Origin of the sequence: Pseudomonas sp. dw_612 (genome assembly GCF_018449725.1) — a bacterium.
In the GTDB taxonomy this organism is placed as follows: domain Bacteria; phylum Pseudomonadota; class Gammaproteobacteria; order Pseudomonadales; family Pseudomonadaceae; genus Aquipseudomonas.
Genome location: NZ_JAAVVC010000007.1, coordinates 172,898 through 288,240, shown reverse-complemented (window position 1 = coordinate 288,240; position 115,343 = coordinate 172,898). Strand labels below are relative to the sequence as shown.

97 protein-coding genes and 1 pseudogene (2 of these 98 running past the window's edge) are annotated in these 115,343 nt (G+C 59.9%); 50 read left to right on the top strand and 48 right to left on the bottom strand.

The features are described 5' to 3' along the window. The 6 genes and pseudogenes from HB680_RS14175 to HB680_RS14150 form a co-directional block, all read right to left on the bottom strand. Positions 1 to 335, bottom strand: a pseudogene (locus HB680_RS14175) (FAD-binding protein); its annotated part reaches 55 nt to the left of the window's first position; the annotation flags it as partial. Between the two features lie 105 nt (positions 336 to 440). Further along, positions 441 to 1,157: an ABC transporter ATP-binding protein gene (locus tag HB680_RS14170; protein ID WP_218627669.1), complete on the bottom strand. Its 717-nt coding sequence runs from the start codon at positions 1,155 to 1,157 to the stop codon at positions 441 to 443. A gap of 2 nt (positions 1,158 to 1,159) precedes the next feature. Next, complete coding sequence (locus HB680_RS14165) at positions 1,160 to 1,933, bottom strand: ABC transporter ATP-binding protein (RefSeq protein ID WP_213939239.1); 774 nt, start codon at positions 1,931 to 1,933, stop codon at positions 1,160 to 1,162. Next, complete coding sequence (locus tag HB680_RS14160; protein WP_213939238.1) at positions 1,930 to 3,174, bottom strand: ABC transporter ATP-binding protein; 1,245 nt, start codon at positions 3,172 to 3,174, stop codon at positions 1,930 to 1,932. The genes HB680_RS14165 and HB680_RS14160 overlap by 4 nt, the downstream gene beginning before the upstream one ends. Positions 3,175 to 3,185: 11 nt before the next feature. Continuing rightward, positions 3,186 to 4,124 (bottom strand): branched-chain amino acid ABC transporter permease, encoded by a 939-nt coding sequence (locus tag HB680_RS14155; protein ID WP_213939276.1) that lies wholly within the window; start codon positions 4,122 to 4,124, stop codon positions 3,186 to 3,188. Between the two features lie 144 nt (positions 4,125 to 4,268). Then, entirely contained in the window at positions 4,269 to 5,417 is a 1,149-nt protein-coding gene (locus tag HB680_RS14150) for a branched-chain amino acid ABC transporter substrate-binding protein (RefSeq protein ID WP_213939237.1), read from the bottom strand. Positions 5,418 to 5,861: 444 nt separating this feature from the next. On the opposite strand from HB680_RS14150, the gene HB680_RS14145 reads away from it, so the two are divergent. Beyond that, positions 5,862 to 6,587, top strand: coding sequence for a FadR/GntR family transcriptional regulator (locus HB680_RS14145; RefSeq protein WP_213939236.1), 726 nt, complete (start codon positions 5,862 to 5,864; stop codon positions 6,585 to 6,587). A 24-nt stretch (positions 6,588 to 6,611) separates the two neighbouring features. Here the strand turns inward: HB680_RS14145 and HB680_RS14140 are convergent, their stop codons facing one another. From HB680_RS14140 to HB680_RS14100, 9 genes are all read right to left on the bottom strand, one after another. Further along, positions 6,612 to 8,063, bottom strand: a complete 1,452-nt coding sequence (locus HB680_RS14140) for an NAD-dependent succinate-semialdehyde dehydrogenase (protein WP_213939275.1) — start codon at positions 8,061 to 8,063, stop codon at positions 6,612 to 6,614. Positions 8,064 to 8,131: 68 nt separating this feature from the next. Beyond that, positions 8,132 to 9,820: a thiamine pyrophosphate-binding protein gene (locus tag HB680_RS14135; RefSeq protein ID WP_213939235.1), complete on the bottom strand. Its 1,689-nt coding sequence runs from the start codon at positions 9,818 to 9,820 to the stop codon at positions 8,132 to 8,134. 25 nt (positions 9,821 to 9,845) lie between these two features. After that, positions 9,846 to 11,042, bottom strand: a complete 1,197-nt coding sequence (locus tag HB680_RS14130; protein ID WP_213939234.1) for an FAD-binding oxidoreductase — start codon at positions 11,040 to 11,042, stop codon at positions 9,846 to 9,848. A 34-nt stretch (positions 11,043 to 11,076) separates the two neighbouring features. After that, on the bottom strand, positions 11,077 to 11,889 hold the full coding sequence (locus tag HB680_RS14125; protein ID WP_213939233.1) for an NAD(P)-dependent oxidoreductase: 813 nt from the start codon (positions 11,887 to 11,889) through the stop codon (positions 11,077 to 11,079). Positions 11,890 to 11,924: 35 nt separating this feature from the next. Continuing rightward, positions 11,925 to 13,127, bottom strand: coding sequence for a pyridoxal phosphate-dependent aminotransferase (locus tag HB680_RS14120; RefSeq protein WP_213939232.1), 1,203 nt, complete (start codon positions 13,125 to 13,127; stop codon positions 11,925 to 11,927). After that, a complete protein-coding gene (locus HB680_RS14115; protein ID WP_213939231.1) occupies positions 13,127 to 14,794 on the bottom strand; it encodes a hydantoinase B/oxoprolinase family protein in 1,668 nt (555 codons plus the stop codon). The genes HB680_RS14120 and HB680_RS14115 overlap by 1 nt, the downstream gene beginning before the upstream one ends. A gap of 29 nt (positions 14,795 to 14,823) precedes the next feature. Next, positions 14,824 to 16,899, bottom strand: coding sequence for a hydantoinase/oxoprolinase family protein (locus HB680_RS14110; protein WP_213939230.1), 2,076 nt, complete (start codon positions 16,897 to 16,899; stop codon positions 14,824 to 14,826). Positions 16,900 to 17,067: 168 nt separating this feature from the next. Beyond that, complete coding sequence (locus HB680_RS14105) at positions 17,068 to 17,826, bottom strand: SDR family oxidoreductase (RefSeq protein ID WP_213939229.1); 759 nt, start codon at positions 17,824 to 17,826, stop codon at positions 17,068 to 17,070. Further along, positions 17,819 to 18,568: an SDR family oxidoreductase gene (locus HB680_RS14100; RefSeq protein ID WP_213939228.1), complete on the bottom strand. Its 750-nt coding sequence runs from the start codon at positions 18,566 to 18,568 to the stop codon at positions 17,819 to 17,821. The genes HB680_RS14105 and HB680_RS14100 overlap by 8 nt, the downstream gene beginning before the upstream one ends. Positions 18,569 to 18,682: 114 nt before the next feature. Here HB680_RS14100 and HB680_RS14095 point away from each other — a divergent pair, with 114 nt between their 5' ends. Next, on the top strand, positions 18,683 to 19,300 hold the full coding sequence (locus tag HB680_RS14095) for a TetR/AcrR family transcriptional regulator (RefSeq protein ID WP_213939227.1): 618 nt from the start codon (positions 18,683 to 18,685) through the stop codon (positions 19,298 to 19,300). Positions 19,301 to 19,305: 5 nt separating this feature from the next. Next, entirely contained in the window at positions 19,306 to 20,529 is a 1,224-nt protein-coding gene (locus tag HB680_RS14090) for a DUF3422 domain-containing protein (RefSeq protein WP_213939226.1), read from the top strand. Between the two features lie 760 nt (positions 20,530 to 21,289). On the opposite strand, the gene HB680_RS14085 is transcribed toward HB680_RS14090, so the two are convergent. From HB680_RS14085 to HB680_RS14075, 3 genes are all read right to left on the bottom strand, one after another. Continuing rightward, entirely contained in the window at positions 21,290 to 21,649 is a 360-nt protein-coding gene (locus HB680_RS14085) for a helix-turn-helix transcriptional regulator (RefSeq protein ID WP_213939225.1), read from the bottom strand. Between the two features lie 1,544 nt (positions 21,650 to 23,193). Further along, a complete protein-coding gene (gene rnhA, locus HB680_RS14080; RefSeq protein ID WP_054047533.1) occupies positions 23,194 to 23,646 on the bottom strand; it encodes a ribonuclease HI in 453 nt (150 codons plus the stop codon). A gap of 90 nt (positions 23,647 to 23,736) precedes the next feature. After that, positions 23,737 to 24,495, bottom strand: a complete 759-nt coding sequence (locus tag HB680_RS14075; protein WP_213939224.1) for a methyltransferase domain-containing protein — start codon at positions 24,493 to 24,495, stop codon at positions 23,737 to 23,739. Positions 24,496 to 24,560: 65 nt separating this feature from the next. Between HB680_RS14075 and gloB the strand changes: the two genes are divergently transcribed. From gloB to fabI, 8 genes are all read left to right on the top strand, one after another. Then, entirely contained in the window at positions 24,561 to 25,328 is a 768-nt protein-coding gene (gene gloB / locus HB680_RS14070; protein ID WP_213939274.1) for a hydroxyacylglutathione hydrolase, read from the top strand. 99 nt (positions 25,329 to 25,427) lie between these two features. After that, positions 25,428 to 26,897 carry a transglycosylase SLT domain-containing protein gene (locus tag HB680_RS14065; RefSeq protein ID WP_213939223.1) on the top strand — a complete coding sequence of 490 codons (1,470 nt, stop codon included), beginning with the start codon at positions 25,428 to 25,430 and terminating at the stop codon, positions 26,895 to 26,897. A gap of 361 nt (positions 26,898 to 27,258) precedes the next feature. After that, the gene (locus tag HB680_RS14060) at positions 27,259 to 29,091 is read left to right on the top strand and encodes an extracellular solute-binding protein (protein ID WP_213939222.1); all 1,833 of its coding nucleotides are present in this window, start codon (positions 27,259 to 27,261) and stop codon (positions 29,089 to 29,091) included. Continuing rightward, positions 29,088 to 30,929: an extracellular solute-binding protein gene (locus tag HB680_RS14055; protein WP_213939221.1), complete on the top strand. Its 1,842-nt coding sequence runs from the start codon at positions 29,088 to 29,090 to the stop codon at positions 30,927 to 30,929. Before HB680_RS14060 ends, HB680_RS14055 begins: the two co-directional genes overlap by 4 nt. A gap of 4 nt (positions 30,930 to 30,933) precedes the next feature. Continuing rightward, positions 30,934 to 32,007 carry a microcin C ABC transporter permease YejB gene (locus HB680_RS14050; RefSeq protein WP_054047527.1) on the top strand — a complete coding sequence of 358 codons (1,074 nt, stop codon included), beginning with the start codon at positions 30,934 to 30,936 and terminating at the stop codon, positions 32,005 to 32,007. A 1-nt stretch (position 32,008) separates the two neighbouring features. Then, positions 32,009 to 33,028 (top strand): ABC transporter permease, encoded by a 1,020-nt coding sequence (locus HB680_RS14045; RefSeq protein WP_123514451.1) that lies wholly within the window; start codon positions 32,009 to 32,011, stop codon positions 33,026 to 33,028. Between the two features lies 1 nt (position 33,029). Then, the gene (locus HB680_RS14040; protein WP_213939220.1) at positions 33,030 to 34,640 is read left to right on the top strand and encodes an ABC transporter ATP-binding protein; all 1,611 of its coding nucleotides are present in this window, start codon (positions 33,030 to 33,032) and stop codon (positions 34,638 to 34,640) included. Between the two features lie 21 nt (positions 34,641 to 34,661). Further along, complete coding sequence (fabI, locus tag HB680_RS14035) at positions 34,662 to 35,456, top strand: enoyl-ACP reductase FabI (protein ID WP_054047522.1); 795 nt, start codon at positions 34,662 to 34,664, stop codon at positions 35,454 to 35,456. A 175-nt stretch (positions 35,457 to 35,631) separates the two neighbouring features. Here the strand turns inward: fabI and HB680_RS14030 are convergent, their stop codons facing one another. Next, positions 35,632 to 36,495: a LysR family transcriptional regulator gene (locus tag HB680_RS14030; protein ID WP_213939219.1), complete on the bottom strand. Its 864-nt coding sequence runs from the start codon at positions 36,493 to 36,495 to the stop codon at positions 35,632 to 35,634. 112 nt (positions 36,496 to 36,607) lie between these two features. Between HB680_RS14030 and HB680_RS14025 the strand changes: the two genes are divergently transcribed. Together HB680_RS14025 and HB680_RS14020 are read left to right on the top strand one after the other, a co-directional pair. Next, positions 36,608 to 37,033: a VOC family protein gene (locus tag HB680_RS14025; RefSeq protein ID WP_213939218.1), complete on the top strand. Its 426-nt coding sequence runs from the start codon at positions 36,608 to 36,610 to the stop codon at positions 37,031 to 37,033. Then, positions 37,030 to 38,316, top strand: a complete 1,287-nt coding sequence (locus HB680_RS14020) for an amidase (protein ID WP_213939217.1) — start codon at positions 37,030 to 37,032, stop codon at positions 38,314 to 38,316. The genes HB680_RS14025 and HB680_RS14020 overlap by 4 nt, the downstream gene beginning before the upstream one ends. Here HB680_RS14020 and HB680_RS14015 read toward each other — a convergent pair. From HB680_RS14015 to HB680_RS13995, 5 genes are all read right to left on the bottom strand, one after another. Next, positions 38,263 to 38,871 (bottom strand): GGDEF domain-containing protein, encoded by a 609-nt coding sequence (locus HB680_RS14015; protein ID WP_213939216.1) that lies wholly within the window; start codon positions 38,869 to 38,871, stop codon positions 38,263 to 38,265. The genes HB680_RS14020 and HB680_RS14015 overlap by 54 nt on opposite strands. A 74-nt stretch (positions 38,872 to 38,945) precedes the next feature. Further along, the gene (locus HB680_RS14010) at positions 38,946 to 39,527 is read right to left on the bottom strand and encodes a hypothetical protein (protein WP_213939215.1); all 582 of its coding nucleotides are present in this window, start codon (positions 39,525 to 39,527) and stop codon (positions 38,946 to 38,948) included. Position 39,528: 1 nt separating this feature from the next. Beyond that, positions 39,529 to 41,700, bottom strand: a complete 2,172-nt coding sequence (locus HB680_RS14005) for a xanthine dehydrogenase family protein molybdopterin-binding subunit (RefSeq protein ID WP_213939214.1) — start codon at positions 41,698 to 41,700, stop codon at positions 39,529 to 39,531. 9 nt (positions 41,701 to 41,709) lie between these two features. Further along, complete coding sequence (locus HB680_RS14000; protein WP_054615082.1) at positions 41,710 to 42,165, bottom strand: (2Fe-2S)-binding protein; 456 nt, start codon at positions 42,163 to 42,165, stop codon at positions 41,710 to 41,712. 305 nt (positions 42,166 to 42,470) lie between these two features. Further along, complete coding sequence (locus tag HB680_RS13995) at positions 42,471 to 43,316, bottom strand: oxidoreductase (RefSeq protein ID WP_213939213.1); 846 nt, start codon at positions 43,314 to 43,316, stop codon at positions 42,471 to 42,473. A gap of 112 nt (positions 43,317 to 43,428) precedes the next feature. Between HB680_RS13995 and HB680_RS13990 the strand changes: the two genes are divergently transcribed. Next, positions 43,429 to 44,358: a LysR family transcriptional regulator gene (locus tag HB680_RS13990; protein ID WP_256735528.1), complete on the top strand. Its 930-nt coding sequence runs from the start codon at positions 43,429 to 43,431 to the stop codon at positions 44,356 to 44,358. On the opposite strand, the gene HB680_RS13985 is transcribed toward HB680_RS13990, so the two are convergent. Together HB680_RS13985 and HB680_RS13980 are read right to left on the bottom strand one after the other, a co-directional pair. Then, positions 44,342 to 45,592 (bottom strand): NnrS family protein, encoded by a 1,251-nt coding sequence (locus tag HB680_RS13985; RefSeq protein ID WP_213939211.1) that lies wholly within the window; start codon positions 45,590 to 45,592, stop codon positions 44,342 to 44,344. The two genes, HB680_RS13990 and HB680_RS13985, sit on opposite strands and share 17 nt — an antisense overlap. Beyond that, positions 45,592 to 45,840 (bottom strand): transmembrane sensor/regulator PpyR, encoded by a 249-nt coding sequence (locus tag HB680_RS13980; protein WP_213939210.1) that lies wholly within the window; start codon positions 45,838 to 45,840, stop codon positions 45,592 to 45,594. Before HB680_RS13980 ends, HB680_RS13985 begins: the two co-directional genes overlap by 1 nt. 293 nt (positions 45,841 to 46,133) lie before the next feature. Here HB680_RS13980 and HB680_RS13975 point away from each other — a divergent pair, with 293 nt between their 5' ends. Genes HB680_RS13975 through HB680_RS13965 form a run of 3 tightly spaced genes read left to right on the top strand, consistent with a single transcriptional unit; the run spans position 46,134 to position 50,068 of the window. Then, positions 46,134 to 46,658, top strand: coding sequence for a sigma-70 family RNA polymerase sigma factor (locus tag HB680_RS13975; RefSeq protein ID WP_213939209.1), 525 nt, complete (start codon positions 46,134 to 46,136; stop codon positions 46,656 to 46,658). A gap of 3 nt (positions 46,659 to 46,661) precedes the next feature. Continuing rightward, entirely contained in the window at positions 46,662 to 47,645 is a 984-nt protein-coding gene (locus HB680_RS13970) for a FecR domain-containing protein (RefSeq protein WP_213939208.1), read from the top strand. A gap of 8 nt (positions 47,646 to 47,653) precedes the next feature. Continuing rightward, entirely contained in the window at positions 47,654 to 50,068 is a 2,415-nt protein-coding gene (locus HB680_RS13965) for a TonB-dependent siderophore receptor (RefSeq protein WP_213939207.1), read from the top strand. 9 nt (positions 50,069 to 50,077) lie between these two features. Here HB680_RS13965 and HB680_RS13960 read toward each other — a convergent pair whose 3' ends face one another. Further along, positions 50,078 to 51,436 (bottom strand): hypothetical protein, encoded by a 1,359-nt coding sequence (locus tag HB680_RS13960; protein WP_213939206.1) that lies wholly within the window; start codon positions 51,434 to 51,436, stop codon positions 50,078 to 50,080. A gap of 149 nt (positions 51,437 to 51,585) precedes the next feature. Here HB680_RS13960 and HB680_RS13955 point away from each other — a divergent pair, with 149 nt between their 5' ends. The 3 genes from HB680_RS13955 (at position 51,586) to HB680_RS13945 (ending at position 56,872) form a co-directional block, all read left to right on the top strand. After that, positions 51,586 to 52,083, top strand: a complete 498-nt coding sequence (locus HB680_RS13955) for a VOC family protein (RefSeq protein WP_213939205.1) — start codon at positions 51,586 to 51,588, stop codon at positions 52,081 to 52,083. 34 nt (positions 52,084 to 52,117) lie between these two features. Continuing rightward, on the top strand, positions 52,118 to 52,951 hold the full coding sequence (locus HB680_RS13950; RefSeq protein WP_213939204.1) for an AraC family transcriptional regulator: 834 nt from the start codon (positions 52,118 to 52,120) through the stop codon (positions 52,949 to 52,951). Between the two features lie 237 nt (positions 52,952 to 53,188). Next, positions 53,189 to 56,872 carry a hypothetical protein gene (locus HB680_RS13945; RefSeq protein WP_213939203.1) on the top strand — a complete coding sequence of 1,228 codons (3,684 nt, stop codon included), beginning with the start codon at positions 53,189 to 53,191 and terminating at the stop codon, positions 56,870 to 56,872. 10 nt (positions 56,873 to 56,882) lie between these two features. Here HB680_RS13945 and HB680_RS13940 read toward each other — a convergent pair whose 3' ends face one another. The 4 genes from HB680_RS13940 to HB680_RS13925 all read right to left on the bottom strand — a co-directional run bounded on the left by HB680_RS13940 (position 56,883) and on the right by HB680_RS13925 (position 60,537). Then, positions 56,883 to 57,470, bottom strand: a complete 588-nt coding sequence (locus tag HB680_RS13940) for a LysE family translocator (RefSeq protein WP_213939202.1) — start codon at positions 57,468 to 57,470, stop codon at positions 56,883 to 56,885. Positions 57,471 to 57,552: 82 nt separating this feature from the next. Further along, positions 57,553 to 59,061: a tripartite tricarboxylate transporter permease gene (locus HB680_RS13935; RefSeq protein WP_213939201.1), complete on the bottom strand. Its 1,509-nt coding sequence runs from the start codon at positions 59,059 to 59,061 to the stop codon at positions 57,553 to 57,555. Between the two features lie 23 nt (positions 59,062 to 59,084). Further along, on the bottom strand, positions 59,085 to 59,579 hold the full coding sequence (locus HB680_RS13930) for a tripartite tricarboxylate transporter TctB family protein (RefSeq protein WP_213939200.1): 495 nt from the start codon (positions 59,577 to 59,579) through the stop codon (positions 59,085 to 59,087). A 1-nt stretch (position 59,580) separates the two neighbouring features. Beyond that, complete coding sequence (locus HB680_RS13925) at positions 59,581 to 60,537, bottom strand: tripartite tricarboxylate transporter substrate-binding protein (RefSeq protein WP_213939199.1); 957 nt, start codon at positions 60,535 to 60,537, stop codon at positions 59,581 to 59,583. 221 nt (positions 60,538 to 60,758) lie between these two features. On the opposite strand from HB680_RS13925, the gene HB680_RS13920 reads away from it, so the two are divergent. After that, positions 60,759 to 61,379, top strand: a complete 621-nt coding sequence (locus HB680_RS13920; protein ID WP_213939198.1) for a LysE family translocator — start codon at positions 60,759 to 60,761, stop codon at positions 61,377 to 61,379. Between the two features lie 203 nt (positions 61,380 to 61,582). On the opposite strand, the gene HB680_RS13915 is transcribed toward HB680_RS13920, so the two are convergent. Both HB680_RS13915 and HB680_RS13910 read right to left on the bottom strand, forming a co-directional pair. Beyond that, a complete protein-coding gene (locus tag HB680_RS13915; protein ID WP_213939197.1) occupies positions 61,583 to 61,888 on the bottom strand; it encodes a putative quinol monooxygenase in 306 nt (101 codons plus the stop codon). Positions 61,889 to 61,902: 14 nt separating this feature from the next. Then, a complete protein-coding gene (locus HB680_RS13910; protein WP_213939196.1) occupies positions 61,903 to 62,616 on the bottom strand; it encodes an SDR family oxidoreductase in 714 nt (237 codons plus the stop codon). A gap of 114 nt (positions 62,617 to 62,730) precedes the next feature. Between HB680_RS13910 and HB680_RS13905 the strand changes: the two genes are divergently transcribed. The 8 genes from HB680_RS13905 (at position 62,731) to HB680_RS13870 (ending at position 70,674) form a co-directional block, all read left to right on the top strand. Continuing rightward, on the top strand, positions 62,731 to 63,348 hold the full coding sequence (locus tag HB680_RS13905) for a glutathione S-transferase family protein (protein ID WP_213939195.1): 618 nt from the start codon (positions 62,731 to 62,733) through the stop codon (positions 63,346 to 63,348). Between the two features lie 190 nt (positions 63,349 to 63,538). Next, positions 63,539 to 64,579 carry a DMT family transporter gene (locus HB680_RS13900; RefSeq protein ID WP_213939194.1) on the top strand — a complete coding sequence of 347 codons (1,041 nt, stop codon included), beginning with the start codon at positions 63,539 to 63,541 and terminating at the stop codon, positions 64,577 to 64,579. A gap of 64 nt (positions 64,580 to 64,643) precedes the next feature. Then, positions 64,644 to 65,726, top strand: a complete 1,083-nt coding sequence (locus HB680_RS33035; protein ID WP_213939193.1) for a bifunctional transcriptional activator/DNA repair protein Ada — start codon at positions 64,644 to 64,646, stop codon at positions 65,724 to 65,726. A 24-nt stretch (positions 65,727 to 65,750) separates the two neighbouring features. Beyond that, complete coding sequence (locus HB680_RS13890; RefSeq protein ID WP_213939192.1) at positions 65,751 to 66,554, top strand: isocitrate lyase/phosphoenolpyruvate mutase family protein; 804 nt, start codon at positions 65,751 to 65,753, stop codon at positions 66,552 to 66,554. A 5-nt stretch (positions 66,555 to 66,559) separates the two neighbouring features. Next, complete coding sequence (locus tag HB680_RS13885) at positions 66,560 to 67,177, top strand: DNA-3-methyladenine glycosylase (RefSeq protein ID WP_213939191.1); 618 nt, start codon at positions 66,560 to 66,562, stop codon at positions 67,175 to 67,177. Between the two features lie 216 nt (positions 67,178 to 67,393). Then, positions 67,394 to 67,798 (top strand): PaaI family thioesterase, encoded by a 405-nt coding sequence (locus HB680_RS13880; protein WP_213939190.1) that lies wholly within the window; start codon positions 67,394 to 67,396, stop codon positions 67,796 to 67,798. Positions 67,799 to 67,844: 46 nt separating this feature from the next. Then, a complete protein-coding gene (locus tag HB680_RS13875) occupies positions 67,845 to 68,333 on the top strand; it encodes a GFA family protein (RefSeq protein WP_213939189.1) in 489 nt (162 codons plus the stop codon). Positions 68,334 to 68,439: 106 nt separating this feature from the next. Next, positions 68,440 to 70,674, top strand: a complete 2,235-nt coding sequence (locus HB680_RS13870) for a TonB-dependent siderophore receptor (RefSeq protein ID WP_213939188.1) — start codon at positions 68,440 to 68,442, stop codon at positions 70,672 to 70,674. A gap of 154 nt (positions 70,675 to 70,828) precedes the next feature. On the opposite strand, the gene HB680_RS13865 is transcribed toward HB680_RS13870, so the two are convergent. The 3 genes from HB680_RS13865 to miaE all read right to left on the bottom strand — a co-directional run bounded on the left by HB680_RS13865 (position 70,829) and on the right by miaE (position 73,662). Next, positions 70,829 to 72,115: an ATP-binding protein gene (locus tag HB680_RS13865; protein WP_213939187.1), complete on the bottom strand. Its 1,287-nt coding sequence runs from the start codon at positions 72,113 to 72,115 to the stop codon at positions 70,829 to 70,831. Then, positions 72,116 to 72,823: a winged helix-turn-helix domain-containing protein gene (locus HB680_RS13860; RefSeq protein ID WP_213939273.1), complete on the bottom strand. Its 708-nt coding sequence runs from the start codon at positions 72,821 to 72,823 to the stop codon at positions 72,116 to 72,118. It abuts the gene before it with no gap. 230 nt (positions 72,824 to 73,053) lie between these two features. Continuing rightward, positions 73,054 to 73,662, bottom strand: coding sequence for a tRNA isopentenyl-2-thiomethyl-A-37 hydroxylase MiaE (gene miaE / locus HB680_RS13855; RefSeq protein ID WP_201202602.1), 609 nt, complete (start codon positions 73,660 to 73,662; stop codon positions 73,054 to 73,056). Between the two features lie 159 nt (positions 73,663 to 73,821). Here miaE and HB680_RS13850 point away from each other — a divergent pair, with 159 nt between their 5' ends. Continuing rightward, complete coding sequence (locus tag HB680_RS13850) at positions 73,822 to 74,685, top strand: universal stress protein (RefSeq protein ID WP_213939186.1); 864 nt, start codon at positions 73,822 to 73,824, stop codon at positions 74,683 to 74,685. Positions 74,686 to 74,783: 98 nt separating this feature from the next. On the opposite strand, the gene HB680_RS13845 is transcribed toward HB680_RS13850, so the two are convergent. Then, a complete protein-coding gene (locus tag HB680_RS13845) occupies positions 74,784 to 75,254 on the bottom strand; it encodes a DUF1289 domain-containing protein (RefSeq protein WP_008028699.1) in 471 nt (156 codons plus the stop codon). A gap of 566 nt (positions 75,255 to 75,820) precedes the next feature. Between HB680_RS13845 and acnB the strand changes: the two genes are divergently transcribed. Next, positions 75,821 to 78,430 (top strand): bifunctional aconitate hydratase 2/2-methylisocitrate dehydratase, encoded by a 2,610-nt coding sequence (gene acnB / locus HB680_RS13840; RefSeq protein ID WP_213939272.1) that lies wholly within the window; start codon positions 75,821 to 75,823, stop codon positions 78,428 to 78,430. Positions 78,431 to 78,605: 175 nt separating this feature from the next. Here the strand turns inward: acnB and HB680_RS13835 are convergent, their stop codons facing one another. Together HB680_RS13835 and HB680_RS13830 are read right to left on the bottom strand one after the other, a co-directional pair. After that, positions 78,606 to 80,282, bottom strand: coding sequence for a SulP family inorganic anion transporter (locus tag HB680_RS13835; protein ID WP_213939185.1), 1,677 nt, complete (start codon positions 80,280 to 80,282; stop codon positions 78,606 to 78,608). Positions 80,283 to 80,573: 291 nt separating this feature from the next. After that, positions 80,574 to 81,854: an HAAAP family serine/threonine permease gene (locus HB680_RS13830; RefSeq protein WP_213939184.1), complete on the bottom strand. Its 1,281-nt coding sequence runs from the start codon at positions 81,852 to 81,854 to the stop codon at positions 80,574 to 80,576. A 393-nt stretch (positions 81,855 to 82,247) separates the two neighbouring features. Here HB680_RS13830 and HB680_RS13825 point away from each other — a divergent pair, with 393 nt between their 5' ends. The 5 genes from HB680_RS13825 to HB680_RS13805 all read left to right on the top strand — a co-directional run bounded on the left by HB680_RS13825 (position 82,248) and on the right by HB680_RS13805 (position 86,096). After that, positions 82,248 to 82,631 (top strand): tautomerase family protein, encoded by a 384-nt coding sequence (locus HB680_RS13825; protein ID WP_213939183.1) that lies wholly within the window; start codon positions 82,248 to 82,250, stop codon positions 82,629 to 82,631. A gap of 37 nt (positions 82,632 to 82,668) precedes the next feature. Continuing rightward, a complete protein-coding gene (locus HB680_RS13820; protein ID WP_213939182.1) occupies positions 82,669 to 83,589 on the top strand; it encodes a DMT family transporter in 921 nt (306 codons plus the stop codon). 80 nt (positions 83,590 to 83,669) lie between these two features. Further along, positions 83,670 to 84,287: a TetR/AcrR family transcriptional regulator gene (locus HB680_RS13815; RefSeq protein ID WP_213939181.1), complete on the top strand. Its 618-nt coding sequence runs from the start codon at positions 83,670 to 83,672 to the stop codon at positions 84,285 to 84,287. A 178-nt stretch (positions 84,288 to 84,465) separates the two neighbouring features. After that, positions 84,466 to 84,990 (top strand): cysteine hydrolase family protein, encoded by a 525-nt coding sequence (locus tag HB680_RS13810; RefSeq protein WP_213939180.1) that lies wholly within the window; start codon positions 84,466 to 84,468, stop codon positions 84,988 to 84,990. Between the two features lie 140 nt (positions 84,991 to 85,130). Beyond that, a complete protein-coding gene (locus HB680_RS13805) occupies positions 85,131 to 86,096 on the top strand; it encodes a 2-hydroxyacid dehydrogenase (protein WP_213939179.1) in 966 nt (321 codons plus the stop codon). Between the two features lie 273 nt (positions 86,097 to 86,369). Here HB680_RS13805 and tssA read toward each other — a convergent pair whose 3' ends face one another. The 5 genes from tssA to HB680_RS13780 are packed head-to-tail and all read right to left on the bottom strand — an operon-like array spanning position 86,370 to position 93,887. Continuing rightward, on the bottom strand, positions 86,370 to 87,449 hold the full coding sequence (gene tssA / locus HB680_RS13800) for a type VI secretion system protein TssA (RefSeq protein WP_213939178.1): 1,080 nt from the start codon (positions 87,447 to 87,449) through the stop codon (positions 86,370 to 86,372). Beyond that, positions 87,446 to 91,267, bottom strand: a complete 3,822-nt coding sequence (locus HB680_RS13795; protein WP_213939177.1) for a type VI secretion protein IcmF/TssM N-terminal domain-containing protein — start codon at positions 91,265 to 91,267, stop codon at positions 87,446 to 87,448. Before HB680_RS13795 ends, tssA begins: the two co-directional genes overlap by 4 nt. Then, entirely contained in the window at positions 91,264 to 92,031 is a 768-nt protein-coding gene (locus HB680_RS13790; RefSeq protein WP_213939176.1) for a DotU/TssL family secretion system protein, read from the bottom strand. The genes HB680_RS13795 and HB680_RS13790 overlap by 4 nt, the downstream gene beginning before the upstream one ends. An 18-nt stretch (positions 92,032 to 92,049) precedes the next feature. Further along, entirely contained in the window at positions 92,050 to 93,381 is a 1,332-nt protein-coding gene (gene tssK, locus HB680_RS13785; protein ID WP_213939175.1) for a type VI secretion system baseplate subunit TssK, read from the bottom strand. 56 nt (positions 93,382 to 93,437) lie between these two features. Next, the gene (locus HB680_RS13780; RefSeq protein ID WP_213939174.1) at positions 93,438 to 93,887 is read right to left on the bottom strand and encodes a type VI secretion protein; all 450 of its coding nucleotides are present in this window, start codon (positions 93,885 to 93,887) and stop codon (positions 93,438 to 93,440) included. 226 nt (positions 93,888 to 94,113) lie between these two features. On the opposite strand from HB680_RS13780, the gene tssB reads away from it, so the two are divergent. The 11 genes from tssB to HB680_RS13725 all read left to right on the top strand — a co-directional run bounded on the left by tssB (position 94,114) and on the right by HB680_RS13725 (position 108,636). Then, a complete protein-coding gene (tssB, locus tag HB680_RS13775) occupies positions 94,114 to 94,662 on the top strand; it encodes a type VI secretion system contractile sheath small subunit (protein WP_213939173.1) in 549 nt (182 codons plus the stop codon). A gap of 28 nt (positions 94,663 to 94,690) precedes the next feature. Next, entirely contained in the window at positions 94,691 to 96,172 is a 1,482-nt protein-coding gene (gene tssC / locus HB680_RS13770; RefSeq protein ID WP_213939172.1) for a type VI secretion system contractile sheath large subunit, read from the top strand. Between the two features lie 77 nt (positions 96,173 to 96,249). After that, positions 96,250 to 96,747 (top strand): Hcp family type VI secretion system effector, encoded by a 498-nt coding sequence (locus HB680_RS13765; RefSeq protein ID WP_008149831.1) that lies wholly within the window; start codon positions 96,250 to 96,252, stop codon positions 96,745 to 96,747. Between the two features lie 15 nt (positions 96,748 to 96,762). Further along, positions 96,763 to 97,206 carry a type VI secretion system baseplate subunit TssE gene (tssE, locus tag HB680_RS13760; RefSeq protein WP_213939171.1) on the top strand — a complete coding sequence of 148 codons (444 nt, stop codon included), beginning with the start codon at positions 96,763 to 96,765 and terminating at the stop codon, positions 97,204 to 97,206. Further along, positions 97,190 to 98,983, top strand: coding sequence for a type VI secretion system baseplate subunit TssF (gene tssF / locus HB680_RS13755; RefSeq protein ID WP_213939170.1), 1,794 nt, complete (start codon positions 97,190 to 97,192; stop codon positions 98,981 to 98,983). Before tssE ends, tssF begins: the two co-directional genes overlap by 17 nt. Further along, positions 98,947 to 99,972, top strand: a complete 1,026-nt coding sequence (gene tssG / locus HB680_RS13750) for a type VI secretion system baseplate subunit TssG (RefSeq protein ID WP_213939169.1) — start codon at positions 98,947 to 98,949, stop codon at positions 99,970 to 99,972. The genes tssF and tssG overlap by 37 nt, the downstream gene beginning before the upstream one ends. Positions 99,973 to 99,974: 2 nt before the next feature. Further along, positions 99,975 to 102,518: a type VI secretion system ATPase TssH gene (gene tssH / locus HB680_RS13745; protein ID WP_213939168.1), complete on the top strand. Its 2,544-nt coding sequence runs from the start codon at positions 99,975 to 99,977 to the stop codon at positions 102,516 to 102,518. Between the two features lie 28 nt (positions 102,519 to 102,546). Then, entirely contained in the window at positions 102,547 to 104,094 is a 1,548-nt protein-coding gene (locus HB680_RS13740) for a hypothetical protein (protein WP_213939167.1), read from the top strand. A 191-nt stretch (positions 104,095 to 104,285) separates the two neighbouring features. Next, on the top strand, positions 104,286 to 106,016 hold the full coding sequence (locus tag HB680_RS13735; protein ID WP_213939166.1) for a hypothetical protein: 1,731 nt from the start codon (positions 104,286 to 104,288) through the stop codon (positions 106,014 to 106,016). Positions 106,017 to 106,069: 53 nt separating this feature from the next. Further along, the gene (gene tssI / locus HB680_RS13730) at positions 106,070 to 108,079 is read left to right on the top strand and encodes a type VI secretion system tip protein VgrG (RefSeq protein ID WP_213939165.1); all 2,010 of its coding nucleotides are present in this window, start codon (positions 106,070 to 106,072) and stop codon (positions 108,077 to 108,079) included. 14 nt (positions 108,080 to 108,093) lie between these two features. Further along, positions 108,094 to 108,636 (top strand): toxin-antitoxin system YwqK family antitoxin, encoded by a 543-nt coding sequence (locus HB680_RS13725; RefSeq protein ID WP_213939164.1) that lies wholly within the window; start codon positions 108,094 to 108,096, stop codon positions 108,634 to 108,636. A gap of 166 nt (positions 108,637 to 108,802) precedes the next feature. On the opposite strand, the gene HB680_RS13720 is transcribed toward HB680_RS13725, so the two are convergent. Continuing rightward, positions 108,803 to 109,195: a DUF4280 domain-containing protein gene (locus tag HB680_RS13720; protein ID WP_054047418.1), complete on the bottom strand. Its 393-nt coding sequence runs from the start codon at positions 109,193 to 109,195 to the stop codon at positions 108,803 to 108,805. Positions 109,196 to 109,383: 188 nt separating this feature from the next. On the opposite strand from HB680_RS13720, the gene HB680_RS13715 reads away from it, so the two are divergent. From HB680_RS13715 to HB680_RS13705, 3 genes are all read left to right on the top strand, one after another. Continuing rightward, entirely contained in the window at positions 109,384 to 110,451 is a 1,068-nt protein-coding gene (locus HB680_RS13715; RefSeq protein ID WP_213939163.1) for a phosphotransferase family protein, read from the top strand. Between the two features lie 38 nt (positions 110,452 to 110,489). Continuing rightward, on the top strand, positions 110,490 to 111,257 hold the full coding sequence (locus HB680_RS13710) for an SDR family oxidoreductase (RefSeq protein ID WP_213939162.1): 768 nt from the start codon (positions 110,490 to 110,492) through the stop codon (positions 111,255 to 111,257). 499 nt (positions 111,258 to 111,756) lie between these two features. Continuing rightward, positions 111,757 to 112,872, top strand: a complete 1,116-nt coding sequence (locus HB680_RS13705) for a Gfo/Idh/MocA family oxidoreductase (RefSeq protein ID WP_213939161.1) — start codon at positions 111,757 to 111,759, stop codon at positions 112,870 to 112,872. Here HB680_RS13705 and HB680_RS13700 read toward each other — a convergent pair. The 3 genes from HB680_RS13700 to HB680_RS13690 all read right to left on the bottom strand — a co-directional run. Then, positions 112,869 to 113,465, bottom strand: coding sequence for a trimeric intracellular cation channel family protein (locus tag HB680_RS13700; protein ID WP_346657389.1), 597 nt, complete (start codon positions 113,463 to 113,465; stop codon positions 112,869 to 112,871). The two genes, HB680_RS13705 and HB680_RS13700, sit on opposite strands and share 4 nt — an antisense overlap. Before the next feature lie 545 nt (positions 113,466 to 114,010). After that, on the bottom strand, positions 114,011 to 114,259 hold the full coding sequence (locus HB680_RS13695; protein ID WP_213939160.1) for a DUF1652 domain-containing protein: 249 nt from the start codon (positions 114,257 to 114,259) through the stop codon (positions 114,011 to 114,013). A 193-nt stretch (positions 114,260 to 114,452) separates the two neighbouring features. Beyond that, a protein-coding gene (locus tag HB680_RS13690; RefSeq protein ID WP_213939159.1) for a helix-turn-helix transcriptional regulator crosses the window boundary here: on the bottom strand, positions 114,453 to 115,343 show its 3' portion. It continues 606 nt past the right edge of the window; the window shows 891 of its 1,497 coding nt (coding positions 607-1,497); its start codon lies beyond the right edge, outside the window — the gene reads right to left on this strand; the stop codon is at positions 114,453 to 114,455.

The following is a 115,343-nucleotide window of genomic DNA, read 5'->3' as shown; positions in this document are numbered from 1 at the left end:
ATGTCCAGAATTTTGTTCATGTGCCGCGAAAGATCAACCACGATTCCATTGGTCAGAGACTGCCCGCTGGTGCCCGTCCCTCCGCCTCTCGCCGTGAGTTTTATTCCGCGATAAACAGGCGCAGCCAGAAGCCGTGCCGCACACGCCACATCGTCTTGATCCAAGGGAAAAATAACAGCTTGAGGCAAGCGCTGATAAATCGAATTATCTGTCGCCAGGACTGTACGACTGGCGTAATCGGTTCCCACTTAACCCTTGAATCCCTTCGTTTTCAAGGCCGCAAGAAAATTACTGTAGTCAGGTGTTGTCAGGCTTGGCGGCAGTTGGGCAATCATTGAAGAAGTCTCACGAAGACAGGGGCGACAACACCAACCACACCAGTACAAGAGGCGAATTGCTCTGGGGTGGAGACATCCATTGGTCTTAAGAAAGTGTTCCGATTATTCGCCGAGGTAGGCTTTCTGCACTTGTTCGTTGTGCAACAATTCGTCCGCCTGCCCTTCCAATACAATGCGACCACCGTCAATCACGTAGGCGCGCTGACATGTCTGGAGGGCAAGTTTTGCGTTCTGCTCCACCAGTAACAGTGTTACTCCTCCCTTTACGCATTCTCGAATGGTCTCGAAGATTTTTTGCACGATGATCGGTGCAAGCCCCATGGAGGGTTCGTCGAGCAAGAGCAATTTGGGTTTGCCCATCAGCGCCCGAGAAATAGCCAGCATCTGCTGCTCGCCGCCCGACATGGTGCCGGCAAGCTGGAAAGCACGCTCCTTGAGTCGGGGAAAAATGCAGAACATGCGGTCGATATCGGCTTCGATGGCTGTCTTACCATCAGTGCGCGAAAAGGCGCCCATTTCCAGATTCTCAACGACCGTCAGCTTGGGGAAAATGCCCCGACCTTCAGGCACCAGCGCCAAGCCCTCGCGAATCAAGTCGTAGCTCTTGATCTTTGAATGGACTTTCCCGTCAAACGTGATTTGTCCTGAGGTCGGCATCAGCATTCCGGCCAGTGTCTTGAGCGTCGTGGTTTTGCCGGCACCATTGGCCCCGATCAAGGCGACCATTTCCCCCTCGCCCACATGGAAGTCCAACCCTTTGATAGCCTGAATGGCGCCATAGGAAACCTTGAGATCGTTTACCTGAAGGATATTTTTCATGCTCAAGCCACCGTCTCAGTGCCCAAATAAGCCTCGATCACCCGAGGATCTTTCTGTACCTGCGCAGGCAGGCCATCAGCGATTTTTTTACCAAACTCCAGAACCGTCACGTGATCGCACAAGCCCATGACCAGTTTCACGTCATGTTCGATCAGCAGAACTGTCTTGCCATCGCCTTTCATCTTGCACATCAACTGACGCAAGCCTTCGGTTTCCGAGGCGTTCATTCCGGCCGCGGGCTCATCCAGGGCAACCAGCAGCGGCTCCGTTGCGAGGGCTCGCGCAATCTCCAGTCGACGTTGATCACCGTATGAAAGGTTTTTTGCCAACTCGCCGGCGAACCGGCTAATACCGACGTAATCGAGCCAGTAACGCGCCGCCTCATGAATCTCACGCTCCTCCTGGACACAACGACGGGTCCGCAAAATAGCGCCGAACACACCGCTTTTCGTCCGCACATGACGGCCGATCATTACGTTCTCCAACGCTGTCATATTGTGAAACAGGCGAATGTTCTGAAAGGTTCGAGAGATGCCGGCCTCAACCACTTTATGGGGCTTGCTGATCCGCAGCGGCTTGCCGTTGAAATTCACCTTGCCTTCCTCGGCGCGGTACAAGCCGGTCAAGACGTTGAACAACGTCGTCTTACCTGCGCCGTTCGGCCCCAGCAAGCCACGTATTTCACCGCGTTTGATGCTCAGGTCAATGCCATGCAAGGCCTGTAGCCCGCCAAAAAACTTGCTGACTTTACTCAGCTCCAGCAGTACGTCGCTCATACCTTATTCACCTCTGTCAGTCTGAACTCGGTTGTCGCTGGCTCCAGATGTACTGCCGCGCTATCCAGCGCAGGCGCCGGGACCAATGGCTCGCTTTCATCTTCATGCAACTCGGCACGACGGCGGTTTGATGGCCAGAGTCCCTCCGGCCGGAAACGCATGACCAGGATCAATGCGAGACCGAAGACCAACATCCGCAACGTTGAAGCATCGAGGACATTGCGCAGAACTTCACGGCTGATGAAGGTCACGTTGTCCATCACGAATGGCTGCGCCCAGTTCACCAAATCGCGAAATACCTCTGGCATGATCGATAAAATCAACGCGCCCAGCACCACACCACGGATCGAGCCCATCCCGCCCAGCACCACCATTGCCAGGACCATAATGGATTCCATGAGCGTGAACGATTCCGGGCTCACGAAGCCTTGATAAGCAGAAAAAAATGCACCGGACACACCACCAAACGTCGCCCCCATAGCGAAAGCCAGGAGTTTGAGATTGCGCTTGTTCAAGCCCATTGCCTCGGCGGCAACTTCGTCTTCACGCAAAGCCATCCAGGCGCGACCGATGCGGGACACCTCCAGACGTTTGGACAAAATGATCGCGAAGATGACGACCGCCAGGAAGAATAGGTAGTAACTGATGACGGGAGAAACATGCAAACCGAACAGACTCCACTTTGCCTGTAATGACAGGATGGCGTCCGGCGCATGCCCGCTCGTGTAGCTCCAGGCACCGGCATCGATGTGTAAGGGGGCGATGCCTGAAATACCCTGCGGACCGTTGGTGATATTCACCGGTTGATCCAGGTTGTTCATGAAGATCCTGATGATTTCGCCAAAACCCAGCGTGACAATCGCGAGGTAATCACCGCGCAATTTGAGCACCGGTGCACCGATCAAAACACCGCATATCGCCGCAATGACGGCAGCCAATGGAATGATGATCCACAACGGCCAGTTCAATACCCCCTCTGCCAACCCCGCCATGTTCAAGTGAGGAGACGAGAGCAACGCATACAGGTAGGCGCCAATGGCGTAAAAACCGATGTACCCCATGTCCAGCAGACCGGCGTAACCGATCACGATATTCAGCCCCAGCGCTAACAGCACATAGAGCATGGCAAAGCCGAGGATTCGCACCCAGGTCGGCCCAAGGAACGGTATCGCGTCAACCACAAACGGCAGAGCGACGAACGCCAGCGCGAGTAACGCGTATCGGACGTGATTATTCTTCATGGCGTAGCCTCCTATGCGCGGTCGGCCTGGCGCTCGCCCATCAGACCGTTAGGTCGAAAAAGCAAGACCATGATGAGCACCATGAACGCAAAGATGTCCTGGTAATTGGCCCCCAGAAACCCTCCTGTCAGCTGGCCGGTATAACCCGCGGCAAGGGATTCGATCAGCCCCAGCAAGATGCCTCCGGCCATGGCGCCGAAGAGGTTTCCGATCCCTCCCAGTACCGCTGCCGAAAAAGCTTTGAGACCAAGCAGCAATCCCATGTAGGCATCTGCCTGACCGTAGTTGACTGCACGCATGACGCCAGCCACCGCACCCAGTGATGCGCCGATAACGAAGGTGGCCGAGATAACCCGATTGATGTTGATGCCCATCAAACCGGCAACTTCCTGATTCTGTGCCGTCGCCCGCATGGCTTTGCCAAGTCGAGTCTTGTCAACCAGTACCCAGAGGGAAAACATGATGACGACCGAGATGATCATGATGCTCATCTGGACATTGGTAATCGTGGCGCCAAACACCTCAATAGGCCGGGTCTCAACAACTTCGGGAAAAGTCTTGTACCCCCGCCCCCAGATCATCATCGCCAGATTCTGTAGAAAGATAGAGATGCCGATTGCCAAAATAAGTGGGGTCAAACGAGGGGCTTTGCGCAACGGTCGATAAGCAAATTTCTCCATACCTTGTGCCATCAGCATGCAGACGATCGCCGCAATCATGATTGCGAACATCAGGGTCAATACACCGGGGGCAAATCCATACCCTGCCAGCATGGTCAGCACCGAAATCGTCACCATGGCACCCACCATTACAATCTCGCCATGGGCGAAGTTGATCAGACCAATAATGCCGTAAACCATGGTGTAACCCAGCGCCACAAGGGCGTAGATACTGCCGAGCACCAGGCCATTAAGGATCTGCTGCAACAAGATATTAAGATTAGCTTCCACTTGATGAATCCTCAAAGCTGCGTTGTATTCACCGGCGATCACTTGCGAGAGCACGCGATAGAACTCATGGCAGATCAGAAAAAAATCTTCTTTTTATTGTTGCGGGCCCTGGGGCCCGCTTATTGTTCTGGATGCTGCCAAGATTTATTCGCGCTCTACGGCCAGGGTTTTCCATTTGCCGTTTTCAAACTGGAAAATTGTCGCGGCTGCATTTTTGAGGTTGCCCGACTCGTCGAATGCAATGGTTCCCGTTACACCGTCGTAGCTGGAGCTTTTCAGGACCGGTAGGTAAACAGCGGGATCATCCGATTGCGCCTTGACCATTGCACTGATCGCGGCCCAGGTAGCGTCGTAAGCGGCCGGCGATGACTGCACGACGCCCGTGCCAAACTTGTCCTTGAGTTTTTTCTCGAACGCGGCGCCCTTCGGCATGTCCTGCAAAGGCGTACCGTAGTTCCAGGCGTAAGCCCCTTCAGCGGCACTGCCGGCCATCTTCTGGAACTCGTCGTTCGGCAGATTGCCGATGTTCATGAACTTGGCTTTGATACCCAGGTTTTTCATCTGCTTGGCCATTGGGGCGGCCTGATAATCCAGGGCGGCAAAGAACACCGCATCCACTTGTTGCGCTTTCGCGGTGGTCAGAATGGCGTTGAAATCGGTGGCTTTATCATTGGTGTATTCACGCACCACGACATTGCCGCCAGCAGCCTTGACCGCCTTGAAGACCTCGTCGGCCAGCCCTTGGCCGTAAGCGGTACGGTCATCAAAGATCGCAATGCGTTTAGCAGCGAGTTTGTTGACCAGGTAGTTGCCGGCATAACGACCCAGGGTGGCGTCATCATTGACCACACGGAAAACCGACTTGATGCCTTGCTTGGTCAGCGCTGGGTTGGTGGCCGAAGGAGAGATTTGGGGAATGCCGGCTTCGCCGTAGATTTTCGAGGCAGGGATGCTGGTCCCGGAGTTGTAGTGACCGATGACGACAGCGACTTTGGCATCGACCAATCGCTGGGCCACCGCAGTGCCCGTGCGGGGGTCAGCCACATCGTCCTCGGAGACAAGTTTGAACTCGGCTACCTTGTCGCCAATTTTCAGTTTTTGCTGGTTGGCCTCTTCGATGGCGATGCTCACGCCATGTTCGACATCCAGGCCCTGGTGACCGGAGGGTCCAGTCAGCGGCCCGGCAAAACCGATTCTGACCTGCTCGATGTCTGCAGCAGTGGCGATCCCAATACTGAGTGCTGAAGCCATTGCCGCAGCGAGTGCTGTGAAGATCAGGTTGTGTTTACGCATATATGCCTCCCAGAAATCATCGGACAAACGAATTGAGCACGTTGGAGTGCAAGTCTTCTTTTCCACGCCCGGCGCCCTGTCACGACAACCAGACCTTATTCGGGACAATCTCACTGCATTGCGCAGTCGCCATTAGCGACCGCACTTGTAAGATAACAGTCAGCAGGCAACTGTCAATGAGTGTATGCTAGGCATCAGCGAAAATGGGAAAGAAGAAATCCTGGAGACGAAAAATGCACAAATCCGACGCGCATTCACTACCGAGATGGGACGTTCGCACCATGTGAGGTCAGTTGTTTGATAACATACGGGTAACCCTCAACTGGCCGGACCATGGGCTAATTGACGACAGGAATAGAGACTTTGCAGTTCATTGACGAGGTCCATTCAGCTGTACAACCATTCATCTTCCGTGATGAGCATTCAGTTTCAGGAGCAACATAAATGGACGCGACGACTGGCACGCGCAGGGAAAATCTTGCAGAAACGGTTATCCGTGAACTGTCTAATCGAATTGATGTAGGCACCTATGGCCCAGGTGAGAAACTGCCTTCCGAACAGGCGCTTTGCAAGGAATTCAACGTCAGCCGGCCGGTCATCCGGGAGGCCGTCGCTTCGCTGCGCTTAGGAGGTCGCCTGATTGCACGGCAAGGTGTGGGCGTGTTTGTGGTAGAGCAGGACGTAAAGCGCATCGGCTATGCACTCAGCACCGCCGTGGATGATGTCCGCGCAGCAGCCCAAATACTGGAGCTTCGCCTGGGCATTGAAACCGAGTCCGTTGCCAGAGCAGCCGAACGCCGCAGCCCAACCAGCATGGCCGATATCACAAAGGCCTTTGATCGCTTCAATGCATTGGATGGCACCGATCTTGAAGAGGAAGCCAAGGCCGACTTCGAGTTTCACCTCGCCATCGCCCGCGCTACCAACAACCCTCATTTCACCCAGCTTCTAGAGGCACTCGGACCGGACATCATCTTCGATCTGCACCTCAAACATGGGCAATCCACAGGTAAGAGCCGCCAGGCACACATCAAAAAAATCGGCCGGGAACACGGTGCGATTCTTTCGGCCATTACCATGGGCGACATCAACAGCGCCCGCAATGCATTACGCAAGCATCTTGAAGAAAGCCTCTCGCGCTATCAGCGCCTGGTACAGAGCGGAGAATGATCTCCGCCCTGTTGTTCCACCTGATCAGCCAAGCCCCAGACACAAGTATTTGATCTCGATGTAATCCTCAATACCGTAGCGCGACCCTTCGCGCCCCAGGCCAGAAGATTTGACGCCGCCAAATGGCGCAACTTCCGTGGCCAGCACGCCCACGTTCACACCCACCATTCCATACTCCAGCGCCTCCGACACCCGCCATACACGCCCCAGGTCACGGGCGTAGACGTAGCAGGCCAGGCCGAATTCCGTATCGTTTGCCAAGGCGATCACCTCGGCCTCACTGTCAAAGCGAAACAGGGGTGCCACCGGCCCGAAGATTTCCTCCTGAGCCACGCGCATATCGGCAGTCACGTCGGCCAGCAAGGTTGGCTCGTAGAAGGCTCCACCCAAGGCATGACGCTTGCCTCCCACCACTACACGCGCTCCGGCCTCCCGAGCCTCAACCACCAATGCCTCGATACCGGCCAGCGCCTTGACGTCGATCATCGGCCCCACTTCGGTGCCAACCTGAGTACCTTCGCCTACCACCAGACGGCTGATCCGAGCGGCAAACTTCTCAACGAATTGATCGTAGATGCCATCCTGGATAAAAAAGCGGTTAGCGCAAACGCAGGTCTGGCCAGCGTTGCGGAATTTGGCAATGACGGCCCCTTCGACCGCGGCATCGAGATCTGCATCGTCAAACACAATGAAAGGTGCGTTGCCACCCAACTCCATCGTGACTTTTTTGACCGTGGCGGCGCACTGTTCCAGTAGCTTGATGCCAATCGGCGTGGAGCCGGTGAACGAAAGCTTGCGCACAATCGGACTGGAGGTCAGTTCACCACCGATCGCACCGGAATCACCGGTGACCACACTCAGTACGCCCCGGGGAATGCCTGCCCGCTCAGCCAGGACGCAGAGTGCAAGGGCGCTGAAAGGCGTCTGTGACGCTGGCTTGAGCACCAGCGTACATCCAGCTGCCAACGCAGGCGCAGCCTTGCGGGTAATCATTGCCGCCGGGAAGTTCCACGGAGTAATTGCCGCACAGACACCGATAGGTTCCTTGGTCACGATCAGACGTCGATCAGCATGAGGGGATGGGATCACATCGCCATAAATGCGCTTGCCCTCCTCCGCATACCACTCCACGTAAGCCGCGGCAAAGGCAATTTCGCCCAGAGCCTCAGCCAGTGGTTTACCTTGCTCAGCCGTCATGATCTGCGCGAGATCTTGCTGATGGCGCATGATTTCGCGAAACCAGGCCTGCAAACGGTTGGCCCGCTCCTTGGCCGTGAGTGCACGCCAGGCGGGTAACGCGGCTTGAGCGGCGCTGATCGCTCGCCGGGTTTCACTGCCCCCCATAAGCGGCACACGTCCGATCACTTCCCCGGTGGCCGGGTTGGTAACGTCGATGGTTTGAGCATTGTCGGCCACTACCCATTGGCCATCGATGTAGCAAAATTCACGCAGCAGTTCAGGATCGGCAAGTCTCATGATGAGGCGCTCGTATAAATTGAAGGCAAAAAAAGGCGGGACGATCAATCCGTCCCGCCCGAAATCAATCAGCGCGAAGCGAGGGCTTTTTCGCGTATCTGACTCAGGGTCATTCGAGGAGTCAGCGCCTCCGGATCGACCTGAATCTCGATCAACGCAGGTTTCTGCGAAGCAAGACACCGCTCGAACGCTTCGGCGAACTGCTCGGTCGCCACGACCGTCTCGGCATGGAAGCCGTAGGAGCAGGCCAACATGGCGAAGTCCGGGTTATGCAGTTCGGTGCCACAAACGCGACCTGGATAGCTACGCTCCTGATGCATGCGGATGGTGCCGTACATGCCGTTGTTCACCACGATCACCACCAGGCGAGCGTCGTAGTTGGCGGCCGTTGCCAACTCTTGACCGTTCATGAGGAAACAGCCATCGCCGGCGAATGCCACGACCATGCGCTCCGGGGCGGTAATTTTGGCCGCCACCGCCGCCGGCACCCCATACCCCATCGAACCGTTGGTTGGGCCCAGCAGCGTACGGAAGACGCGGTGCTGATAGCCGCGATGCACCCAACCGGTGTAGTTACCCGCACCGCAGGTGATAATGCTGTCGTGGGGCAGGCGATCGTTGAGCCAGGCGATGACCTCGCTCATTTGCACCGGGCCGGGCGAGGCCGGGCAGTCAAAATTGGCGCGGTAACCACGGTTGAGTTGTGCCGTCCAGTCAGCCAGCCCTTGCGGGTTCACGGCTGGCAAGGCAGCCACCTGCGCCGCGAAGGTTTTCATCCCGGCATTGATCGCCAGGGTGGGTTGATAAACCCGCCCCAGCTCTTCAATTCCCCCGTGGACATGAATCAGCTTTTGATTCGGCACCGGGATATTGACCAGCGAATAGCCCCCCGTGGTCATCTCGCCCAGACGCGCGCCTATCACCAACAACAGATCCGAATTTGTTACCGCCTCGACCAACTCGGGACCTGCCGCCAGGCCCAGGTCACCGGCGTAGTTAGGCAGCGTATTGTTGAACAGGTCCTGGCAGCGGAACGACGCCGCTACCGGCAGATTCTGCTTCTCGATAAACACGCGTATGTTTTCAACGGCCTCGGCACTCCAGCCACCGCCGCCAAGCACCACCAGCGGGCGCTGCGCCTGACCGATCAGGCGTTGCAGCTGTTCGAGCGAAGAAGGCGAAGCGGCCGGCTCTATGGCCTGCGCAGGACCGGCATCAGCGACATCCACCAGATCCGTCAGCATATCTTCCGGCAGCGCCACGACGACTGGACCCGGCCTACCGTTGGTGGCGCGATGGAAGGCTTGACTGAGCAGCTCGGGCAAGCGCGCAGCATCGTCCACTTCAACGACCCATTTGGCCATTTGACCAAACATGCGGCGATAGTCGATCTCCTGGAAGGCTTCGCGCTCCACCTGATCCCGGGCTACCTGACCGATGAACAGGATCATTGGCGTGGAATCCTGGAACGCCGTGTGAACCCCCACCGAAGCATTGGTTGCGCCCGGACCACGAGTCACGAAACAGATGCCCGGCTTGCCCGTCAGCTTGCCGTACGCCTCGGCCATGTAGGCCGCCCCGCCTTCCTGGCGGCAGACAATCAGCTCAATATCATCCTTGGCATCATGCAATGCATCGAGCACGGCCAGATAACTTTCACCGGGCACACAGAAGGCACGTTCGACACCATTGATGCGCAAAGCATCGACCAGCACCTGACCACCTGTACGGGTCGCTGTGGAATTGTTGTTAGTCATCGTTGTTCTCCATCAGGCCACGCGGTCAGATGACCGAGTCTTCCAAAAAGGGACGGTTTTCCACCACGCGATCGTAAGACAACGCGCTCAGATCCAGGCTGCGGTATTCGCCGTAAGTGATCAGTTCACTCAGGCCGCGACCAATCGCGGGCGCCTGCTGCAGGCCATGACCGCTGAAGCCATTACAGAAGAGGAAGTTGCGCACCTCATTGTGCGGCCCGACGATTGCGTTGTGATCCAGCACGCAGAAGTCGTAGTGCCCAGCCCAGGAGTTGACGACCTTAATCGCCTCAAACGCAGGGACACGCTCAGCGAGGATCGGCCAGACCTCTTCGTCGAATTCATCGTGCATGACCTCGAAGTCATCGAAATCGACTTCCGGATCGACTTTGGGATAAGTGCCGCCGAGGTACAGATGACCTTCCGGACGAAAAAACACGCCAGTCGGATCGATAGTCAGCGGGACCACACCTTGCAGTGGTGTGTGACAGTCGAAAACGAACAACGAACGTCGACGCGACTCGACCGGAATCTGCAGGCCAGCCATTTTTGCCACTGCGGGGCCGCGGGTGCCGGCGGTATTGACCAAGTATTCACAGGTGATGCGCTCGCCACTGGCCAAGGTCACGCCCGTGACCAGATCGCCCTTGCGCAAGACTTCAACCACCTCGTTCTCGATGTACTCGACACCCATCGAGCGCGCTTTCTTGCGAAAGCCGTTCATGATGCCGTAGTTGTCGAACCAACCTTCATCCTTCTCGCCATAAGTTCCGCCAGCCAGGCTGTCGGGATTGACCCAGGGGAAACGCTTGATCAGTGCTTCAGTATCCATGAGGGTCACATCGGCGCCATTATCCAGTTGTGTCTGGTGCAGACGCTTGAGTACGTCGAAACCCTTCCGGTCGGCCAGGAACAGATAGCCGTTTTCCTTGAAGGCGAGGTCAGGTTTGTCCCCATTGACCTCCATCAGTTGCGGAAAATCCCGGATAAACTGCGCACCAAACCGAGAGATCTGAATGTTGATCGGGTTGGAAAACTGCACGCGAATCGAGCTGCTGGAGAGCGCGGTGGCCGACTGCGCATAGGTCCAGTCACGCTCGATGACCAGCACTGACCCAGTGAAGTCGGGGTTGTTGGCCAGGAAATAAGCCGTAGCACTGCCGTTCACCGCGCCGCCCACGATCACTACGTCGTAGTGTTGCTTTGTAGCTGTCGAAGCCATGGTTCGGGACCTCTAAGAATTCGATAGGGAAACGTTACTTCGGATCTTCGAAATGGCCGGCTCCGGCAAAATTGCCACCGTGGTAGCGCGCGGCAGGCTCATTGGGGTCCAGAGGCGGGAATTTCGCTTCGATTTTTTCGCGATAATCATCGGCACTGTCCTGTGGCATGTAGCCAATCGACGAGGCGGTGCGGTTGTCCCACAGCGATTCACGGTTGGCCGACATGCCGTAGACAATCATGTGCGCAACGCGCGGCGCGGTCAGCGAGCGCTCCACCAGTTGAGCAAAGTCGGCGAACGACAACCAGGTCGCCAGCATGCGGCGATCCAACGGTTCTTCGAACGAGGAACCAATGCGCAGATTCACGGACTCGACGCCGAACTTGTCCCAGTAGTAGCGCCCCAGATCCTCGGCAAAGCATTTGCTCACGCCGTACAGACTGTCGGGACGATGCGCAACAGTAGAGTCGATGGTTTCGGTTCGGTCGTAGAAGCCAATGGCATGATTGGAACTGGTATAAACCACTCGCTTCACACCATGCTGACGCGCGGCTTCGTAGATGTTGTAGGTACCCACGATATTGCCATTGAGGATCGCGGCAAAGGTGTTTTCCAGCGGTATACCCCCCGCATGAATGATCGCGTCAACGCCCTCGGCGAGCGGCAGCACATCGGCCAGGTTGCCCAGGTCGCAGCACACCAGCTGCTCGTGCGGTGCAGCCGTGCCCATGTCAGCGATATCGGTCAGGCGCAGCTCATCGGCGAGATCCCGCAGGTGCTCACGCAAAACTTTGCCCAAGCGGCCGGCAGCGCCAGTAATTAACAGTCGTTTGAAAGGCTTGCTCATCAGATCAATCTCAAATTAGTCAGTGACTGCAACGCTTAAACCAACAGGGCCAGCGCATCGCGCATCTGCACGATGGCCTGCTCAAGCTGTTGCCGGGACGTTGCGAATGACAGGCGGATGTAGGGCTCAAGACCAAACGCAGAACCCGGAACCGTTGCGACCTTGCCGACCCGCAGCAAATAGTTGGCCAGGTCGGTATCGCTCTCGATCACCTGCCCATCGGGCGTAAGCCTGCCGATAAATGCCGAGCATTTCGGGAAGGCATAGAACGCCCCTTCCGGCATCTGCAATTCCAGTCCATCGATTGCGGCAAGGCCTTCGACGACCATTGCGCCTCGAGCCTGATACTCACGGTTGGCGTCGCGCACGAAGTCTTGCGGACCGTTCAAGGCTGCCGCAGCTGCCAACTGTGAGATGGCCGAGGGACATGTCGTGGTCTGCGACTGGGTTTTGTTCATCGCGACGATCAGTTCTTTTGGACCCGCGGCATACCCCAGGCGATAGCCCGTCATGGCGTAGGCCTTGGACACCCCGTTGATCAGCAGGGTGCGTTCACGCATCTCGGGGCACGCCGTCACGAATGGGACGAAGGGCTTGTTGCCGAGAATGATGTGCTCGTAGATCTCATCGGAGATCACCAGGACCCGCGGATACTTCTGCAACACGACACCCAATGCCGCGAATTCTTCCCGGGTGTAAATCGCGCCACAGGGATTGTTCGGCGAGTTGAGCATCAGCCAGCGCGTCTTCGGCGTAATGGCCGCTTCAAGCCGTGCAGCATCGAGTTTGAACCCACACTCGGAACCGCAGGGAATGACCTTCGGCACACCACCGTTGAGCAACACCATATCGGTGTAGGACACCCAATAAGGAGCCGGCGTGATGACCTCATCGCCCGGCTCCAGCGTTGCCAGAAAGGCATTGAACAATAGCTGTTTGGCACCGTTGGCCACACAGATTTCGTCCAGACCGTAGTTCAGCGCGTTTTCGCGAGCGAACTTGTCGACGATGGCCTGACGCAACACCTCGTAACCGTTGGGAGCGGTGTAGTGGTTGTTGCCGTCAAGCATGGCCTGGTAGGCCGCTTCGATGACATGGGCCGGGGTGTTGAAGTCCGGCTCGCCCAGGCTGAGGTTAATGACCGGCTCGCCTTGAGCGAGCATTTTTTTGGCCAGGACAGACACCGCCATACTTGGCGAACTCTTGACTGTTCTGACCCGTGAACTTTGAAATTCCATCACTTGGCCCCCTGCCCGGCTTCATAGCCATAATCGTCACGCGCTTGCTCGGCACTGATGTAGCCAAAGCGCAGGTCGCGCTCGACCTCTTCGCGAGGGCGCTGACGCGGGTCGCCGTAACCACCACCGCCAGGCAAGCTGAGAATCAGACGTCGATCCGAAGGCACGAACTGCTGGCCCTTGCCCCGCAACAGCGTGCCGTCGTCCAGACCGACATACCCCTTGGCACCCTCCTTACCGCCTTCAAGGCCACGAGCCGGATAAAGAATGCGGTCAAACATCGCGCTGAAGCGGAACGAGTAACCCTCGGCAGCGGACACTTCGATCTCCTGCCCCAAACCACCGCGCAACTGACCGGCGCCGCCGGAGCCATTGCGCAGTTCCTTACGCCAGACAATGACCGGCCCTGCATGTTCGGTGGCCTCGACCGGCATGGTGTGCACGCCGCTCGGGAACGCCGTGGCACTCAAACCATCCTTTGCCGCGCGCGCGCCCATGCCACCACTGTTGAACATCAGCATCTCGGCATTTCGCCCATCCGGATTGCTTTCCAAAGGACGGACACTCAGATGCAGGTTCCACAGCGCACTTGCGCCCTCGGCCGGAACCTGGCCGTGCAGGCATTTGTGCAACGCCCCCAGCACCAGGTCAGGAACGAAATGACCGAGCACATGACGTACCGATACCGGTGCCGGATGCTTGGCATTCAGAATGCAACCTTCGGGCGCCACGACATCGAACGGCGCCAGGGACGCGGAGTTGTTCGGGATCTCGGGAGCGACGATGCACTTGAGGCCATAGCAGGCGTAAGCCTTGGCATAACCCAACGGCACGTTGATACCAAATTGGCTCACACCGGAGGTGCCGTTGAAATCGGTCAAGATGCCGTCCGGGCCGACCGTCAGGGTTACCGACAGGGTCACTGGAACGTCGTACCCGTCCAGGGTCATGCTGTTCTGGTAGGTGCCATGCGGCAGCGACTTGAAGCACTCCAGCGTCGCACGGCGACTGTGCTCCAGAATGAAATTGCCGATGTGCTCCAGGTTTTCCAGGCGGAACTCTTCGAGCATGCTCAGCAGGCGCTTGTGGCCGGTTTCATTGCAGGCTGACAGCGCGTAGAAATCACCCACCACCCGATCATCCTCACGCACGTTGTTGCGCAGAATGTTGATCAAGTCGCGATTGACCTTGCCACGCTCGAACAACTTCATGATCGGAATTAACAGGCCTTCCTCGTAGACTTCCCGGGCATCCGGGCCGAAGCCACGGCCGCCGATGTCGACCACATGGGCAGTACTGGCGAAGTAACCGATCAAATTGCCCTTGTAGAACGAGGGCGAAACGATGGTGATGTCGTGCAGATGGCCCGTACCCTTCCACGGGTCGTTGGTCACGTAGACATCGCCTTCGAAGATGTTGTCTTGGCCAATGTCGTTGATGAAATGCACCACCGCCTCGGCCATGGTGTTGACGTGTCCCGGGGTCCCCGTAACAGCCTGGGCAAGCATGTTGCCAGCACGGTCGAAGACGCCGGCGGACAAGTCGCCGGCTTCACGCACACTGGTCGAGAACGCGGTGCGGATCAGCGTCAGGGCCTGTTCTTCAACCACCGAAATCAGGCGATTCCACATCACCTGCATTTGAATATCGATCAAGGTATCGCTCATGGGGAAATCGCCTTCTATGCAAGTGACGCTTAGCGTCGAACAACCAACAGGCAGCCGTCAGGCTGGACCGTGGCGGTGAAGGAGGACGACACGAAGGTCGACGTTTCGCGCTCGGCGATGATGGCCGGGCCATCAACATGAGCACCCGGTTGCAACTCCTCACGCTGGAAGATGCCGGCATCGACAAAACCACCGCTGACGACGTCGAAAACCTCTCGACGCGAAACCTCGTTAGCACGATGCGAGGCGCCGATCTGCTGGATTGGCTGCACCGGCAGTAAAGGCGAACTGGCTTTAACCGACCAACTGACGATCTCGACATCCGGACCTTCGATCGGGCGACCGAAAAACTGGATGTAGGCCGCTTCGAACAGCGCCTTGAACTGTTCGGTATCGCTGTTGCTGAATGGTTTGAACGGCAGGGAAACCGGAATCTCCCAACCCTGGCCGACATAACGCATGAACGCCGTGCATTCCAGCTCAGGCTCGCCTTCGGGCATACCCTGGCGCAGGAAGCCGATGGACTCGGACTTCATGTCATCAATCAGGCCATTGACCTGTGGCGCATCGAATTCAGAGAGACGCACAAAGGCACTGCGGACTGCCTCGTAGCCGAAGGGAGCGCGCAGGAAACCGATAGCCGATCCGACGCCAGCACCGGCTGGTACGAGGAAGCGCGACACACCCATTTTTTCGCACAGACGCGCAGCGTGCAGCGGACCACCGCCACCGAAGGTGATCATGGTGTATTCGGCGATGTCCTTGCCGCTTTCAACTGCGTGCACACGCCCGGCGTTAGCCATGTTTTCATCGACCACTTCACACACGCCGTAAGCCGCGGTGACCGCTTCCATGTTCAATTGCGTACCGATGACTCGTGCGGTGGCCGAGGCGGCGTTGTCGATGGACAGGCGCATCGCGCCGCCGGCGAAATTGTCCGGATCGAGGCGACCGAGTAACAGGTTGGCATCGGTGATGGTCGGCTCCAGGCCGCCACGACCGTAGCAGGCCGGACCCGGTTCGGAGCCTGCGCTGTGTGGGCCGACCCGGATCTGGCGCATGCTGTCGATGCTGGCAATCGAGCCGCCACCGGCACCGATCTCGACCATTTCCACCACCGGGATCGAGATGGGCATCCCGCTACCCTTCTTGAAGCGATAGGTACGCGCCACTTCAAAGGTCTTGGCGGTCTTTGGCACCTGGTTTTCGATCAGGCAGATCTTCGCCGTGGTACCGCCCATGTCGAAGGACACCACAGAATCCAGTGAGTATTTGCGTGCTATGTCGGCTGCGAAAATCGCACCACCGGCCGGGCCGGATTCGACCAGCCGCACGGGAAACTCTGCGGCGCTCTGCACCGAGATAATTCCGCCACCGGAGTGGATCATGAAGACCGGGCAATCGGCGCCGGATTGCTTGAGCGTCACCACCAGACGATCCAGATAGGACTTGATCAGCGGCTTGACGTAAGCATTGGCACAGACGGTATTGAAGCGTTCGAACTCGCGCATCTGCGGAGAGACTTCACTGGAAATCGACACGGATACCTTCGGCAAGCGACGTTGCAAGGCATCGCGCAACAGGCGTTCGTGGGCACCATTGACGTAACTGTGAATCAGGCCGACCGCGATGCTCTCGTAGTTGCCTTCGGCCACTCGCTCGACCAGCGCATCGATATCGGACTGTTCAGGTGCGATCAGCACATCACCGTGCACATCCAGACGCTCACGCAAGGTGTAGCGGTGTTCGCGTTCAATGAGCGGCGGCGGCAAGGTGATGTTGATGTCGTACTGTTCGAAGCGGTTTTCCGTGCGCATTTCCAGCGTGTCACGAAAACCTTCGGTGGTAATGAATGCCGTCTTGGCCCCACGCCGCTCGATCAGTGCGTTGGTGGCCAGGGTCGTGCCATGGATCAGTTGGTCAATGTCGGACAGCTTCAGCCCGGCGGCATCGATGACACTTTTCACACCGGTGAGAATGGCGCGCTCTGGCAGCTCATAGTCGGTAAGAATTTTGGTTGAATGCAATACCCCGCCTGCATCCAGCGCGATATCGGTAAAGGTCCCACCTATGTCCACGCCGACCCGGCATGAAGTAGCAGTCATCGTCGTATCCCCTGAAATTCCTGATTTCATGACAAGAGGCAATCAAGCCCGCCTAATATGTAAGTTATATGTTGTCTTACATGTAGTCAAGCATTGCCACCCAGTCTTCGGCTGCTTCAGACACTCTGAAAGTGTCGACCGAGATCGATGAGATCCCGGCCCGGACCATCAACCCTTGGTCTTGACCATGCGCGCCCCGCCCACCGCTTGAGCGGTCGGGAAAACCTCCAGGCGCGACACATCAACTTGCTGAGGCAGGCTCAACGCCGCCAGCAGCAACGTCGCAATGTCTTCCGGCATGATCGACTCATAGCCTTCGTACAATTCAGCACCCGCGGCCTGCATGCCCATGGTGGTTTTGTAGAGTTGCGTCTGGACCCGCCCAGGGGCAATTTCCGTCACGCGCACCCCGCTGCCGAGCAAGTCGCAGCGCAACGCATCACAAAACAGACTGATGCCAGCCTTGGATGCGCCGTACACGGCCGCCCCTGGATGCGGCGAACGACCAGCACTGGAACCAATAAAGAATAGATGACCCCGGCCACGCTCGATCATTCCTGGCAGCACCTTGCGCGCCAAGTGCAAAGGCGCCTTCAGGTTGATGTCGAACATGTTGTCGATTTCCGCCGGGGCCATCTCCTGGAACGGGGATCGGGTGGACAACACCCCGGCGTTATTGACCAGCACATCCACCGGATAGCGCGCCAGGATTTCGGTGAACGCATCGACTTGTCGCACATCGGCCTCGACCACTGTCACACCTGGCTCAAAGCGCAATTCAGCTAATGCCTCGGGGCTGCGACCGACCGCAATCACCTGCAAACCGGCATCGCGCAACGCCAGGACAACGGCCTTGCCGATACCGCTGGTGGCGCCAGTGACCAAAGCCCAGCAATAGATTTCCGGTACCGAAACTGAATCAGGCATAGATGTAGCCTCCGCTGACGATCACGTTCTCACCGGTGGCATAGCTGTTGCGACTGCTACCCATCATGACAATCCACTCGGCAATCTCGGCGGGCTCGGCAGCACGGCCCAGCGGGTTGGCCGCAGCCAGCTCACCGAGGAAGCCCAACTGCTTTGCGCGCTCGGTGGCAAAACCTGCGGGCGCCACCGAATTAACCAGAATCTGATCCTTGGCACAGGCTTGAGCAAAGGATTTGGTCAGACTGACAACGGCCGCTTTAGTCGCGGCGTAGTGGGCGTTCTGCGGGTGAGCTTTGAAAGCGTCTACCGAAGTCACATTAACGATACGGCCAGTCACGGCAGGTGCAGCCACGTAGGCCTGCATGTGCTTCACCGCAGCGACCATCATGTGGTAAGTCCCTTTAATGTTCACCGCGTTTTCCAGATCCCATTCCTCGTCGGTAATCTCGAAAATATCCTTTCGTGGGTAGATCGCAGCGCTGTTGACTAGGCAATGCACACGCCCCAGCGCATCGACGATTTGCTGGAAAGCGCCATGGGCGGATTCCTGCCGAGAGATATCGCCAACCGCAGTGGCAACTTCGCAACCATCGGCACGAAGCACCTCTGCCGCGACGGCCATCAACTGTTCGTTTCTATCGATGATGCCGATTTTCGCGGCCCCGCGTTTACGCATTAGCTTTGCGGTTTCCAGCCCCAAACCCGAAGCACCGCCGACGATTACGACCGTTTGCCCATCCATAAAACACCTCCGCGATTAGTCTTTACGTAAGATGCCTGTTGTCTTACATTTGGTCAAACCAATTTGTCCGACAATGGTCGGCAAGTACCCAGTTCAAGAACACAGGACAGCACCATGCCTGCGGCTACTATCTACTCAAAATCCGTACCCAGCAGTGCCCGAGACCGTCTGCTTGATGTGGCGCTGGAACTCTTCGCGACGCGCGGTTATCAAGCGATAGGTCTGCGCGACCTTGCAGGGCAACTGGGGCTGCATGCAGGCTCGCTTTACGCGCATATCGAGAACAAGCAGTGTTTGTTGTTCGAATTGATCGAAGGCGCAGTGTCTGACCTGCTGGCCGATACCAAACGTCGTATGCGTGGAGCCAGGACTCACCGTGATCGCCTCCACCGCTTTGTGCATGCGTTCGTGGCTTTCAACTTGGCAGAAAAGCACCGACTCCTACTGGTGACACGTGAATTCGTCAATTTGACCTATGAGCAGCAGCAGGAAATCAACCTACTCAAAAGCAACTATGTCGCCCTATTGAGAGCAATCATCGCCGCTGAACGCGGAGAAAATGGCTGCATCAGCGACCGCACCGGACTAATCACAGAGGCCGTCATTGGGATGCTTTACGGACAATCCCTCTGGCAGAGCACACAAGTCCCGGAACAAAAACTGACGGATGCCCTGACTCACTTTGTCGTGGGAATCGTTACCTGCGGCAAAGACTCAGCGTTCAAGGCATAAGCACCATGCACCCGCTACGACATTCGCTTCATAACGAACTGCACGCCCGCCCTTCCCTGTATTTCAGCGAGCCGGCCTATGTTTTTCAAATGGCCTCCATGGGCAGCGACAGCGAGCGACAGTGGCTTCTCAACAGTCTCTATGATGAACCGGTCAGTGGTGAAATCCCCCAAGGCATCACCACACTTGATGGGCATTGGCTGAAATGGGAACGACATGCCGAGTTCTTTACCCTCACTTACGTCGTCACCGCGCCAACAGATAGTCCGCACTGGAATTCCTTGCCTGGTGCCCTAGCGGTAAAAATCACCCCCTACATTCAACTCTTGATCAACAGCGTGCAAATAGTGGTTCGCAACAATAATTCCTGGACGGGAGATCACTCGGAGTACGGATTCAAGGATCCGTGCGGATCATCCATAGGAGGTGGCGATGCAGCAGTCTGGAGCGATTTCCGGTTGAGCGAATGCGGTGAAAACCGTTTTCTATTCATCAACAATCACCTCAACGCCTATCGCCAAGGGCGCATGATTCGCCGACTGCTTGAGATTGAAACCTATCGCATAATGGCCTCACTTTCGCTGCCCGCGGCAAAGCAACTGAGTTCCCAGCTCAACGTTTTCGATAAAACGCTGGCCGATCTGTCGGAGCGAAACGCCGCACCTGACAGAAACAATACAAAAGCCCTGCTTTCCGAAATTGCAGAGCTGTCTGCAAAAGTCGTCAGCCTCGCAGCCAAACACCGCCACCGCTTCAGCACCACACAAGCGTACGCTCAGCTCGTATTCGAACGCTTGGCAGAACTGCGGGAAAACCGCGCTGGTAATTGCCAGCGTCTAGGCATATTCATCGAACGCCGCTTCAAACCAACGGTGAGATACTGCGCCGTTACGGAACAACGGCTCGACATACTGGCGAAGAGCGTGGCCAATCTGGGTGAACTCTTACAGGCACGCGTCCAGGTGGAGATGGAGGAGCAAAACGCCGAAATCTTGAAAAGCCTGAATGCCCGAGCTGATGCACAGATCAAGATTCAACGAGCAGTTGAAGGCCTCTCCATTATCGCCATCACCTATTACGTTCTAAATCTGTTGAAGTTGCTTTATTCGGGGGTGCATTTGCTGGGAATGGAGCTGTCTCCAAGATCAGCGATCATTGCGATGGCACCCATTGCAATTTTCATTCTGGTGCAGATTCTTTTACGGATAAGGGCAGTAAAACAGCATTGAACTGCATCAAGGCAACTTTTGGCTCATAGCTTCTTCGCCAGCTGTGGGACACCTCGCTCGCTATCAGTAAAAACACAGCAGTGATAAACCGCCCGCAAATATCGATTCTGGCGCTCAACAATGCGCATGTGAGCACCAATGGATACAAGCCAACGCGAACCAAGACGATGGCAGTCATGAGCCGATTAATGCCGTTCTCGATAGGCAGCTTTCCGCCCAGAGTGTGTAAAAACGCTGAGCCAAAATTGAAGTCTGCGCTTCTATGCCAAATCTGAGATTTATCGGCTGGTTGGCAGACCTAGATTTTGCGTAGAAACGCGATTTACAGTTCTACTTGGGACACCAATCGCGCTGAAAACCGTTTTTACATGCTCTGGGCCAGAAGCAGTCAGTGGAAGACTTCGGCCCAGTTCACGCCAATCGAAAAACCATGGCACGTATCGTAAGGGTAGGTTCATCTAGGTCGGTCACTCGTACTCAGCATCAGCAGTTAGCGCTACATTGCTATTGCTCATACCTGACACAGCAGAGCCACAGTCACAGTGTGAGCTGCGCAATAACTCACCCATGGCACAATGAAGCATTAGCTCCGTAGTTAACTACCTTCGCCCGGTGTGCCGGAATTCTTTTCACGCTCCAGAGCTAGTAGCCGCACTCTTCGCCAGGAACGCCACTAATTGGACGCCCTCATCGATCATCGTTGTTTACGCAACTGCTGCAGCGTTACGGTGAACCTCATCGGTCGTAAGAAATGAGGCAATCACCAATCGCTGCTTTTATTTTTGCTTGAGCATGCCGCCTCAGCATCGTCGGAGGCACCGCGTCGCCCGGTTGCGCGCCGGCGCTTTTTGCCCTCCATACGTATGATTTGCAGTGGACTGGGCCGTACGTCTTCCAACAGTGAACTCAGACGCTCCAACTCGCCGATTGCGCGCAGAACGGCGATCAGGTTGATCAAGGTGCCTTTGCCCTGATTGAGCAATAGGTGCAACGTCTGACGGCTGATCGCCGCGTTCTCGGCCACCGCCTCGAGGCTGATGTTCTTCTTCAACCGCAGCGATTGCAGGCGTGCCCCGACGGCGGCAGCGAGGACTTGATCCGATTGAACGCGAAGTTGCATAGCGTCTATATTCCTAGACATTAAACGGCAAATATGCACTTTACGTCAGTAATTCTAGACAGTACAGCAAAGGAACAACTACCTGCTCTCCTCCGCTGCTGAGTCCCGCAGATCAAGGCCAATACTGACCTGCATCGTGAGGCTTATCGCCGACGCTCAAGAGCGCTGGCGCTGAGCAGCTGCAAATCAGCTCTGTTTAGCCTTGGCGTACCGCGCATCGAACGTTTCAGCCCGAAAACGGCAATGAGGTTTGAGAATCCTAGTTTTCTCAAACCTGTTCAATAGCCCGTTTCAAGGGTGAACTGGACAGTTCGTACAGCTGTAATAACGTAGGCGTAGCGCAGTACGAAATCTTCCGTAGCACAGTCATTTTGACTCATCCGGGTCACGCCGCCAGTCACCAAACGGCGCATCGGCCTCCACGTAGCGCATGGCCGTGTGCACATCCCGCCAGCCGACATAGTCCATCAAGGCCTTGGGGCTCCATTGATTGCGCGTGCCCAGGTGGCAAAACCCCAGGCGTAACGAATACAGCTGAAGCGCTCCCGCGCGTAAGTGCCCGGCATAACACCCGCGACACGCTGTTTGGATGCATAGCACTCGGGGCGAGACGTCCCCAGCGATCAATGCCGCAAAACACCGGGCCTGCCTGCAATTGACTGAGTATCAACCACTGCTCATACGCCTGCACCGGACACAGGCGCTGCGAGGCCGGTACACTGACGGTGCGCCACTGATGATCACGGTCGGATCTGCTGCTGGCTCGCCGAGCAGTCCTGACCTCCCCTGCGCTCTCTGCATGGGCAGCCGTGGTCTTTTGGAGGGTGCCCCGCTGGAAAAGCTCAGCAAAGCTGGGTTCCAGCCCGACGTCTTTTCACCTGCTCGGTTGTCGAGCGGTTAAGCCGTAGAGACGGGCCTGGCGAACGGTGAGAAAATCCTAGGTGGCAAGACAGTCCATACAGAGGTTTTGTCTGGGCAGCCCAGATGAAAACTCCCCCAGGATCGGAATAGTTAACGAGCTTGATGGGTTTGCATCACAGGATGTTTTACTGTGTATTGCCTATGATTTGCATAGGAATTTTTGTAAACAGAAGTTGAGTGATAGCGGGCAGGAAGAGAGATGCTATCGGAGTTTCTACATGCCCAACTTAAAATGTAAACGATGGAAGCAGAAAAAAGCTCATGGTTTACATTTCTGGCTCATCATGGATGAAACTCAACCATCAGAATCATGCAATCCGGCTACTAAATCCCCGCACTACAGTACTTTAACGCCGCCACACTGTGTTACAGACTCGGTTTACAGGGTTGACAAGTAACCAGAACAAGGCAACGGATCTGGTGGCCATCAGTGCTCAGCTCTCAACGGGTCAATCGTGCAAAAGCGGCGATCTTAACATGCTCTCGCGTCGGCTCGCCCACCGCGAACTTTGTAGGAACTGCCGCAGGCTGCAATCTTTTGATCTTGCTTTTGATTTCTGAGTCTGCCGAAGATCAAGATCAAAAGATCGCAGCCTGCGGCAGCTCCTACAGGGTGCTCGTCGTTAGTCCTGCTTGTACCCGCGCACTTCATCCACGCCCCGATTAGCCAACTGGTCAGCCCGTTCGTTGCCATGGTGGCCGATGTGCCCACGCACCCATTTCCAGGTCACGGTGTGGCGATTGACCTGTTCGTCCAGCAACTTCCACAGGTCGGCATTTTTAACCGGCTCTTTCGCCGCCGTCTTCCAGCCACGTTTCTTCCAGTTGGCCATCCACTCGTTGATGCCTTTCATCACGTACTGGGAGTCAGTCACCAGCAGCACGTCGCAGGAACGCTTGAGTTCTTCCAGGCCCTTGATTGCGCCCATCAGCTCCATGCGGTTGTTGGTGGTGTTGGCTTCGCCGCCCCACAGTTCCTTCTCGACGCCCTTGCACACCAGCAGTGCGCCCCAGCCGCCGGGGCCGGGGTTGCCTTTGCAGGCGCCATCAGTGAACAGTTCTACGCTATCGCTCATGCCAATCTATCCAGAAAATGCGGTGGCTCGCCGATCCAGGATCGACGATGCCCGAGGCCAGGCAAACCCGGCCGGGAAAATAAAGAGTGTTTACGGCTCGATACGGCGGCGATTGACCTTGGCCATCGGCAACGGAATCAGCTTGCCCATTGGCTCGCGTCGTTCCTGACGCACGGGGCGCAGGCCGACCACGATCTTGCGCGCCACCAATAAATAGAAGCCGCCGCCCGAGAGTTGCCAGTCACCGGCCTTGCGCTCCCAACCCGCCAGGCGGCTCTGCCATTTGGGCGACGCAAGCGGCGGACGATAGCACCCGAAGCGGCGTTTCTCCAGCGCGAAGCCCAGCAGGTTCAGCCAGTCACCGACCCGCGACGGCGAAATGCAACGGGCCTTGCGCAGGGCATCGTGGGCGAATACATGCCGCAGGCCCCACGTGCTCCAGGGATTGATGCCGACGATCAGCAAATGCCCGCCGGGCCGCACGCTGCTTGCCGCTTCGCGCAACAGACCGTGGGGCGACAGGCAGAAATCCAGCCCGTGTTGCAACACCACCACGTCGGCGGCGTGCTCGCTCAGGGGCCAGGCCTGCTCTTCGCAGACGATCTCGACCCCGGGCAATGGCGCACCAAGTCGCACGTTGCGCTGCACTTGCGGCGCCGACGGCGGTGTTTCGGCCGATGGACCGTAGTGCACCAGGTAGCCGCCGAAGAACCGGCCCAACTCGTCTTCGAGCATGCGCCGTTCTTCGTCCAGCAGAAATTGCCCGATCGGGCCGGACAACCACTCACGGGCGGCGCTGATCAATGTCAGCCACTCAGGATCGGCCTGAGCGAACGCTTTATCGGTCATTGCATTCTCCAAAGCGCCAGGAAGTTCTAAGATGCGCCATTGTTTTCCGCTTGGCGAATCCGACGATGATACAGATCAGTGCCCTGCCCGCCTTCACCGACAACTACATCTGGTTGTTACAAGACCACCGCACCCAACGCTGCGCCGTGGTCGATCCAGGCGACGCCGCGCCGGTCCAGGCCTGGCTGGCGGCGCATCCGGGCTGGGTGCTCAGCGATATTCTGATCACTCACCATCATCATGACCACGTCGGCGGCGTCGAGCAGCTGAAAAAAGCGACAGACGCGAAAGTCTATGGCCCGGCCAGCGAAACCATCCCGGCGCGGGATGTGGCGCTCAAGGACAACGACCGCATCAACGTGCTCGACTGGGACTTCGATGTCTACGCCGTCCCTGGCCACACGCTGGGGCATATTGCCTTTTATCACCATGGCCTGCTGTTCTGCGGCGACACCCTGTTCGCCGCCGGTTGCGGACGATTGTTCGAAGGCACCCCGGAGCAGATGCACACCTCGCTGACGCGCCTGGCATCGTTGCCTGAAGACACGCTGGTCTATTGCACCCACGAATACACGCTCAGCAACCTGAAGTTTGCCGCAGCGGTCGAACCAGGCAATCCGGACACTGCCGCACGTCTGGAAAAAGTCGCCGCTCAACGTGAAGCCGGAATTATGACGCTGCCCTCTACGCTGGCGCTTGAAAAGCTGACCAACCCGTTTTTGCGGGTCGACGAAACATCCGTTAAAGAAAAAGTGGACGAACGGAATGGAACCCAAAACCGGGGTCCGAGTGCGGTCTTTGCTGCCTTGCGGGCTTGGAAAGATAAGTTCTAAGCTGGCTACCCATTGGTACAAAAATTCTGAATGGTTGACCGCGGGGGGTACGCTTTCTAGAATCCCCCGACATTTTTGCCCGGAACTCACTTCCAGCCAATGTCGTCATCTATTCGTAAAGCCATCAATTCAGACGCATTGACCCGCTTGGCTCAAGCCATTGCGGTGGCTGTGTCCGCCACTTTGGCGGGCTGTTCAAGCCATGTGCCGCAGACCGAAGCGACACACACTCCGAATATTGCCGCGCGAGCCAAGCAGAAACCCATCTGGCTCAGCGAAAAACCAACACCGCAAGTACCTCAGGACGTCTGGGAGCGCATGCGCCAGGGCTTCCAGCTGCAGGACAACCTGGGCGTCAACCCGCGTATCGAGCAGCAACGACTGTGGTTCGCCAGTAACCCGTCCTTCCTCGAAAATGCCGGCGAACGCGGCAGCCTGTACATTCACTACATCGTCGAACGCCTTGAAGAACGCAACATGCCGCTGGAACTGGCGCTGCTGCCAGTGATTGAAAGCGCCTACAACCCGATGGCCTATTCCCGTGCCGACGCGGTGGGTCTTTGGCAATTCATCCCTTCCACCGGGCGTTACTTCAACCTGCGTCAAACCCGCTTCTATGATGGCCGTCGCGATATCACCGCCTCGACCACCGCGGCCATGGATTACCTGACCCGCCTGCACGACATGTTCAACGGTGACTGGTTGCTGGCCCTCGCGGCCTACAACGCCGGCGAAGGCACGGTCAGCCGCGCCATCGAGCGCAACGAGAAGCTCGGCCTGCCAACCGATTACTGGAACCTGCCGCTGCCGGCCGAAACCCAGGCCTACGTGCCGAAGTTGCTGGCCCTGTCGCAAGTGGTGCTGGCGCCGGAAGCCTACGGCGTGAACCTCAACCCGATCGCCAACGAACCGTACTTCCAGGTCGTCGAAATCAACCAGCGCATGGACCTGTCCAAGGTTGCCGCGGTGGCCAACATCGACGAGGACGAACTGTTCCAGCTCAACCCGGCCTTCAAGCAGCGCACCACCATCGACGGCCCCCAGCATTTGCTGGTGCCGACGTCCAAGGCGCAACTGCTGACCGCCAGCCTGTCGACCATGCGTCCCGAGGAGCTGATCAGCTCACGTCCACTGAAACCCGTGTTCGAAGGCGCCGACGACAACGAAATCGCCAGACTCAAGCGCGCCTACCGGGTGAAACGTGGCGACAACCTCGCCACCATCGCCAAGGCCAACAAGGTCGATGTCAAGGATCTGCAACGCTGGAACAAGATGACCGGCAAGAACCTCAAGGTCGGCCAGACCTTGGTGATGCAGGACAAAACACCTGCCAAGCGCAGCGCCGGCCGCATCAACACCGTCGTTGCCGCGAATGGCAAGTCGAAGGGCAAGGACACCGGCAAGACTGTCGCCAAGACCCAGCAGACCTACAAGGTCCAGCAAGGTGACTCGCTGTATATGGTTGCCAAACGTTTCAACGTTGAGATGCAGCACCTCAAGCGCTGGAATCCGCGGGTTGGCCAGGCGCTGAAGCCCGGGCAAATGCTGACGGTGTCTTCGCCACGCTAACAAAGAGCCCCTGAAATTCAGGGGCTTTTTTTCCCCGCGCCTTTTGCAGCTCCTGCGTTCGGCTCGTGTAGCAGCTGCCGAGGTACGAGGCTGCGTTCGGCTGCGAAGCAGTCGTAAAACCTGAGCACTCGGTCTTCCTGAAACACCGCGTCGGCTGATTTCACGACTGCTTCGCAGTCGAACGCGGCCTCGTACCTCGGCAGCTGCTACATGAGCCGAATGCAGACTCGCAGGTTCGGCTGCTGCTACAAGCAGTCCGCCCCGCAATTAACAGCGCATTAACGCCCTGTCTTTTTCCTGTCGATACAAGCTGTTACTGTACGGCCCACAAAGCCCAAGCCGCCTGGATCGGATCTCTGACTTGAAGCGTCCCCTCCTCCTTCTCCTGATCAGCCTGGCCTTGAGCTCTCCCGCAAGCGCGACGATCAGCGAAAGCCATGGTTATGCGCAGTTCGGCACGCTCAAGTACCCGGCCAGATTTACCCACTTCGACTGGGTCAACCCGCAAGCGCCCAAGGGCGGTACGTTGCGGGTGATGGCGTTTGGTACCTTCGATACGCTCAATCCGTACACCTTCAAGGGCACCAGCCCGGTGACCACGGCGAATTTCCTGCAATACGGCATCAACGAGCTCAACGAACCGCTGATGGTCGGCACCGGCCAGTACGCGCCGTCCGGCGACGAGCCGACCTCAAGTTATGGCCTGATCGCTCAAACAGTGGAATACAGCGAGGACCGCAGTTGGGTGGTGTTCAACCTGCGCCCCGAAGCGCGGTTCCATGACGGCACGCCGATCACCGCCTACGACGTGGCGTTTTCCTACCGTTTGCTGCTCAAGGAAGGCCATCCGCAGTACCGCACCGCGCTCCAGGAAGTGCTGCGGGTCGACATCCTGAATCCGCAACGCATCCGTTTTGTGTTCAAGCGCGCCGGCAATCCGCTGCTGATCCTGCGCCTGGGCGAGATGCCGGTGCTGCCCCAGCATTACTGGAAAGGTCGCGACTTCAAGGCCACCACTTTCGAACCGCCGCTGGGCAGTGGACCGTATCGCATCACCTCGGTGCAACCGGGGCGACAACTGATCTTCGAACGGGTCAAGGACTACTGGGGCAAGGACCTGGCGGTCAATCGCGGCAAATACAACTTCGATCGCATGGAAGTCGAGTTCTACCGCGACAGCGACGTGGCCTTCGAAGCCTTCAAGGCTGGCGAGTTCGACATCTACATCGAGCACCAGGCAAAGAACTGGGACAACGGCTACAACTTCCCGGCGGTGCGGCGCGGTGATGTGATCAAGGCGCAGATCCCGCATCAGATCCCGACCCAGAGCCAGGGCCTGTTCATGAACACCCGGCGCCCGACCTTTGCCGAGGCCAAGGTGCGCGAAGCACTGGGGCTGATGTTCGATTTCGAGTGGACCAACCGCACGCTGTTCAGCGGCGCCTACAAGCGCACCATGAGCTACTACCCCAACAGTGAATTCGCCGCCACCGGGCTGCCCGTCGGTCATGAATGGCTGATGCTCAAGCCGTATCGCGAGCAGTTGCCCGCCAAGCTCTTCACCGAGCCCTTCAGTCTGCCGCAGACCGAAGGGCGCGGCATCCCCCGGGAAACTTTGCGCAAGGCCCTGGGCCTGCTCAACGAGGCCGGCTGGAAGCTCATTGGCCAACGGGTGCAGAACGCCAACGGCCAACCGCTGCGTTTCGAGATCCTGCTGGTCAATCCGAACCTGGAGCGCATCCTCCAGCCCTACGTCGAGAACCTCGCCAGCATTGGCATTGACGCACGGCTGCGCACGGTGGATCGCGCCCAGTACAAACAACGCCTGGATCAGTTCGATTTCGACATGATCCTGATGACCCTCAACCAGACCCTCAGCCCGGGCCTGGAGCAATGGCAGTACTTCCATTCCAGCCAGGTCGGGGTCAAGGGCAGCAAAAACTACGCCGGTATCGCCAACCCGGTGGTCGATCACTTGCTCGAACAATTGCTCGCCGCCCAGACCCGCGACGAACAAGTTGCCGCCGGCAAAGCCCTCGACCGGGTGCTGCTGTGGCAGCACTACATCATTCCCAACTGGTACCTCAATTACCATCGCCTGGCCTACCGCAACCGGTTCGCCTTTGTCACCACGCCGCCCTACACCTTGGGCCTGAGCGCGTGGTGGCTGAAGTCTTCGGAGAAAGATCAATGAAACCCGTACGCGCCCTGCTTCTGCAGGCCAGCGGTCTGTTGTTCGCCGGGCTGGCCTGCGCCGCCCCGCAACATGCCTTGACCCTGTACAACGAGCCGCCGAAATACCCGGCCGACTTCAAGCACTTCGACTACGTCAACCCGGACGCGCCCAAGGGCGGGATCTTCCGCCAGGCCGGTTTCGGCGGCTTCGACAGCCTCAACCCGTTCATCAGCAAAGGCGTGCCGGCCGATGACGTCGGAATGATTTACGACACCCTGGCCAAACAGGGACTGGATGAACCGTTTACCGAATACGGCCTGATCGCCGGCAAGATCGAGAAAGCCCCGGACAACAGCTGGGTGCGCTTCTACCTGCGCCCCGAAGCACGTTTCCACGACGGCCACCCGGTGCGCGCCGAAGACGTGGTGTTCAGCTTCCAGACCCTGATCAAGGACGGCGCCCCGCTCTATCGCGGCTACTACAGCGATGTCGCCGACGTGGTCGCCGAAGACCCGCTGACGGTGTTGTTCAAGTTCAAGCACAGCAACAACCGCGAACTGCCGCTGATCCTCGGCCAGTTGCCGGTGCTGCCGAAACACTGGTGGGCCACCCGCGACTTCAACAAAGGCAACCTGGAAATCCCGCTGGGCAGCGGCCCTTACAAGGTCAGCGAAGTGAAGGCCGGACGCTCGGTGCGTTACGAACGGGTCAAGGATTACTGGGGCAAGGACCTGCCGGCCAACCGTGGTTTCTACAACTTCGACGTGATGACCACTGATTATTACCGCGACAACACCGTGGCCCTGGAAGCGCTCAAGGCCGGGCAGTTCGATTACTGGCTGGAGATGACCGCGAAGAACTGGGCCAACGCCTACAACATCCCGGCGGTGACCGAAGGCCGGTTGATCAAGGAACAGATCCCCAACGGAAACCCGACCGGTATGCAAGGTTTCGTGTTCAACCTGCGCCGCCCGGTGTTCCAGGACATCCGCGTGCGCCAGGCCCTGACGCTGCTGCTGGACTTCGAGTGGACCAACAAGCAACTGTTCAACGGCGCCTATGCGCGTACCCGCAGTTATTTCGAAAATTCGGAAATGGCCGCCACCGGCCTGCCGGACGCCGATCAACTGGCGATCCTCGACCCGTTCCGCAGCCAGCTCCCGGCCCAGGTGTTCAGCGAGGCGTTCCAGAACCCGACGACCGACGCCAGCGGCATGATCCGCACCCAGCAACGCAAGGCCTATCAACTGTTGCAAGAGGCTGGCTGGAAGATCGTCGACGACAAAATGGTCGACGCCACCGGCAAACCGGTGACCATCGAGTTCCTGCTGGCCCAAACCGAATTCGAACGGGTGCTGCTGCCGTTCAAGCGCAACCTCAGCGACCTCGGGATCGACCTGGTGATTCGCCGGGTCGACGTTTCGCAGTACATCAACCGCGTGCGCTCCCGGGACTTCGACATGATCGTCGGCAGCTTCCCGCAGTCCAACTCGCCGGGCAACGAACAGCGCGAGTTCTGGATGTCCGCCGCCGCCGACAAACCCGGCAGTCGCAACTCCATGGGCCTGAAAGACCCGGTGGTGGACCAATTGGTCGAAGGCCTGATCAACGCCGAATCGCGCAAAAGCCTGGTGGCCCACGCCCGGGCGCTGGACCGCGTGCTGCAATGGGGCTATTACGTGATCCCCAACTGGCACATCAAGACCTGGCGCGTGGCGTATTGGAACCACATCGGCCATCCAAAAATTTCACCCAAGTACGACGTCGGCATTGCCACCTGGTGGATCAAGCCTGACGCGAAACCGGCGGTAGAAGTCGAAACCAAACTGCAAGCCGACCCTGTGGGCACGGAGTAATCAGATGCTGGCGTATATTTTTCGGCGACTGCTGCTGATCATCCCGACCTTGTTCGGCATCTTGCTGATCAACTTCGTGATCATCCAGGCCGCCCCCGGTGGCCCGGTGGAACAGATGATCGCCAAGCTCGAAGGCTTCGAAGGCGCCACCAGCCGCATTGCCGGCGGCGGTGCCGAAGTGTCGGTGGCCGGCTCGGCGTATCGCGGTGCCCAGGGCCTGGACCCGGCGCTGGTCAAGGAAATCGAGCACATGTACGGCTTCGATAAATCGGCGCCGGAACGCTTGTGGATCATGGTCAAGAACTACGCGACCCTGGATTTCGGCGACAGCTTTTTCCGCGACGCCAAGGTCATCGACCTGATCAAGGAAAAGATGCCGGTGTCGATCTCCCTCGGGCTGTGGAGCACGCTGATCATGTACCTGGTGTCGATCCCGCTGGGGATCGCCAAGGCCACGCGGCACGGCAGTCACTTCGACGTCTGGACCAGTTCGCTGATCATCGTCGGCTACGCGATCCCGGCGTTCCTGTTCGCCATCCTGCTGATCGTGCTGTTTGCCGGCGGCAGCTATTTCGACTGGTTCCCGCTACGGGGCCTGACCTCGAACAACTTCGCCGAGCTGAGCATGGGCGGTAAAGTCCTCGATTACTTCTGGCACCTGGCCTTGCCGGTGACGGCGCTGGTGATCGGCAACTTCGCGACCATGACCCTGCTGACCAAAAACAGCTTCCTCGATGAAATCAACAAACAGTACGTGGTCACCGCCAAAGCCAAGGGCCTGACCAATCACCGCGTGCTCTACGGCCATGTGTTCCGCAACGCCATGCTGCTGGTGATCGCCGGGTTCCCGTCGGCGTTTATCGGGATCTTCTTTACCGGCTCGCTGCTGGTGGAAGTGATTTTCTCCCTCGACGGATTGGGCCTGATGAGTTTTGAAGCGGCGATTAACCGTGATTACCCGGTGGTGTTCGGCACGCTGTTTATCTTCACGTTATTGGGGCTGGTGGTGAAACTGATCGGCGACCTCACCTACACCCTGGTCGATCCGCGCATCGACTTCGAACACCGGGAGCATTGAGATGAGCCTGTCCCCCCTCAATCGCCGCCGCTTCGAACTGTTCAAGGCCAACAAGCGTGGCTGGTGGTCGCTGTGGCTGTTTTTGATCCTGTTTGGCGCCAGCCTCGGCGCCGAACTGATCGCCAACGACAAACCGCTGGTAGTGCACTACGACAACGGTTGGTATTTCCCGGCGCTCAAGCGCTACCCGGAAACCACCTTCGGCGGCGAATTTCCGCTGGAAGCCAACTACAAGAGCCCGTACATCCGCGAACTGCTCAAAGCCAAGGACGCCTGGATTCTGTGGGCGCCAATTCCCTACAGCTACCAGAGCATCAACTACGACCTGAAGGTCCCGGCCCCGGCGCCTCCCTCGGCGGACAATCTGTTGGGCACCGACGATCAGGGCCGTGACGTGCTGGCCCGGGTCATCTACGGCTTCCGGATTTCGGTGTTGTTTGCCCTGACGCTGACCATTCTCAGCTCGATCATCGGCGTGATTGCCGGGGCGTTGCAGGGCTTCTATGGCGGCTGGGTCGATCTGGCCGGGCAGCGTTTCCTGGAGATATGGTCCGGGTTGCCAGTGTTGTATCTGCTGATCATTCTCGCCAGTTTCGTGCAGCCGAACTTCTGGTGGCTGCTGGGGATCATGCTGCTGTTCTCGTGGATGAGCCTGGTGGACGTGGTGCGCGCCGAGTTCCTGCGCGGGCGTAACCTCGAATACGTACGCGCGGCCCGGGCGCTGGGGATGCAGAATGGCGCGATCATGTTCCGCCACATTTTGCCCAACGCCATGGTCTCGACCATGACCTTTATGCCGTTCATCCTGACCGGCGCCATCGGCACCCTGACCGCCCTGGATTTCCTCGGGTTTGGTCTGCCGGCGGGCAGCCCGTCTCTGGGTGAGCTGGTGGCTCAGGGCAAATCCAACCTGCAAGCGCCGTGGCTGGGCATGAGCGCGTTTGCCGTGCTGGCGCTGATGTTGAGTTTGCTGGTGTTTATCGGCGAGTCCGCTCGCGATGCCTTCGACCCGAGGAAGTGAAATGAATCAGGACAATCTGATCGAAGTGCGCGACCTCGCCGTCGAATTTGTCGTGGGCGAGCGCGTGCAGCGGGTGGTCGAAGGCGTCAGCTTCGATATCAAGCGCGGCGAAACCCTGGCCCTGGTGGGTGAAAGCGGCTCCGGCAAATCGGTGACCGCCCACTCGATCCTGCGCCTGCTGCCCTACCCGCTGGCCCGGCACCCGTCCGGCACCATCGAGTATTCGGGGCAAGACTTGCTGAGCCTGAAAGAGAAAACCATCCGCCATATCCGTGGCAACCGGATTGCGATGATTTTCCAGGAGCCGATGACCTCGCTTAACCCGCTGCACTCGATCGAGAAGCAGATCAACGAGGTGCTGGGCATCCACAAGGGCCTGACCGGCAAAGTCGCGACCAAGCGCACGTTGGAGCTGCTGGAGATGGTCGGTATTCCCGAGCCGCACAAGCGCCTCAAGGCCCTGCCCCATGAATTGTCCGGGGGCCAACGCCAGCGCGTGATGATCGCCATGGCCCTGGCCAATGAGCCGGAACTGCTGATTGCCGACGAACCGACCACCGCTTTGGACGTGACCGTTCAGCTGAAAATCCTCGAATTGCTCAAGGAATTACAGGCCCGCCTGGGCATGGCGTTGTTACTGATCAGTCACGATTTGAACCTTGTGCGAAGAATTGCGCATCGCGTATGTGTCATGCAGCGCGGTTGCATCGTCGAACAGGCATCGTGCGAAGAGTTGTTCCGCGCGCCGCAGCATCCGTACACTCGGGAACTGCTGGCAGCGGAGCCCAGCGGCAAGCCGGCGACCAACGTTATTGGCCCGCCATTGCTGCAGGTCGAGGACCTGAAAGTCTGGTTCCCGATCAAGAAAGGCTTCTTGAAAACCACGGTGGATTACATCAAAGCGGTGGACGGCATCAATTTCAGCCTGCCCCAGGGCCAGACCCTCGGGATCGTGGGCGAAAGCGGTTCCGGCAAATCGACCCTCGGCCTCGCGATTTTGCGGCTGATTGGCAGCAAAGGTGGCATCCGTTTCGAGGGCAAGCAGCTAGACTGCCTGACGCAGAACGAAGTTCGGCCGTTGCGCCGGGAGATGCAGGTGGTGTTCCAGGACCCGTTCGGCAGCCTGAGCCCGCGAATGTGCGTGAGCCAGATCGTCGGCGAAGGCCTGCGGATCCACAAGATGGGCACCGAGGCGGAGCAGGAACAAGCGATTATTGCGGCATTGAAGGAGGTAGGCCTGGACCCGGAAAGCCGGAACCGCTACCCCCACGAATTTTCCGGCGGGCAACGGCAGAGAATCGCCATTGCCCGGGCATTAGTGCTAAAACCGGCGTTGATCCTGCTGGACGAGCCGACGTCGGCCCTCGACCGGACAGTGCAACGCCAAGTGGTGGAGCTGTTGCGGTCACTGCAAACCAAGTACAACCTGACGTATCTGTTTATCAGCCATGACCTGGCTGTCGTCAAAGCGCTGAGCCACCAGTTGATGGTGGTCAAGCATGGTCAAGTGGTCGAACAGGGAGACGCGCAAAGTATCTTTGCCGCCCCCCAACATCCGTATACACAGCAGTTGCTGGAAGCCGCTTTCCTGGCACCAGCCACTGCGCAATAACCTGAAAGAGAGGAGCAACACATGGGTTTTCTCGCCGGTAAGCGCGTACTGATCGTCGGTGTCGCCAGCAAGCTGTCCATCGCATCCGGCATCGCCGCCGCCATGCATCGCGAGGGCGCTGAGCTTGCCTTCACTTATCAGAACGACAAACTGAAAGGTCGTGTCGAAGAATTCGCACAAGGCTGGGGCTCGAGCCCTGAGCTGTGCTTCCCGTGCGATGTGGCCAGCGATGAAGAAATCGCCAAGGTCTTCGAAGAACTGAGCAAGAAGTGGGATGGTCTGGACGTGATCGTTCACTCCGTCGGCTTCGCCCCGGGCGACCAACTGGACGGCGACTTCACCGAAGCCACCACCCGTGAAGGTTTCCGCATCGCTCACGACATCAGCGCCTACAGCTTCGTGGCCTTGGCCAAGGCTGGCCGCGAAATGATGAAAGGCCGCAATGGCAGCCTGCTGACCCTGTCGTACCTGGGCGCCGAGCGCACCATGCCGAACTACAACGTGATGGGCATGGCCAAGGCTTCCCTGGAAGCAGGCGTGCGTTACCTGGCCGGCTCCCTGGGCCCGGAAGGCACCCGCGTCAACGCCGTATCGGCTGGCCCGATCCGCACCCTCGCCGCTTCCGGTATCAAGAACTTCCGCAAAATGCTGGCCGCCAACGAAGCGCAAACCCCGCTGCGTCGTAACGTCACCATCGACGAAGTCGGCAACGCCGGCGCCTTCCTGTGCTCGGACCTGGCGTCCGGCATCAGCGGCGAAATCATGTACGTAGACGGTGGTTTCAACACCACTGCAATGGGCAATATCGAAGAGTGATTTTCGGTTAGCGCATAAAAAAACCCGCCGAGTCTGGCGGGTTTTTTTATGCCTGGGATTCAAGACTGTACGCGGTCCACTGTGGGAGCGGGCTTGCTCGCGAAAGCGGTGTGTCAGGCGACATATCTGGTGGCTGGAAGACCGCATTCGCGAGCAAGCCCGCTCCCACAGGGGGTTAGGTGGTGTGTGTGAGGCACCGCGCAAAGAGCTGCTGAATCGGCTGTGTCCGCTGGCTATAGCGCTGCAGCAACACAATCTCGCGATAGAACGTCAATTCCCCCAACGGGATCACCCTCACCTTCGCCCCATGCTCAACCCACAACCCCGCCTCCGGCAGCAATGACACGCCCAACCCGCACTCGACCATTTTCACGATGGCCTCCAGTTCATCCAGCTCCAGCGCCACCCGCGCGTCAATCTGCTGTTCCCGCAGGAATCGCGTCACCAAACGTCCGCCAAACGAATTACGGTCGTAGCGCACGTGGGGATGCTCGGCGAGTATCTGTAACGGATCATCCCCTTCAAAGTCGGCAGGCACGATCAGCACAAATGGCTCCTGGCGAATGACCTGCGCCGACAATTCCTTGGGCAGTTCAAACGGCGGCTTGATCAGGATCGCCAGATCCACTTCGCCGGTGTCCACCTGACTCAGCAGATTCAGCGATACCCCCGGCACCAGTTTCGGCTCGAGCAACGGCGCTTGCTGCCTCAATCGCAACAACGCCTGAGGCAACAAACCGGTCTGCACCGTGGCCACCGCGCCAATCTTCAGTTCGCCGCGATACTCGCTGACGTCATCGCTGACCGCCATTCGCGCAAAGGTTTCCAGCATCTCCCGGGCCATTGGCAAGGCGCGCTGTCCCGCCGCGTTAAGCAGCGCCTGGCGTCCGGTGCGATCGAACAGGCGAATGCCCAAGGCCTGTTCCAGATTGCGAATCTGCGCACTGACCGCCGATTGTGTCAGGCCGATGTGCATGCCGGCCGCCGCGAACGTGCCGTAACGGGTCACGGCGATAAAGGTTTTCAATTCCCGCAGCATTACCGCCACCATTGATCGAAATAATTTGAGCTCGACGCAAAAATTATCGTCTTTTAATCAAAAAGCACAGGACTAAACTCAGCTGTACCTTCCGACCGTTGAGGATCTACCGATGCAGCTCTCCCCTTTCCACCTGGCGATTCCGGTATATGACCTGGCGGCCGCGCGCAGCTTTTATGGCGAAGTGTTCGGCCTCGAGGAAGGCCGTTCCAGTGATCACTGGGTGGATTTCAACTTTTTCGGCCATCAACTGGTGATTCACCTGGCGCCGAAAAACGCCTCGCAAGAAGCCGCCCACACCAACGCCGTGGACGGGCACAACGTACCCGTACCGCATTTCGGCGTGGTGTTGGGCATGGAGGAATGGGAAGCCCTGGCCGAACGGCTGCAATCCCTCGGCACGCAATTCGTGATCGAGCCGGGCATCCGTTTTCAGGGTTTGGTGGGTGAGCAGGCGACGATGTTTCTCTTCGACCCCTGCGGCAATGCCCTAGAATTCAAAGCGTTCAAGGACATCAGCCAGTTGTTCGCCAAATGAGTCGCCCTGCCCTGGACGCCACCGCCCTCAGCGAGTCGGTGCGCGCTGGCGAGACCACGGTCGCGGCCATTGCCGATGCCTTTCTTGAACATATTGAAACGCTTGAACCGGATATCCACGCCTTCGCTTCATTCAAACCGCGTCAGGTGCGCCTGCAAGCCGCATTGAACGAAGGCCACGGTCTGTTGGCGGGCGTGCCGGTGGGCCTCAAGGATATCCTCGACAGCGCCGACCATCCCACGCAGTTCTTTTCGCCGATCTACACCGACCATCAACCGTCCCGGGACGCTCACGTGGTGACCCTGCTGCGCCAGGCCGGCGCGCTGATCATGGGCAAGACTCACACCACTGAATTTGCCTACATGCGCACCGGCCCGACCCGCAACCCCCATGATCTGGAGCGCACACCGGGCAGTTCCAGCGCCGGTTCGGCGGCCGGGATGGCGGCGGATTTCTTTGCGGTGGCGCTGGGCACGCAGACCGCCGGTTCACTGCTGAAACCGGCGTCCTATTGCGGCCTGTTCGCGTTCAAGCCGTCGTTTGGGCTGGTGTCACTGGAAGGGGTAAAACCGCTGGCGCCGAGCTTCGACACCGTGGGCTGGTACGGTCGCTCGGTGCGGGATCTGAATCTCATGGCGCGGGTGCTGATCCCAGGATTCAAAGTGCCGGAGATCGAACAACGCCCCCTGCGCCTGGGCTTCTATCGCACCGCGCGCTGGGATCAAGTCGCCCCCGACGTGGCCAACGCGCTGGAAGAAGCCGTTGAACACTTGCGCGGTGCCGGTCATCAGGTCAGCGAGATACAGCTGCCGGAGGCATTCGCCGGGGTATTCGACGATCACCTGTTGATCAACGATTGCGAAGGCGCCCGCTCGCTGGCAAAGGAGTTTCAGGCACATCGGGCGCTGTTAAGTCCTTCGATATTGGCCATGTTCGACCGCGCAGCCGCCACCACATGGGAACAGGAATCCGCCGCCAAGGCCCGGCTGACGGCCCTTGCACCGATCCTGAATGAGATTTGCCAGCCCTTCGACGCGATGCTCGGCCCGTGCTGTGGGTCCGTCGCGCCGCTGTTTGTGGACAGTGCCGAAAACACCGGCCCATCGGACTACATCAAGTTCTGGGGCGCGTTCGGCTGGCCGCAGGTCAATCTCCCGCTGCCACGCGCCGAAGGGCTGTTGCCGATTGGATTGCAGGTGATTGGCCGGTTCAGGAACGACGGCTCGCTGTTACGAGTGGCCGAACGGGTGGCCGCTGAGTTGCTCACCGATCGCGGCCACTAGCCCTTCGGCGTTCTGGTGCAGCGCCGGATGAAACTCGATCTGGCCGACACTGAAGCGAATGTCATAACCGCGATGCACCGTGGCGTTGCGCTCGTCGAGCATCTCTTCGAGCCGCGCCCGGATCGCCGGGATTTCCACGGCGTTGGCGCCAGTCAGCAGGGCCGCGAACTCGTCGCTGCCCATGCGCCCGATCACATCGCTTTCGCGAAAAGCGATCCGCAGCACGTCGGCGAAGGTTTTCAAGGCGTCGTCGCCTTCAGCACGGCCGTACAGGTAGTTGATATGCTTGAAGTTATCGAGGTCGAAAAACAGCAAGGTCGCCGGTTTGCCCAACTGCAAACAAGCGTCGAGCCCGCGTTGAGCCAGGGCATCAAAGCCATGGCGATTGGGCAGCAGCGTCAATTCGTCCATGCTCGCCACCTGCACCGCCGTCAGTTCCTGCTCGGCCTGGCGCGCCAGGTCGCGCAGCAATTCGCGCTCCTGCAGTGCAGTGTCCGGACCGTGCAAAGGGTCTGCGCAAGTGCCCGGTTTGATCGGTTTGCCTGGAAGCAGCATGTGTCACTCCTGCGATGGATATGTACGTTAGAGCCGCACATATCCGGTTTGACTCCTTTTTAACCCGCCGTTGGTCAGATGCCTGCCACCGGGCACGGGCCTCCGGCGTCCGCCCAGAGCTTGAATTGCGTGACAAAGATGTCATGCGGCACCGGCACCGGCGCCCGATTGCCGCCCGGATTCCAGCCCCAGAGCACCAGTTTGTCGTCGCTGACATGCTTGATCAGCGCGGCAAAATCCCGGTCGCCGTTGCTGGAACGATCCTTGATCATTGCGCAGAGTTTGTCCGCCGGCAGGCCGATCCAGGCCATTTTGTGCGCGGCGGGCGGCAGGCTCCAGTGTGGCGCCCCCGGTGGTGCATGGGGGCCGTAGCTGGCCGGCGGGTTGTTTTCGGCGTGGCAGGTGGCGCAGGGCAAACCGGCGGCGCCCTTGCCGTCCATGCCGCGCACTACGTTCATCGCATGCGGGATGCCGGCATCGAATTGCAAGGGTGAATCGCCGGGGATGTGGCAGTTCTGGCAGCGCGGGCTCTGGAAGACTTTCTGCACCGTACCGAAGGCTTGCAGCGCGGCTTGATTGTCCGCTGCGAACAAGTCCGAGGCGTAGCCTGTCAGACCGACCAACACCACGGCGCCGAGTATCAAATGTCGTCTCATCTCACACTCCCGACAGTAGCAACGGCAGTTCCCGCAGGCGCTGGCCGGTCAGGGCGAACACCGCGTTGGCCACCGCCGGCGCAACCGGCGGCACACCGGCCTCGCCGATGCCGCCGGGTTTGTCGGTGCTGGGCACGATGTGCACCTCCACCACCGGCATTTCGTTGAGTCGCAGCACCTGATAGTCGTGGTAATTGGACTGCTCCACCTGGCCGTCCTTGAGCGTCAGTTTGCTGCGCAAGGCGAAGCCGAGGCCGAAGGTGACACAGGATTCCATCTGCGCCGCGATGCTCTGCGGGTTGACCGCGATACCGCAATCCACCGCGCACACCACCCGGTGCACGCGGATCTTCAGGTTGTCCTCGGACACTTCGGCGACATGGGCGACGTAGCTGCCGAACGATTCATGCACCGCCACACCCAAGGCATGGCCGTCCGGCAGCGGCGCATTCCAGTTGGCTTTCTCCACCGCCAGGTTCAGCACGCCGAGATGCCGCGGATGCTCCTTGAGCAAGGTTCGTCGGTATTCCACCGGGTCCTTGCCGGCCGCATCCGCCAGTTCGTCGATCAGCGATTCCATGACAAAGGCGTTGTGGCTGTGCCCCACCGAGCGCAGCCACAACACGCTGATGCCGGTTTTCGGCGAGTGCAGTTCCACTTGGTGATTGGCCAGGCCCTCGATGTAAGGGCTGTCAGCCACGCCTTCGACCGAGGTTTTATCGACGCCGTCCTTAACCATGGTCGCCGCAAACGCGGTGCCGTCCATGATCGACTGCCCGACCATCACGTGTTTCCAGGCCAGCGGCATGCCGTCGGCATCCAGGCCAATGTTCGCTTGATGGAGAAACATCGAGCGGTAATAGCCGCCGCGAATGTCGTCCTCACGGGACCAGACGGTTTTCACCGGCATGCCCGCAGCCTTGGCCACTTCTACCGCTTCGGCGACAAAGTCCGAGGTCGGATTGGCCCGACGACCGAAGCCGCCGCCGAGGAATTCGGTGTGGATTTCCACCTGCTCAGGTTTGAGCCCGGTGATCTGGCCCGCGACCATTTGATCGAGGGTCTGGAATTGGGTGCCAGTCCAGATTTCGCATTTGTCCGCTGTGATTTTCACCGTGCAGTTGAGCGGCTCCATCGGCGCGTGGGCCAGGTACGGCACGCTGTATTCGACGTCGATGCTTTTCGCGGCTTTCTTCAACGTGGCGGCGGTATCACCGGCCTGGCTGGCCGGCATGCCCGGGGTAGCGGCGAGTTGGCGGAAGCTTTCCAGCAGTTTCACGCTGTCGAGCCCGGTGTTCGGGCCCAGGTCCCAGTCGACTTTCAGCGCATCGCGGCCCAGTTTCGCCGCCCAGTAATGATCGGCAATCACCGCCACGCCCGTGGGCACCTGCACCACTTTGTGCACGCCCGGCACCGCCAGCGCTTCGGCGCCTTCGAAGGATTTGACGCTGCCGCCGAATACCGGCGGGCGTGCGACCATCGCGGTCATCAGACCGTCGAACTGCACGTCCATGCCGAACTTGGCGCGGCCGGTGATTTTCTCCGGCGTATCAAGACGCGGGGTTGGTTTACCGATGATCTTCCAGTCTTTGGCGTCCTTGAGCTTGATCGAGGCCGGATCCGGCACCGGCAGCTTGCCGGCGTCATCCGCCAGTTCGCCGTAGGTGGCGCGTTTGTCGCCGGCAATCACCACGCCCGACTCGGTGCGAATCGCCGAGGGGGCGACGTTGAAGCGTTTGGCGGCGGCGTCGATCAGCATCAAGCGCGCGGCGGCGCCGGCCTGGCGATAGCGGTCGAATTCCATCCAGGTCGAGGTCGAGCCACCGGTGATCTGCATGCCACCAAACCCGGCCAAACCGTAATCCTTGGCCGAGGCAGGGGAATGTTCGACGCGGATTTTCGACCAGTCGGCGTCCAGTTCTTCGGCAATCAGCATGGTCAGGCCGGTCCAGATGCCCTGGCCCATTTCCGAATGGCCGAGCAGCATGGTGACGCTGTTGTCATTGGCGATCCGCAGGAAAGCATTGGGTGCGAAAACGTTGCCCTGATTCTCCGCGCTCATGGCAAAACGATGGGCGCCGGGGATGACAAACGCCACCACCAGACCGCTGCCGAGCACGGCGCTGCCCTTGAGAAAACCGCGACGTGAAACCGGTTTTATGATGCTGTTCATGACATGGCCTCAACCGATCTCGGCGGCGCGTTTGACCGCGGCACGGATCCTTGGGTAGGTGCCGCAGCGGCAGATGTTGCCGGACAGCGCCTGATCGATGTCGCTGTCGGTGGGCTTGGGGATCTTCGCCAGCAACGCGGCGGCGGACATGATCTGCCCCGACTGACAGTAACCGCACTGCACCACGTCGAGTTCGGCCCAGGCTTGCTGCACCGGGTGCGAACCGTCGGTGGACAGGCCTTCGATGGTGAGGATTTTTTGCCCATGGGCCACGGCGGTGGCCGGGGTGATGCAGGAACGCAGCGGCGCGCCGTCGACATGCACGGTGCAGGCACCGCACTGAGCCATGCCGCAACCGAACTTGGTGCCAGTGAGGTGCGCGACATCGCGCAGGACCCACAGCAGCGGCATGTCCGCGGGGACATCCAGCGCCTGGTCCTTGCCATTGATATTCAGGGTCAGCATGGTGGATCTTCCTCAGACTCACGGTGTTCTGAAGGGGGCGCATTACTGAGACCACTAGACCTGCAGGAGCAAAGCTTGCTCCTACGGGGTCGGCGGATCTAAGCGCGCCTCGGGTTATCCATACAGCTAAGCGCAGATTGACCTGGTGGCCAGCTTCTGCGACCACCGGTCACGTATCCCTGCCTTGATGAAGAACTTTGTGGGAGCGGGCTTGCTCGCGAAAGTGGCGTGTCAGACAACATAGATGTTGAATGTTAAGCCGCCTTCGCGAGCAAGCCCGCTCCCACAGGGATTGGTGCAGGGGTTTAGAAGTCAGTGGACTGTGACAGTGCGCGCCAGGTGTTCAGCTCGTCGGCGACGAACGCATTCTTGGCCTCGATGTAACGCACCGAATCCGTCCCCAGCGGCAAACGCAGCGGCGGGTTTTGGGACTCGACCAGGGTAATCATCGCCAGCGCCAGTTTCTCCGGATCACCCGGTTGCTGCTGATTCACAGCCTTGGCCAGTTTGCGCACTTCCCCGGCAGTCGGGGCGTAGTCGGCGATCGTTTCAGGAGATTCGACCAGGGAGTTGGTGTCGAGGAAGTCGGTACGGAAATAACCCGGCTCGACCACGGTCACTTTTACGCCCAGTGGCGCCAGTTCGCCGTGCAAGGCTTCGCTCAGCGCTTCGACGGCGAACTTGGTCGAGCAGTAAACGCCGTAGCCCGGTGCCGACTGGAAGCCGCCCACCGAAGAGATGTTGATCACATGACCGCTACGGGCGGCGCGCATGTACGGCAACACCCCGCGAGTGACATTCAGCAGGCCGAAGACGTTGGTTTCGTAAAGCCGTTTGATCTCGTCACTGTTCGCCTCTTCCACCGCGCCGAGCAAACCGAAACCGGCGTTGTTGACCAGCACGTCGATGCGCCCGAAATGCTCGATGGCGGCCTTGGCCACGGCGGCGCCCTGGGCTTCGTTGGTCACGTCGAGGGTGGCGGCCAGCAAACCCGGTTGATCGCCGAAGCGCTGGCCGATGGTGCCGGCGTCGCGGGCGGTAGCGACCACGGCATCACCGTTGGCCAGGGCGGCAGCGACGATTTTTGCGCCGATGCCACGGGAAGCGCCGGTGACAAGCCAGACACGTTTGAAAGCGGTGGAAGTGCTCATGGTCAATACCTTGTGTGGGGTTGGGATGTGGCCAAGGTACGCTGCAAGATTGATCGGAAAAATGCCCTCGTGTTACAAGCACTATGAAACGCTGTTTCATAATAGGCCGAGCATGAACCACGACCCTTTCGACGGCTTGACCGAGTTCCTGGCGGTGGCCGAGCACAAAAGCTTCACCCTCGCCGCTACTCGACTGGCCGTCACGCCCACGGCGGTCAGCCATGCGATCAAGTTGCTGGAGCGGCGCACCGGCGTGCTGTTGTTCCAGCGCACCACCCGCCGCGTGGCGTTGACCGAGGCTGGGGCCAGTCTGTTTGCGCGTTTGCGCCCGGCGGCCAGCGAAATCGATGAAGCGCTGGCGGTGCTCAGCGGTTTTCGCGATCAGCCCATGGGCACATTGCGCATCACTGCGCCAAGGTTGTCCGGCGCGCTGTTGATTGAGCCGCTGATCCCGCTGTTTCGTCAGGCGCATCCGCAAGTCACGCTGGATATTTCCCTGGACGATGCCACGGTGGATTTGATGGCCGGCGGTTTCGACGCGGGGATTCGCTTGGGCGAGTCGATTGAAAAAGACATGGTCGCCGTGCGCCTGACGCCTGACCTGCAATGGTCGGTGGTGGGCTCCCCGGCGTATTTCACCAAGGCCGGGCAACCCGCTAATCCTGAGGCGCTGACCGGGCATGAATGCATCGGCTTTCGTTTTTCAACCTCGGGTAATGCTCATCGCTGGGAGTTTCACCGCGACGGTCGCGACTTTACCGTGGGCGTCACCGGTGGCGTGATCGTCAACGACCGCCAGTTGCTGGTGGCAGCGGCCCGGGATGGCTTGGGCCTGGCGTATGCCTGCGACCTGGAGATCGCCGACGAGTTGGCCGATGGACGCCTGCAACGGGTGCTGCAACCGTTTGTGCCGCTGAGTTCGGGGCTGTACCTGTACTTCCCCAGTCGCACCCAGACGCAGCCGAAACTGCGGGCCTTTATCGACATGGCGACCCGCTGGATCGCCGAACGCGGCGGCCTCGGTGCTAAACCCTCGGTTTGAGCAGGATGCCGGTATAACGCGTCAGAAACAGCCCGAACGCCGCACACCAGAGCAGCGCCGACAGGCCCAATCCAGCGGCGGAAAATGGCACCAGCAACACCCGGCACAGACCGGCGAGCAACAGCAGCGCAAAGCCCAGCACCACGGCTTTCGAAGGCTGCAGCAATCGCCCGGTATGCCCCAGGCTGACCCGGGCAATCATCGCCAGGATCAGTCCGCCAATTCCGCCGACTGCCAGCGAATGGGTGGCCAGGCTCTGCTGCGGCATCAGCCCCGCGTGCCACAGCGCCATGGCCAGGGTTGCCACCACCAGCCACGCGTAAGCCAGGTACAACGACCACAACAACGGTACGCGCCAGATGCCCCGGTCGTGCCAGCGCCACAACCGCAGCAGATGCACGCCGCCCAGCACCAGGAACAACGCGGCCAGCCACAACCTGGGCGTGTCGTTCAAACCGGCGGCAAACGACACAGCCGCCAGCAAACTGCCCAGCAGCAACACTTTGGTGAGCAATGGATAAGCCGGCGCCGCAGCGGGTCGATTCAAGCCGCGCTGAATAAAGAACGGAATCACCCGCCCGCCGATCACGCTCATCAGCGCCGCCACCAACCACAGCGCGGCCAGCACGCCATGCCGCTGCAATCCGGCGTCATCGGTCGCGATGCCCCACAGCGTCATCACCTGACAGCCCGCCAGCAGCGTGATCATCAGCAGAATCGGATAGTTGTCGCGTTTGCGTGCCGCGACCAGGTCCCGCCCCAGGCACACGGCCAGTAACGGCAGAAATGGGACTTGCAGGGCCATCAGCAGCGTCGGATTGATTGGCAGCAGCCAGGCCAGTCGCGCCAGCAGCCACACCAGCAACAGGCCGATCAAGGGCCAGCCGCTGAGGCCCGGACGCCCGGTCCAGTTCGGCACGGCGGTCAGCAGAAATCCGGCGATGATCGCCGCGGTGAAACCGAAAGGCATTTCATGCCGATGCCAGGCCAGCATTCCGCCGATGGGCTGCGCGCCGGGTAGTCGGCCGTACAACCACAAGGCCCAGATCGCTACTGCCACCACGGCAAACCCGGCACCGGCAAGGAAAAACGGGCGAAAGCCAAGACTGAAAACAACTGTCCCTGTGGGAGCGAGCTTGCTCGCGATGACGGTTGCAGCCTCAACACTTTTGTCGCCTGTCCGTCCGCTATCGCGAGCAAGCTCGCTCCCACCGGTTTTGCCAGTCAGGCGCATCAAGCCACCGCGCCGACGTAGTGAGTGGCCAACCGATGCTGGGCCAGCAGCCGCATCACATAGCCGATTTTGAGCAAGGTCGGGCCGATGATGGTCATAGCGTGCATCGACACCAACACCACGATGGGCAAGTGACCGCTGTAGAGGTAAGCGCCGTAGATGCCGACCAAAAGCAGTGTCAGGCCCAAGCCCAGGACTTTGCTCGACAGGTGCAGAACGTTCTGGGGATTGCTGAAGAAATCGAACATTTTTCCGTACTCCCGAAGCTGTTCAGTTGTACGTGGGTTAATCCAAAAGCCGTGCCAGTATTTATTGCTAGCTAAATCAATCGTTTGATTACAGAGCAGTCAATATGACTCAGCGCCGACAAGGTCTTAATGACTCACAACGACGTCATATTGACTACATCACCACTCCTCTCGACCCTCAGTCGCCTAAAAGCAAACCAATATCATTTGCGCACACACAGGCCATTTGGTTTAATCGCGACCAATTCTTATTTGCACCGAAGGCGCCGGTCGCCCATGGACAAGTGCTCACAATGACGGTCGCCGATATCTCCAGCGTTCAGAACCTCTACCTCTCGCACCATCGCTGGTTGCATGAGCTGCTGCGCCGACGCTTGAATAACGCTTTCGATGCGGCTGACCTGGCCCATGACACGTTTATCCGGGTGCTCAAGCGTCCGCCGGCGTTCGACTGCGAAACCCGTGAACGCTCCTACCTGGCGACCATCGCCCGGGGCTTGTGCATCGATCACTGGCGCCGTCGTCAACTGGAGCAAGCCTGGCTCGATACCCTCGCCGCACGGCCTCAAGCCGTTCAACCGTCGCCGGAGCAACGGGCGATCATCGTCGAAACCCTGTATGAAGTGGACGCCATGCTGCAACGGCTGCCGCAACGGGTGCGCGATGCGTTCATCCTCGCCCAGTTGCATGGCCTGCCCTACCGCGCCATCGCCGAACAAATCGGCGTGTGCGAACGCATGGTCAAGAAGTACCTGGCCCAGGCGTTGATGCATTGCGCGATGCTCGAGGCCGAACTCGACGGCCTGCTGATCGAGTAACCCATGTCCCGCACGTCCCCGAACAGCATCAGCCACGCCAGCCTCGAACAGGCGGCCCAATGGTATGTGCAATTGCAAGATCAGCAGGCCGGCGAACAGGAACGCGAACGCTGGCAAGCCTGGCTGGCGCAAAGCGGCGACCACCAGCAAGCCTGGCGCTATGTCGAGCGCGTCGGTCAACGCTTCGCCGCCCTGCAAGATGACCAACCTCAGGCCGCCAGCCACGTGCTGCGCAACACCGCGCGCTCGCCGGTCAGCCGCCGACACACCCTCAAAACCCTGCTTATCCTGGCGTCGGGCAGTCTGTTGGGCTGGGGCGCGTGGCGGCAAACCTCGCTGCCGGACACCGTGGGCCGCTGGACCGCCGACCTCTCCACCGGCACCGGCGAAACCCGGGAAGCCCTGCTCAACGACGGCAGCCGGATCTGGCTCAATGCCCTGAGCGCGCTGAACGTGCGTTTCGATGGCGCGCAACGGCTGTTGCTCTTGCGTTGCGGCGAAGTGTTGATCGACACCGCCAAGGACAGCCACCGAGCGTTCCTGGTGCACACCGCCCAAGGCCAGATGCGCGCGCTGGGCACGCGTTTCAGCGTGCGGCAGGAAGAGCAGCGTACGTTGTTGAACGTCTACGAAGGCGCGGTCGAAGTCCGGACTTTGCACGGCCAGGTGCAGGTGGTCGAAGCCGGCCAGCAACTGGCGTTCAGCGATGACCAGACGCTGGCGACCTCGCCTGCCGCTGCCGGACGCGAAGCCTGGCGGCGTGGGGTGTTGCTGGCGGATAACCTGCCGCTGGGTCAGTTGATCGAAGAGTTAAGTCGTTATCGACCGGGGCATCTGGCCTGCGATCCGGCGATTGCCGGGCTGCCGGTAATGGGTTCGTTCCCGCTCAAGGACACCGATCAGGCCTTGCGCTTGCTGGAAGCGGCGCTGCCGATCCAGGTGCAGAGGACTTTGCCTTGGTGGGTCAGTGTCGGCCCGAAAGCGTGATTCGCCCGATGACCTTTGCGCTGGCGGCGGGGCTGTTGAGTCTGGCGCCAGGCATCGCTCCCGCCGCCAGTGAGCAACCTGCCAGCCAGAAGCGTCATTACGCAATCGCCGCCGGCTCGCTAGTCAGCGCCCTCAACCGCTTCGCCGAACAAGCGGGGATTTTCCTCGCCGGGCACAACGATCTGGCCAGCGGCAAACTCAGTCCGGGCCTAAGCGGCGATTTCACCGAACAACAAGCGTTACAGCGCCTGCTACAGGGCAGCGGCCTGCAAGCGCAACCGCAGACCGGCGGCGGTTATGTCCTGCAAACCGCGAGTGGCCCACTTGAACTGGACGCCACGAACATCGCCGCGCTCAGCTTCGGCGCCATCACCGAAGCCACCCACGCCTACACCACCGGCTCAACCTCCTCAGCCACCGGCCTGCCGCTGTCATTACGCCAAACCCCGCAATCGGTGACGGTCATCACCCGCCAGCAAATGGACGATCAGGGCGGCACCAGTATCACCGACGTCCTGCGTCGCGCCCCCGGCATCAGCGTGCAGAACTACGACAGCGAACGTTGGGAGTTTTCCAGCCGTGGCCTGCCGATCACCAATTTCCAGTACGACGGCGTCAATACCGACTACGACGGCGTCTACGACTACGGCACCACCAGCACCGACATGGCGACGTTCGACCGCGTCGACATCATCAAAGGCGCCACCGGCCTGATGACCGGTTCGGGCGATCCGTCGGCCACCGTCAACCTGATCCGCAAACGCCCGACCCAAGCGTTCAAGGCCTCGGTCAGCGGCAGCGTCGGTTCCTGGGACAGCTATCGCAGCGAGGGCGATATCTCCGGCCCGCTGACCGACAGCGGCAACGTGCGCGGGCGTTTCGTCGGGGTCTATCAGGACCGCAGCGCCCACGCCGATCACTATCAAAACACCAAGGACATCGCCTACGGCATCCTCGAAGCCGACCTGACCCCTGACACGTTTCTGACCTTGGGCATCGACCAGCAAAACACCCGCTCCCGTGGCGCCAGTTGGACCGGTTTCCCGATGTTCAACAGCGACGGTTCGCGCACGAACTTCTCACGCTCGTTCAACCCGGCCACCGACTGGAGCCGCCGCGACTTCAACAACCAGACGCTGTTCGCCGCACTCGAACAGCAACTGGCTAACGACTGGACATTGAAAGTCAGCTACGACCGCAAACACCGCCAGCACGACACTTTTCTCGGCTCGGCCAGCGGCGGTAATCCGGACCCGGTCACAGGTACCGGCATGTTCATGTACATGGGCAAATTCAAAGGCGATGAGGTGCAGGACAACCTCGACGTCAACCTCAGCGGCTCGTTCAGCCTGTTCGGTCGCGAGCACGAGTTGATCGCCGGATTCAGGTCGATGAACACCCGCCAGGACATCCCGGTACACGGCTCGGTCTACCCGCCGCTGGATGGCAGCATCTTCGACTGGCGCGGCGAATTCCCGAAACCGGACATCCCCCGGATCGGCACTGACGACATCGTCCAGCGCCAGACCGGCGCCTACCTGGCCACGCGCCTGAAGCCGACCGACGATCTGTCGCTGATCCTCGGCGGCCGGGTCAGTGATTTCAAGGGCAGCGACCACCTCGACTACCTCGACGCCAGCACCCCGGACGTGCGTGACGGCTACCGGCAAAGCGGCGTGGTCACGCCCTACGCCGGGCTGGTCTACGACCTCGACGACACCTATTCGGTGTACACCAGTTACACCAACATCTATCAGCCGCAAATGAGTAAGGACGCCAACCGCCAACTGCTCGATCCAGTGGAAGGTGATGCCTACGAAGCCGGCATCAAGGCTGAGTACTTCGACGGGCGACTGAACGCCCGGGCTGCTGTGTTCCGCATCGAACAGGACAACCTCGCCGAGTACGTCAGCGGCGTCGATACCGAGTCGATCTACCGCCCTATTCAAGGCGCGACCACCCAAGGTTTCGAAGTGGAACTGGCCGGCGAAGTGATGGACGGCTGGAAACTCTCGGCCGGTTACACCTACAACCACACACGCGATGCCAAGGGCGATTACGTCTATGGCTCCGTGCTGCAAACCACGGCGCCGGCGCAAGTGGTGCGGGTGTTCAGTACGTATCGACTGCCCGGGGTTTGGGAAAAGCTCACGGTCGGTGGCGGGGTGAATTGGCAGAGTGCGTTTTTCGGCAATGTGTTCCGGCCGAATCCCAACGATGGCGGCCAGTACACGCGCATCACCCAGGACAGTTATTACCTGGTGGACGTGATGGGGCGCTATCGTTTCAACGAGCATCTGAGTGCGATGCTCAATGTGAAGAACCTGTTCGACAAGACCTATTACACCGGGCTCGGGAATTTCGGCACCGGGTTTTATGGGGAGCCGCGGAGTTTGCAGCTCAGCACGAAGTGGGAGTTCTAGGGCTGCGCCTCAGCGGATTTTTACGTAGTTGCCGCCGTATTTCCGGTACTCACCGTAACCCGTCACGACCGCCGCGCCGTTGAGCAACTGCAAACGAAACACTGGCCCACCCTGGGCGTCCAGCACGATGGCCAGATTGCCCGCCTGCAACGTCGACTGATAATGGATTTCGCTCGGCGGGTCCTTGAGCTGGGAGTAGTCGAGGGTGATATCGGCAGTCTCCGGTCCATTATCGATTCTCGGCAGTATTTTCACCGAGAGCTCGCTGATTCGTTTCTCTTCGAAATTGGTCACCCTGTACTCACCTTCACGCTGATTGTTGGCCACCCCTTCAAGTTTCTGCGGCGCAATCTTGAATTCGGCGAGACGCATTTTGGCGTTGAACTCGCGCTTGGCGCTGCGCCAGGTGCCTGTGTAGTTACCCTGTTCGTCCGGTTCGTCTTTCAGGGACCAGTCGCCGGTGATCTGCCCGTCATCGTCCAATTCATGCAGCAACACACCGCGACCATAGACGGAGTCTCCGACCAGCCGGATCGGTTTGCCGCTGCCGCTTTTTCCGTAACGCACTTCACCGATGTACACCTCGCCCTGGATTTGCCACCAGAGCTCGAACGCGATTTTGTCGTTAAGGGTGCCGCGAAACGTCAATGGCGGCTCGGCGTAGGGCCCCGCCAGTGTCTGGTGTTCGATCCACTGGCCGTCCTTGAGCTCGCGTTCAGTGACGTCCAGGTAGCCCGCTGGCATGTAGGGATTGGCTTGCGTCGGCATCTGCATCGCTTCGATCTTTTCCGCGACCATGACCGGTTCATTATTCTCGATCTGCCAAGTCGCGTACTGATGCCAGCAACAGCCGCTTTTCGAGCCGGTGTGCAAGCGTTTGGCGACCGGATCAACGCGGAACATGCCCAATTGCTGATCGCGGGTCAGGTAGGCGTAAGCCGGGCTAAAGACCAGAGTCGGGCTCGCTGGATCGGACAGGTAAATGTCATAGGAAGGCCCGTCATAGCCACCTTCGCTGCCGTTGCGCACAGCCAAGTCCTGTTGTCCGTCGAAATTGAAGTCATCGAAAAACAGCAAGCTCTGTTCGCCATAGAGCGGGGCCTGATTGATCTCAATCATTCGGCTGTCCGGTTTGTACACGGCAAACGCCTCGGGTGAATCAATGCGTTGCAGCACCTGGCCGCTGGTTTTGTCGCGCAAAGTGATCTGCGCGGGCGCGCCTTCGTAGCTTTGTGCAGGAGGCTGCGGGAACACCACCTCAATCGCGTATTTCTGCGCCGGATCAGTGAGGTGGAACGTCAACGGTTCGGCCTTCACGCCAGCACTGGCGAGCAGGCAGGCAACAGCCAATAAACGAGGGGCAACCATGATGCTAAGCGTCCTTGCGGCAAAATCGGGGCGGCCAGTCTAGCGACAAACGGTAGGGGCTGCGACTTGTCGATCTACGGCACCGCCAATCGACTACAGACTGACTACGCTGATAATCCAGCGTGATTAACCCGTAGAGGAGAACCGCCATGCACCGCGTGCAAAAACTCACACCCTGCCTGTGGTTCGACGATCAGGCCGAAGACGCTGCCAAATTCTATTGTTCGATCTTCGATCACTCGAAAATCACCGCCATCACCCACTACGGCAAGGCCGGTTTCGAGTTTCATGGCCGCCCGGAAGGCTCGGTGTTGACCGTGAGTTTCGAACTCGACGGCCAGAGCTTCACGGGACTCAATGGCGGCCCGGTGTTCACGTTCAACGAAGCAGTGTCGTTCCAGGTCAATTGCTACACGCAAGATGAAGTTGACCATTTCTGGGGCGCGTTATCCGCCGTGCCCGAGGCCGAGCAATGTGGTTGGGTGAAGGACAAGTTCGGGATGTCGTGGCAGATCGTGCCGGTGGCTTTGATGGAAATGCTCAAGGACACCGACACGGTCAAATCCCAACGGGCCATGCAAGCGATGATGCAAATGAAAAAACTCGACATCGCCGAACTGCAACGCGCCTTTCACGGCGAGAGCTAATACACTCGTGCGCTGACCTGCCAGGACGCCGACGATGAAACACGCCGCAGCCAAAGATGCCGACAAAGCCCCGCGCTTCTGGCGCGACGACGCCCTGCCCTTCATCGAGGCCCGGGCCATCGCCGATGGGCGTGAGGTCTGCTACGCCCGACATTCCCACGCGCACTTTTCCATCGGCGCGATCACCGCCGGGTGCAGCACATATGTTCACGAGCAATCGGCATTCGAGGTGAGCGCCGGCACGGTGGTGCTGATGAATCCCGGCGATGTCCACGCCTGCAACCCCATCGACGACCAACCCTGGTCGTACCTGATGCTCTACGTCGAGACGCCGTGGCTGACGGACTTGCAGCATCAACTGGGGTTCAGCCAAGACCAGGCGTTCCGGCGGTTTTCCATCACCCATCTGCGCGACGCCAGCCTGTTTGCCGGCCTGAAGGATTTGTACGCGGTGTTGATCGACGCTCAGCACGATGTGCTGCGCAAACACAGCGCGGCGGTGGAGTTTTTCACCGATGTGCAACAACGCCTCAACCCCGGCGATCCGCCGCTACGCGAGCCCAATTTCAAACTGGAACGGGCCGCCGACTACATCCGCGACCACTGCACGCAAATGCTCAAACTGGAAGACATTTGCGCAGCGGCGCAATTGTCGCCGTCCTACCTGATCCGTGCGTTCAAACAGCATTTCGGCATGACACCCCATGCGTTTCTGGTCAACCGGCGCATCCAGTTTGCCCGGGAGCGCTTGCGCAGTGGCCAGTTGATCGCCGATGTGGCGCTGGAAGCCGGGTTTGCCGATCAGGCGCACTTTCAACGGGCGTTTAAACAGCATTTGGCGGCGACGCCGGGGCAATACCGCGGTTAACGTAATAACTTGGGTTAATGCCTCAAAACTTAATACATCCGGAAACACCTCAAGCGAACTTCTCTGTCGCGACCTTTTGAACAGTGTTGCAGCGATATTTCACACAGCATTAAACATGCAGACATAGAGCAATCATGCCAATGCCGTGCATATCCAATTACTCTTCAGAGCTCGGAAAAACTGACTGATCATCAACATTAAAACTCACACGACAAGCAACCGAAGATGGAACTTCACATGCACAACCCGAATAATTTTCCAGCCACTTCCTGCAACGAACTTCAAAAACAAGCAATGACCCTGGCATTGGGGAATTTCTTAACGGATAACTATGTTCAAGACACCCTGAAATGGTCTTTGGATCGCCTGGCGGCCAAGACAGTAACGGGCTCCAACTTTGATCAACTCCACCGTCCGGGGAGTGTTTGTCTTTCCAGACTGACCCGGCATCCTGAATTTGTAAAACGGCGACGCGAGCGTTCCCTGCCCAGGCATGGGGAATATCAAGTCGATAAAAATGGCCGTTTCTATCATGTCTGGAAAAATCTGAGCTCCGTCGAGCGTCCGGACAGTCCAACACCTGTCACGACCACCGCCTACTTCACCCGTGTCGACATCACTGTTCACGTGGAAGGCATTCCTGCACTGGCCGAGGACTTGAAACTGCTGGCCAACATGGCTGCGCTGACCGGAGGTTTCATCAGCTCCAGCGAGTGGATCTGCGTGGGCCAATGGCTCAACTTCCAGGGTTTTGCGCTGCCAGCCCGCGAAGAGGACGCCAAAGGACTGATTGACCTGCTCCACTACACCAACCTTCCCGAAGCCCCTCGGCTTGCCAACTATTGGCAACTACTGGACGCCCCGAAGGATTCGCCTTTCGCACTCACCGAGCATAATCGCGCCATCATTCGCCGGGTCACCGAGGATTTAACCGGAGGTGAAATCTCTCTGGCGGAGCATTTTGGCGGTCATCTGCGGCTGGAAAGCACCTCGGCAGATCGCCTGCCCACCAGCCAGGGCTATCGCTTACAACGATTGATCGACATCGCCGTCTGGTCCACGCGCCAAGGGCAAGCCTACATCGACGCCTTGGGCTGGTTCACCGAGCCGGCCCAGGCGACGCCGTCTGAGGTGTTTGTCGAGCAGTTGCTGATCGCTGCGCTGCTGCTTGATCTTGATCCCGCCGCAGACACCGCGAACACGGCATTCGCCGGCTTCAATCTCTATTCCACCGATAACTTCCTGTTGCACCCGGCCAGTGTTCGCGCGCGTCTGGAACAGCATCTGGTCGATCACCTCAAGCTTGATCAACTGTTCGCCCCGCTCATTGCGGAATTGGTGCTGGGCGGTATGGCGCCGCAATACCTGTTTGCTGGCTGGCCTGCCGAGCTGCGCATGGGCACACCCGCGTGGGTGGTGGCGACTCAGGCCGCACAGTTTGCCGAAACGCTGATCCCCGGTGTTTCGCGCCTGATGACTCACGAGCACCTGCTCGGACTGAGCCAGTCTTGTCAGGCGACCCCACAACTGGCTGAGCTGCAGGCGTCCCACGCGCTGGACCCGATCGTCACCTGGGCGCTGATGAACGAGCTCATTTTCCGGGATGCAGAAGGCAACCTGAGCCAACAAGCGATCACCCTGGCCACCACGGAATACACACAGCAACTCGATAAGCTGCAGAACGCCGCTGCGAGCCTCGGCAGAGCATTGCCCCATCGCAGACCGCTCGCGCTGAAAGAGTTGAAATCCACGGCCCCCCACTGCGACCCTGATGAACTGTTGGTCAAACACCGAGGCAGCGGCGGTGGTGTCGGGCGCAAGGTGTCGGTGCTCGATCTTTATATGGGCGATGAACTTCACAGCCAGGATTGGGATCGCGTCAAAGGACTCAGTATTTATCAGTCATTTCCTGAATTGACCGAGTTGTATCCGGTTGCCAACTTATATGAAGAGGCGATCAATGCGCATCACAGCGCAATCACACAGGCGCTGGCCAGCAGCATTGAAGTGGCACTATCCCAATTACCGCGCGATCAAGCACCCTTTATTGAATACGGCGCAGTCGGTATTTATTGCATCGAGGAATATAAAACCACGCGTTTTCCGAACTTGCCGGCGCCAGGCGGCATCGTTCGCCCATTGACGCCTGTTCCGGGAGAAACCGGGCGTTATGGTGTGGTTCTTTGTGTGCACATGAATGCGCAGGTGCATTGCTTTGAGTTGTTTCCATTACGAATGGAGTGCACGTTAAATCCTGAACTTGAGTCCGTGTTCCGTTCTTTGATGACGCCGGACGGCAATGACGGCAAGGTAAAGTTTTCCGACCGGAACACGTTTGATGATGCCCCTCTGGATGTCCGGGCTTACTTACAAAACCAGACACCACGCAACACTGTCCGGTCCAGGTTTTTTATCCGAAAAATCGGCGAGTACCAGGCATCGCCGGACACTGCAGACGCCGGTTCTCCAAACCTGTTCTTTCGCTCGTCGCGCAAAGAAGCACTCGGCAAGCTTATTGCCGAAAAAAACCCGTATTTCACGGCTGACGAATTGCAGCAGATGGGCCTCGACCAGACCGAACGGGAACGCGCGATCGAGAAGTCCGATGCGATCTTCAATACGCTGCTCAATATGATTATTCCATTCAAGGAATGCGTTGAAGAAATGTCTTCGGGCAATCCCACTCGCCAACAAAACGCCATTTTGGGGTGTGTCATGGATGCTGCGGCGCTGGCACTGGCCTTTGCGATCGTGCCCGGGAAAATCCTCGCCGCCAGCAGCAAAGCCTCGACCGTCGTCACGAAACTGTTGTCTGCCTCCCGGGTCAGTGCCCGGGCCGTCGTCGGTTTGTTCAACCCTTTGGACGGGATCCCGCAACTGCTCAAGGGCGGCGCGAAGTTGATTGGCAAAGGCGCGTTGAAAGTGGGCCTCCTCGCCTCGTCCTCCACCCGAACGGCCCGGGCACAGCTGCGGCATCTGACCGGGAGCAACGCCTACGATCTAATCCGGGCGATCAACCACTCCGGCGCGGCCTCTGAGATCCGCATGGGACTGGACACCGTGGCCCACGCCCGGGCGCTGTTTAAAAGTGACAGCCTTGAAACCGCCGAACAGGTACTCAACCACCTGCACGCCAATGGCGCCAGGTTGCTCAAGCAGGTTCCCGAACAAGAACTTCAGCACCTGTTGGAAAACGCACTGACCGACATCGCACGCCAGTCTGACGATGCCCGATCGCTGGCGAAGGTGCTGGACACGGACGTAGTGGATTCGCTGATACGCCAGCAAGGGCAAAAGTACTCGCTGGCCAACCTTCATCAGTTCAAGGATTCCACGGTATTGCCGGAGATCTTCAACGACACCCTGAAAGTGGAATACAAAAACCTGGTGGCGATGAATCAACACCAGGCCATCGTAAGAACGTCGGACCTTGGCAAGGCGCCTTACGGCGGCATCCTCGACGATGTGTCATTTAACCCGAACGGGTTGACCGATAACACCGAGCGAGCCACGGCGTGGATACTCAAAGCGTCAAGTTCGCGAAACGAAGCGGACACCATCAGTGCATTGCTACGCGAGTACAGCCGCAACGGCCAATCCCTGACGGACCCGGCGGTTTACCAGGCGCTGCATCGACGCCTTGTACCCGAGGCGGGCAACGCCTTGCGCAGCCCCACCGCCCAGGCGCGCTACCCGTCCAATGTGTCGGGCGCGGCGATGCTGGAAAAACACCTGGCCACCCTTGACCCGACCCACGAATATTTCGGCAAACAGGTGCTCGGTGCATTCCTCGGTTACCACAGTTTTGTCGATGGCAATGGCCGCACGGCCCGCGCCATTTATGCCATCACCGAACTGCGCGCCAACCGGTTCAACGCCTTGCCGATTTCGGCGGAAAACGCCCTGAGTGGTCTGGCGTAATCGCCGGAATCTAGGCCCAGACCAGATACCCCGCACACACCACCAACAGCAACGCCATCGTCCGGTTGAACCACTGCAGACCTTTGGCGTTGCTCAAATACCCGCGCAAGAACGTGCCGGCGTAGGCCCAGCAGCCCACCGACAGGTAACAGATCACCAGATAAATCGCCGCGAACTGCCAGACCAGTCGCGCGTCGCCGTCCGCGACAAACGCGCCCATGCCTGCGACACAGGCCAGCCAGGCCTTGGGGTTGAGCCATTGCATCAACGCGCCGTAGAACATCGAGGGCGCCTTTGCCTGCCGTCCGGCATTCAACCGGCCATCATCGACGCTCAGTTTCCAGGCCATGAACAACAAAAACGCCACCCCGGCCAATTGCACCACTCGGGTCAGCATCGGCCACAAGCGCAACACCTCATGCAGCCCCAGGCCCATCAACACCAACAGCAACACAAACCCCAGGGTCGCCCCTGCCACGTGCCGTTGACTGGCGCGAAAACCGAACTGCGCGCCGGAGCTCAACGCCACGATGTTCACCGGCCCCGGCGTTATCGAAGCGGCCAAGGCAAACGCCGCCATGGAAATCATCAGACTCATCACAGACCTTCTTCAATTCAGTGGGAACGCTGCTCAAAGTAGAGAGCACCCGGCCCCATGTATTGAAGAAAACTGCCCTGACTCAATCGTCCTCGTGCAATTTGATGCCGCGGGCATGCAGCAGGTGCGGCACCACCAGCACCAGCAACGTCAGCGCCAGGAATGCGGCCGAGATGGGCTGGGTGAGAAAAATCGTCCAGTCGCCCTCGCTGATGGACAACGCATTGCGCAGTTGTTTTTCGGCCATCGGCCCCAGCAACATCCCCACGATCACCGGGGCCACGGGAAAATCGAAACGCCGCATCAACACCCCGCCCCAGCCGATGGCCAGCATCAGCATCAAGTCAAAGGACGAGTGGCGCATGCCGTACACGCCGATGGTCGCGAACACCAGAATGCCGGCATTCAAATAAGGCCGGGGGATTTGCAGCAGTTTGACCCACAGCCCCACCAACGGCAGGTTCAACACCAGCAGGATGACGTTGCCGATGTACAACGACGCCACCAGGGTCCAGACCAGTTCGCCGGAGGTCTGGAACAGCATCGGCCCCGGTTGCAGGTTGTAGTTCTGGAACGCGGCCAACAAGATTGCCGCCGTGGCCGAGGTGGGGATGCCGAGCGTCAGCAGTGGCACCAGCGAACCGGTCGCGCTCGCGTTGTTGGCCGCCTCGGGACCGGCCACGCCTTCGATGGCGCCCTCGCCCTTGCTGCCGGCAAATTCTTTGGGGTATTTGCTCAGTTTGCGTTCGGCGGAATAGGACAGGAACGTCGGAATTTCAGCGCCACCCGCCGGAATCGAACCAAACGGAAAACCGATCAGCGTGCCCCGCAACCAGGCCGGGATCGAGCGTTTCCAGTCGGCGCGGGTCATCCACAACGAGGTCAAGCGGTGCCGACCCGAGGCTTCTTCCTTTTGATACAACAGGCTGTAAAGAGCCTCACCTACGGCAAACAAACCGACAGCCACCAGCACCACTTCGATGCCGTCCACCAGTTCCGGCACGCCCAAGGTGTAGCGGGCGATGCCCGAGGTCGCGTCCAGGCCAATCAAGCCCACCATCAGGCCAATCCCCAGCGAGGCAAACCCGCGCAGCATGGAGGCGCCGAGCACCGCCGACACCGTGGTGAAGGACAACACCAGAATCGCGAAATACTCTGCCGGGCCAAACTTCAGCGCCAGGGTCGCCACAAGCGGCGCAAACAGGGTCAGCAGGATCGTGGCGATGGTGCCTGCCACGAAGGAGCCGATCGCCGCTGTCGCCAGGGCCGGTCCGGCGCGACCGTTGCGCGCCATGAGATTGCCTTCCAGCGCCGTGACCATCGACGACGATTCCCCCGGCGTATTCAGCAGGATCGACGTCGTCGAACCACCAAACTGCGCGCCGTAGTAGATTCCGGCGAACATGATCAACGCCCCGGTGGGATCGACCTTGGCGGTGATCGGCAGCAGCAACGCCACGGTCAGCGCCGGCCCGATACCCGGCAGGACACCGATTGCGGTGCCGAGCAGGCAGCCGATAAAGCCCCACATCAGGTTGATCGGTGTCAGCGCCGCGGAAAAACCAATGGCCAGGCTTGCGAGAATGTCCACCTGTTGACCTCCTTCGGCCCGGATCAGAGCCAGGCGTTAATAAGGGGCGGCAGGGAGACCCCAAGCCCGGCGTTGAACAGCCAGTAGATCGGCAGCGTCAGGGCAATGCCGATGGCGAGGTCGCGCACCGGGCGGCGACTGCCAAAACCCCGTGCCGAGCAGGCAAACAGCAACCCGGCCGCCAGGACGAAGCCGATGAGATTAATCAGCACGGCCACCGCCACCAATCCGCCGGTGACCCACGCCGCGCCGAGTTTGCCGCCGGGCAGCGCTTGGGCACTTTCGTCATCGTGGTCGGCCAGTTCGCGAAAACCACCGGTGAGCGCCTGGACACTCAGCAACAGACCGACAACTCCCAGGAACGCCGCCAAGGCATAGGGATAGACGTGGGCACCGAGGATGACGAAGCCCATCTCCGCCGGAAAACGGAACGCACCAACCGCCAACACAGCGCTGATGGCGATCACACCGGCGCCAATCGCCAGTTGCACCGGGACTATCTTGCGTGGCGTGGCCATCTCAAAGCAGCCCGACCTTGACCAGCATCCCATGCAACCGAACGTGCTCCTCGTCAACGAATTTGCCGAACTCATCCCCGGTCAAAATGCTCGGCGACCAGGCGTTGGTTTTGACGTTGTCTTGCCAGACCTTGGTCTTGGCGGCGGCCACCACGGCGTCGGTCACTTCCTTGCGCTGCTCAGGCGTAAGGTTGGCGGCGCCATAGACACCGCGCCAATTGCCGATGATCACGTCGTAGCCTTTCTCCTTGAGCGTCGGCGCATCGATGCCTTCGACGCGCTCCGGCGCACCGATGGCGAGCACCCGGAACTGGCCGTTCTTGATGTACTGGCCCAACTCGGCATAGCCGCCGGTGATCACCTTGATCTGGCCACCCAACACCTGGGCCACCACTTCCCCGCCACCGGCGAACGCCACGTAATTGACCTTGTTCACCGGAATGTCCATTTTGCCGGCCAGATCAGCGATGCCGATGTGATCGACCGAGCCCTTGGAACCACCGCCCCAGGTGATGCTGGAGGGTTTGTCCTTGAAGGCTTTGAGCAAGTCTTCCAGGGTCTTGAACTCGGACTCCTTGCGCACGGCAATCACGTTGTATTCGGTAAACAGCCGGGCAATCGGCGTGACGTCCTTCAGGGTGATTTGCGGCTTGTTCTGCTCAATGCCCGCAACCATGATCGCGCCCACCACCAGCAATGCATTCGGGTCGCCCTTGGTGCTGTTGGCGAACTGCGCCAACCCCAGCGTCCCGCCCGCCCCGCCCTTGTTCTCGAAGGTCACGGACTTCGCGGCTTTGGCCTCGACCAGGGCTTTGCCCAAGTCACGGGCGGTCTGGTCATAGCCGCCACCCACAGAACCCGGGGCCATGAACTTGACCGTGTCGAGGGCAAACGCCGGGGTGGCGGCGGCAATGGTTAAGGCAATCGCGCAGGTGAGTCGGCGGAATAAGGGTTGCATAGGTTGTCTCCCGATATTGTTGTTTTTGGGAATGGCGGTTTTATCGCGCTCAGGAGCAGGCCGTGCTCACTGAACGGGGTTTGTGAACAAGCGTAGGTCATAGATTGGTTTTTGGGCGGGGGGCACGGGCAAGTGTATGGCGACTTGTGTCTATGGCTGTATGGGTCAAGTCCCCCGCCATCCATGTTAAAAAAAGCGTTCTCGAATCAGGAGACTTCGTCATGGACCTCGCCACCCTCACCCTGTTTGTCCCGGCCTGCTTTGCGCTGAACATGGCTCCTGGGCCGAACAATCTGCTATCGGTCAGCAACTCGACCCGCTACGGCTATCGTCGTGCCTGTGTCGCCGGCGTCGGGCGCTTGCTGGCATTTGCCGGGATGATCGCCCTCGCTTCGGCCGGGCTGGCGGTGGTGCTGCAAACGTCCGAGCTGTTGTTCTACGGGATCAAGATTCTGGGGGCAGCGTATTTGTTTTATCTCGCCTGGCAATTGTGGCGCGCGGATCCGGGCGCGCAAAACGCGGTGGCCGGCGCTCCGGTGGGGATATTGGCATTGGCGCGCCAGGAGTTCCTGGTGGCGGCGGGCAATCCGAAAGCGATCCTGATTTTCACCGCGTTTCTGCCGCAATTCGTCGACCCGACCCGAGCGATCACCCCGCAATTCGCGGTGCTGGGCGCGTTGTTCCTGATGCTGGAATGGATCGCCATCAGCGCCTACGCCTACATGGGCCTGCACATGCGCCGCTGGTTCGCCGAACCCCGCGGCAAGCGGATCTTCAACCGCTGCTGCGCGGGGTTGTTGTCGGCGGCGGCTTCGGTGTTGTTGATGGCGCGGCGGGCCTGAAACACTACAACCCCGTAGGAGCGAAGCTTGCTCGCGAAGGCGGCGGCACATGCAACATTGATGTCGCCTGAGACGACGCTTTCGCGAGCAGGCTCTGCTCCTACAGGAATTGCAGTTATATGAGATTGCGGCTTTGCGCAAATCAGCCGTGCAAAAGGACGCCTGATCGGCCGAAAGCCGATCAGGTGTTTGTGCTTCAGGTTCTAACCGGCCGCCAGCAGATTCAGTTGCTGAAACAACGGCTCTGCCTCCAACTTGCCCTCCAGCAGTTCGAAAAACGCCTTCGTGTAAGGTTTGGCCAAATGCTCGGCATGAGCGGTTGGCGAGGCGAAGTACTCGAAGAAGCAGAAGTGGCACGGATCTTCATGCTGTGTCGTCTGATGAAAAGCGACACAACCTGGCTCCTGGAGAGTGAGCGCCAAGGTCCTGGCGGCGGCCTCGGCGACCTCAGCCAGGTGCTCCGGTTTGACACGGGCCTGCACCCACAGGATGAACGGTTGTTCCGTCATGGCGCCCTCCCCGTTTAAACCGGTGCTGGCGGGTTGAAATACACCGCGTCCGGCAGCGACAGGGTCGATTTGATATAGCGTGTCCCCTCGTCTGCCAGCACTTCCAGATCGCCCGCCTCGAGCCCGCTGAAAGCAGCGCGCGCGACGTCTTGCGGGGCGGATTTCTTGACGTCGAAACCTTGGGTCAGGTCGGTGTCAACAAAGCCCACGTGAACGGCCACCACCGTGGTATTGCTCGCTTTCAGTTCCAGGCGCAAGGCATTGGTCACGCTCCATGCCGCCGACTTGGAGGCCGCGTAGGCCGCCAACATCGGAACGCTCAACCAAGTGACATCGGAAAGGACATTGACCACAGCGCCCCCACCGTTGGCGGCGAGAATCGGAGCGAAGGCCTGGGTGGTGCGCACGATGCCGTAGCAGTTGGTCTCCATCAGGTGCCGGGTCAGCTCGATCATGCCGACGTCCAGCGCTCCTTCGTGCAGGCTTGCGATACCGGCGTTGTTGACCAGCAATGTGGTGTCTCGACACTGGGCGGCCGCGGCGGCGACAGAGGCATCATCCGTCACATCAATTTTCACCGGCACGATGCCAGGTACATCAAAACCTGCTGGATCTCGAACGCCGGCATACACCTTCAAAGCCCCTTGCGCCAAGGCCACCTTCGCGAATGCCAGTCCCAAACCGCGACTCGCGCCTGTGACGAAAACAACTGAGCCTGCAATGTTCATAAGATGTTCCTCTTGGTCTGGAAGCGCCGGAGCGTGCTTTGATGCTATGCGTCATGATTGAGAAAGTAAATATGTTGTGCGTAATATAAAAACCCTGTCAGAGAGATTTATTCCATGCCGCAGATGATCGAACTTTACGGCGCGCCCACTGGCAACTGCCTGCGCGCAGCTATTGCACTGGCCGAGGCCGGGATACCCTTCGTCGTCCGACCTGTGAATCTCAGGGAAGGAAAGCATTCTGAGCCCGACTTTCTTGCGCTCAATCCAGCGGGGAAAGTGCCGACTTTGGTGGACCATCACTTTACGCCTGCGCTGGTCATCAACCAATCCAACGCGATCATGCTGTACGTGGACGCCAAGGTCCCCGGTTTACTCGCTCCCGCCGTACAGGGCCCAGAACGTTTCAAGGTACTTGACCGTTACTTCTTTTTTGTCACCGATGTGATCGCCGTCAGCCACGCCGCATTTTTCCTGAAGAAAATCGGCCAGGGGGAAGCCGCAGCCCCCCTTGACCAGCGCGTAATAGAAAATCTCTTGCTGGCCGAAGGGTTTCTCACCTGCGAGTACATGGCCGGGGAAACCTTCACCCTTGCAGACATCTCAGCCTTCACCTTGGCCTCATCGGTGACGGACAGGATTCCATGGGAGAAAGTCCCTCGGTTGAAGGCCTGGTTTGAACGTGTCCATGCACGACCCGGGGTTCAGTCTGGGTTGCATGCGTTTGATGCCTGATTGTTTTAACCGCTGCTGCGCGGGGTTATTCTCGGCCACTTGATGGCGCGTGGGGCCTGATACCCCCTGTAGGAGCGAAGCTTGCTCGCGAAAGCGTCGACACATTCAATATTTATGTTTCAGACAGACCGCTTTCGCGAGCAAGCTCTGCTCCTACAGGTCACGTTGCCCCCATGTCAGGATGCCCTCCATGAATCTGAACATTGTCTATGCCCTCGGCGCCGCCGCGCTGTTCGGCGCCAGTACGCCGCTGGCGAAGTTGCTGGGGTTGAACCTCTCGCCGATCCTGCTGGCCGGGTTGCTGTACCTGGGCAGTGGCGTTGGCCTGGCTCTGGTCCGCTTGATCCGCGACCGAAGCTGGCGGTCCAGCGGTCTCAAGGCCTCGGAGTGGCCCTGGCTGATCGGCGCTATCGCATTTGGCGGCGTGCTGGGGCCGGTCGCGTTGATGTTCGGCCTGACCCTGACGTCCGGCGCCACCGCTTCGCTGATGCTCAACCTCGAATCGGTGCTCACTGCCGTGCTGGCGTGGCTGGTGTTCAAGGAGAACGCCGACCGGCGCATTGTCGCCGGCATGCTGGCAATCGTCGCCGGTGGCCTGCTGCTGGCCTGGCCCCAGGGTTCGGCGCAAACGCTGGGCTGGATCGGGCCGTTCGCGGTGGCGCTGGCCTGTGCCTGCTGGGCCGTCGATAACAACTTGACGCGCAAGGTATCAGCGTCGGATGCGCTGTTCATCGCCAGTATCAAGGGCTTGGTCGCCGGACTGGTCAACTGCACCCTGGCGCTGCTGCTGGGCGCCAAACTGCCGCAGTTCAATGTGCTCGGGCCGACACTGATCGTCGGCTTCCTCGGCTATGGCATCAGCCTGGTGCTGTTCGTGCTGGCCTTGCGCGGGTTGGGCACGGCCCGTACCGGCGCGTATTTTTCCACGGCACCGTTCCTCGGTGCGGCCATCGCCATTGTGCTGCTGGGTGAACCGGTGACACTGACGTTCTGGGCCGCCGCCCTGCTGATGAGCCTCGGCGTGTGGATTCACCTCAAGGAAAGCCATGGCCACGAACATCAGCACGAAGCGCTGAAGCACGGCCATCGGCACGTGCACGACGAGCATCATCAGCATGAGCATTCGTTCGTATGGGACGGCAGCGAGCCCCACAGCCACGAACATGAGCACACGCCGATGCGCCACAGTCATGCGCACTTCCCGGACATTCATCACCGGCACCGCCACTAACTTCCCGTAATTCCCTGTCGATTTTCCGGTGGAGGCGCTGCACAACCCGCCTTATGCTCAGCCCATGAACCTACAAAACGCTGTGCTGCCCCCCCACGCCGAGATGGTCCGCGCCATGCTCGAACGAGACACCGCCTACGAGGGGGTGTTCTTCACGGCGGTCAAGACCACCGGGATCTTCTGCCGCCCCAGTTGCACGGCGCGCAAACCCAAGCCCGAGAACGTCGAGTTCTTCGCCCACGCCGATGAGTGCATGTCCGCCGGCTACCGCGCCTGTCTGCGCTGCAAACCGCTGGATGCGGCGGCCATCGCGCCGGACTGGGTGCAGCGATTGCTTACCTTGGTAGACGCCGATCCGGAGCAGCGCTGGACCGATATGCAGCTGCAAGCCGAGGGCATCGAGCCGCTGAAATTGCGACGCTGGTTCAAGCAGCATTTCGGCATGACCTTCCACGCTTGGCTGCGCACCCGACGCCTGGGCATGGCGTTGGGCGGGATCAAGCAGGGCGAATCCATCGACAACGTGGCGTTCGATTCCGGCTACGAATCCCTGAGCGGTTTCCGCGATGCCTTCCAGAAGTCGTTCCACATCACCCCGGGCCGCTCCGCCAACCGCGAGCCGCTGCTGTTCACCCGGCTGACCACGCCGCTGGGGCCGATGATCGCCATGGCCGAACGGCGTGGATTGGTGTTGCTGGAATTTCTGGATCGCCCGGCGCTCACCCGGGAAGTCGAAGAACTGCAAAACCGTTATGGCTACGTCGTGGCGCCGGGGCACAACGGCCACTTGAAGCAGATCGAAACCGAACTGGCGCAGTATTTCGCTGGCGAACTGACCGAGTTCCAGGTGCCGCTGCACCTGCCGGGCAGCGAATTCGCCCGACAAGTCTGGGCCGAACTGGCGCAGATCCCCTACGGCCACACCAGCACCTATGGCGCCATCGCCGCGCTGCTGGGTAAACCTGGCGCCAGCCGCGCCGTAGGCCTGGCCAACGGGCATAACCGCTTGGCGATTGTGTTGCCCTGTCACCGGGTGATCGGTGCGGACGGTTCGCTGACCGGCTATGGTGGTGGACAACCGCGCAAAGCGTTTCTGCTGAGGCTGGAAAAGGCTGCGGTGCAGATCACTCAACAATTGGCATTCTGACCATTTCAAAGGGAAGGAAACTCGATGGAAGCGTTCGACCAACAGTTCCACAGGTTGCATCAGGACGGCCTGCTGATCCTCACCAACGTCGCCGATGCCGCCGGGGCGCGGTTGGTGGAACAGCTGGGCAGCAAAGCCGTGGCCACCAGCAGTGCGGCGGTCGCGTGGGTCCATGGTTATCCGGACGGCAACGCCCTGCCCCTCGAACGTTTGGTGGCGACGGTGGAATCCATCGCCCGGGTAATTAACGTGCCGCTGAGCGTGGACATCGAGGCCGGTTATTCCGATGATCTTACACGGGTCGGCGAAGTGATCGACGCGGTCATCGCCGCCGGTGCCGTTGGGATCAACATCGAGGATGGCGCTTCCCCACCGGAGTTGCTGGCGCGCAAGATCGAAATCACCCGCCAAGTGGCCGAACGCCGGGGTGTGAAACTGTTTATCAACGCCCGCACCGACGTGTACCTCAAGGGCCTGGTACCCGCTGAAGATCGTGTCGCCGAAACGCTCAAGCGTGCCGCGCTGTATCAAGCCGCCGGGGCTGATGGGTTGTTCGCCGCTGGCGTGACGGCGGAGTACGAGATTGCCGCGATCTGCCGTGGCACGCCGCTGCCAGTGAACGTGCTGGGCTGGGCCTCCCTGCCATCGCCCGAGGAGCTGAAAACCCTCGGCGTGCGGCGGTTGAGCGCTGGGTCGGGCATCGCTGAATTCCTGTATGGCGCCATGGCGACCGTGGCAAAAAGCTTCCTGGAAACCGGCAAACTCGATAGCCACGACCTCAAGGCACTCACCTATGGCGAAGTGAATTCGCTGCTGAAAAAACCTTGAGCCCAATGCCCGATATCTACCAGCCCGCCAGTGAATTCCTGTCCTCGCTCGATGACGATTGGCGGCGCCATATCACCGCCATCGGCCCTTGCCTGCATCAACCTCATCCCGCGCGCGATCCGTATGAATCGCTAGTGCGGGCGATTGCCTATCAGCAACTGCATGCCAAAGCGGGGGATGCGATTGTCGGGCGTCTGATTGCGCTGTTCCCTTCGCACTCGTTCCCCAGGCCGGAGCAGATTCTGGCGGCAAGCTTTGATCAGATGCGCAGTTGCGGGTTTTCCGCCGGCAAGATTGCAACCATCCAAGGGATTGCCCAGGCCACCCTGGATGGCGTGGTGCCGGATTACGCCACGGCACTGGCCATGGATGACGAAGCGCTGATCGAGCGCTTGATCACCCTGCGCGGGGTTGGGCGCTGGACCGTGGAGATGCTGCTGATCTACAGCCTGGAGCGGCCGGATATTTTGCCGGCAGATGACTTTGGCGTGCGTGAGGGGTTTCGGCGGATGAAGGGGTTGGAGGTGCAGCCCACTCGCAAACAGATGATTGAGATTGGGTCGGCGTGGAAGCCTTATCGCACGGTGGCTTCGTGGTATTTGTGGCGGGTGCCGGGCAGGTGATCCGCGTTATCGTTCTTCGCGAGCAGGCTCGCTCCCACAGGAGATCTGCGGTGCTCACAAATATTGTGTCCACCACAGATTTCCTGTGGGAGCGGGCTTGCTCGCGAAGGCGTCCGCACATTCACCACAAATCCATCGGCCCATCACCCTCTCTTATCCACCATGACTTCCCCCCAAACCCGGCGCATGTTGATCCCTCAACCGGAGGGATTCGCCATGCTCAACGCACTCAAACAGATCAACTCAACCTCAGCCTTCAACCGCTGGGCCGGCTTCGAAGTCACCCGCGCCGAGAGCGGTGAAGCCGACCTGACCCTGGCCTTTCGCGCAGCCGACATGGCGCAATACGCCGGTTTTCTGCATGCCGGCCTGATCGGTGCGCTGCTCGACACCGCCTGCGGTTTTGCCGCGGGGACGGTGGCCGGTAACGTGCTGGCTTCACACTTTTCGGTGAATTGCCTGGCACCTGCGGTCGGCGAGGTGTTCATCGCCAAGGGTCGGGTGGTGAAGGCCGGCAAGAAGCAGGTGTTCGCCCGGGCCGAGTTGTTCGCGCAAACCGGCGATCAATTGAAACTGGTGGCGACCGGCGATGCGATTCTGGTGCCGGTCGAAACTCGCTGAGGGTCTAGGCTGTCTTGAGTCCATTCAGGAATAGCCGGAGGTTGTCATGCAGCTCGAAGGTTCGTGCCATTGCGGCGCGGTGTCGTTCAGTCTGACCAGCGCCCATCCCTACCCTTACCAGCGTTGCTACTGCTCGATCTGCCGCAAGACCCAGGGCGGTGGCGGATATGCGATCAACATCAGTGGTGACGCCAACAGCATGAAAGTGCGCGGGCGCAAGCACATCGCGATCTACCATGCGCGGCTCAAGGGTGACGGCGATAAGCGCGCCCACAGCAGCACGGCCGAGCGGCATTTCTGTGCGGTGTGCGGCAGCGGCTTATGGCTGTTCAGCCCCGAGTGGCCGGAGCTGATCCACCCGTTTGCCTCGGCCATCGACACCCCGCTGCCGGTGCCGCCGGAGCACACGCATTTGATGCTGGGTTCGAAGGCGTCGTGGGTGGAGGTCGAGGTGAAACCCAAGGATCAGCAATTCGAGGTCTATCCCGAAGAGTCGATTGCCCAGTGGCATGAGCGGTTGGGTTTGAGCCGCTAAAAAATATCGAATCTTTTTTCCACCCCGCAGTTCCCCTTTGCGTTTTTCGTTCGGTTAACCCTCAGAAGCATTCAATTACCGATCGATTCGATACAAAGGGACTGCCATGCCGCACCACTTCGCCGCGCGTTTTCGTTTTGCCTTGTGCCCCTTGGCGCTGGCCCTTCCGGCCGCCCTGCTGAGCCTCGCACCCGCCGCCCATGCCGAAGAAAAAGGCACCACCAAGGGTGAAGCATTGCAGCTCGACGCCACCAACATCGCAGGCGTTGCCTTGGGTGCGACCACCGAAGACACGCATGCCTACACCACCGGCCAAACGTCTTCAGCCACTGGCCTGTCGTTGTCGCTGCGTGAAACACCGCAATCGGTCACGGTGATCACCCGCCAGCAAATGGACGATCGCGGCGTGCAGAGTGTCGGCGATGCCTTGCGCAATACCCCTGGCATCTCGACGCAAAAGTACGACAGCGACCGTACCGAATTTTCCGCCCGTGGCTTTGCCATCACCAACTTCCAGTACGACGGTGTGAACCAGCCCTACGACGGCGTGTATGGCGAAAACCCCAACAACAGCGACGACTCCGCCAGCCTCGACCGCATCGAAGTGATCAAAGGCGCCACCGGCCTGATGACCGGTTCGGGCGATCCGTCCGCCACCGTCAACCTGATCCGCAAGAAGCCGACCAAGGAATTCAAGGCCTCGATCAGCGGCACCGTGGGTTCGTGGGATGCTTACCGCAGCACCGGCGATATTTCCGGCTCGCTGAATGATTCGGGCAGCGTGCGCGGGCGTTTTGTCGGTTCGTACTCGGACAAGAATTCCTACCAGGATCACTACAGCCAGAAGAAAGACCTGTTCTACGGCATCCTCGAAGCCGACCTGACCCCCAATACCCTGCTGACCTTCGGCATCGACAACTCCAGCGCAACCCCGCGCGGCAGCTCCTGGACCGGTAACCCGACGTATTTCTCCGACGGCGGCCGCACCGATTTCCCACGGCACTTCAACCCGGCCGCCGACTGGAGCCGTCGCGATTTCGACGAAACCACCTATTTCGCCTCGCTGGAACAGGCCTTGGCCAATGACTGGAAATTCAAGGTCAGCGTCGACCAGAAAACCACCGATCACGACACTCAACTGGCCTCGGCCAGCGGCGGCAACCCGGACCGCGCCACCGGCGAAGGCATGTTCCTTTACTGGGGTCGCTGGGAAGGCCATCGCGTGCAGAACACTGCTGACGTGAACGTCTCCGGGCCATTCACGCTAGGTGGCCGCGAGCATGAACTGGTGGCCGGCGTCATGGCGTCGCACTCGCGCCAGACCGGTGCGACCTACGACACCAGCGCCTTCGAATTGGTGCCGGGGAGCATTTATGACTGGGACGGCAATCTGCCGAAACAGGAATTCCCGAAAAACGGCAAATACGAACGCACCCAGAGCCAGAACGGCGTGTACCTGGCCACGCGCCTGCGCCCGACCGACGACCTCTCCGTGATCCTCGGCAGCCGCCTGAGCACCTTCAAGTACAACGAAGATTACGGCTACTACCCGGGCGCCGGACTCGACGACACCCACGCCAGCTACAAGGAACACGGTGTGGTCACGCCTTACGCCGGGGTGATCTATGATCTGAACGATGTGTACTCGGTGTACGCCAGTTACACCTCGATCTACCAGCCACAAACCTACAAGGACATTAACGGCACGACCCTGGCCCCGGTCGAGGGCGACAGCTATGAAACCGGTCTGAAAGCGGCTTACTTCGACGGCAAACTGAACGCCAGCCTGGCCTTGTTCCGCATCGAGCAGGACGGCGTCGCCGAGTCGATCGGCACCAACGCGATCACCAACGAAGGCATTTACAAAGCCGTCGACGGCACCAAGACCCAAGGTATCGAGCTGGAACTGGCCGGTGAACTGGCCGACGGCTGGAACCTGTCGGCCGGTTACACCTACGCCCGCACTCGCGATGCCGATGAGCAACGGATCTTCGGCTACCCGTTGTCCACCAGCAAACCGGAACACGTGGTGCGCACCTTCACCACCTATCGCCTGCCCGGCGCCCTGGACAAGGTGACCGTGGGTGGCGGCATCAGTTGGCAGAGTGCCTTCTACGGCAAGATCTACAGCCCGACTGTCGGCGACTACACCCAGATCAAACAGGGTGGCTACACCCTCGTCGACCTGATGACCCGCTATCAGTACAACGAGCATTTGAGCTTTACCGCCAATGCCAACAACGTGTTCGACAAGCGCTACCTGACCGGGTTGGGCAACTTCGACACGACGTTCTATGGCGAGCCGCGTAATTTGACGTTGACCACGAAGTGGGATTTCTAAGGCGGGTGGCTGGAGCGGAGGTCTACACCGGCTGATTTTGTGGTGTTACTGATGGCCTCTTCGCGAGCAAGCCCGCTCCCACATTGGTTGTGAACGACACAAATTCCATGTGGGAGCGGGCTTGCTCGCAAAAGCGTCCGTAGGGCCAACACAGCTAGTCGAGATGCGCCCACGTCATCCGAAACGACGCCCCGCCCCAACGCGAATCCGCCACTTCCACCTGCCCGCCATGGGACTGCGACACCCGCCGCACCAACGCCAACCCCAGCCCGAAACCACCGGTGCGCCGATCCCGACTGGCATCCAGCCGCGAAAACGGTTCGAAAATCTTCTCCCGCCCATCCACCGGCACGCCCGGACCGTCATCGTTGACCTGCACCTCGTAGTGATCGCCGCTGCGCACCAGCGACACTTCCACCCGCCCGGCCGCGTAACGAATGGCATTGCGCAGCAGGTTGATCACCGCCCGGGCCATGAAGCGCGGCTCGATCCGAACCTGATCAATCCGGCACTCAACAATCAGCAGTTGCACCCCCGCCGCTTCCGCTTCCAGCGCCACACTGCCGACCACGCTGTCGAGCCAACTGCTGGCCTGAATATTTTCCCGATTGATCACCGTGGCGCCGCGCTCCAGGCTGGCGTAGGTCAGCAACTCCGAGACCATTTCTTCCAGTTCACCCAGGTCGGCGTACATATCGGCGATCAGTTCGCGGTTCTGCGCCGGATCGGGTTGTTGCTTGAGCTGATCAAGCTCAAACGACAACCGCGCAATCGGCGTGCGCAGTTCATGGGACACCGCGTTGGTCAGCTCGCGCTGATTGGCGATCAGACCTTCGATGCGCGCGGCCATCAGGTTGAAGTGTTCGGACAAGTCACGGATGTTCGAGCGCTTGGACAACTGGATACGCGAGGACAAATCGTTATCGCCAAACCGCTCGGCGGCCAGGCGCAGTTTTTCCAGGTCCCGCCAGTGTGGGCGCACCCAGATGAACAGCACGATGCCGATCAACACTGCCAGCATCAGGTAGGCCGCGGTGATGTAGAACGGCATCAGGCTCGGCTCCGCCGGCAATTTGATGCTCAGAAGCTGCGGGCCGCCATCAATCGAGGCAATGAACTGCGTGTACTTCTCGCGAATCACCAGCAGGCCTTCGGCCAACAGCTTTTTCTCCTGATCATTCAGCGCCAATTGGCCGGCATCGACCAGCGTCAAACCCAAGCCGTAATGCGGGCGCAACGTTTCCAATTGCTGTTCGCGCCCCGGCCCTTCCAGACCGCGCAACTGTTCCACCAGCGAATACGCCTGCCCGCGCACGGCCTCGCGGTTGTAGGCCTGCATTTGATTGTCGAGCAGCGCGTTGAAAGTGTGTTCAACCGTCTGCAATGCCAGCACCAGCCCCACGGCCAGCACCAGGTACAACCCCAGAAATAACCGCAGCATCTAAAGCTCCCACGCGAACGGATTGAACAGGTAACCCTTGCCCCAAACAGTCTTGATGCACACCGGCTCCCGGGGGTTGTCCCGGAGTTTGGCGCGCAGCTTGCTGATGTAGACGTCGACGCTGCGGTTGAGGCCATCGAAGGCGATGCCGCGCATGCGGTTGAGGATGTCATCCCGAGACAGAATCTTGCCGGCAGCGCTGGCCAGCAACCACAACAGCTCGAATTCCATGGTGGTCAACTCGATGCCCTCGCCCGCCAGGCGCACTTCGCGGCAACTGCGGTCGATGCTCAAATGGCCAAATTCCAGGGCGCTGCACACGGCGGTTTCCGGCACTTGCCGACGTTGCAGGGCACGCAGACGAGCCAGCAATACTGGGGGTTTGATCGGTTTGATCACATAGTCGTCAGCGCCGGATTCCAGGCCGAGGATATGGTCGAGGTCGTCTTCCTTGGCGGTGAGGATGACGATCGGCGTGTCGGACACGCTGCGAATCTCGCGGCACACGCACAAGCCGCTCTGGCCCGGCAACATCAGGTCAAGCACGACGATTTTCGGTTTGAATTCGAGAAATGCGGCCAACGCCAGGTCGCCCCGGTGCACCGCCCGGACCTCGTAGCCATGTTGCGACAGGAAATGCGCGATCAGCCCGGCGAGCTTCTCGTCGTCTTCCACCAGCAAAACTTTGCCAAAACCCAGGTTATCCATAACGACCGTTTGCCAACCCTTGTTTGAAGTGGGCGGCATTATGGCGGCAATCGATGGCGGGACGGTGACGGCGGGTAGCAAAAACCGGCCATGGGGGCCGGTTTTGGGCGATGTTTCATACTCTTAAGAGTTTTTAACATTTCAGAAGCAAAGATCGCAGCCTTCGGCAGCTCCTACATTTGAAATGCAATCCCCTGTAGGAGCTGCCGAAGGCTGCGATCTTTTGATGTTTACGCCGCCACAGGCACACCGCTGTGGAAGCGGAACTCGACGTCCGGCGATTCGATCAATTCCTGTTCGGCGGCACGCACCCGGTCGATCACCTGAGCAATGTCCTTCGCGTCCCCGTACTGATACGCCAGTTTCAAATAACCCTGGAAATGCCGGGCCTCGCTTTTCAGCAGGCCAAAGTAAAACTTGCCCAACTCTTCATCCAGATGCGGCACCAGCGCCTCGAAACGCTCGCAGCTGCGGGCTTCGATGAAGGCGCCGACCACCAGGGTGTCCACCAGTTTCACCGGTTCGTGGCTGCGCACCACTTTGCGCAGGCCCGAGGCGTAACGCCCGGCGGAGAGCTGGCGCAGTTCGATCTTGCGCTTCTTCATCAGGCGCATGACCTGTTCGTGGTGCACCAGCTCTTCCCGAGCCAGGCGCGACATCAGGTTGATCAGATCGACGTGGGAGTGATATTTGGCAATCAGGCTCAACGCCGTGCTGGCGGCCTTGAATTCGCAGTTCTTGTGGTCGATCAGCAAGGTTTCCTGATCGGCCAGCGCGGCCTGGACCCAGCCGTCAGGGGTGCGGCAGCCGAGGAACTCGTGAATTTCGGGAAGGATCATGGGGCTCACGGATAAAAGGTTCAAAACGAAGGGCGCCGATTATACGGGCTTGTCGGCAGACCACCAGTCGCCGCCATTGATATGCATCAAGTCCCGTGTTGCCGGGCAGCAACTATAGTTGTCCAACGCAGTGTTTTTTACTTTCAGGAGATCCCGATCATGCAAGCCATACGCAGCATTCTGGTGGTCATCGAACCCGAACACTCCGAAAGCCTGGCGCTCAAGCGGGCCAAGCTGATTGCGGGCGTGACCCAGGCCCATCTGCACTTGCTGGTGTGCGATCGCAAGCATGATCACAGCGCCATGCTGGGCGTGCTCAAGGCTGCGCTGGTGGAGGACGGCTACAGCGTGACCACCGAGCAAGCCTGGAACGAAAGCCTGCACGAAACCATTGTCGATGTGCAGCAAGCCGAGGGCTGCGGCCTGGTGATCAAACAGCATTATCCCGACAGTCCGCTGAAAAAGGCCCTGCTGACTCCGGCCGACTGGAAGCTGCTGCGCTACTGCCCGACGCCGGTGCTGCTGGTCAAAACCTCGAAACCCTGGACCGGCGGGGTCATTCTGGCCGCTATCGATGTCGGCAACACCGACGGCGAACACCGCACGCTGCATGCCTGCATCGTCGATCACGGCTTCGACATCGCCAGCCTGGCCAAGGCGCAGTTGCACGTCATCAGTGCGCATCCGTCGCCGATGCTGTCGTCAGCCGACCCGACCTTCCAGCTCAGCGAAACCATCCAGGCGCGCTATCGCGAGCAGTGCAAGGCGTTCCAGGCCGAATTCGACATCGATGACGACCACCTGCATATCGAGGAAGGCCCGGCGGATGTGTTGATTCCGTTCATGGTGCATAAGCTGCAGGCGGCGGTGACGGTCATCGGCACGGTGGCGCGGTCCGGGTTGTCCGGGGCGTTGATCGGGAATACGGCGGAAGTGGTGCTGGATGCGGTGGAGAGCGATGTGCTGGTGCTCAAGCCGGATGAGATCATGGATCATCTGGAAGAGGTTGTTACCCGGCATTAAAAGCAAGATCAAAAGATCGCAGCCTTCGGCAGCTCCTACATGGCATTGCGTTCACCCCGTAGGAGCTGCCGAAGGCTGCGATCTTTTGACTTTAACCATCAGCCGCCGAAGGCGTCTTTCAGGAACCCCGGTGCGATGTAGCGCTGGTAATGCGCCTCGGACAGCAAAAAGAACTCCCGATCAATGGCATCACGCAATTCCGGCAGATTCCAGTCGCGAAACTCCGGCATCAACACCATCCCGTAAGCCTCCAGATTATTGATCACCCGCGCGCCACGGGCGATCAGCTGATAGGCCCAGCAATATTCCGACTGATGCGGCACAAAGCGGATTTTGCGCTGTTCAAGCTGCAAACGCAGGCGTTGCGGGTCGAAAACTTCCAGTTTGCTGGCCATCACCTGGGACAGCAGCTGCTCCAGACGCAACCACACCGCGCGTTTTTCTTCCTCGTTGTAACCGTTCCAGTTGATCACTTCGTGGTGGAAACGCTTGCAGCCACGGCACACCAGGTCACCGTAAACGGTGGAGCAGAGGCCGACGCAGGGGGTCTTGATGGTCTGATTGGGCATAGGTAGGCAAAACACGGGAAAGCAGAACAGGACGGCATGTTAGCCCTTTGTCTAACATTGATCACCCCTCAAAGTTCAGGGGGGAGGGTCTATTGGACTTTGGCGCCGGCCGCGTTGCGCGTCTACGTGCGCGAGGCTGCGTTGCGGGATTTGCCAAGGGAACAACCATGAGCGGCATCCCGCGCCTTGCCTCTCACACGTAGGCACACAACGCGACTCGCCACCAAAGTCCAATAGACCCTCACTTACCTTTAATTTTTTTTTGCCGTAGAATCAGCCAGCCTTTTAAGGCGCCAATGTCCGTTAGAAGCTGTTTTCAAAGCGTCACGAGCACAGTCGTTCCTTCAGAGCGGTGTTGGCGAAGGGTTTTTCCAGCGGGGAAAAGCTCTACGCCAACCCTCATCAGCTCCCCGTTCTGCAGGCGTAAAACTTTGAAAGCAGCTTCTGTAAGGAATGTTCGGTAATTCTGGCTAAGTGGCCCACAACGCCACGCAGCGCATGAGTACGAGCATTTCGCGACGAGCGTCCCGGACACCCATTTGGGACCACTGATGAGGGTAATAACTGTGCTTGAAGCCTACCGCAAACATATCGAAGAGCGCGCAGCACTGGGTATCGTTCCCCAGCCGCTTAACGCCGAACAAACTGCAGGCCTGGTCGAGCTGCTGAAGAATCCCCCGGCTGGCGAAGAAGCTTTCCTCGTTGACCTGATCACCAATCGCATTCCACCTGGCGTGGACGAAGCAGCCTATGTAAAGGCTGGTTTCCTGTCTGCCCTGGCCAAAGGCGAAGCCACTTCCCCTCTGATCGACAAGAAACGCGCGGTTGAACTGCTCGGCACCATGCAGGGCGGCTACAACATCGTGACCCTGGTTGACCTGCTCGACAGCGCCGAACTGGCCCCGGTCGCCGCCGCTCAGCTCAAGCACACCCTGCTGATGTTCGATGCATTCCACGATGTCGCGGAAAAAGCCAAGAACGGCAACGAACACGCCAAAGGCGTGCTCCAGTCCTGGGCTGACGGCGAGTGGTTCAAGAACCGCCCTGTCCTGGCCGACAAGATCAGCCTGCGCGTGTTCAAGGTCACCGGCGAAACCAACACCGACGACCTGTCCCCTGCCCCGGACGCCTGGTCCCGCCCGGACATCCCGCTGCACGCCCTGGCCATGCTGAAAATGGCCCGTGAAGGCATCGTGCCTGACGTCCAAGGCGTCACCGGCCCGATGAAGCAGATCGAAGAAATGCGCGGTCAAGGCTTCCCGATCGCCTACGTCGGTGACGTGGTCGGTACCGGTTCGTCGCGTAAATCGGCAACCAACTCCGTGCTGTGGTTCTTCGGCGACGACGTGCCTAACGTACCGAACAAGCGCGCTGGCGGTTTCTGCTTCGGCAGCAAAATCGCTCCGATCTTCTACAACACCATGGAAGATGCTGGCGCACTGCCAATCGAGTTCGACGTCACCAACATGAACATGGGCGACGTGATCGACCTGTACCCGCATGCTGGCAAAGTCTGCAAACACGGCACCGACGAAGTCCTGACCACCTTCGAAATGAAGACCCCGGTGCTGTTGGACGAAGTTCGCGCTGGCGGCCGTATCCCGCTGATCATCGGTCGCGGCCTGACCGACAAGGCGCGTGCCGAGCTGGGCCTGGGCCCAACCGATCTGTTCAAACTGCCTGAAGCACCTGTCGACACCGGCAAGGGCTACACCCTGGCACAGAAAATGGTCGGCAAGGCCTGCGGTCTGCCAGAAGGCAAAGGCGTTCGTCCTGGCACCTACTGCGAACCGAAGATGACCACCGTCGGTTCCCAGGACACCACTGGTCCTATGACCCGTGACGAACTGAAAGACCTGGCGTGCCTGGGCTTCTCGACCGATCTGGTGATGCAGTCGTTCTGCCACACCGCGGCTTACCCTAAGCCGATCGACGTGACCACCCACCACACCCTGCCAGACTTCATCATGACCCGCGGCGGCGTTTCCCTGCGTCCGGGCGACGGCATCATCCACTCGTGGTTGAACCGCATGCTGCTGCCGGACACCGTCGGTACCGGTGGTGACTCCCACACCCGTTTCCCGATGGGCATTTCGTTCCCGGCCGGTTCCGGCCTGGTAGCGTTCGCCGCCGCCACTGGCGTTATGCCGCTGGACATGCCGGAATCGATCCTGGTGCGTTTCAAAGGCAAGATGCAACCGGGCGTTACCCTGCGTGACCTGGTTCACGCCATTCCTTACTTCGCGATTCAGGCTGGCCTGCTGACCGTCGAAAAGAAAGGCAAGAAGAACGCCTTCTCCGGCCGCATCCTGGAAATCGAAGGCCTGGACAACCTGAGCATCGAGCAAGCTTTCGAGCTGTCCGACGCCTCGGCTGAACGTTCGGCTGCCGGTTGCACCATCAAGCTGTCGAAAGACTCCATCACCGAGTACCTGAACTCCAACATCACCCTGCTGCGCTGGATGATCGGCGAAGGCTACGGCGATGCACGTACTCTGGAACGTCGCGCTCAAGCGATGGAAGCCTGGGTTGCCAACCCTGAGCTGATGGTTGCCGATGCTGACGCCGAATACGCTGAAATCATCGAAATCGACCTGGCCGACATCAAAGAGCCTGTGCTCTGCGCGCCAAACGATCCGGACGACGCCCGTCTGCTGTCCAGCGTTGCTGGCGAGAAGATCGACGAAGTGTTCATCGGTTCGTGCATGACCAACATCGGTCACTTCCGCGCTGCCGGTAAACTGCTGGATCAGGTCAAGGGTCAGCTGCCAACCCGTCTGTGGCTGTCGCCACCGACCAAAATGGACGCTCACCAACTGACCGAAGAAGGCTACTACGGCATCTACGGCAAGGCCGGCGCACGCATGGAAATGCCAGGCTGCTCGCTGTGCATGGGTAACCAGGCACGTGTAGAGCCGAACTCGACTGTGGTGTCCACGTCGACCCGTAACTTCCCGAACCGTCTGGGTGACGGCGCGAACGTTTACCTGGCTTCGGCTGAGTTGGCGTCCGTTGCTTCCATCCTGGGTCGCCTGCCGACCGTCGAGGAGTACATGGAATACGCTGGCAAGATCGACAGCATGGCGGCCGATGTCTACCGCTACCTGTCCTTCGACCAGATTGCCGAGTTCCGTGAAGCTGCTGCGAACGCCAACATTCCGGTCGTTCAAGCCTAACGCTGCAACGCAATAAAAAACGCCGCCCATCGCGAGATGGAGCGGCGTTTTTTTATGCCCGCAGGGTTCACACCAAACCCCTGTGGGAGCGGGCTTGCTCGCGAATGCGGTGTGTCATTCAGCAGTTATGTTGGCTGATACACCGCTTTCGCGAGCAAGCCCGCTCCCACAGGGGTTATGGGGTTGGATTAAGGGCTTGCTGGACGGCGCCGTCCACGCTCAACCCACTCAGAATCACCTGCTCCAACTCCAACGTCGGCAACAACGACAGCACCGCTTTGGCCTCATGCTTGAGCCGCGCCAGAATCAACAACTTATCCTCCGCCCGCACCTGCAAAAAGAACGCCTCCAGCGCTTCGATGCTGGTGCCGTCCAGATCGGGCGACTCTTCCAGGCTGAGGATGATCGTGTGCACCGCCGGCGACGCATGCCGCGCGAGCCTTAGCGCTCCACCGAGAATCCGCTCCACATTGGCGAAAAACAGCGCTTCGCTGGGTCGCACAATCAACACGCCAGGGATTTGCAAGGCGTCAGGGTGACGTTGCACATCAACGTAGTCATGACCGCCGCCCATTTGCCCCAGCACTTGAATATCCGCCGACGACATCTGCTTGAGCATCAGCACCACACTGATCGCCACCGCCACCAGCAAGCCGTCCAACACGCCCAACACCAGCACTGCTGCGACTGCGCAGATCACCAGCAAGCGATCACGGCGCCAGATGAAATAGCGGCCCAATGGCTGCAGGCTCAAGCCCCGCGCCAAGGCATGAATCACGATTGCGGCCAAGACCGGCTCGGGCGTCAGGGCAATGTAAGGCAACACCGTCAAGACGATCAGCAAAACCACAGCCGCTGCGACCACGCCGGCCCATCGTGAACTCGCACCCGCCGCCTCATTCGCCGAGGTCGCGGAGTACCCGGCACCCGCCGGCATGCCATGGAACAGCCCGGACAGCAGATTCGCCGCACCGAGGGCCAGCAGGTCGCGGTTCGAGGACACCCGGTCGCCATGCTTGAGGGCAAAGGAGCTGATCGAGCCGTAGGACTCGGCGTACAGGATCATCACCATGGCAAACGCCAATTCCCCCAGGCGCAGCCAATCGGCAAACGGCAACACCGGCAGCCGGGGCACTTCAAGGCTCAGGTCGATCACGCCGATCAGGTCCACGCCGTAGGCTTGCAAGTTCAGCCACTGGCCGGCGGCGATGCCGAGCGCCACCACCAGCAAACCGCCGGGCACACGCCGGAACCGCGCGCATACCCACAACACCAGCAGCGCCACCGCCGCGACCAGCAGGCCGACGCGGTTCCATTGCGGCCACTGTTCCAGCAATTGCGGGACGAAACGGATCAGGTTGCCGTTGCTCAAGTGCACGTCAACGACGCTCGCGACCTGCTTCAGGATGATGGTTACCGCCAGGCCCAAGGCAAAGCCGCGCAGGACCGGTTTGGCAATAAAAGAGGTGACGCTGCCGAGCTTGAACAGCCCCGCCAGCAGAAAGAGCCCGCCAGTGACCAGCACCAGGCCGATGGCCAGGGTCATGCGCAGCCCGGAATCGCCATTGGCCAGCGTGGCCGTGGCCGCCGCCAGCACCGCCGCCGAAGACGACGTCGCAGAAACAATCGCAAAACGGCTGGTGCCCAACAGCGCGTAGCACAGCAGACCGGCAAACAACGCAATCACCCCGGCCTGGGGCGGCACTGCGGCGATGCTGGAATAAGCCACCGCCTCCGGCAACAGCAAACCGGCAATCGACAACCCGGCCAACAGGTCCTGCCAACGGTTGGGTGCTTCGGGCGAAAGTTGCGCCGGGACGCGGGCGATCAGTTGCGGGGGGGCACCAGCCATGTAGCGACTCCGAAAAAACCAGCCAAAACGCTGAACCTGTGGGAGCGAGCCTGCTTGCCCCCACAAGGACTACGGTGTTCAAGGGTAGCCGTTTATCTGGTTCGGCGTGTGCGCTGGGTCATGGCGCAGGCCATAAAAAACGCCGCCCTTTTGCAAGGAACGGCGCTTTATATGCCTGTATGACGATCACCTGTGGGAGCGGGCTTGCTCGCGAAGGCGGTGTGTCAGTCAACATCACAGCTGAATGACACATCGCCTTCGCGAGCAAGCCCGCTCCCACAGGGGAATGCGTCAGGCCGTCAGCGAGTAAATCAACGCCGAAATCGCCACCAGGCCCACCGCTGTCACAAACACGTTAGACGCCTGGCCGCGATAGCGCGCCATGGCCGGTACTTTGCGGATGGCGTACATCGGCATCAGGAACAGGATCGCCGCGATGATCGGGCCACCGAGGGTTTCGATCATGCCGAGGATGCTCGGGTTCAGGGTCGCGACGATCCAGCACACCACCAGCATGAACGCAGCGGTCATGCGGTTCAGGGCTTTGGGCGACGGACGCTTGCCGCTCTTGACGATCAGGCCTTTCAAGCCTTCGCTGGCACCGATGTAGTGGCCCAGGAACGACTTGGAAATTGCCACGAACGCAATCAACGGTGCGGCGAAAGCGATGGTCGGGTTGCTGAAGTGGTTGGCCAGGTACGACAGGATCGACAGGTTCTGCGCCTTGGCTTCGGCCAGTTGCGCCGGGGACAAGGTCAGCACGCAACTGAACACGAAAAACAGCACCATCACCACCATCAACGCGTGGGCGCGGGACAGGATCTGCGAGCTGCGCTCCTCGGCGTGTTCGCCGTAGCGACGCTTCTGGTCCACCGCGAACGCCGAGATGATCGGCGAGTGGTTGAACGAGAACACCATCACCGGAATCGCCAGCCACAACGTGTGCAGCAGCGCCGACGGCTCAGGCAGCGTGGACGCGGTACTGAGGATGCCGCCGTTCCAGTGCGGAATCAGGAACACCGCCAAAAACAGCAGCGCGACGATAAACGGGTACACCATCAGGCTCATGGCCTTGACGATCACCTGCTCGCCGCAACGCACCACCGCCAGCAGGCCGAGGATCAGCACGAACGACAGAATCGCCCGGGGCGGCGGCATGATGTGCAGTTGATGTTCGAGGAAGCTGCCAACGGTGTTGGTCAGCGCCACGCTGTAGATCAGCAGGATCGGGAAGATCGCGAAGAAGTACAGCAAGGTGATCAGCGCACCGGCCTTGATGCCGAAGTGTTCTTCCACCACTTCGGTGATGTCCGCGCCTTCGCGACCGGACAACACGAAACGGGTCAGGCCACGGTGCGCGTAGAACGTCATGGGAAACGCCAGCACCGCCAGGACCAGCAGCGGCCAGAAACCGCCCAGGCCCGCGTTGATCGGCAAAAACAAGGTACCGGCCCCGATCGCCGTGCCAAACAGGCCCAGCATCCAGGTGGTGTCTTGGCGATTCCAGCTTTCAAGGACTACTGGTTTCGCCGCTACATAGCGTTCGTCGACGCTATTGGCCTGATCATTCATCCGGTGGGATCTCCGCATTCCGGTCAGTTGCTACCCGGTCAGGACGAGTCGGAAAAACCCGACAGGCAGCGCCCTGGCCGAAACAGGGGCGCGATTGTCCGGGATTAATGAGCAGAAGCAAAGACTTAGCTGAGGAGCGGTTGTGCGGATCAGATGAAGATAGAGGCTCGATCCCCCGGTGGGAGCGGGCTTGCTCGCGAAAGCGGTGGATCAGTTAACAGTGATGTCGACTGACACGCCGCCTTCGCGAGCAAGCCCGCTCCCACAATGGATAAACACCCTCCTTGCGTCGGGAACTAATAGATGTTTCAAAAAATCTATTTAATAAAAGACAGGCATCATGTATTTTCGATCTCACCTGCTGACCGGCAGCCTCACTCGCGGAGCCTTCCCATGCCACTCGTTCGCATCGACATCAAAAAGCACCAGGACCCGACTTTCGCCAAGCGTGTCGGCCAGCTGATTTACGCGGCGATGCACAGCGCTATCGATGTTCCCGAGAACGACAACTTCCAGATCCTCGCCGAACACGATGAAAACCACTTCATCTACGACCCGACCTTCATGGGCATCAACCGCACGGACGGATTGGTGATCATCCAGATCACGCTGATGGAAGGCCGTACCACCGAGAAGAAAAAACTGCTCTACAAGACCATCGCCGAGAGCCTCAACACCGAGTTGGACGTACGTCTGGAAGACGTGTTTATCAACCTGGTGGAGGTCAAGCGCGAAAACTGGTCGTTCGGCAATGGCATTGGTCAGTTCGCCGTTTAAACGGTCTGACTTTTCACATCGCTCCGGGAGTACCGTCATGAAACAGGCCGCGTATATCGCGTTCGCATTGCTCGGCCTGATCTGGGGCACCAACTTCATCTTCATGAAGTGGGCGGCCGCGTGGATTACCCCGACTCAGATCGTTTTCCTGCGGGTGTTGTTCGGCTTCCTGCCGATCCTGATTTTTGCCCTGGTGCGCCGCAGCCTCAGTTGGTCGCACTTGCGCCATAGTCATCACTTTCTGGTCATGGCGCTGCTGGCGACGGTGATTTACTACTACGCCTTCGCCAAAGGCACGTCGCTGCTGTTGTCGAGCGTGGCCGGGATGCTCAGTGGCGCGATCCCGCTGTTTTCCTTCGTCACGGCGTGGCTGTTCCTGCGGGCCGAACCGTTGAATCGGCGCACAGCCTTCGGGATTTTTCTCGGGTTTGTCGGGGTGATCCTGATCGCCCGGCCATGGAACAGCCTGGCGGCGGGGGTCGATGTCAGCGGCGTGTTGTACATGATCGCCGGCTCGCTGAGCGTCGGCTGCTCGTTCGTATATGCACGGCGCTTCATCACGCCCCTGGGCTTATCGCCGCTGGCGCTGTCGACCTATCAGATTGGTCTGGCGCTGGTGTTGATCACGCTGATTACCGACATGCACGGCATGAGCGCGATCGGCGCCGATCCAGTGGCGCTGACGGGGGTGATCCTCGGTTTGGGCCTGGCCGGCACCGGCATCGCCTACATCCTTTATTACTTCATCGTGCAACGCCTGGGCGCCCTCGCCGCTTCTGGCGTGACTTACATTCCGCCGGTGGTGGCCCTATTGATTGGCACCCTGTTGGTGGGCGAACCGATCAAGAGCCTCGACCTGTTGGCGATGCTGCTGATTCTCGGCGGCGTCTACGTGCTGCAATCGGGCAAGAAAAACCCCACGGCACCGCCGACGGTCGTGCCGAAAGCGAGCACCTGAGTCACCCTGTCAGGGAGACACGGCGCCGGCAGTTGCCTAAGATGCCGGTCATCAATACGTTTAAAGAATGTGAGCTAACCATGCCTCGAGTCTCCCGCAAACAAGCCGAACTCAACCGCGAAATCATCGTCGAGGCCGCCACGCGTTTGTTTCGCGAGCGCGGTCTGCACGGGATCAGCGTCGTCGACGTGATGGGCGCCGCCGGCCTGACCCACGGCGGGTTCTACGGGCACTTCGAGTCCAAGGAAGCCCTGGCGCAAGAAGCCTGCAGCCGGGCGTTCAGCCAATCGCTGGAACGCTGGAAGCAGAGAATCGACGACAGCAGCGACCACCTCTGCGCCCGCGACAGTATCATCGCGCCTTACCTGTCGGTGGCCAATCGCGACAATCCGGGGGAAAGCTGCCCGGTGACGGCGTTTGCCGGCGACATGTGCCACGAAACGGCTGAAAGCGGTTTGCACCAGACCTACACCCAGGGCCTGGAAGCCTTGCTGCAAATGCTCACTCCGCTGATGGGCGCGGATCAGCCCGAAGCCAATCGACAACGGGCGCTGGTGGATTATTCATTGATGGTCGGCGCCCTGACCCTGGCCCGCGCCACCCGTGGGGATGCCTTGTCCGAGGAGATCCTTGATGCCGCGCGGGCGTTTATGACGCTGGACACCGGCGTTGACAAGCCCGACGCCGCGACAGCATGATCGGCCCCATGAACTTTCCGGCGCTGAACCTCACCCGCACGACCACCACGACCGCTTTTGGCGGGTCGTGGGGTGGCTGGTTGAGATAAACCCAGCGCAGTGAACCCAAGGCCCCGCCAGCAATGGACGGGGCCTTGTTGTTTCTCCCGTCCGTTCGGCACTTCACGGAGAAACACCTATGTCATCGGCACTTTTGATCATCGATATGCAGGTCGGCCTGTTCAACGGCCCGGATCAGCCCCACGACGACGAGCGAATACTGGCCAACATCCAGCAGCTCATTCGCCGTGCGCGGGAACGCCACGTACCGATTTTTGCGGTCCGCCATACCGGGCCTCAAGGTTCACCCATTGAGGCCGGCAGTGCCTTTTGGCAGTTGCTCCCCGCTCTGGCGCTGGATGCCAGCAGCGACAACCTGTTCGACAAGCACAAACCCAATGCCTTTTACGGGACGGCACTGGCGGAGCAACTGCGGGCCGGCGGGATCGACGACCTGTTCATCGTCGGCATGAAAACCCAGTACTGCATCGACAGTACCTGCCGGGCGGCAGCCGATCTGGGGTTCAAACCGGTGCTGGTGGCTGATGCCCACACCTGCATGGACACGCCAGTCCTGCCGGCCCGGGCGATCATCGAGCACCATAACGCGACTTTGAACGGTGCATTCGCCAAGGTCTTGAATGCCGTAGACGTCATTTTCTAGCGCGCTGAAAGATCGCAGGCTTCGTCAGCTCCTACACTGTGTGAAGCCTGCGGTTTTTGGCGATTGCCAAACCGCTCTGGAATCAGCAATCTGAAACGACTTTCGAGCCCCCGACATTTCGATGCCCACAGGAGCCCAGCATGACTGCAACCGTCCTGGTATTGGTTGAAACCATCAATGATTACTTGCCGATTCTCGAACATCAGGGCTTTCACCTGATTCTGGCGCCGACGCCTGCCGAGCGCGCCCAAGCCATTGCGTCCCACGGTTCGCGCATCGATGCCGTGCTGACCCGCGGCCCACTGGGTTTGTACGCTGAAGAAATCGCCGACCTGCCCGCCCTGAAAATCATCTGCGTGATTGGCGCCGGGTACGAACACGTCGACCTTCAAGCGGCCAGCGATCGCGGCATCACCGTGACCAACGGCGCCGGGGTCAACGCCTCGTCGGTGGCGGATCACGCGATGGCGTTGTTGTTGTCGCTGGTGCGCGACATTCCCCGGGCCGATGCCGCCGTGCGCCGTGGCGAATGGCCGAAGATCATGCGCCCGTCCCTGGCCGGCAAACGCCTGGGTATTCTCGGACTCGGGGCGGTCGGCATGGCCATCGCCAAGCGAGCGGCCAACGGTTTCGACATGAGCGTGAGTTATCACAATCGCCAGCACCGCAGCGACACGCCCTACCACTATTGCTCGACGCCCACGGAACTGGCCCGGGCGTCGGACTTCCTGATCGTTGCCACGCCGGGCGGTGTGGGCACGCAACACCTGATCAACCGCCAGGTGCTCGACGCACTGGGCCCCAACGGCTTTCTGGTCAACATAGCGCGGGCCAGCGTCGTGGTCACCGCGGACCTGATCAGTGCGCTGGAACAACGGCGGATTGGCGGTGCCGCGCTGGATGTGTTCGACCACGAACCCAAAGTGCCCGACGCCCTCAAGGCCTTGACCAACGTAATCCTGACGCCCCATGTCGCCGGCCTGTCCCCGGAAGCGACCCAAGGCACCGTGGAACTGGTGGGCAAAAACCTGGTGGCATTCTTTGCCGGCCGACCGGTGCTGACGCCGGTTAGCCTGCCGACCTCCGTGGTTACCCGGATGGTTTGAAACCTGGCTTTGCGGCCAGGCAGAAACCCCCTGTGGGAGCGAGCTTGCTCGCGATGGCGGCGCATCAGTCGATACACATGTCGGCTGACAGGCCCTCATCGCGAGCAAGCTCGCTCCCACAGGGGGAATGTGGCAAACACAGATTCCCGAATCACCACAGAAAAAAATGTGGGAGCGGGCTTGCTCGCGAAAGCGGTCTGACAGTCAACAATGATGTTGAATGTAACGGTCTCTTCGCGAGCAAGCCCGCTCCCACAGTTGTTCGGCGATGGCTTAGAGAACGCCGAGTAACGTCCAAAGCCGCCGCGATTCAGCATCCGCCGAGATCAACTCACCCAACAATTCACTCAACGGCTTATTACCCCACTCCACCCCGCGCCGGATCAAGTACGGCACCGGGCTATGGGGTTCGGTGCGGGCCAGGTATTCGGCGATCAACAGCAATTGCCGATACGCCTCTTCACGACTCGCGGGCTCGCGAAACACCTGAGGCGCCGCAACGACATCGGCAGGACCAGACGCCACCACCGGCGCGGCTTCAACAGGAACCTCGGTGGACTGGCGTGGGTGCATGGCGATGAACTCCTGAACCAGCGTCAATAACGCCGTGATGACATCCTGCAAGCCTTTGAAGCCCGGGGCCTGACTGCCGAGGTAGGCGTCGCTCCAGGCTTCCAGCCGTTGCAAATGCTGCAGGCTCAACAACAAGCTGCCCTGACTGTGCAACCAGAACGACAACGGCGTGGCGCGAATCTGCTCGGTGATTTTCTTCTGTTCGCTGCGCGCATTTTCCGCCGAGGTTTTCGCGACCTTGCTGTCATTGGTCTGCACCTGCTGCACTTGCAAACGCCGCCAGGCGTCCAGGCACAGACCATCGAATTCACCATTACGCGGATCGAGCAACGGCACCCGTGTGAGCAGAACTTCGGTATAGCGCCGGGCCAGCCATTCGAGCGGAATCACCCGCCATGACTGATCACCGTCCTCCGCTTGCGGGTGAAGCTGTTCGGGATAGCGCTCGCACAACCCGGCGATCAGCGCCAGACTGCCCGGCAACCCTTCGAGCCCGTCCTGATGCAACCACGCCTCACCGAGCCAGGCACTGAGCATCAAGTCTTTGCTGCGCTCCAACAGCAGGCCGGTGGTGAGTTTTTCCAGCTCCGGCCATTGCGCGCGTTTGATCGACGACTGCCAAACCCCTGTCGGCAGACTCGTATCGTCCTCCCGGCGCAGCTCCCGGGCCTGGTCGAATTCACGTTCATAACGCAAATCCTGGCCACAGGGCGCCTCGCTGCTGATCGGCTCCAGCAAGCGGTCAATCAGTTCCGGCAACGGTGTTGATGGCATATTCAAAGGCCCTCCTCCTGAGTCATGGCGGTGGTAGACGCGGTCGCTCGGGTTTGCATGAAAGGCGAGCGCGGAGCCCGGGTCGGCAGCGGCTGAATGGACAGCGGCAGCTTCGAGCCCTGGCTCATCAATGACAGACGTACAAACATCAGCGTCTGCTCAGCCGTGCTCGATTGCGCCGTGACCGGCAGGCGCAGGGTCAGCGGAAAGTCCGTGAAATCCATGTTCGGCTGGCGCTGCACCGACTGATGTGAACGCATCAAGCGCAGCAACGACCAAGGCCCGCCGTATTCCCAACCGGCCTCCAGATCACGCACCACCAGGTTCGGTTGCAACTGATCGTTGGCCGGACGCTGGGAGCCATTGCGCGCCCAACGCAGTGTCAGGCGCACCGGTTGCCCGACCATCCAGCGCAGGTTCGGCTGAGCTTCGCCGGGGTAGCTGATCTGCTGATTACCGGCATTCAGGCCCCAGGCGATCACTTGATCGGCCCCCCGTTCTTCCTCGCGATCGGTGCGCCAGCGCACGTCCAGTTCCACCCCGAGGATGCCGCTCTTGTCCCGCACAAACATCGGCGTCAGCCAGGTACTGGCCTGTTTCAAACGGTTGAGAAAGTCTTCGGCAGCCAAGCGCTCGGGGGTCTGGCTCAGGACCAGACCGGCCTGGGCCACCGGCAGGCGCTTGTCGATCAGCTCAAGAAAATGCTGGACTCGCGCCGGGTCGGCGTCGGTCGCCTGCACGCCATTGGCAAACGGAAAACGCTCGGCCAGGTATTGATTGAAGTAGTTGGCCAGGTCATTCCACGCCGCCGAGGCCTGTTGCTGTTGCAGGAGCTGGCAACGCTGCATGGCGGTTTGCTGCAGTTCCAGCGCACGCATGGCCAGCGTGCCGCGCCCGCCAGACAGGCTGGCGGTTTGCAGGATCTGGCCGCAGGACGTGGTGTCCATTTCGATAAAGTCGCGGCTCACCAACTGCTCGATCTGCGCCGGCGAACTGGCGGGGTTCGCCTCCTTGTATTTGAGCAATTCGTCGTTGAGCGCGCTGAATTGCGTCACGCGCTCATAGTCCAGCGCCGAGAGATTCTGCTGCTGGGTTTTCAACCATTCCAGCGCCGAGGTGCGCCGTTCGGTGATGCCGAGCATGGTGTTGAATTGTTGCTTGAGGCTCAGTTTCAAATCCTGCACATCACTGGCGCCATACAGTTGCAGGCCGAGGTTTTTCGAACCATCCCACTGGCTGATTTCGGTACGCCCGCTGAACAGCGGTTGTGCGGTGATTTCACCGAGGCCACCGACCACCTGATCCAGGGCCCGCCGGTTCAAGGCACTTTGCAGGCGCGTCGCCAGATCGCTGCGGCGCAAATCGATAAAGGCTTTCTGCAACGCCACCGCTTGCGGCGCCTGCACGTTGAACACCCCGTAAGCGTGGGATTGGTCGTCGTGGTCCTTGAGGCTCAGCCACATGGCCTTGGCCACCGCGCTTTCGGCGGCGGCCAGCACGGCGCCGCGATAAGCCGGCGGAATTCGCGGCAGTTCTTCGGCGGCGTAACTCTTGTAACTGGCGAAATAATTCAGCGCGCCGTTGAGGTCATCGCCATCGACGTTCTGCCCCTGGACATCGGCGCCGTCCTGATCCGCACGCAAGGCGATCGCCACGAAGTCCCGTTTGAACAACGCCTGCACCGCGTTATTCAACTGGCTGACGTGCTCCTGCAACACCAACTGCCCGCTGCCTTGTTGCACCAGCAAGTTACCCCTGGAACCGGCCTGGGCAATCCATTGATCGCGAAAACTCTGCTGCAGCTTCGAGGCTTGTTGATCCAGTTGCTGTTCGACCTGCGGGCCAAGCACGACACTCTGGCGCACCTTGTCCATCATCTCGCGATAACCGGGCACCAGGTCCTGGCCCTTGCCGCGACTCCACGCCGAGTTGGTCAGGCCGATCAACCCTTGCAGGTCGTCGATCAACGCACGCAGGTCCTCAAGTTCGGTCAGGGTATTGCCGCCGCCCGCCTCCAGCCGCTCCAGATGCAACCTGAGATAACCGGCCTGGCGCACGAAGTTGTCAGCGAGGAAATACTGGTCCAGCCAGCGCTCCATCAACCCGGAAAAGTTCTCCGTGATCGCCGGGCGCTCCAGGGTCAGGTCCAGCGGTTTAAGGTTGCCGTCATCGGTATCCAGCAGTACCCGATTGTAAAACGCGGCACGGCGTAACGTGCCGAGATTGAGGTTCAGGGACAACGCGTTGTTGCTCAGCGACACCAGGTCTTCGAGGGGCGCCTTGGGGTTGTTCAAGGCCTGATTGAACCATTGATTCTGTTGCTCCAGACGCACCGCGCGCGCCACCAGATCCTTGGCCTTGACGTAGTTTTGCCATTGCGCCGGGTCTTCGCTTTCCACATTGCCCCGGCGCTCGGTGTTGCGGATGGCCTTGAGTTGCACCAGCTCCGCGTTCAACAGCTCGTGCAACGGCTCGAGCAAATGGCTGTGGGCGGTGGTGCGCAATTCATTCTCGAGTTGCACGTCCAGGGACGAGAACCAGGACGTAGGAAACGCCAGGGAGGTGAAGGTCCAGCGCGGTGCCTTTTCCAGGACCCGCCAGAAACCCTGGACGTTACGTCGGGTGGCATCCAGTCGATGGGATTCATCGGTGACCGCCACGTAGTTCTTTTGTGCGCCTTGCAGCAGGCGCGACAGTTCATGGGCATCTTTGACCGAGTCCTGCCAGACCCAGAGCATGCCGGCGATCCAGATCACCCCGACCACCAGCGCAATCGCCCCGGTCAAGCGTTGCCAGCGCTGACGCATACGCAACAGGCGCGGCACCACTTGGGCCAGCCCCCGCTCGGCCACCACCCGCCGTTGCCACAACTGGCGAGCGAACACACTTTGCTGCAGGTCACTGTCATTGGCGGAAAACCCGTCGAGCGCATCCTCCGAGGGCTGGTTGGCAGTGAAATACACCCCGCGAAAACGTGGCGCCTCGCCCTGTGCATTGCCCTGGAACACCGGTTCCAGCAGGGTTTGCAGATTGCGGCGCAAGGCTTCCAGGCGTTCCGGCAATCCATACAATTCGCCACTCAAATGGCCGGACAACGCGCCGAGTTCGATGATCGATTCCGCCAGGGCCCGGTTGACCTGATCCAGCGCCTGATCGCTCCATTGGGATTGCCACATCGTGTCGGGGCCGTGGGGCGAAGACCAGCCCAGCGCCCGCTCGCGACTTTCTTCCGGCAACGCACTGATCAGTTCCTGAAAGCCCGGCAGTTCTTCCATGCCGGTGATCACCACGTACACCGGCAGGCTCAGGCCGAAGCGTTGCAGCAAGTCGATAAAGCGCCGACGCGCCGCCAGCCCGAGGTTCGCCGCTTGTTCGACATTGCCCAGGCGACTGACCGGCACGGTCCAGATCACCCCGTCCAGCGGCCGTTTGCTGCGCAAGCGCAGGATTAAGCCGAGCAAGCGCCACCAGCCGCCCCGTTGCAGGTTCATGCCTTCTTCGGGCAGGAACAACGCTTGCGGCACCACCAGCACCGCGCCTTCGGGGTCTGACCACCAGCGCCCGAACCAGGCCGGTTTGTCGGTCGGTTGCAGGCGCCATTGGCTGCACAGTTGCGTGCCCTGGGTTTCGTTGCCGAGCATCATCAACCAGGGAATCTGATAGCGATCCTGAGCGCCCTGCTCCTGCTCCATATGGCGCACAGCCGCGTAAAAACTGCGGATCGCCGCGCCGCTCTGGGTGCGCAACCACCAGAGCGCCACGACGATCAGCACCAGCAACAACAGCAGTGCAATGACCAGACCGACCATCTGCAGGGTGCTCATGAGTCTTGCTCCGACACGGCGACCGAATCGGTCATCTGCAACACCGGTTCCAGTTCCAGGCGGATATCGCGCCAGAACAACTGCCCCAGCCCGGTCAGCAACAGCATCATGGCGACAATCCCCAGGCCGAGGCGAAAGCCATCGGGCAACGACAGACGCACCGGCAACTGCACCGGCGGCACCGTCGCGGGCTGTGCGAGCCGGGTGCTGACGTCGGCATAATCCGGCTCGTGCTGCCAGGCAAACGTGAACAATGCCAGGCGCAATTTCTCATGCGGGACCTGACTGTGTTCGCCTCGCAGCCGTCCTTGAAATCCGAGCACCAGGCACTGCAAATAGACATTGGCCAGATCGCGGGTGGTGGGAATCTGTTGGTCCAGCAGCTCTTTGATCGCCGATGGCAATCGTTCACCGGCCTGACGGCTCGCGTACATCCGCGACTCCAAAGGTTTGTCCTGCCAGGCGGATTGTCCAGGCCACGGGGTGAACAGCAGGGTTTCATCGATCAGCGCGACAAAGGCATAGACCAGCGCCTTGACCTGCTCGGTCGCCGCATCGCCGACCCGGGCGAACGCGGTGCGCCACAGGCGCTGGGAAATCTGCGTGGACAAGTCGACCACGGCCTCGACCAGCGCCGCGTCATCAGAGTCCTTGGGCAACTGGTTCCATTCCTCGGACCATTGCAACCAGGCCTGGCGAAAGGCGCTGCTCAGCGGTGCTTCGTGGAGGCCCCGTGTACCCGCCCCGGCATTCCCTTCAGACATACGACGCCCCTTCCTTGATCAAGCACTTTCACTGGCCTGGGCCACAAACAACACCACTTGCCATGGACTGCTCGCCGGTTTCGAGGCCGGCGCGGCAATCAGCAACGGCAACTGCCCGTCGAACCATTGGCCTTCGGCCGTCACCACAAACAACCGCGTATCGTCGCCGACGCTATAGGCCACTTGCTCATTGCGACTCATGGCCTGATGCGACAAACCGCTCATGCGCTGGCGGCTGAGCATCGCGATGTGCGGCTGCGAAGCGATGATCGCGCCACTCAGCCATTCGCTGGCCGCCTGCTCGCCGACGCCGTTGGGCATGCGCAAACCGATTACCAGTCGCTGACTCGGCTGATCGTCGGGCAACTGGATCGAGAAGCTCTGTTCGCTGCGGGCGAATGGCAGGCTGCGATAGCCGGCGCGGATCAATTCGAGGGTTTTCTCCAGCCAGTCGAGGACGGCTTCGTAGCCGCGTTGCAGCTCGAGAAAATCCAGCGGGGCGAACGGCGGGACACCGGCCAACGGGTCCAGCGCCGACCAGGCACCGGTCAGCCCGAGCAACCCGCCATACAGGGTTTGCGGGTTGGCCTGGCGGCTGCCCAACGCACCTTCGACTTCCGGCAGGCGAGCCCACAGCGCGGTCAACTGGCGACGAATTTCCAGTACGTCGTCCTGATTGCCGGCCTGCTGCGCCTGACGCAAACGGCCGCCGAGGAACATGCATTTTTCCCGGGCCCGGGCGCACAAACCGGCAACTCGCCGGCCAATCACGGATTCCGGCAACAGGATGGGAGTGGGCGGCGTGTAAGGCAACGGGATGAACCCGCCGCCCTCCTTGCGGATTTTCAGCAGCGGCAGGCAGATGGAATCGGCCTTGTTCAGTTGCGTGCACAAGCGTGGATTCGGTCGCCACACGGTGATCGATTCGGGGTACTCGCCGCTGGTCAAATCCGGCAACGCATCGCCGACCACCGATTGCAACCGACCCTTGAGCGGCAACAACTGCCCGGCGCGCCATAACGGGCTGACCGCCAGGTACACCGTGACCGTCGCATCTTCGGTGGCGTTGATCGCTTCGCCGACGTCGAGTTCCAGCGTCGGTCCGACCCCGGCCAGCAGATTCACCGGCAATCCGTCGGGCATCGTCGCTTGCAGATTGACCAGCCGCACCAGCCCGGCACTGAGTGCGCCGGGGTCGACCTCGATGCGGTTGACGCCCCAGAACCACGGATTACACGCTTGGGCAAAGTGCGCCACCAGCGCCTCGGCCCGCAGTCCTTGCAACTGAAAATGCTGGGGCAACAACTGCATGCCCTCGTGCCAGCAAACCGCATCAGGTAACAGGCTCATACGATTCCTTTCGAGGTCATGGTTTCGCCGCGCAGCGCGGTGTTCTTGCAAGGTGTTCAGTTCGGGCTGTCGCCCACCAGCGTCATCTCGCGACTGTCGAACTTGAGCCAGGCATTGCTCTGGTCATCCAGCCGCAACCGGTGGGCTCCGGGAGTGTTATAGCTGGCGAAGACCAAAAGTCCAGCCGCCCGCTTGCCCCCCAGCGGGAAGGGTTGTTTGTCGATGAATTGCCCCGGCACCAGCTCCAGGCCCCAGACCGTCATCAGTTGCCGGTAGTCGCGCTGGTACTGCTCACGCTCGGTGAACCACTGGCGGGCGGTAATGCCCGACAGTTGCTTGAGCAGGTCCGGGTCGTTCACGGCGATGAAATCCACGGCAATCGGTGTGTCGTCGTTGGCCCTTGGCGCGACGTCCAGGGTCAGGTTATCGAGGTCCACCCGTGGCCCGAAAAGCGAACACCCGGCGAAGGTCAAAAACACGCAGCAGGCAAAAAAACGTGAAAACAAAATGAATTTTCCTTTTCTCATGACAGTCATAAAAAGGTTTTCCCTTGCTTTTTTATAGACCTGTTCTAGCGTCTTGGGTAGTTCGGCCCTCACGGCGAACGAGGAAGGTTTGTCAAAGGAACGACAGGTCCATCTGCCACCCTTTCTAACCTACGGTCCAGCAAGGGAAAGCGATGAACGGGCCTCCCGATGCATTGCGCCCGCTCATGCATCGGAGTCATCCAACATGGCAGAAAGTACTCAGCACAAACTCGACAGGGTCCGCCCACCGAGGGTGCAAATCACCTACGACGTCGAAATCGGCAACGCCATCGAGAAAAAAGAATTGCCGCTGGTCGTGGGCATTCTCGCCGACCTTTCCGGCAAGCCTCTCAACGCTCTCCCCAAACTGGTCGAACGGCGCTTCACCGAAATCGACCGCGACAACTTCAACGAGGTGCTGGCCTCGATTGCTCCCCGTGCCACCTTGCAGGTCACCAACACCCTCACCGGCGATGACAGCAAGCTCAACATCGAACTCAACTTCAAGCACATCGATGACTTCGATCCGGTGAAAGTGGTCGAGCAAGTCACGCCGCTGCGTCGTCTGTTCGAAGCGCGTCAGCGTCTGCGCGATCTGCTGACCAAGCTCGACGGCAACGATGATCTGGACAAGTTGTTGCGCGATGTCATCGCCAACACCGAGGGCCTGCAAGAGATCAAGTCTGCGCGTCCGGACACCGCTGCGCCTGCCGCCGAAGGCGACACTGAAGCGCCGGCCGAACCGCAAGCCTGATCACTCATTCACTTAGGGAGAAGTCGCCATGCCCGCATCAGCCGCCGCCAAAACCAGTGAAAGCACCACAGAAAGCCTGTCCCTGCTAGACCGGATCATCGCCGAAGGCCGCATGGCCCATGACGACAGCCAGCAGGACTATGCCCGCGACATGCTCGCGGAGTTCGCCACCCAGGTACTCGACGAAGGCATGGCCATCGACAAGGACACCGTGGCGATGATCAACGACCGTATCAGCCAGATCGACGAGCTGATCAGCGCGCAACTCAACGAAGTCCTGCACCACCCCGACATGCAGAAACTCGAAGCGTCCTGGCGTGGCTTGCACCTGCTGGTACAGAACACCGAGACCAGCTCCCGGCTGAAACTGCGCCTGCTCAACGTGACCCAGAAAGAGCTGCAAAACGACCTGGAGAAAGCCGTCGAGTTCGACCAGAGCGCGTTGTTCAAGAAAATCTACGAAGAAGAATACGGCACCTTCGGCGGCCACCCGTTCAGCCTGCTGGTGGGTGACTACACCTTCGGCCGGCACCCGCAGGACATCGGCCTGCTGGAGAAACTGTCGAACGTCGCCGCCGCGGCCCACGCGCCATTCATTGCCGCCGCCAGCCCACGGTTGTTCGACATGAACAGCTTCACCGAACTGGCCGTGCCCCGTGATTTGTCGAAAGTCTTCGAGAGCCAGGAGCTGATCAAATGGCGCTCCTTCCGCGAAAGCGAAGACTCGCGCTACGTGTCGCTGGTGCTGCCGCACTTCCTGCTGCGCCTGCCCTACGGCCCGGAAACCTCGCCGGTGGAAGGCATCAACTACGTGGAAGACGTCAACGGCACCGACCACGGCAAATACCTGTGGGGCAACGCGGCCTGGGCCTTGTCGCAACGCATCACCGAAGCCTTCGCCAAGTACGGCTGGTGCGCGGCGATTCGTGGGGCGGAAGGCGGTGGCGCGGTCGAAGGCCTGCCGGCGCATACCTTCCGCACCAGTTCCGGCGACCTGTCGCTCAAATGCCCGACCGAAGTGGCGATCACCGACCGCCGGGAAAAAGAGCTCAACGACCTCGGCTTCATCGCCCTGTGCCACAAGAAAAACAGCGACGTGGCGGTGTTCTTCGGTGGCCAGACCACCAACAAGTCCAAGCTCTACAACACCAACGAGGCCAACGCCAACGCGCGGATTTCGGCGATGTTGCCGTACGTGCTCGCGGCCTCGCGTTTTGCGCACTACCTGAAGGTGATCATGCGCGACAAGGTCGGCAGTTTCATGACCCGCGACAACGTGCAGACCTACCTCAATAACTGGATCGCCGACTACGTGCTGATCAACGACAACGCGCCGCAAGAGATCAAGGCGCAGTACCCGTTGCGTGAAGCTCGGGTGGACGTGACCGAAGTCGCCGGCAAACCCGGTGCCTACAAGGCCACGGTGTTCCTGCGGCCGCACTTCCAGCTCGAAGAGCTGACCGCATCGATCCGCCTGGTCGCCACACTGCCGCCACCGGTTGCAGCCTGACCTGCTTCACTCCCGCCGGCCCGGCCGGCGGGAGTTCTCCTTTTATCTAGCGCGATAACCTTCAGGAGTTTCATGCGATGGATGCAATTATTCTCGACCTCGGCGGTGACATCAAAGGTGACAGCCTGCTCGAGGGCTACGCGGACAAAATCGAAGTCATGTCCTACAGCCACAACGTGGCGATGCAGGTCACCAACGACGTCAGCAACTCGGAGCGGACATCCGGCAAACCGCATATCGGCGAATTCACCCTGACCAAGTTCGTCGACAGCTCCACACCGTCCCTCAATGAATATTGCTGCGCCGGCAAACCGATCCCCGAAGCCAAGATCACCATCGGCCGTAACGCCGCCGAAGGCAGCGGGCAGTTGATGCCGTTCATCATCTACACCCTGACCAACGTGGTGCTGTCGAACGTCAGCGTCAGTGGCGGCACGGGTGGCAAACCGGTGGAAACCATTTCCCTGAACTTCACCAAGATCAAATGGGAACTCACCGCCCAGAAAGACGATGGCACCAAGGAAGGCACGGCCGCCTCGACCTGGGACATGGCCGCCAACAAGCTCGTCAAGTAAGCGGACGCGTCGGCCATGGCAGGCACCGGCATACTTCCTCCATTGTTCGAGCGTCTCACCTCCAGCGAGGCCGACACTGTGCAAGTGTTCGATCGCCAGGGGTTACTCGTCTCGGTGCAAACGGAATTGCTGCGCCTGTTCAACACCCGGCGCGGTCCCCGCGCCTTGACCTCTCCACCGAGCATTCTCGACTACGGCATCGCTGACTGGACCGCGCTGCAACAGCAGCGCAGCGATGACCGTCGTCAGTTGGCGCGGGACGTACGCGAGGCCATCACCCATTTCGAACCGCGCCTGCAACTGGGCGAGGTTCAAGTCAATCCAGTCCCCGGCCACCCGCAGCAACTGAGCATTCGCCTGCTGGGCGAGTTGCGCAGCGGCCAGCAACACTGGCCCGTGGCATTTGTCATCGAGAAGGCCAGCGATGGCCTTGAGGTGCGTCATGAGCGACTCGATTGACCCGCAATTGCTCGACTACTACCAACGGGAACTGACCTGGCTGCGGCATGCCGGGAGCATTTTCGCCGAACGTTACCCCAAGGTTGCCCGACGCCTGGAGCTGTCCCCCGGCGAATGCCCGGACCCGCATGTCGAGCGGCTGCTGGAAGGCTTTGCACTGCTGGCGGCGCGCCTGCAACGACGGCTCGACGACGACTACGCCGAATTCAGCGATGCCCTGCTGGAACAACTTTACCCGTTGGCCATGCGGCCGCTGCCTTCCTGCGCCATCGTGCAATTCCAGCCGGACCCGAGCAAAGGCAACCTCGCCGGCGGTTACCCATTGCCCCGGGACACACCGCTGTTCGTCACCACCAGCAAAGGTGAAAGCATCCACTTTCGCACCAGCTCAGCCGTTGAGTTGTGGCCGGTGGAAATCAACGAAGCCTTGCTGCTCGGCAGCGATGAAGCCCAGGCCCTGACCGGCGTACCCCAGGCCCGCTCGGCGTTGCGCCTGAGTCTGCGTTGCCTGGGTGAAAACCAGTGGTCGGAGCTGAACATCGCGCAATTGCGCATCCACCTGGCCGCCTCCCCGGTGATCAACGCGTGCCTGTATGACCTGCTCGGCGCGCATGCCGTAAAGGTGCTGGCCGGCCCGGCGGGCAGCGTGCCGAAAACCTTGGTGGGGCTGCCGCAGGTTGTCGGGTTTGCCAGCGATGAAGTGCTGCTGCCGGACGAAGACGGCGTGCACCCAGGCATGCGCCTGCTCGCCGAGTACTTTGCCTTCCCGGACAAATTCAATTTCTTCGACCTGCCATTGGCCGGCGTCAGCAGCGACAGTCAGACGTTGTTTGTGTACATCGTCTTCGACCGTCCGCCCACCAGCCGCATGCACCTTCAGGCCAGCGATATCGCCCTCGGTTGCGCGCCGGTGATCAACCTGTTCCCGCGCACCTCCGAGCCCCTGCGCCCGGATGGCACCCGCAGCGAGTATCGACTGGTGGCCGACAGTCACCGCGAAAACAGCGTCGAGATCCACAGCATCCGCGCGGTGCGCGCCACCACGCGCCAAGGCGTGCAACGGGTGCCGGCCTATTACGGCAGCCAGCACGGTGGCGGCGATAAACAGTGCTACTGGCATGCGCGACGGGTCAGCGGCATGACCCCGAATCGCCTCGGCACCGACCTGTTGATGAGCCTGGTGGACACCCGGCTCGACCCCCTCTCGGAGAGGGTCGAATACAGCCTCACCGCCGAACTGCTGTGCACCAATCGACACCTGGCCCAGAGCCTCCCCGCCGGCACGCCGTTGGGGTTTGAGCGACCGGGGCCGGTGGCGTGGGCGCGTCTGCGCAACCCACCGAGCCCGCAGAGTCTGCCGCGACTGGATGGCGAATCGCGCTGGCGGCTGGTGTCGCAACTGACCCTCAATCATCTGTCGCTGGTCGAAGGCCCCCAAGCGCTGGATGCCCTCAGGGAAATCCTCCAGCTGCACAACCTGCGGGACGAGGCCAGCGCTTTGCGGCAGATCGAAGGTTTGCTCGGTCTTTCGTGTGAGCGCGTGATCGGCCATGTCGGCGAAGACGCCTGGCGCGGTTGGCGCAATGGGTTGGAGGTGCAGTTACAACTCGATGCGCAGCATTTTGTCGGCAGCAGCGCGGTGTTGTTTTCGGCGGTGCTGGCGCAATTCTTTTCGTTGTATGCCACGGCCAATCGCTTTGTGCGCACGGTCCTGGTCCAGTCAGACAAGGAGGTGAAAACATGGCAACCCCAAGCCGGCATGCCACTTTCCCTCTGAACCTGAGTGAAAAGCTGCGCCGCGATCCACAAGCGTTTGAGCTGTTGCAGGCACTGTTGCTGCTGGAACGCGAACACCCGCAAGCCGAATCCCTGGGCAGCGGCACCTCGCCCCAGGCCGAAGCCATTCGCCTGCGCGGGCCGTTGACGCCGCTGTTCGCCGCCAGCGAAATCGAAAGCCTGACTCAGCAAACCGGTGAACAACCGGTCCTCAGCACGCCAGTGTTCGGCCTCGGCGGCCCCGACGGCCCCCTGCCCTACGCCTATCAGGAATGGCTGCAACAACGGGCCCGGGCCAGGGACCACGCACCGGCCGAATTCCTCGACCTGTTCCAGCATCGTCTGTTGAGCCTGTTGTACAAGGTGATGCGCAAACACCGGATTGCCGTGGGGTTCACAGCCCCCGGTGCCTCGCCGGTCCAGTCGCAATTGCGCGCGTTGACCGGGTTGTTGCCCAAAGCGTTGCAGGAACGCGGGGCCATGCCCGACTCGGCGGTGTTGGCCTGCAGCGCGTTGTTTGCCGATGGCCGCCGCTCCCTCGCGGGTTTCGCAGCCGTGGTGCGCGAGCACTTCGAACTGCCGGTGGAACTCAGCGCCTATGAAGGCGCCTGGCGCGAGATCCCGCCCGCCAGTCGCAGCCGCATGATCCCGGGCGGCCGCAACTTGCAACTGGGGCGTACGGCGGTGGCCGGCACTCGGGTCTGGGATGAACACGCAGGTTTTCGCCTGACCCTTGGCCCGCTGTCCTCGGCCCAAGCCGCAAAGTTCTTGCCGGACGGCGAATCCCACCCGGCCCTGGCCAGCCTCAGCGCGCTCTATTTTGGCCCGGACCTGGATTGCACCCTGGTGTTGCTGGTGCGCGGCGCCGGCCCGATGAAACTCGGTCGCGAGACGCCGCCGCTGCTGAGCTGGAACGGTGGCTTGCAACGTCAGACCAGCCTCGCCGTGCAACGCATCGAAACCCGCCTTCGTCAGCTGGAGATCACCTGAACATGGAACTGGCCAGCCTGATCGGGCGCCTCAACCCGGACAACCGTCGCGCCCTGGAACGCGCCGCGCAACGCTGTCTGCAACGGGGTCATCATTACGTCGAAATCGAGCACTTGCTGCTGGAGTTGCTGGACATCGAGGGCGGCGACTTCGCCTGGCTGCTGCCGCGCTTCGGCCTGGAACGCGATGCCCTGACCGCCGAAATCAACAAGGCACTGGACCTGTTCAAATCCGGCAGCACCCGCACCCCGGCACTCTCGACCCACACCACCGGGCTGCTGGAAGACGCGGTGGTGCAGGCCAGCGTATTGGGGCTGGACAGCATTCGTTCCGGCTTGCTGCTGTTGGCGTTGATCGACCGCGATGAGCGCCGCAGTTTGCTGCTCAACAGCGCTTCATCGTTGTTGAAGATTCCCCGGGAGGCACTGCGCAGCAACCTGCTGGAATGGACTGAAAGCTCCCGCGAACACGTCGGTGGCGTGCGTCCTTCGGCACCGGGCCAATCAGCGCCCAAACAGGATTCCGTGCTCGATCAATACACCCAGGACCTGACCGCCGATGCCCATGCCGGGCGCATCGATCCCATCGTCGGGCGCGATGGCGAGATTCGTCAGTGCATCGACATCCTGTTACGGCGCCGGCAGAACAACCCGATCCTCGTGGGCGCGCCCGGCGTGGGCAAGACTGCCGTGGTCGAAGGCCTGGCCCTGCGCATCGCCGCCGGGGATGTACCGCCGTCGTTGCAGGAAGTCAGTTTGCGGGTGCTCGACCTCGGGTTGTTGCAGGCCGGTGCCGGGGTCAAAGGCGAATTCGAGCAGCGCCTAAAAGGTGTGATCGACGCGGTGCGCAGTGCCGAGAAACCGATCATTTTGTTCATCGACGAAGCTCACACCCTGATCGGTGCTGGTGGCGCGGAAGGTGGCAGCGACGCGGCCAACCTGCTGAAACCGGCGCTCGCTCGTGGCGAGTTGCGAACGCTGGCCGCCACCACGTGGCTGGAGTACAAAAAATACTTCGAGAAAGACCCGGCATTGGCGAGGCGTTTTCAACTGGTGCAAGTCGAAGAGCCAGACGAAATCACCGCCGTGGAAATGCTGCGTGGCGTCGCGGCGAAACTCGAACAACATCACGGTGTACAGGTGCTGGACGCGGCGATTCATGAAGCGGTGAAACTGTCCCACCGCTACATCTCCGGCCGACAACTGCCGGACAAAGCCATCAGCGTGCTCGACACCGCGTGCGCCCGGGTCGCCCTCGGTCAACACGACGTGCCGCCACCGCTGGAAAGCCTGCGGCATCGACAGAATAGCCTCAAGGATGAAGTCGAACGCCTGCGCCGGGAACAAGCCACCGGGCTCGATCACCGCGAACGCATCACCCTGCTGGAAAGCGAATCCATCAGCAACGTGCAGGCCATTCGCGAACTGGAAACCCGCTGGAACGAAGAACGGGTCGCCGTGCGCGAACTGCTGGAAACCCGTCGCGAACTGCTCGCCCTGAGCGAACGCGCCGACAGCGATAAACCCGACGAAAACATCGACAGCCGCATCGATCACCTGGCCGCCGAACTGGTGCGCCTGGAAGCCGGGCTCGACGCGATTCGCCAGGACGATCCGCTGGTGCCGGAACAGGTCGACACCAAAACCGTCGCCGCCGTGATCGCCGGCTGGACCGGCATCCCGGTCGGCAAAATGCTCGCCGACGAAGCCCACGCCGTGCGCACCCTCGGCCAACGCATGGGCCAACGCGTGATGGGCCAAAGCATCGCCCTCGGCACCATCGCCCAGCGCTTGCAAGCCTACCGCGCCGGCCTCACCGACCCGCAAAAACCGGTCGGCGTGTTCCTGCTGGTCGGCCCCACCGGCGTGGGTAAAACCGAAACCGCGTATGCCTTGGCCGACGCGTTGTACGGCGGCGAACGCAACCTGATCAGCATCAACCTCTCCGAATACCAGGAAGCCCACACCGTCAGCCAACTCAAAGGCGCCCCGCCCGGCTATGTCGGTTATGGCAGTGGTGGTGTGCTGACGGAAGCCGTGCGGCGCAAGCCCTATTCGGTGGTGTTGCTGGATGAAATCGAGAAAGCGCATCCGGATGTGTTGGAGGCGTTTTACAACGTGTTCGATAAGGGCGTGATGGAGGACGGAACCGGGTTAGTGGTGGATTTCAAAAACACGGTGATGTTGGCCACCAGTAATGTCGGGGCGGAGTTGTTGCTGGATACGCCGGTGGCGCAACTCGGCACCGATGCGTTTAACGAAGCGCTGCATAAGGTGTTGCTGCAAGCATTCAGGCCAGCGTTTCTGGCCCGGATGACGGTGGTCGCGTATCGGCCGCTGGATGAGGCGACGCTGGAAGGGATTGTGTTGGCCAAGCTTGAGAAATTGCGCGGTCGGTACAAAGCCGCGACCGGCAAGCAGTTTGAGTTTGATGCCGGGATTGTGCAGGCGGTGTTGGCCAAGTGCAGTGCGGCGGGTGCAAGGGATGTCGAGAATGTGTTGATGACGCAGGTGACAGGGAAGTTGGCGGAGTGGGTGTTGGAGTAACGCCTGTCAATCGCTGAAAGTCCACCAAATGACCGTGATAAATGGAAGTCGTTCTTCCATAACTGACAAGGATAATGTCATGAAAAAAAGCTTGAAATACCCGATGAGTCTGTTGGCAGTCGCTGTTTTGGCCCCTCTGTCAGCACAGGCTGAAACCCGGCAACCGGAAAGTGAACTGGTGGGCAAGGTGGCCTTCCTGACCTCCACCGCTGACAAACTCGGTGATGCCAATCTCCAGATCGATCCATTCCTGGCCTCGGCACTTTCCCCACCGGCAGATTACAAGGGGCCGTTGTTCACCCTTAGCCATGACTATCCCACCGAGCTGCCTGCTGGCACGTCTTATCCATGGAGCAAGGTGACGGCTAACGGCAAGATCACTCAGGCCAACGCTAACGCCTATGTACAGGCACTCAAAGACTACGTCTCTCCCGACATGAAAAAAATCGTCTTTGACTATGCCAACTGGAATTACAAGAACAGCGGTTGGTACGACTCCATCTGGCTCGGCATCGAACGCGAGCCGATTCGTGGCGTGTATGTAGGTTCAGGCTTCCCCGCTGGCACCTTGACCGGTCAGACATTGCCCGTAACGACTTATGTCCTGACTCTTTATGACACCCGAGCGGCGAAAACCCTCGGCGATATCTGGGGAAAAACACCTGAGCGTGCGATGAATCCAGTACTGGATACCGCCACTACCCAATATGCGGAAGGCAGTGTCATCGTAAAATTTGCCATGGTCAGTGCCTGCGGCAGCGATTGGGCCCCCATGGAGAAGGCCGCCCAATGGCAAATCTACGCACCGGTGAACACCAGCAATGGCAGTGCACTCAACAAGACAAAATGTGTCGGCGAAAACTTCAAGGGCACTACAGCCCAACCGGCCATGACCAATGTATCGCTGATGCAGTTCGACATCATCGTCAAGGACAGCGTCGCTTCCCCGCAAACCGGTTGGGTATTCTCGACTCTGGTCTACGACAAGAATGCCCCCGGCAAGGACGCCTGGGACAAGATGATTCCATTAGGAGCGACCTGGGGCGGTAACCCGGACGTCATCAACACCAATCCGACAGCGCTGACCCCGCCCGTCACCATCAATCCAAAGCTCACCGAAAACTGGGTCAACCCGAAGGCGCCGCTCTACTCGAAATCCACGCTGGGTTGGGACGGCAGGCTGTCAGGCCCCAACGATGGGGCTGTCGTCGCTCCGGCCTGGACAGGTTCGCACTATTACCCAGCCGGCCTGGCCAACGCGGGATGCCTGGGTTGCCACAGCAGCGCCCAGTATCCAATGACCTCCTTTTTGCTGCCGACCTCCAGTCAGCCACCGCAAACCATTGACCCGCCTCTTTCGAGCAGTGACCCCGACGCCGCTCTGGTCATGGCCACGCCGGGATCGAAACTCTGGATGAACTGGTTTCAAAGCCGCGACGGCAAGACACCGATGGGACCGAATACCGATGAAGGCCAGGCTCCGGTTGCACTGGATTACGACATGGTCACCGCGTTTAAAGCCATTCCGATGTGGAAACAGGCTAAAGCGGCCGAATCCAAAAACACGCAGCAATAAGTGAAACAAGCACAGAGACGGAAACGGGACGGCCAATAAGCCAGTCCCGTTTCGCAGTGCAAGGAATGTTGAAATGTATTGATGATTCAAATACCGGGAAAGTTGGCAGAGTGGGTGTTGGTGGGTCCCAAAAACACAACTCAAAAGGCAAACCAACCCGAAAGCTCCCCAACACATCAAGGATGTGAATCATGCCCGATACAATCGTCATTGGAGCCGGTATTTCGGCGGTCGCTTATCTCAATACGATCCAGCAGTACTTAAAGTCCACTAATAAAACACTGGGCGATATCTATTTGATGGGGGGTCCGGACCTGTGGCAAAACATGTCACCGGGCCATAACATGGGACAACCACAGCAATTACTTTCAGGCAACCTTCTAGGCCATGGCCGCGCAGACCGTGGATTTTCCAGCCAGCCGGTACCTGGGGCCGACTTCATGAAGGCCGGGCTTTTCTCGACCGTATTAAAGTACTACTTAAGACAACATTGCTATGCCCAGATCCCCCTTTCTTATGTCACCAACATCAGTAAAACCGGGACCGGTTATTCTCTTAAACTGACCGGCAGCGTGGGTGGACGGATTACCTGTGAGAAAGTAATTATTGCAATGGGTCCCGGCTCCGCGCGTGCGCTGATGGAAGAGGAAAACAAGCCCGCCGAGGTTGATATCGAGGCATTCAAAGGCTCGATCGTCGGGGGCAATGAGTTCATGGACCCCGGCTGGAAGATGCCTGACGCCGCCGTTATGGCCGGGGCCACTGTCGCCGTTTACGGTGGTTCGGCGACAGCCGCATGGGTAGTAGAGTTAGCCGTGATGAGGGAAATGAATGTTCTTTTATGGTTCACGCGTCCCGGCACCGGCGGGAGCGCATGGGACGCGGGATCCCGTTTTACCGAAGCCTTTCCCGCCGGCAATAGAAACAGCGCCATAGAAGAAGACTTCGAGAAAGTCAGAAGTGTTTTAAAGCTTACGAAAGTGACACGCGATTTAGAGACAGGAAAGCTGAAACTGGCTTTTAAAAACAAAGACGGAAACGTCGAAATACAAGTAGTCGACATCTTGGTGTATGCACTGGGAGCCGACCACCTGACCAAAGGTATAAAAACAATTCTCGACCCTGGAATTCACGCCGACCTGGTTGCCTATTACGACAAGAACCTGGCAATCAGTGCCAAACCTTCATTACTGGCCATCGGTACTGAAAACCGCTCACTGATTATTGTCGGATCGGCAATGAGCAGTGAAGCCGGATTCGGCAAGGACACACTGTGGTTGCAAGGTGATCCGGACAGACAGATCGAAAACAATACCAGAGGTGTAAAACTGGCCAGCTATAAAGACATCAGCAACACACTTCCGGCCGCAGCCCGCCCCACGGAAGGCATTGCCATGGTCATGGCGAGTATTGAGGCACTCAATGAATATATGCCGGTCACCGTTGCGCCACAAAGACGTCTCGTCATGCATTCAACACCGGACCTAACGACCAGCACTGGCAAGCTCCCTAAAGGCTCACCCAATCCAGACGCGGGTCATGACCGCCTGCATGACATAGATTTCGAATGGGACATAAACTTCAATACCAGCAACCGCACACAACTGGCAGCCTATATAGCGCAAACCACAGACCTCCAGCCATTTCCTGCAAACTTTGCGGTGGCATTGCTCGTGCACCTACGTACACGACCTGGCAATGCACTGGGCTTAAGTGACCCGCAAGTACACTTCGTCATTTCTACCGCCGAGCGTTATACCCGGGCCCTTACCAAGTTAAACCCACACATAAATATAGAGGGGACTCGGTTGGTATACGACAAACTTTGGGGCCCTGACAAATACTTGGGCATCTGTGTCGAAAATATAACGACGCCCGGAGAATGTGCAGCCTTCTGGAAAATGCACGGGATAGAGTGCTGACGGGTTAAAGCACATGGAGGACAGATTTATTACCCGTTGTTCAAGGATGTGTTATGGCTAGAAGTATCGACAGCAACTCCAGTCTCTCCCTCACCGCCACTTCGCTGTCGGCGCTTTACCCTGAATCACTGTTTGGCGAGGAAGCGCTCAACTCACTCGGCTCGCAAATCCTCAACGGCCTCAACGATGGCACTTCCCTCACCCTGACCTCCGCCGTCGCCACCCACGTCACCACCACCCTGCACAACGACGCCCTGCTGCGCCCCTTCGATGCGCTGGTTGCCGAAATTCGCCAACTCCCCGCTGACGCCACTGCCGAACGCTATCAGCTTGTATTAAGACCGTGGCTCTGGTGGCTCACCCTCGCCAGCAACAACCGTGTGTTTCAGAACCTCGCGACCTCGGACATCGTCACTACGATTTTCAAGGCCCACGGCTTCACTGATTTCAAGCTGTCCCTCACCGGCAGTTACACCCCGCGCGAATACTGCGTGCAGTACGGCGAAACCGATTTCGCCTTCGTCTCGCGACTGCTGGAAGAGGAAGGGATTTTCTGGTTTTTTACTCACGAGGCCGGCACGCACACGCTGGTGCTGGGCGATAGCAACGATGCGTTTGCGCAGATTCCCAATGGGCCGACCGTCACCTATCTCGGCCAACAGTTGGGCGAGCGCGAACTGCATGGCATCCGCTCCGGCCAGGTGTGCCTGCAAGCTGTCGCGGGGGTGTATCGGGCGACGGATTACGAGTTCACCACGCCGACCACTTCCCTCTATGGCCAAGCGGAAGCGGTGGCAGGACCGCGTTCAATCTATGAGCATCCCGGCGGTTACAACGCCAAGGCCCGGGGCGATGCGTTGACCAAGCAGCGGGTCGACGGGTTGCGCAGTCAGGAGAAGCGTTTTGTCGGTGAAAGCGACTGCCGCTGGCTGGTGCCGGGGCATTGGTTCACCCTCGCTGGGCATGATGATGCGAGTCTGAATATCGATTGGGTGGTGACGGCGGTTACTCATGAAGCCAGTCATGAGGATTATCGCAATCGCTTCGAAGCGATCCCCAAAGCCACGCCGTTCCGCCCGGCGCGGACCACGCCCAAACCACGGATGCACACGCAAACCGCCATCGTGGTCGGCAAGGCCGGCGAAGAAATCTGGACCGATGAATACGGCCGGATCAAGGTGCAATTCCCCTGGGACCGCGACGGCAAGAACGACGAAACCAGTTCCTGTTGGGTGCGGGTGGTGCTGCCCTGGAGCGGCAAGGGTTTCGGCATGCAGTTCATCCCGCGCATCGGCCAGGAAGTGATCGTGACCTTTATCGATGGCGATCCCGATCGACCGCTGGTGACCGGTTGCGTCTACAACGGCGACAACGCCCTGCCCTATGCGCTGCCGGCGAATCAGACCCAGTCCGGGATCAAGACCCAATCGTCCAAGGGTGGTGGCGGGTTCAATGAGTTGCGCTTTGAGGACAAGAAGGATGCCGAAGAAGTGTTTTTGCAGGCGCAGAAGGATTTCAGGATAAACGTGCTCAACGACACCACCGCCACGGTCGGCCACGACGAAACCCTGACCGTGCAGAACGCGCGCACGCGCACGGTGAAGGATGGCGATGAGACGGTAACGTTGGAGAAAGGCAAACGCAGCGTGACGATCCAGACCGGCAGCGACACGCTCGACGTGAAGGACAGCCGCACGGTGACGGTCGGCGCCGACCAGACCCACAGCACGGGCGGCAACTACGAGCACAAGGTCACCGGCAATTACAGCCTGACGGTGGACGGCAACCTGACGATCAAAGTGAGCGGCACCCTGACCCTGCAAAGCGGCGGCAGTTTCAGCATCAAGAGCGGCGCGGACCTGGCGGCCGAGGCCAGTACGTCGGTCAGTCAGAAGGCCGGGACGGCGTTGAGCAATACGGCTGGAACCGAGCTGACCAACAAGGCCGGCACCACGTTGACCAACGACGCCGGGGTCAGCCTGATGAACAAGGGTGGCGCCGAGCAGACCGTGGACGGCGGCGGCATGCTGACCATCAAGGGCGGCCTGGTGAAGGTCAACTGAGGAGGTTTTCGACGATGTCATCCAGCAAAGTGGATCTGGACCGTGGTGACAGTCACATGGACGGGCGCCTGGTCGATGAGCGCCTGGAAGGCCCGTTGCATATCAAGGAAGCCGGGCGGCCCCAGGCGGATCTGAATTACAGCCAGGGTGAATTGCAGGGCACCAGTTTGCTGTATCACCCCAATGGCAAAGTCTCGGCGCATCTGCCGTTTGTGCGGGACAAATTGCAAGGCGTCGCCAGTTTTTATGCGCCTGAGGGTTGGTTGCAGCGCAAGGCCAGTTATCGCCGGGGGTTGTTGCACGGCGAGGCGAATAACTACTTCCCTGACGGACAATTGGCCGAGGCCGAGTTCTACCGCGACGGTGTGCGTGAGGGGCGTTATCAGCGCTTTCATCCCAACGGCAAACCGGCGGTGGACGCGCGGTATCTCAATGGGCAATTGGTCGAGCCGCAGCAGGGTTTTGCCAGCGACGGGCGGCCGCTGGATGCCGAGGGCAAGCCGATTTCCCGGGTGCGTTGGTGGGTTCGGCGGTGGACGGATCCTGAGCAGGTTTGAATTTTGTGTTGGTAGTTAGGGCCTCTTCGCGGGCAAGCCTCGCTCCTACAGGGGAGCGCAATCCAATGTGGGAGCGGGCTTGCTCGCGAAGAGGCCGGCACATTCAATATCAATGTCGCCTGACACACCGCCTTCGCGAGCAAGCCCGCTCCCACAGGGTTTGGTGTCAGGGTATAAGCATCTGCATCTGCCCCGGCATGGCGATTTTGATCACCCCCGCCCAGTTGCACATCAGGATACTGTTGGCGTCCAGCGCGGGCATGTTGCCCAGCAGCACCGTTGGCGCGCCGGGCAGCCACGGCGAGGCGGTGGCCGGAATGCACGGCATTGGGGTCAGCACGCCCAGTGCCGCCGCGGTGGCGGCCGCGACCATCGGGTTGGCCATGCTCATGCACACGCCGAAGGGCATGACATTGACCAACGGGATGTGGTCCATGATGTTGGCCGCCGGCATGCCGCCGGTCAGGGTTCGGTTCACCGGCAGCACGTTGAGCACGGCCGGCGCCGCGCCGAAGCTGCATTGCAGGGTTGCGGTGGCACACACTTGCGGACAGCCCATTTCAAACCTCCTTCCTGGAAGCATTGCATCCCCAGAACCATAGACCGCCGCGCCGGTTCTCGCATCAGGAACGCTGATTATCCTGCAACACGCTAACCTATAAGACCGAGCCGCGCTTGTGGCACGCCCGTCTCACCATTAGATTAGCCAATGATGTCTGGCCTCCAAAATAAGCAGAAGGGATAAGCATGGCGCTTACTGACCAGTCCACCCGTATCCGCTCCGGCGAAGAACTCGATGCCAGCCTGATCGATCCGTACCTCAAGGCGCATATTCCGGGCTTGAGCGGCTTGCCGCAGATCAGCCAGTTTCCCGGCGGCGCGTCGAACCTGACCTATTTGCTGGAATACCCCGAACAGGAATTCGTCCTGCGCCGCCCGCCGTTCGGCCACAAGGCCAAGTCCGCCCACGACATGGGCCGCGAATTCCGTATTCTCAATCAGCTCAAGGACGGCTTTCCGTACTGCCCCAAGGCCTACGTGCACTGCACCGACGAATCGGTGATCGGCGCCGAGTTCTATGTGATGGAGCGAGTCAGCGGCATCATCCTGCGCTCGGAATTGCCGCCGGAGCTGGGCCTGGATTCGGCCAAGACCGAAGCGCTGTGTAAAAGCTTCATCGACCGGTTCGTGGAACTGCATCGGGTCGACTACAACGCCTGTGGCCTGGGCGATCTCGGCAAACCTGAAGGCTACGTCGCACGGCAGATCAAAGGCTGGAGCGAACGCTACGAGAAAGCCCTGACCCCCGACGCGCCGCAGTGGGAAGCGGTCAAGGCCTGGCTCAACGACAAGATGCCGGCCGACCACCCGACGTCGAGCATCGTCCACAACGATTACCGCTTCGACAACGTGATCCTGGACCCGAACAACCCGATGGACATTATCGGCGTGCTCGACTGGGAACTGACCACCCTCGGCGACCCGTTGATGGATTTGGGCAACACCCTCGCCTACTGGATCGAGGCCGGTGACCCGGCGCCGGTGCAACTGATGCGCCGCCAGCCAAGCCACGCGCCGGGCATGCTGACCCGCCGCGAATTCGTCGATTACTACGCCGAACGCTCAGGCATCCAGATCGACAATTTCGACTTCTACTACACCTATGGCCTGTTCCGCCTGGCCGGCATCGTGCAGCAGATTTACTACCGTTTCTTCCATGGTCAGACCCAGGACAAACGCTTCGCGCAGTTCATTCACATGAACAAACTGCTGGAGCAGATGAGCTTGCAGGTCATCCAGAAATCGAGCCTCTGATCCAGGCCTTCTAATAAGACTTTTTATAAGAGAATCCCATGTCCAAGACTCAGTTGTTCGACCTCGACGGCAAGATCGCTTTCGTCTCCGGCGCCAGCCGTGGCATCGGTGAAGCCATCGCCAAACTGCTGGCCCAGCAAGGTGCCCATGTGATCGTGTCGAGCCGCAAACTCGACGGCTGCCAACACGTGGCCGATGCGATCATCGCCGCCGGCGGCAAAGCCACCGCCATCGCCTGCCACATCGGCGAAATGGAACAGATCACCCAAGTCTTCGCCGCCATCCGCGAACAGTTCGGGCGCCTGGACATTCTGGTCAACAACGCCGCGACCAACCCGCAGTTCTGCAACGTGCTCGACACCGACCTCAGCGCCTTCCAGAAAACCGTCGACGTGAACATCCGTGGCTACTTCTTCATGTCCGTGGAAGCCGGCAAACTGATGCGTGACAACGGCGGCGGCAGCATCATCAACGTGGCGTCGATCAACGGCATCTCGCCGGGGATCTTCCAGGGCATCTACTCGGTGACCAAAGCGGCGGTGATCAACATGACCAAAGTCTTCGCCAAGGAATGCGCGCAGTTTGGCATCCGCTGCAACGCGTTGCTGCCGGGCCTGACGGACACCAAGTTTGCGTCGGCGCTGGTGAAGAATGATGCGATTCTGAAGACGGCCCTGGCGCAGATTCCGCTCAAGCGAGTGGCGGATCCGAGTGAGATGGCGGGGGCGGTGCTTTATCTCGCCAGCGATGCATCGAGCTATACCACTGGGGTTTCGTTGAATGTGGATGGGGGGTTTCTGTCCTGATTCGATTCGCCGAAACACAAAAAAGGCAGCCTCAGGGCTAATGCCGATCAGTTAAGCCGTCACTCAACCTGTAGCAGCTGGCGAAGCCTGCGTTCGGCTGCGCAGCAGGCGTGAAATCGGGCAGCGCGGTGGTTCAGAGAGTACGTGTACTCAGGGTTCACGACTGCTTCGCAGCCGAACGTTGCCTCGCGTTGCTCGTCAACTGCTACGCAGTGCGTGTTTCGTCTGAAATTCTCTTAACTGACTGGGCATTAGCCTCATGGCTGCCTTTTTATTGCCTGCCAGAACGCAATCCCCCTGTAGGAGCTGCCGAAGGCTGCGATCTTTTGACTTTGGCGCGTTCAAGATCGCCAACAATCAAGATCAAAAGATCGCAGCCTTCGGCAGCTCCTACAGGGGTTTCATCGCGAAGTGAATATTTATTCCATATATTGCATATTGAGAATATTTATTCCATAAATAGCCCTCCTGAAAACAAAAATCCAAAAGGACCCCGGCTATGCGCGAACTCGGTATCGGACTTATCGGCACAGGTTTCATGGGCCGTGCCCACGCCTTGGCGTTTCGTAACGTCAGCGCGGTCTTTGAATTGCCCTTGAAACTCAAATTCGCCGCTCTGGCCGACGCCGATCCGCAGCGCGCCCGGCAGTGTGCCGAGGCCTGGGGCTTCGACAGCGCCCACAGCGACTGGCAACAATTGATCGACGACCCGAAGGTCAACCTGATCGCCATCACCACGCCCAACCACCTGCACTACCCCATGGCGATGGCCGCCCTCGCCGCCGGCAAACCGGTGTATTGCGAAAAGCCGTTGGCAGTGAGCCTCGAACAGGCCAACGCCATGCGCCTGGCAGCGAAGGCGGCGGGCGTGGTGACGCGGGTCGGTTACAACTATCAGCACAACCCGATGATAGGCCTGGCCCGGGAGCTGATTCAGAACGGCGAACTGGGTGACCTCATCAGTTTCCAGGGCGAATTCAGCGAAGACTTCATGGCCGATGCCGCGTCGCCGTGGTCCTGGCGTTGCGACGCCGCGCATGCCGGTGGTGCGCTGGCGGACCTGGGCAGTCACTTGCTGGCGATGGCGCGTTATCTGATGGGCGATGTTGAAGCGGTGTGCGCCGACACCCAGACCGTGCACGCGCAACGCCCCGCCACGGCCGGCAGCCAGGAACAGCGCACGATTGCGGTGGACGATCAGGTCCATGCGCTGTTGCGGTTCGCCAATGGCGCCCGGGGCACGTTCAGCAGCAGTTGGCTCAAGCACGGCTACAAAAACCACCTGAGTTTCGAAATCAGCGGCACCCAAGGCACCCTCGCCTTCGATCAGGAACGCTTGAATGAACTGCGTCTGTTCCGTGCCGGTCAGGAAGGCTTCCAGCGTCTACTCGCTGGGCCGAATCTGCCGGGTTACGCAGCGTTCAGCCCGGCGGCCGGGCATCAACTGGGTTACAACGAACTCAAGACCCTGGAAGTGCATGACCTGGTGATGGCGCTGGCCGGGCTCAGTCAAGGGGGCACGGATTTCGATCAGGCGTGGGAAGTCGAACGGCTGGCGACGGCGATACGCCTGGCCGCCAACGAGTCGCGCTGGGTCAGGATTGAAGAGGTTTAACCGCCGATGACCTTCGGCAACTGCCAGCCATAACTCACCGACAATAACCGCAACATCAGGCACGCCGCGCCGGCCAACAGCGCGGCGGCCACGGGCGGCACCCCGCATCGTCGCCCGACGATCAGGACCGCCGCGCCGACAAAAGCCGAACTCGCATACAGGTCTTCCTGCAACACCACCGGCACCCGGGCCAGCACGATGTCCCGCAGCACGCCGCCACCGACCCCGGTGATGGTGCCCATGAGCGTCGCCACAAACGGCGAGATGCCGAAATTCAACGCTTTCTGCGCCCCGGCGACCGCGAACAACGCCAGCCCCGCAGCATCCAGCACAATCAACGTCGAACCGGACCAGCCCAACACCTGTTCATGAAACACAAACGCGACGCCGCCCATGAAAAAGGCCAGGGCCGGGTAACGCCAGTCGGCCACGGCATTGGGCGGTGTCGCGCCGATCAGCAGGTCCCGGGTCACACCGCCGCCCAGGGCGACAATGAAGGAAATCACCATCACCCCGAGCAAGTCGAGGTTGCTGCGCATGGCACTGATCGCGCCTTCAATGGCGAACACCGCCGTGCCGACCAGGTCGGCCACCAGCACAATCCTTTCAACGCGAGGCTTCAACGGACTTACTGAGTCACGCAACGGGTGGTCGTGGTGGTTCGAGTCACCTGCTCGTCCATGCGCGCATCACCCATCACATCGGTTTTATCCAGGGTTTCACAGGTGCGTTCAGGCGGTGGCGGCGGTGTAACGGGGGGCGGAGGCGGAGGACTGGCACAACCACTTAAAATCAACGCGCAGAATGCGAGCGACAGTGGTGTAAAACGGCGTTTCCCAAGACTGTTCATAGGCTGACCTGCGGTGGCGAATCGACGTGTTTCCGCGACACGAAAAAACACCGCGCAGCCGCGGACCGGTCACAGAAAATTAAGTACCACGCATTTCTTATAGCCCAGCCGCCGGCCAATGCCAGTAAACAAACTGAAACGGGAGAGTAAATCGATCACAAATGGCGAGAACACCTTAAATCCACTGTGGGAGCGGGCTTGCTCGCGAATGCGGTGTATCAGTCGACTACATTATTGCTGAATGACACACCGCATTCGCGAGCAAGCCCGCTCCCACAGTTTTAAAACTTATGAGGTTTCGGGCCGATGCAGCCCATTGCTCTCAAGCTCATACCGCAGCTCTTCAATCAACGCCACCACCGCTTCCGGGGTCCGGAGGTTGACCACACTCAAACCGCTGACCACCAGGTCCACCTGGCCCGACGCAGGGTGATAGAGCTTCACGGTCAAGGAGTTGTCGCCCGTGAGCGTGCAATCACAAGCCAACGGCGAAAAACTGCGCTCCAGTTGAGCACGCAACTGCGCTAAATAAATCATCCCGATTTACCCGACCCACACTGCAAAATCGAACACACCGATGAACTGTTCGTGATCCATGTGACTGTTCCTTTAGCTGTTTCGAAGGGGACGCGATGCGGTCCGAAAACCTCTCTCGCACCTTTCCAGACTACGAACTGGCGCACCCGGCCAATACATTCATTTGCACCCCAACCCATAGTGCATTTGCACCTTATCGCTGCCCCTTCGGTCGCCACTCGCTGGAGAATAAACCGCGCTCCCGCGCCCAGACGATTGCCTCGCTGCGACTGTGTACATTCAACTTTGAATACACCGTGGAAACGTGATTGCGCACCGTGTTCGGCGCCAGTTTCAGGCGTGCGGCAATTTCTTTGTCGGCCAGGCCCTCGCAGATCAGGCCGAGCACATCGCGCTCCCGGGCCGTGAGGTCGGTGAACGACACACTGGGCAGCTTCGGCGAATTGACGCTCTTCACGTTGGCGAGTTTTTCGATCAGGGTACGGCTAAACCAGGACGCGTCCTTCATCACCTCTTCAATCGCCGCCACCAATTCCAGCTCAGTGCGTTTGCGTTCGGTGATGTCCATAAACACCAGCAAGTAGCAGGGGCTGTCCTGAATGATCACGGTGTCCGCCGACACGGCGCACTCAATCAACTCAGCGCCCTTCTTGCGCACCCGCACATCGACGCGATCCAGGCTGCTGGCCTTCTCCAGGGCGGCAAACAGTCGCGTGCGGGTGTTTTTATCGTCGATAAAGTCGATTTCCGTCACGGTTTTGCCGAGCACCTCTTCGCTGGGGTAAGCGAGGGTTTCCAGGAAGGCTTCGTTAACATCGATCACCAACTGGTTTTCGGCGCTGCACACCAGCGTCGGCACTGGCGTCAGGCGAAAAGCCTTGGCGAAACGCTCCTCGCTCTGGCGCAGGGCGAGTTCGACCTTGTGCCGCGGTTCCATATCGACGAAGGAAAACAGCATGCAGTCCTCTTCGTTGAGCTCCAGGGGTTGCCCGGCGACGATCACTTGCTTACTGCCGCCGTCCGGCAATTTCAGCTCGGCCTGCATTTGCGGAATGGTCGAGTGCTCGCGCAAACGCTCAATCGC

What these genes read in the sequence shown, in the direction of transcription:
- HB680_RS14170 (WP_218627669.1), bottom strand. Translation starts at nt 1,157, where the DNA reads ATGAAAAATATCCTTCAGGTAAACGATCTCAAGGTTTCCTATGGCGCC.
- HB680_RS14165 (WP_213939239.1), bottom strand. Translation starts at nt 1,933, where the DNA reads ATGAGCGACGTACTGCTGGAGCTGAGTAAAGTCAGCAAGTTTTTTGGC.
- HB680_RS14160 (WP_213939238.1), bottom strand. Translation starts at nt 3,174, where the DNA reads ATGAAGAATAATCACGTCCGATACGCGTTACTCGCGCTGGCGTTCGTC.
- HB680_RS14150 (WP_213939237.1), bottom strand. Translation starts at nt 5,417, where the DNA reads ATGCGTAAACACAACCTGATCTTCACAGCACTCGCTGCGGCAATGGCT.
- HB680_RS14145 (WP_213939236.1), top strand. Translation starts at nt 5,862, where the DNA reads ATGGACGCGACGACTGGCACGCGCAGGGAAAATCTTGCAGAAACGGTT.
- HB680_RS14140 (WP_213939275.1), bottom strand. Translation starts at nt 8,063, where the DNA reads ATGAGACTTGCCGATCCTGAACTGCTGCGTGAATTTTGCTACATCGAT.
- HB680_RS14135 (WP_213939235.1), bottom strand. Translation starts at nt 9,820, where the DNA reads ATGACTAACAACAATTCCACAGCGACCCGTACAGGTGGTCAGGTGCTG.
- HB680_RS14130 (WP_213939234.1), bottom strand. Translation starts at nt 11,042, where the DNA reads ATGGCTTCGACAGCTACAAAGCAACACTACGACGTAGTGATCGTGGGC.
- HB680_RS14125 (WP_213939233.1), bottom strand. Translation starts at nt 11,889, where the DNA reads ATGAGCAAGCCTTTCAAACGACTGTTAATTACTGGCGCTGCCGGCCGC.
- HB680_RS14120 (WP_213939232.1), bottom strand. Translation starts at nt 13,127, where the DNA reads ATGGAATTTCAAAGTTCACGGGTCAGAACAGTCAAGAGTTCGCCAAGT.
- HB680_RS14115 (WP_213939231.1), bottom strand. Translation starts at nt 14,794, where the DNA reads ATGAGCGATACCTTGATCGATATTCAAATGCAGGTGATGTGGAATCGC.
- HB680_RS14110 (WP_213939230.1), bottom strand. Translation starts at nt 16,899, where the DNA reads ATGACTGCTACTTCATGCCGGGTCGGCGTGGACATAGGTGGGACCTTT.
- HB680_RS14105 (WP_213939229.1), bottom strand. Translation starts at nt 17,826, where the DNA reads ATGCCTGATTCAGTTTCGGTACCGGAAATCTATTGCTGGGCTTTGGTC.
- HB680_RS14100 (WP_213939228.1), bottom strand. Translation starts at nt 18,568, where the DNA reads ATGGATGGGCAAACGGTCGTAATCGTCGGCGGTGCTTCGGGTTTGGGG.
- HB680_RS14095 (WP_213939227.1), top strand. Translation starts at nt 18,683, where the DNA reads ATGCCTGCGGCTACTATCTACTCAAAATCCGTACCCAGCAGTGCCCGA.
- HB680_RS14090 (WP_213939226.1), top strand. Translation starts at nt 19,306, where the DNA reads ATGCACCCGCTACGACATTCGCTTCATAACGAACTGCACGCCCGCCCT.
- HB680_RS14085 (WP_213939225.1), bottom strand. Translation starts at nt 21,649, where the DNA reads ATGCAACTTCGCGTTCAATCGGATCAAGTCCTCGCTGCCGCCGTCGGG.
- rnhA (WP_054047533.1), bottom strand. Translation starts at nt 23,646, where the DNA reads ATGAGCGATAGCGTAGAACTGTTCACTGATGGCGCCTGCAAAGGCAAC.
- HB680_RS14075 (WP_213939224.1), bottom strand. Translation starts at nt 24,495, where the DNA reads ATGACCGATAAAGCGTTCGCTCAGGCCGATCCTGAGTGGCTGACATTG.
- gloB (WP_213939274.1), top strand. Translation starts at nt 24,561, where the DNA reads ATGATACAGATCAGTGCCCTGCCCGCCTTCACCGACAACTACATCTGG.
- HB680_RS14065 (WP_213939223.1), top strand. Translation starts at nt 25,428, where the DNA reads ATGTCGTCATCTATTCGTAAAGCCATCAATTCAGACGCATTGACCCGC.
- HB680_RS14055 (WP_213939221.1), top strand. Translation starts at nt 29,088, where the DNA reads ATGAAACCCGTACGCGCCCTGCTTCTGCAGGCCAGCGGTCTGTTGTTC.
- HB680_RS14050 (WP_054047527.1), top strand. Translation starts at nt 30,934, where the DNA reads ATGCTGGCGTATATTTTTCGGCGACTGCTGCTGATCATCCCGACCTTG.
- HB680_RS14045 (WP_123514451.1), top strand. Translation starts at nt 32,009, where the DNA reads ATGAGCCTGTCCCCCCTCAATCGCCGCCGCTTCGAACTGTTCAAGGCC.
- HB680_RS14040 (WP_213939220.1), top strand. Translation starts at nt 33,030, where the DNA reads ATGAATCAGGACAATCTGATCGAAGTGCGCGACCTCGCCGTCGAATTT.
- fabI (WP_054047522.1), top strand. Translation starts at nt 34,662, where the DNA reads ATGGGTTTTCTCGCCGGTAAGCGCGTACTGATCGTCGGTGTCGCCAGC.
- HB680_RS14030 (WP_213939219.1), bottom strand. Translation starts at nt 36,495, where the DNA reads ATGCTGCGGGAATTGAAAACCTTTATCGCCGTGACCCGTTACGGCACG.
- HB680_RS14025 (WP_213939218.1), top strand. Translation starts at nt 36,608, where the DNA reads ATGCAGCTCTCCCCTTTCCACCTGGCGATTCCGGTATATGACCTGGCG.
- HB680_RS14020 (WP_213939217.1), top strand. Translation starts at nt 37,030, where the DNA reads ATGAGTCGCCCTGCCCTGGACGCCACCGCCCTCAGCGAGTCGGTGCGC.
- HB680_RS14015 (WP_213939216.1), bottom strand. Translation starts at nt 38,871, where the DNA reads ATGCTGCTTCCAGGCAAACCGATCAAACCGGGCACTTGCGCAGACCCT.
- HB680_RS14010 (WP_213939215.1), bottom strand. Translation starts at nt 39,527, where the DNA reads ATGAGACGACATTTGATACTCGGCGCCGTGGTGTTGGTCGGTCTGACA.
- HB680_RS14005 (WP_213939214.1), bottom strand. Translation starts at nt 41,700, where the DNA reads ATGAACAGCATCATAAAACCGGTTTCACGTCGCGGTTTTCTCAAGGGC.
- HB680_RS14000 (WP_054615082.1), bottom strand. Translation starts at nt 42,165, where the DNA reads ATGCTGACCCTGAATATCAATGGCAAGGACCAGGCGCTGGATGTCCCC.
- HB680_RS13995 (WP_213939213.1), bottom strand. Translation starts at nt 43,316, where the DNA reads ATGAGCACTTCCACCGCTTTCAAACGTGTCTGGCTTGTCACCGGCGCT.
- HB680_RS13990 (WP_256735528.1), top strand. Translation starts at nt 43,429, where the DNA reads ATGAACCACGACCCTTTCGACGGCTTGACCGAGTTCCTGGCGGTGGCC.
- HB680_RS13985 (WP_213939211.1), bottom strand. Translation starts at nt 45,592, where the DNA reads ATGCGCCTGACTGGCAAAACCGGTGGGAGCGAGCTTGCTCGCGATAGC.
- HB680_RS13980 (WP_213939210.1), bottom strand. Translation starts at nt 45,840, where the DNA reads ATGTTCGATTTCTTCAGCAATCCCCAGAACGTTCTGCACCTGTCGAGC.
- HB680_RS13975 (WP_213939209.1), top strand. Translation starts at nt 46,134, where the DNA reads ATGACGGTCGCCGATATCTCCAGCGTTCAGAACCTCTACCTCTCGCAC.
- HB680_RS13970 (WP_213939208.1), top strand. Translation starts at nt 46,662, where the DNA reads ATGTCCCGCACGTCCCCGAACAGCATCAGCCACGCCAGCCTCGAACAG.
- HB680_RS13965 (WP_213939207.1), top strand. Translation starts at nt 47,654, where the DNA reads ATGACCTTTGCGCTGGCGGCGGGGCTGTTGAGTCTGGCGCCAGGCATC.
- HB680_RS13960 (WP_213939206.1), bottom strand. Translation starts at nt 51,436, where the DNA reads ATGGTTGCCCCTCGTTTATTGGCTGTTGCCTGCCTGCTCGCCAGTGCT.
- HB680_RS13955 (WP_213939205.1), top strand. Translation starts at nt 51,586, where the DNA reads ATGCACCGCGTGCAAAAACTCACACCCTGCCTGTGGTTCGACGATCAG.
- HB680_RS13950 (WP_213939204.1), top strand. Translation starts at nt 52,118, where the DNA reads ATGAAACACGCCGCAGCCAAAGATGCCGACAAAGCCCCGCGCTTCTGG.
- HB680_RS13945 (WP_213939203.1), top strand. Translation starts at nt 53,189, where the DNA reads ATGCACAACCCGAATAATTTTCCAGCCACTTCCTGCAACGAACTTCAA.
- HB680_RS13940 (WP_213939202.1), bottom strand. Translation starts at nt 57,470, where the DNA reads ATGAGTCTGATGATTTCCATGGCGGCGTTTGCCTTGGCCGCTTCGATA.
- HB680_RS13930 (WP_213939200.1), bottom strand. Translation starts at nt 59,579, where the DNA reads ATGGCCACGCCACGCAAGATAGTCCCGGTGCAACTGGCGATTGGCGCC.
- HB680_RS13925 (WP_213939199.1), bottom strand. Translation starts at nt 60,537, where the DNA reads ATGCAACCCTTATTCCGCCGACTCACCTGCGCGATTGCCTTAACCATT.
- HB680_RS13920 (WP_213939198.1), top strand. Translation starts at nt 60,759, where the DNA reads ATGGACCTCGCCACCCTCACCCTGTTTGTCCCGGCCTGCTTTGCGCTG.
- HB680_RS13915 (WP_213939197.1), bottom strand. Translation starts at nt 61,888, where the DNA reads ATGACGGAACAACCGTTCATCCTGTGGGTGCAGGCCCGTGTCAAACCG.
- HB680_RS13910 (WP_213939196.1), bottom strand. Translation starts at nt 62,616, where the DNA reads ATGAACATTGCAGGCTCAGTTGTTTTCGTCACAGGCGCGAGTCGCGGT.
- HB680_RS13905 (WP_213939195.1), top strand. Translation starts at nt 62,731, where the DNA reads ATGCCGCAGATGATCGAACTTTACGGCGCGCCCACTGGCAACTGCCTG.
- HB680_RS13900 (WP_213939194.1), top strand. Translation starts at nt 63,539, where the DNA reads ATGAATCTGAACATTGTCTATGCCCTCGGCGCCGCCGCGCTGTTCGGC.
- HB680_RS33035 (WP_213939193.1), top strand. Translation starts at nt 64,644, where the DNA reads ATGAACCTACAAAACGCTGTGCTGCCCCCCCACGCCGAGATGGTCCGC.
- HB680_RS13890 (WP_213939192.1), top strand. Translation starts at nt 65,751, where the DNA reads ATGGAAGCGTTCGACCAACAGTTCCACAGGTTGCATCAGGACGGCCTG.
- HB680_RS13885 (WP_213939191.1), top strand. Translation starts at nt 66,560, where the DNA reads ATGCCCGATATCTACCAGCCCGCCAGTGAATTCCTGTCCTCGCTCGAT.
- HB680_RS13880 (WP_213939190.1), top strand. Translation starts at nt 67,394, where the DNA reads ATGCTCAACGCACTCAAACAGATCAACTCAACCTCAGCCTTCAACCGC.
- HB680_RS13875 (WP_213939189.1), top strand. Translation starts at nt 67,845, where the DNA reads ATGCAGCTCGAAGGTTCGTGCCATTGCGGCGCGGTGTCGTTCAGTCTG.
- HB680_RS13870 (WP_213939188.1), top strand. Translation starts at nt 68,440, where the DNA reads ATGCCGCACCACTTCGCCGCGCGTTTTCGTTTTGCCTTGTGCCCCTTG.
- HB680_RS13865 (WP_213939187.1), bottom strand. Translation starts at nt 72,115, where the DNA reads ATGCTGCGGTTATTTCTGGGGTTGTACCTGGTGCTGGCCGTGGGGCTG.
- HB680_RS13860 (WP_213939273.1), bottom strand. Translation starts at nt 72,823, where the DNA reads ATGGATAACCTGGGTTTTGGCAAAGTTTTGCTGGTGGAAGACGACGAG.
- miaE (WP_201202602.1), bottom strand. Translation starts at nt 73,662, where the DNA reads ATGATCCTTCCCGAAATTCACGAGTTCCTCGGCTGCCGCACCCCTGAC.
- HB680_RS13850 (WP_213939186.1), top strand. Translation starts at nt 73,822, where the DNA reads ATGCAAGCCATACGCAGCATTCTGGTGGTCATCGAACCCGAACACTCC.
- HB680_RS13845 (WP_008028699.1), bottom strand. Translation starts at nt 75,254, where the DNA reads ATGCCCAATCAGACCATCAAGACCCCCTGCGTCGGCCTCTGCTCCACC.
- HB680_RS13835 (WP_213939185.1), bottom strand. Translation starts at nt 80,282, where the DNA reads ATGGCTGGTGCCCCCCCGCAACTGATCGCCCGCGTCCCGGCGCAACTT.
- HB680_RS13830 (WP_213939184.1), bottom strand. Translation starts at nt 81,854, where the DNA reads ATGAATGATCAGGCCAATAGCGTCGACGAACGCTATGTAGCGGCGAAA.
- HB680_RS13825 (WP_213939183.1), top strand. Translation starts at nt 82,248, where the DNA reads ATGCCACTCGTTCGCATCGACATCAAAAAGCACCAGGACCCGACTTTC.
- HB680_RS13820 (WP_213939182.1), top strand. Translation starts at nt 82,669, where the DNA reads ATGAAACAGGCCGCGTATATCGCGTTCGCATTGCTCGGCCTGATCTGG.
- HB680_RS13815 (WP_213939181.1), top strand. Translation starts at nt 83,670, where the DNA reads ATGCCTCGAGTCTCCCGCAAACAAGCCGAACTCAACCGCGAAATCATC.
- HB680_RS13810 (WP_213939180.1), top strand. Translation starts at nt 84,466, where the DNA reads ATGTCATCGGCACTTTTGATCATCGATATGCAGGTCGGCCTGTTCAAC.
- HB680_RS13805 (WP_213939179.1), top strand. Translation starts at nt 85,131, where the DNA reads ATGACTGCAACCGTCCTGGTATTGGTTGAAACCATCAATGATTACTTG.
- HB680_RS13795 (WP_213939177.1), bottom strand. Translation starts at nt 91,267, where the DNA reads ATGAGCACCCTGCAGATGGTCGGTCTGGTCATTGCACTGCTGTTGTTG.
- HB680_RS13790 (WP_213939176.1), bottom strand. Translation starts at nt 92,031, where the DNA reads ATGTCTGAAGGGAATGCCGGGGCGGGTACACGGGGCCTCCACGAAGCA.
- tssK (WP_213939175.1), bottom strand. Translation starts at nt 93,381, where the DNA reads ATGAGCCTGTTACCTGATGCGGTTTGCTGGCACGAGGGCATGCAGTTG.
- tssB (WP_213939173.1), top strand. Translation starts at nt 94,114, where the DNA reads ATGGCAGAAAGTACTCAGCACAAACTCGACAGGGTCCGCCCACCGAGG.
- tssC (WP_213939172.1), top strand. Translation starts at nt 94,691, where the DNA reads ATGCCCGCATCAGCCGCCGCCAAAACCAGTGAAAGCACCACAGAAAGC.
- HB680_RS13765 (WP_008149831.1), top strand. Translation starts at nt 96,250, where the DNA reads ATGGATGCAATTATTCTCGACCTCGGCGGTGACATCAAAGGTGACAGC.
- tssE (WP_213939171.1), top strand. Translation starts at nt 96,763, where the DNA reads ATGGCAGGCACCGGCATACTTCCTCCATTGTTCGAGCGTCTCACCTCC.
- tssF (WP_213939170.1), top strand. Translation starts at nt 97,190, where the DNA reads ATGAGCGACTCGATTGACCCGCAATTGCTCGACTACTACCAACGGGAA.
- tssG (WP_213939169.1), top strand. Translation starts at nt 98,947, where the DNA reads ATGGCAACCCCAAGCCGGCATGCCACTTTCCCTCTGAACCTGAGTGAA.
- tssH (WP_213939168.1), top strand. Translation starts at nt 99,975, where the DNA reads ATGGAACTGGCCAGCCTGATCGGGCGCCTCAACCCGGACAACCGTCGC.
- HB680_RS13740 (WP_213939167.1), top strand. Translation starts at nt 102,547, where the DNA reads ATGACCGTGATAAATGGAAGTCGTTCTTCCATAACTGACAAGGATAAT.
- HB680_RS13735 (WP_213939166.1), top strand. Translation starts at nt 104,286, where the DNA reads ATGCCCGATACAATCGTCATTGGAGCCGGTATTTCGGCGGTCGCTTAT.
- tssI (WP_213939165.1), top strand. Translation starts at nt 106,070, where the DNA reads ATGGCTAGAAGTATCGACAGCAACTCCAGTCTCTCCCTCACCGCCACT.
- HB680_RS13725 (WP_213939164.1), top strand. Translation starts at nt 108,094, where the DNA reads ATGTCATCCAGCAAAGTGGATCTGGACCGTGGTGACAGTCACATGGAC.
- HB680_RS13720 (WP_054047418.1), bottom strand. Translation starts at nt 109,195, where the DNA reads ATGGGCTGTCCGCAAGTGTGTGCCACCGCAACCCTGCAATGCAGCTTC.
- HB680_RS13715 (WP_213939163.1), top strand. Translation starts at nt 109,384, where the DNA reads ATGGCGCTTACTGACCAGTCCACCCGTATCCGCTCCGGCGAAGAACTC.
- HB680_RS13710 (WP_213939162.1), top strand. Translation starts at nt 110,490, where the DNA reads ATGTCCAAGACTCAGTTGTTCGACCTCGACGGCAAGATCGCTTTCGTC.
- HB680_RS13705 (WP_213939161.1), top strand. Translation starts at nt 111,757, where the DNA reads ATGCGCGAACTCGGTATCGGACTTATCGGCACAGGTTTCATGGGCCGT.
- HB680_RS13695 (WP_213939160.1), bottom strand. Translation starts at nt 114,259, where the DNA reads ATGATTTATTTAGCGCAGTTGCGTGCTCAACTGGAGCGCAGTTTTTCG.